The sequence below is a fragment of the Neobacillus sp. NPDC093182 genome (genome assembly GCF_044754045.1).
This window is the reverse complement of the sequence record NZ_JBIVOI010000017.1, coordinates 1-115,343: the sequence shown is the minus strand read 5'-3', so window position 1 is coordinate 115,343 and position 115,343 is coordinate 1. Positions and strand designations below refer to the sequence as shown.

The following is a 115,343-nucleotide window of genomic DNA, read 5'->3' as shown; positions in this document are numbered from 1 at the left end:
GCAGTGGTGGGCAGAAGTTATCAGCGCGAATGGTAATGATGATGATGTTATTATCGGTAAAAAGTGAAACCGATCAAAGCTGGGTTCCGCTAGTCTGTGATAATCCATTCGGACAAGCGGCATCGGCACACGTCCTTGACCCAATCTTCGCCGTTGCCGAAAAACTAAAGTTCCAATTTATCGTCGTCACACCGCCTGAGCTGGTGAAAACAGAAATCAGCCAAAGATTTGATGCTTATTATAAATTGGACTTCATTCGTGAAAAGGGAAAAGAAATTGTTTCCGACACGATTGTTCCAGCCTTTCGGATTTACCAGGGAGAGGAAGCTGCTCAGGTAAAATAACACAATGTTAAATCGAGAGAACTAAACGAAAAAATCTCACTTTCTGTATGGAAGGTGGGATTTTTTTGTCTCAGAGGCACCTAAGATTGCCAAGTAAGTGACGTGTGACGTGCACATTTTGAATGGAATGATAGTTTGTAAGTTTTTTATGAAAATAATATTAAGAAAAACAGGAGAAAAAGGCTATTAAAAATCGATAGAATTTACCGTTGATTGGAAGAAATCCGAATGATTGTTGTAATTTTAATCCCTATCTAAATTGAAAGGCCTATTATATATGAACCATCTTTTGTACACCATACTATTTTTCTATTTACAATCTTCATAATCTTTTAATAAATCCTAGTTATAATCAAAGTCGTGCTAGAAATATGTAATCTGAGAGGGGAAATATCATGACTAATTTGGATGAAATGATTAGGAAGTTTAACGAACAAAATTTGAACAAGCATTTAGACCGTCGGAGCTTTCTTCATGGAGCCGGCAAGATTGCTGGGCTGTCCCTTGGGCTGACCATTGCTCAATCTTTGGGAGGATTTAAAGTAGATGCGGCTCCGAATTTCAGTGAATATCCTTTTACTCTTGGTGTTGCTTCCGGCGACCCGCTGTCAGACAGTGTCGTACTATGGACAAGGCTGGCTCCGGATCCATTAAATGGCGGCGGAATGCCAGCTCATGTGGTTCCCGTTAATTGGGAGGTTTCCACAGACGAAAACTTCCGAAACGTAATCAAACGAGGAACGGAACATGCTTCGCCTAATCTCGCACATTCAGTCCATGTAGAAGTGACTGGCTTGAATGCGAATAGTGTTTATTTTTACCGTTTCAAAACCGGAAATGAACTAAGCCCTGTTGGAAAAACAAAAACCTTACCGGCAGCAGGAGCCAGCGCAGCAAGCATGACTTTCGCATTCGCTTCCTGTCAGCAGTATGAACACGGATATTTTACTGCGTACAAGCATATGGCGAAAGAGGATCTTGATCTTGTATTCCACCTTGGTGATTACATATACGAATACGGTACAAACGAGTATCTTTCACCTACGGGCAATGTCCGTGCACACAAAGGCGATGAAATTATCACGATTGAAGACTACCGCAATCGTCATGCTCAATATCGTTCAGATGAAAACCTTAAGGCTGCACACGCTGCATTCCCTTGGGTTGTTACATGGGATGATCATGAAGTGGAAAACAACTACGCAAATGTCATTCCAGAAAAAGGCCAGTCTGTTGAGGCGTTTATCAAGCGTCGTGCGGCAGCGTACCAGGCTTATTACGAACATATGCCACTTCGAAGGTCGTCATTGCCTCACGATGGCGGCATGCAATTATACCGGGATTTTACATATGGTGATTTGGCGAACTTCTATGTTCTTGATACACGTCAGTACCGTGATGACCAGGCAAATGGTGATGGATCAAAAGCTCATACACCGGAATCATTGGATCCAAAGCGTACCGTTCTTGGTCCAGAGCAAGAAAAATGGCTGCTTGGTAATCTAGGAAACTCTAAATCTCATTGGAACGTCCTTGCCCAGCAGATTTTCTTTGCGCAGCGTAAATCTGGAAGTATTACAGCACCAAAATTCAGTATGGATTCATGGGATGGATATCCGGCCGCGCGTCAGCGTATTACCGATTTTGTTGCTGGCAATAACATCAACAATGTTATCGTTCTTACTGGAGATGTCCATGCGAGCTGGGCTTCTAACCTAACGACAGATTACAACAATCCAGAGGCTCCGATTTTTGGAGCGGAGTTTGTTGGAACATCCATTACTTCAGGTGGAAACGGGTCAGATTGGCGTGCAGACACGGCTAAATCTTTAGCGGATAACCCGCACATCAAATTCTTTAATAATTTCCGCGGTTACGTTCGCTGCCAGGTGACTCCTGAACAATGGCGTGCAGATTATCGTGTCGTCCCATTTGTAACGGAGCACGGAGCTGATATTTCAACAAGAGCGTCATTTGTTTTTGAGAAAGACCAGCAAGGGCTCAAAGAAATTGCGGCAACTACAGTACCAATGGGTGTTCAAATGTCTAATGAAGTGGAAGAAGACCGCCACCGTGCCCACTCCCGCGCGCACGAAAAGCAAATGGAGAAAAAGCGCAAACGAGAAGCCGTTACGAATTAATGTTTGATGGACAGTGAATAGAACTACACTTTCCACTGTTAAGAAAATTAATAGAAATAGAGCTGGCGGCAAATTACCGTCAGCTCTATTTTGTATGCTAATTAAAAATTATCCAGTAATCGATCAAGCAGGGGATATGTCATGTTTTTGTCACAGTTTCTTCATCTAATCTTTATATCCAAAACCTACAATCAATCTGCAACGAAACAAAATAAGACGTTTTTAGGAGGATATAGGCATATGAACATGACACATTATATGGGCTTACTGGCAGATAATCAACCATGGAATCTGATTATTTTTATGGCGATTCCGGTTATCTGTGCGGAAACAATTGCAGTAACAGAATTAGCGATTTTGTTTACTAGAAATCTAACTGGTAAATTAAGATTGGTTAACAAAATAACCTCGATTTTTGTAGGAATTTATTTCACTGGTATTTTTATTTACTTACTATTTAATGCTGTTATTCCGATAACCTCAAAAGGAGAATGGCATGGATGGATTGATGTAGTGGCAGTAGGGTTTTATCTACTTGGAATCATCCCATTGCTGGGCATGGCACTTTTGGATTTAAATATTATCTATAAAAACAAATCACAAGAAGAAAAATTAAAAGTTCACGCGATCTTTGTTGGGATGTTTCTAATCTTTGCACACATTGCCATGATCGCTGGAATGGTTGATCCAACGATCGTTTCTGACATGCCGACTATGGGTCACAAAATGTAAATATAAAGGTTTGCATTAGTTGGACCAAGGTCAGTAAATTTAGTTTATAGTTACCATTTGTTCTACTTTTTTGGTGATTCGGTCACTATAGAGCCTTTATAGTGACCGTAGCTCTTACTTATTATAGGTTACGGTCACTATAGAGCCTTTATAGTGACCTTAGCTCTTGCTTTTTTTAGGTTACGGTCACTAAAGAGCCCTTATAGTGACCATAGCTCTTACTTATTATAGGTTACGGTCACTAAAGAGCCCTTATAATGACCGTAGCCCTTACTTTTTTTAGATTTCGGTCACTAAAGAGCCCTATATTGACGATGGACTCACCGTGGAATACAAAGTTTTTCAAAAACAATAAAAATCTCACCTTCAAAATAGAAGGTGAGATTTTTTATTAGTACAATCGTTCATTCTATTAACCTACATCGTCATATTCCCAGGTTGATTCATCTGGTTCATTTGTGTCATTTGTGGCATAGCCATTGTCCCGTAGGACTGCATATAGTTGCTTTGCGTTGTATCTTTTAGAGTTGGAATCTGATAGAAACCTCTTTGATTCGCATACTGGAATGCTTCATAAGCCATATCAGCACTTGCATTTGCTCCAAGTTGGATGGCACGGCGAAGAGTGGGGTTCGCCATTTCTAACGCTGCTTTCATTTTCATCCCAGCAGTTTGTTTATGACAATTGATAAGACATGAAGTAACATCATAATCATCTATATCTTCTACAGAGGTTGCAGGTGTTTGTGTTTCAGGGTTCCGTAACCCATAAGTTGGCTGAAAACCTTGTGTTGTTCTTGCCATTTGGCGAGGAGACATCATATTCCCTGCACCTTGCTGATTCATAAGCTGAACCAAACTGTTGTATTCCATTGATAATGCATTCATATGCATATCCATCATAGTCTGCAAAGTTTGATCCTTCGCATGCGGACGGTAAAGGCGTAATGTATTGATTCCGTGAATGGCATCATTTAATACTTCATGTAACTCTAATACCTCGTGTGCTCCAAGTGTCATGGTCATATTCGAATCCTCCAAAAGGTGTATTTTGTTTAACCCTAATTAAGGATGTCCCCCGCTAAACACAAATATTCTTATTAAAAATGAAATCACTAGCTCTACATATTAATGGTCCTTTTGGAAATAATTATCAAGACCAAGATACGTAAGGGGAGAATTATTTTGAGTGACTTATTAATAGCCCGTTCCTTATTTGGAACGACAATGGCTTTTCATATTATATTTGCCACGATAGGGGTCGGTTTGCCGCTCATGATCTTGGCTGCAGAGCTTCTCTATCAAAAAACAAAGGATCAAGATTATGTGGTAATGGCGAAACGCTGGACAAAGGCATTTGCCGTTTTACTGGGCGTTGGGATCCCGACGGGTACGATTGCTGGCGTTCAATTATCGTTACTATGGCCAGGCTTTATGGAAGTAATCGGCCGTGTGATGCCTCTTCCTTTCCAAATCGAAATCTATGCCTTTTTTATTGAGGCGTTGTTTATGTCTATCTACGTCTATGCAGCAGAAAGAATTGCTCCTTGGATGCGGATCGCCAGTTTAGTTCTGGTGGCAATTGGGGCACTGTCCTCTGCCGTCTTAATTACCAATGTCCATGCCTTTCAGGGTACACCTGCGGGATTTCGTTATGAAGATGGAAAATTTCTAGACATTGATCCTTGGGCTGCTTTTTTTAACCCAAGCTTCTTTGTAACAGCAGGACATGTCGCATTGTCTGCCTATGTAGTGGGAGCTTTTGTGGTTGCATCTGTTGCGTCTTTTAAAATGATGAAAAATAAAATCGGTTCGAGAGTATATCTTTTTCATCAAAAAGCGCTGGTTCTAAGTCTAGTAGTAGGTGGTATCTTTGCTTTTCTAACCGCTTTAAATGGACATGAATCTGCTCAATACTTACATAAATACCAGCCGGAAAAGTTAGCAGCAGCAGAAGGGTTATTTGAAACACAATCCCATGCTCCCTTGGCCATAGGCGGTTTTACCGACCCAGAAACGAAAGAAATAAAAGGAGCTATCGAGATTCCTTGGGCGTTGAGTTTCCTCGCGGGAAACAGCTTTGATACGGTGGTAGTTGGTTTAAACGATTATCCAGAGGAGCTGTGGCCGCCATTATTCATTCATACTCTTTTTAATGGAATGGTGTTTATTGGCTCAGCCCTTATTATGGTTCCTTTACTCGTTTTCGCCTGGAAAAAACTTTTCAAAAAATCACATTATCCAAAGCTCATGCTTTGGGGGCTGGTAACGACAGGTCCTCTAGCTGTTATCGCCATTGAATGTGGATGGATTTTTGCTTGTACGGGACGTCAGCCATGGGTTATCTACCATATCTTATCCACAGCAGAGTCTGCAACGAAAGCAACCAACTTAGGTACTCTATTCGTATCGTTTATTATTGTCTACATTATTTTAGGGCTTTCTGTAGTGCTTGTATTACTCTATTTCTTTAGAAAAAACACAGAATTAGATGATATCGAGCGTGCAGAGAAAAAAAGCATCCCATTATTTAGTTCAAATTCATAGGAGGAGAAACAAATGGCTGATGCTCTTATTGCAATTACCGTGCTGTGGGGATTCGTGTTTATCTATGCTGTCATGGCCACCATGGATTTTGGAGCCGGCTTTTGGTCAATGGTTTACATTAACCGGGAAAAAACGAAAGCTACGAACATTGCCAATCGCTATTTATCACCTACTTGGGAAGTGACAAATACCTTTATTGTTGCCTTGGTGGTTGCTGTTTATAGCCTTTTTCCAAGTGCCGCCAATATTCTGGGGACGATTCTACTGATTCCCGGCAGCTTGATCCTTCTATTACTTGCATTACGGAGTGCCTTTTTAGTTTTTTCAAATATAGCTACGGAATATAAAAAGCCGTTAACGTACATTTCTGGTATTGCAGGGATCATTATTCCCGGCCTGTTAATTAGCGTTTTGCCGATAACGCATGGTCACTATGTTGATGTTGCAAATGGTACTGTGAATCTAAACCTTAACAAGCTTTTTTCGAGCCCTAATGAATATGCCTTTATTGGGTTTGCCATCACGAGTACACTTTTCCTCTCTTCTTTATTATTAGCGGATTATTCGAAAGCTTCGAATGAAATGGAGGCGTACCGTGTTTACCTTCGAGATGGAAAAATCCTTGGTCCGATATCATTAATTATGGCATTGCTGATTATGATTACATTAAAAAATGAAGTCGGTTGGTTATATAATAAAATGATGGAAGATCTTCCATTACTATTGATCTCGATTGGCTTCTTTTTAGTTATCGGCTTCGGTTTATATGCACCCAACCCTTTTCATAAAGGGGAACGAGGCATGCCAAGACTCGCTGTTATTGCGGTTACCATTCAATACTTGATTGCCAGCTATGTATATGGAAAGGCCCATTTGCCTTATATTATCTATCCGAATGTTACCATAGAGTCGGCCTTTACAGACCCTAACTCCTTTAGAGCCGTGTTTATCACCTATATCGTCGGATTCGCTATCCTTTTCCCTGGCTTTATTTACTTTTGGAGTTTATTCATGAATGATAAACGATATTTGAGGCAAAAGGGGAACCAGTAGGAACATAAAAAAATCTCACCTAAAAGGTGGGATTTTTGTTTGTACAAGCAGAATTAGTTGATGAAAAAGGAGATTTGAACAGGTTCCCTCTTTAAAAGGTTCTATTAAATGCTGCCTATTCAAGTATAATACTCTCCTGTTTCTTCCAATTCATCTATTGGCACGATTTGTCTTTCACTATGAATTCCTCTTTCGGATACAACCGCCTTGCTTGATGTCTCATCTATGTTCTCAATCCAAACAGGAATTCCATGATAGTGAACGGCTATTTCTTGGTCGGAAATAAGGATTTTTTTTGCACGATCTAGATTCATATAAACACCTCAACAATATCCTTTCCGATATAGCAATTTAATATTCTTAAGCTAAGTATTATTTCACTTTATAGAACCAATTTTATTAGCAGCGGGAAAATAAAGTATTTATTTGCCTGCACCTCGTGAACAAAATGAACAAAATGGTTAATAAGTTTTTAATGCTGTTTAAATGTATAATCTATTAAATATTCTAAAGTTTTGTAAAATTAAGAAAACGTTTACAAGGGGGAATTGAAATGTTTTCTATTAAAAAGATTTCAGCAGTTATGTTTGCAGGAGCATTGGCACTAAGCCTTGGTGCTTGCAGCAACAGTAATGAAACGGCAAGCCCAGGTAAGAGTGAAGAAACTACAGGCTATCCTGCGAAAGCGATTACAGTTGTCGCACCTTCAGGGGCAGGGGGCGGCTGGGATTTAACCGCTCGCGCGTTTACGAAAGTGCTGGGTGAAACGAAGATAGTTGATCAGACTTTGACGGTAGAGAATAAGCCAGGTGGCGGCGGTGCTGTCTTCATGGCTGAATACGCTACCCAGCAAATTGAGAATAATGATATGCTCTTTGTCAATTCACCACCGATTGTTATTAACAATCTGAAAAAAGAAGGAAATAGTCCATATGGGTACAAAAATACAACACCATTGGCGCAGCTGACAAAAGACTTCGGGGCAATTGTTGTAAAAGCTGATTCCAAATTTACAGACTTAAAATCAGTTTTGGAAGAGGTAAAGGAAGATCCTAGTAAACTAACATTTGCAGGTGGATCAGCACCAGGTTCCATGGATCATTTAATTTCGATTTTACCTGCCTATAAATATGGGGTGGATCCAACAAAAGTTAAATACGTTTCCTATGATGGCGGCGGTGAAGCGATTACCGCACTGCTTGGCGGTAACGCAGATGTCATTGGTACCGATGCCTCAAGTGTTAAAGAATTTTTAAAGGCGGGTAAGGTGCGTGTGTTGGCGATTACCTCAGACGAGCGTTTAGATGGTGATTTTAAAGATGTTCCAACGGCTAAAGAACAGGGTGTCGATGCAGAGTTTACGATTTGGCGCGGGGTTTTTGGTCCGGAAAAAATGTCTAAAGAAGCCAAAACATATTGGGAACAAGCAATTGATAAGCTCATAAACTCTCCTGAGTGGAAAAAAGAAGTAGAGACGCAAGGCTGGGAATTGGACTATAAAAACAGTTCTGATTTCAAAAAGTTTTTAGATGAGCAAGAAAGCCAAGTCCAGCAATTATTAACAGCATTAGGAATGCAAAAGTAAAACAGGCGGGAAGGAGTTAACTTTCTCCTTCCCCTATTTTTTTCTGAAGGGGGATTATGAATGGCACTAAAATTTGATTACATTGCATCAGTAATGTTTCTCACAGTAGGTGTTCTTTTCATTATTGGGAGCAAGAGTCTCGGAAGTTCTTCCTATGGGAGTGCAGTTGGACCTGATATATTTCCGTTAATTCTTGGCAGTGCACTGGTTTTATTAAGTATCCGTTTATTTTATGAAACATTCATCACGAAGAATCAACAGGGGACGAAAGAAAAATTACAGTACAAGCCTTTCCTAATCATTTTTGCGGCTACATTGATTTATATTATAACGTTGGAAACGATCGGGTATGTAATTACAACCTTTCTATTTTTATTCGTTTGCTTTCAAACGATGGAGCGGTCGAAGGTGATTCAATCCCTTATCATTTCAGCATGTTTTTCAGGACTTGTTTATTTTTTATATGTAGAGGTTTTAAAAGGTACACTGCCAGACTGGCCAATTTGGTTTTAAGCGAGAAAGAAAGGAGGACATAAAATGAGTACACTAGATTATTTATTTCAGGGATTCCAAACGGCACTTATTTGGTATAATATCCTCTTTGCCTTTGTTGGGGTCTTAATAGGGACTGCTGTTGGTGTGCTTCCGGGGATTGGACCGATGAGCGGCGTTGCCCTTCTCATTCCAGTAACGGCTTCTATCACGGGCGGCCTTCCTCCAGAACATGCAGCAACCAGCGCGATTATTTTGCTTGCTGGAGTCTATTATGGAGCGATGTATGGCGGATCGACCACTTCTATTCTATTAAATACACCTGGAGAATCTTCCTCAGTTGTTACGACATTAGACGGTTACCAGATGGCCAAGAAAGGAAGAGCAGGAAGTGCGTTATCCATTTCGGCACTCGGTTCTTTTGTGGCAGGGATTATTACCCTTGTGGCACTGATTGCATTAGCAAAACCATTATCAACAGTAGCCCTTAAATTTGGGCCAGCAGAATATTTTTCGTTAATGCTATTAGGGCTGGGGGCTGTCAGTGGATTAGCAGGAAAATCGGTAACAAAAGCTTTAATTATGACCGTTTTCGGTTTGTTACTTGGTACGATTGGAATCGACAACGTATCTGGTATTGCCAGATTTACCTTTAATGTTCCATGGCTGTTTCAGGGAATTGAGTTTTTAACGATTGCGGTAGGGTTATTTGCAGTTGGCGAGGTTTTTAAAACCATTTTGGAAAAAGAAGAGGAAGATGCGGAGATTGCAAAGATAAATAATTTACTACCTTCTAAGGGTGAGCTGAAAGAATCTGCGGGACCAATTGCCCGTGGTTCGATCTTAGGTTTCTTTGTTGGCATATTACCAGGTGCTGGGGCGACACTTGCTTCCTTCTTTTCTTACATTCTAGAAAAAAAGATTTCAAAAACGCCTTCAAAGTTTGGAACGGGAACCATTGCAGGGGTTGCAGCACCAGAATCGGCGAATAACGCGGCATCGGGCGGGGCGATGATTCCATTATTAACATTAGGAATACCAGGTTCAGGTACAACGGCTATTTTAATGGGAGCCCTGATGATGTATAACGTCCAGCCGGGGCCGTTATTATTTGAAGACCATCCTCAAGTAGCATGGGGACTGATTGCCAGCATGTTTATTGGAAACATCATGCTTTTAATTTTAAATCTCCCACTTGTCAAAGTGTTTGCGAAAATTATTCAAACACCAAAGCAATTCTTGATTCCTATTATTATTGCAATCTCCATTTTTGGTGTATATGCAGTACAAGTATCAACGAACGACCTTTTACTATTATTGGGATGTGGACTTCTTGGCTATTTCTTAAGCAAGAACGATTATCCAATCGCCCCGCTCGTTCTTGGATTGGTGTTAGGCCCTATGGTAGAGAATAATTTACGAAGAGCTTTAACAATCTCTAATGGAGACTTTAGTGTATTCTTTACAAGACCGATTTCACTTGTTTTTCTAATCATTACGTTCCTTTGGCTGCTTATACCGTTCATCATGAAAAGAAGAGGGAAAGATGTAATTATTAATATTGAAGGATAATTTTTTTAATAATGCGAAAACTCCTTTATTTAAGGAGTTTTTTTACTATAATAAGAATGGAGGTGATTGAGTGAGGTTACATTCAAAATTAATGCTAGTCATTCTTCTTCTAATTATCTCAATCGGAGTTATTTTTGAGGTTACTTTTAAAAATATAATGGAAACCAATCTTAAACATGAAATAGGTTCTAAAGCCTTATCTGTGGCTCAATCCATTGCAAATATGCCTGGTATCCAGGAGGCATTTCAAACGGAAAATCCTGCCGCTGCTATCCAGCCGATCGCAGAAAGCATTCGGAAACAGGTTGGGGCAGAATTTATTGTTATCGGGAATACGAATGAAATCAGATACTCGCATCCCAATCCGAAGCGTTTAGGACAAAAAATGGTTGGGGGAGATAATGGACTTGTTTTTAAAGGGGAACCTGTCATATCAGAATCTACCGGGACTCTAGGTCCTTCTCTAAGAGGAAAAGCACCAATCTATCATCAGGGAGAAGTTATTGGAGTAGTTTCTGTCGGTTATCTCCAAACGGATATTGAAAAGGAAGTTGTAAAAATACAGAAAAAAATCTTTTTTGCTACACTTCTTATTTTAATTGGTGGATTACTAGCTGCATTGCTCATTTCTTTAAATATAAAAAAAGCGATGTTTGGATTAGAACCGAAAGAAATTGCCTGGATGTACCAAGAGAAACATGCCATTTTGGAGTCCATTCATGAAGGGATCATTGCAATCGATACCGATGGACGAATTACCGTAGTGAATGAAACAGCTCATAAAATTTTAGGGGTACCCAATGAGACGCTGCTCCGTGGAAAAAGAATTGAAGAGGTCATAGAAAATACGAATCTACTTGAAGTTGTTCGAAAGGGGAAGGCTGAATATGATAAGGAAATTATCATATTTGGGGATGTATTTTTAGCAAATCGGATTCCGATCTTTAATAAGAAAGGTGATGTGATTGGGGCAGTCGCGAGTTTACGTAATAAGTCTGAGCTGGCGCAGTTACTTCAGGAATTATCCCATGTAAAAGCTTATGCAGAAGGTTTGCGTGCTCAAACCCACGAATATTCCAATCGTCTTTATACCCTTCTAGGCTTGATTCAACTTGGGTCTTATAAGGAAGCCATTGATTTTATCTCCAAAGAAGTGGATGTCACCCAGGGATTCATTCAATTTTTAATGAAGGAAATACCCGATCCAATTATTGCTGGATTTATATTAGGAAAGGTAAGTCTAGCAAGCGAATTGAAGGTTAATTTTTTAATAGATCGAGAGAGCAGCTTTAAAGATATCCCACATGAAATCAGCAGAGATTCATTAGTAACTATTATTGGCAACCTTGTTAATAATGCTTTTGAAGCTGTGAAAGAAAATAATGGTGAAAAAAGAGTATCTCTATTTTTGACCGACCTTGGTAAAGAGTTAATTATTGAGGTAGAAGATAATGGAAAAGGAATAGACAGTAAAGATAACGGCCAGATATTTAAAGAAGGCTTTTCCACAAAGGACAAGAACAGTAATGCCGGAATTGGACTGAGTCTAGTTCAAAATGCAATTAATAGTTTAGGTGGATATGTCACCTTTTCATCTAATGTGGGAGAAGGTACGATTTTCACAGTGGCGATTCCAAAAAGCATGGGGGATGTACGCGATGGGGAACAGGGATATCGAATTGTTAATTATTGAGGATGACTTGAGGATAGCAGAGATTCAAAAACGTTATATTGAACAGATTGAAGGCTTTCAAACAGTAGGAATTGCTGCAAGTTATCTTGAGGCAAGAACGTTAATTGATATCTTGAAGCCGGATTTACTTTTGCTGGATGTGTATTTTCCTGACATGAATGGACTGGACTTATTAAAGGAAACAAAACAGCAAACCAAACAAATGGATGTTATTATGATTACAGCAACAAAAGAAATCAATCAAGTCCAAGAGGCTATTAGTATTGGTGTATTCGATTATATTATCAAACCGGTCGTTTTTGACCGCTTTAAACAATCGTTACTGAGATATAAGGATTATCACACAAAGGTATTACAATTAGGGAAAGAAAACATTCATGTGACACAACAGCAGGTAGACAAGCTTTTACGAAAAGAAGTTGATGGTGCAAGTAACGAAAGGTCTTACCTCCCAAAAGGAATCGACCCACTAACACTTGAAAAAGTGATGGAGGTTCTCGGGAAGGTTGAATATGGACTAACAGCAGAGAGTGTTGCGAAAGAAATAGGTGTAAGCAGAACCACCGCAAGAAGGTACCTTGAACATTTAGTATCTAATGAAAGTATTGAAGCTGATTTATCATACGGAACAGTAGGCCGGCCAGAACGAGTATATATCGTTTCAAGCAAAGCAACTAAGAATTTAATCTAATAGGAGGTTTTCTGCCTGAAGTCAATAAAGGTTACCCTGCAAACAAAAATATTCGGGCTGGTTCTCTCGCTAAGTTTATTATTAATCCTGCTAATGACAGGATTTTATAGTTACATGGAAAGTAAACAAATAGAAGAAAACAAGGGAAGGCTCGCATTGGAATTATCGAAAACCGTTTCATTTATCCCGACTATTATCGATGCTTTCCAAACGAACGACCCTTCTAAAACGATCCAGCCTATAGCGGAAAAAATTCGAAAAGAAACCGGTGCGGAATTTGTAGTCATCGGAAATATAGACGGAACGAGATATGCGCATCCTAGATTTAAAAAAATTGGGCAAAAGATGAAAGGCGGAGATAATGAAAGGGCGCTAAAAAATGGGGAATATTATATCTCAAAGGCAGAGGGTTCACTTGGGCCATCTATTAGAGGGAAATCTCCTATTTTTAATCATCAGGGGGAGATAATCGGAATTGTTTCTGTCGGCTTCCTCCTTGAAGATGTGCACCAGCAAATTATAAATAACATCACGAGAGTGCTCATTGTTTCTTTCTTCGCCCTTTTAATATCCCTTCTAGGCAGTATGTTACTAGGACGCAACATCCGCAGGGATACAATGGGGCTTGAGCCTTACGAAATTGCAACTCTTTATAAAGAGAAAAACGCTGTCCTGCATGCGGTAAAAGAAGGTATCTTAGCGATAGATAATAAAGGCTGCATTACCATGATGAATCAAAAGGCGAAGAGGCTTCTGCAGCTTCAGGGAACAGTCAAAAATATGAAAGTGGATGGACTTTTTCCTTCAAATTATTTGTATGAGGTTTTAAGGTCAGGAAACGCCCAAAACGATATAGAAATGGTCTGGAAAGATAAAACGGTTATCGTTAATTGTACTCCAATCATCGATGAAACAGGTATTAATGGGGTTGTGGCTTCTTTTCGTGATAAAACAGAAATTAAGCAAATGTTAAATACCATATCCGAAGTAAAAAGTTATTCGGAAGATCTTCGTGCCCAAACGCATGAGTTTACCAATAAATTATATGTTTTATTGGGCCTTCTTCAGCTCGGTGAATACAACCAAGCAATCGCTATGATACAAAGTGAGACACAAACCTTACAATTTCAGAATTCAGTCGTTTTTAACCAGATTAAAGATTCAAAAGTGCAGGCGATCCTGTTAGGTAAATTAGGAAGAGCATCAGAAAGGAAAATTAAGTTTGAGATTAATCCAGATAGCTATTTGGATAGTTTACCGTCCCATGTTAAACTATCAAACTTGATCGTGATCCTTGGAAACTTACTAGATAATGCCTTTGAAGCCGTCTATGAATGCGAGAATCCGACGGTTAAGTTTTTCGCTACAGATATTGGAAGAGATATTATTTTTGAGATTTCAGATAATGGCAAAGGGATAAGTGATGTAGAAATTCCCTTTCTTTTTGAAAGAGGTTATACCTCTAAGAATGGCACTGAGCCAAGGGGATATGGCCTATCAAATGCTGAAGAGGCAGTATTGGAGTTAAATGGGATTATCGAGGTGCAAAGCAATCCAGAAAGCGGAACTGTTTTCACCGTTTATCTTCCGAAGAATGTGCAAGGGGATGAGAATGTTGGATAAGATAAAAGTGGCTATAGCGGAAGACGATTTTCGAATAGCTGATATACATGAGAAATTTTTAGAAAAGTTTAAGGAAATAGAGGTAGTTGGCAAATCATTGAATGGTGAGCAAACATTGCAATTATTAGAGCAGAAAACCCCAGATTTACTGCTTCTAGATGTGTATATGCCGGATAGGCTTGGTTCTGAGTTACTCCCTACGATCCGGGAGAATTTCCCTAAGGTCAGTATTATTATGATAACAGCAGCGACTGACAAAGTATTCCTTGAAAAAGCATTAAGCTATGGTGTTGAGAATTACTTAATCAAACCAGTAAGCAGGGAAAGATTTGATGAAGTTATTCAGGATTATATAAAAAAACATGCGCTTCTTTCAGCCGCACAAGAAGTAAATCAGAATTATGTAGATTTGCTATTCCGTAAAGGGAAAAGTGAAGCACCAACAAAGAGCGCGGGATTGCCAAAAGGAATTGATGAAATTACCTTAGGAAAAGTTAAGGCTGTTTTCCACGATAGAAGAGAGGGACTTTCTGCAGAAGAGGTAGGGAAGGAAATTGGTGCTTCCCGGATAACTGCACGAAGGTACTTGGAATATCTCTCCTCCAATCAGGAAGTAAGAGCAGAAGTGGTTTATGGAATTGTAGGAAGACCGGAAAGGAAATATTATTCAGTGTTGTAAGAGGGGGGGAGCGCCCCCCTTTTGTTATTTACATCTTTATTTCTCGTAATCCTCAAAGCGTTATCTCCATTTGGAAAAATTACCCTCATATGAACAATATGTACAAAATCAATTTTATTTACGTTAATAACTTTATTTTGGTAACGTTTTCACAACTGAATATTTTGATTATATTTAATTTACAAACAAAAGAGGTGAAGACGATGCTTGCAATATTAGGGTTTTTAATGATTATCACTTTTATGATTTTGATTATGACGAAACGGCTTCCCGCTATGGTTGCCCTTATAGTGATTCCTGTCATTTTTGCATTGCTTGGCGGTTTTGGTAAGGAAATGGGGCCAATGGCGCTTGAAGGCATAAAAAGTGTTGCTCCAACGGGAATTATGATTTTGTTCGCTATTCTCTTTTTCGGCATCATGATTGATGCAGGAGTATTTGATCCTATTATTTCTACCATCTTAAAAATAGTAAAGGGAGATCCAGTAAAAATAGCTATTGGTACTGCAGTCCTTGCACTATTAATATCCCTTGACGGGGATGGAACAACAACTTATATCATTACCATCTCTGCCATGCTGCCTTTGTATAAGCGTATTGGCATGAAACCATTAATCCTTGCAGGAATTGCAGTATCTGCTTCAGGTGTTATGAACCTCCTTCCATGGGGCGGACCTACTGCTAGAGCCATGACGGCATTAAATCTTGAGATGTCAGATGTTTTTACTCCGGTTATACCTAGCATGGCGGGAGGGATATTGTTCGTATTGTTCATGGCCTACTGTCTTGGGAGAAAAGAACGGAAACGAATCGGAATACTTCAAGTGAATTACGATACGATGGCTATGACGGCGGCAACATCTGAGGACGTTTACCTAAAACGCCCAAAGCTAATCTTTATTAACTATTTCATTACAATCCTTCTTTTAGTAGCGTTAATTAAAGAAGTATTGCCAACAACCGTATTGTTTATGCTTGGATTTGCATTAGCGATTACGCTAAATTATCCAAAAATAAGTGATCAAAAAGAACGTGTTGCAAATTATGCTGATAATGCGTTATCGGTAGTTTCGATGGTATTTGCCGCAGGTATTTTTACTGGTATTCTTTCAGGAACGAAAATGGTTGACGCCATGGCTAACACCATGATTTCATATATTCCAGATGTACTGGGTTCTCAGTTTGCACTTATTACGGCGATCATTAGTGCACCTTTAACGTTTTTTATGTCAAATGATGCCTTTTACTATGGGGTTTTGCCCTTGATTGCCAAAGCCGCAAGTGTATATGGAATAGATCCTGAGTTTATTGGCCGAGCGTCGTTATTGGGGCAGCCTGTCCATTTATTAAGCCCACTTGTACCTTCAACGTACTTATTGGTCGGTTTGGTTGGAGAAGATTTCGGGGAATTACAGCGTACATTCCTAAAATGGGCCTGTGGTTCGACATTGGTAATGATTGTTTTCGCTATTGGTTTATCAATTATTCCTTTTTAAAATAGAGTGGAGATGAATGTTATGTGGATAATCACTGTTTATTCAAAGGGAAACAATATTTCAATGTTTGAATTTAATTCAGAAGAAGAAGCGAGAGAAGTTTTTAATAATGTATTAGGCTGTAAGATTCTATCTGAGGTAATTTATTTTAATGATCAGGTGGTATAAGAAATAGGAAAATGCATTTTATTTTTTAATAAACTGCATTTTTCCTTTTTTTCATTAGATGGAGAGAAGGTAAGTTGTATGAATATTTTGTTTCATATCTTGTTGGATATCATTTTTCCGATATTTCTATTAATTGGGGCAGGCGCTATACTGCAGCGTTTAATAAGGATGGATTTATCTACACTGTCAACATTGACGGTGTATTTCTTATTGCCAGCGGTTTGTTTTGTAAATATTTATGAGAGCGAAATGTCAAGTGAGTTAATTAGCCAAACATTAGTATTTTTGATAGTTTTTAATATTCTCCTTATCCTTACCAGTATGTTTATTGCAAAAGTGAACAAGTTTGACCGTAAGCTGACAGCGACCTTTAATAACAGCATGGTTTTGAGTAATTCTGGTAATTATGGTCTCCCTGTAAGTGAACTAGTTTTTGCCGCTAATCCTGCTGGTATGTCGATACAAATTATTATTTCTATTTTTCAGAATCTCCTTACCTTTACATATGGATTCTTCAACAGTGTTTCTGCCCAAAGCAGCGGTAGAGATATCATACGAAAAATTATCCGTCTTCCGGTTATTTACGCATTATTCTTGGCGATATTGTTGAAATGGCTCCATATTGAAATCCCTCCATTTTTGTGGAGGCCCATTGAAAATTCATCAAATGCGTTTTTGGCAGTTGCCCTCGTCACACTTGGAGCTCAAGTGGCATTTTTAAAAATTACACGAATTTCTAGACCCATAGTTTGGATTGTAATCGGCCGGCTGATTATTTCTCCTCTCATTGGGTTAGTAGTTATATTTTGTCTTGGATTAACAGGGATAACTGCTCAGGCACTATTTATTGCCAGCTCATTTCCTTCTTCAAGAAATAGTGCTTTACTGGCACTTGAATATGATAATTACCCAGAGTATGCCTCACAAGCAGTCCTATTGACTACTATCTTAAGCGGTATTACTGTTACGATTGTAGTTTATCTATCAAAAATACTCTTCGGAATTGGATAATGGAAGTGTAAGTTGTTTTTCTAATGTCCTTGATAACTTAATCGTTTTTAAAAATGCAAAGAGTCTCCCTTTTTACAAGGGGAGACTCTTTTAATCCATTAACTTACATGAACTTTAGTTATTTCTTCTTTGGCATCGTTTTCATTTTGATAGGCATTTTTGATAGGCACCATGAAGAGGGCGGCGGCTGCAATCAAGCCAGGAATCGCGAAGGCGATAAAGTTTAAGTGAATGGGTAAAGAAACGGATAATAGGAATCCTCCTAATAGGGGACCGAGCATACCACCGGTCCTGCCGACTCCAGAAGCCATCCCTAATGCTGTAGATCTTATAGATGGCGGGTAGTATTGAGAAACGTATGCTTGAACAATATTTTGTGCACCAATGGTTGCAGCCCCGGCAATAGCTACTAATAGATAGATTACTAGTGTATTTCCTCCGAATCCTAGAAGTGTCAGAGCCACGGCGCCTGAGGCATACATCGGAACAAGCATTTTTTTTGAACCGTATTTATCACAAAGTCGTCCGATTATGAGTGTCCCGATAATGGCTCCGCCTTGGAGGGCAATGAGAAACCCTAAGCTTGAATTTAATCCATAACCTGCTTCCATCATCAATTTTGGAAGCCAAGTATTCAAACCATAAACCATCAATAAACAACTGAAAAACGCTGTCCAAAACATAACCGTACTGAAGGCTCGGTTCTCTTTAAATAATCCTATTATAGGAACCTTAGTTCCTTGCGTTTTTAAGTCGATAACCTCATCATTTTGACTAAAATGCGATTCTGGACTTACTTTAGCAAGGGTTGCAATCAATTTTTCTTTTTTACCTGTACGAATAAGATAGCTGGCTGTTTCGGGCAGCTGTTTATACATGATTGGCAAAAATAGTAGAGGAACACCCGCAAACCAGAAGATTGCTTCCCATCCGAATGTTGGCATTAGGAAGATCCCAATTAAGGGAGCAAGAATTCCCCCAACAGAATATCCACATAATACGATACTTACAATCATACTTCTCATTGTTTTCGGTGCATAATCAGATTAATAGTGCGATAACATTTGGCATGATACCACCCAAACCCAAGCCAGCTAAGAAACGAAAGGTTGAGAAAGTAGTAGGGGTTTTAGCAAAGCCGCAAAGGAATGTAAATAAACTAAACAGTACTAATGTTATTGCAATCACGTTTCTTCTGCCGATACGGTCAGCTAATGTACCGAAAAAGATTGCCCCAAACATCATTCCAAATAACCCATAGGTCCCGATTGCTCCTGCTTCTACCGATGAAAGATTCCATTCCTTTATCAAACTTGGTACAACCGTTCCATAGACCACCAGATCATAGCCATCAAACAAGATAATGATGAAACTCCATAATAGTAACCCTAAATGAAAGCGGTTAAATTTGCTGTTAGCAATAACTTCGGCAGAATTAATCGTTGTCATATTTCTTCCTCCTAAAAAATGAATTTTCATTGATAACGCTTACCAAAATATGAGATAATTCTTATTTTTTGACTGTTCACAAAAAATAAACTTTACTTTTAGTAATCGTAGTTCTCTAATTAGAGATTATAATCATTTTTGGTTTTATTTTCAATATAATATTTATATTTTTCGGAATATTAATAATAAATTGGGTACATATCACCATCAACTTCAAAACAACTATGTAGTGATATAAATATGCATAGTTAATGAATTGATGGCGGCGTTGGTTTCTGATCATTGCCTAGTAGTTGAATATAGCACAAGTGTTGTAATTGAAACTCGCAAGCGTTACCATTAAATTATGAAAATATATAAATTTAGCTTTAGAAAGGGTGAAAGTAAGTTGACCAGTAAAATAGAAGAGTTTGCTAAAACATTGGCAGAAGCAGAGTCCACACTAGTGGGAATTGTACCGCTTACTTCAATGGATTCTAAGCTGACAGTAAAGGAAGCCTATTATGTCCAGCTGGAAAATATAAAGAAAAAGGTAGAAAAAGGACAGAAAATTGTAGGAAAAAAAATCGGGTTAACTTCCCTGGCCATGCAGAATCTATTAGGTGTTGATGAGCCGGATTATGGACATCTATTAGACAGCATGGTGGTTGAAAACGGAGGTTTTATTTCCACCAAGAAAGTGTTACAGCCAAAGGTAGAAGCGGAGATTGCCTTTATTTTAAAAAAGGAATTACGTGGACCAAATCTTACTGCTCTAGATGTTCTTCAGGCAACGGAGTATATTGTTCCAGCGCTTGAAATCGTTGATAGTAGAGTAAAGGATTGGAAGATTAAACTGGCCGATACAGTTGCTGATAATGCTTCTTCTGGGTTTTATGTACTTGGCGGCAAGCCAGTTAAGGTTGAAGACATCGATCTTGAGCTAATCGGAATGGCTTTTTATAAAAATGGTGAGTTAGTGAATACAGGAGTTGGAGCAGCCGCATTAGGCAATCCAGCCAATTGTGTTGCTTGGCTGGCTAATAAGTTATCAGAATTTGATATCCCATTGCGCGCAGGTGAAGTAATTCTCTCAGGAGCCTTATCGGCAGCGATAGAAGCTCGGACAGGAGATTCTTTTACGGCAAGATTTGCACACATTGGGCAGGTAAGTGTCCATTTTTAGAACGGAGGAGAAATGTTAATGAGTCAATACAAGGATATAGCCAATTACCTTGTTTCAGCGGAGGAAGAAAGGCGCCAAGTTCCGAAGGTTACTGTGAGCCTGAAGCCGGATTTGTCGGTTGAGGAAGCGTATCTAGTTCAACAAGAAATCGTAAATCGCAAATTAAATGAAGGAAGAAGAATCGTTGGCCCTAAGATGGGATTAACCAGCTTTGCTAAGATGAAGCAAATGGGCATTCAAGAACCTATTTACGGATATGTGTTCGATTATATGTTGATTGAAAATGGCGGTAAAGTCCGCTTAAATGATGTGATTCATCCAAAAGTGGAGGCGGAGGTTGCTTTTGTGATGGGGGAAGATCTTGAGGGTCCTGGAATTACAGGGGCACAGGTTCTCGCCAAAACGGAATTCGTTCTCCCGGCGTTGGAGATCATCGACAGCCGTTATGAAAACTTCCAGTTTACGTTGCCGGATGTCATTGCTGACAATGCCTCAACATCTCGGGTTGTGTTTGGAACAGCCTTGAAAAAACCGGAACAATTTGAACTCGATCTTGTCGGCGCAACGCTTTCAATTAATGGTGAAATCAAGGAATTAGGTGCTGGAGCTGCAGTCCTAGGACACCCAGCCCACTCTGTGGCGATGCTTGCCAATATGCTGGCAAGAAAGGGTGAGAAGGTTCGCAAGGGTGATGTGATACTAACTGGCGGCATTACGGCTGCCGTTAAGTTGAACTTTGGTGATATCGTTACTGGAAAATTTGATGGTTTTGGAGAAGTATCATTCACCGTAACCGATTAAGAAGTCGAAAATAGAGGGGATTATCATGCCTATTATACAAGTGCAAATGATGGAAGGAAGACCAAAAGAAAAAGTAGCAGAGTTAATTCGTAATGTAACCAATACCGTTTCAGAAACTTTGGATGCTCCAAAAGAAAATATAAGAGTAATCGTTACGGAAATCCCTAAGACCCACTGGGGAAAAGCTGGGGAACCTGTAGAAAAATAAATTAGTGACCTTAGCATGGTGGTAGATACCTCCATGCTAAGTTGATGCTTTCTGAAATGGTAATTTCAATCGTGTATAGTGACCGAAGCGAAGCTTGAAACAGAATTTAGGTAACTATGAAGCTCCTTTAGTGACCAGAGTGAAGCTTTAATAGAATTTAGGTAACTATAGAGCTCTTAAGTGACCGAAGCAAAGCTGAAAATAGAATTTGGGTAACTATAGGGCTCTTATAGTGACCGAAGCAAAGCTGAAAATAGAATTTGGGTAACTATAGAGCTCTTATAGTGACCGAAGCGAAGCTGTAAAACGAATTTGGGTAACTATAAAGCTTTTAAAGTGAGACATGGATGGCTTGAGCATCCTGGATGGACCGATTATTCAAAAAAATATTGTTTCTATGCGAAGCTTCGTGTGCGAAACAATGCGCTATGGAAATCTATTCCTCGCGGGAGACGCAGCTCATATTGTTCCTCCAACAGGTGCGAAAGGTCTAAATTTAGCAGCAGCCGACGTTCAAGTATTGGCAAGGGGCTTGAGTGAATATTATCATTCCGGTGAGGAGGATACTCTTACTCGCTATTCAGAAATTTGTCTGCGTCGCATTTGGAAAGCTCAAAGATTCTCTTATTGGATGACTACCATGCTGCATCGTAACTTTGAACATAGCTCTTTTGAGCATAATATCCAACTGGCTGAGTTAGATTATGTGACTTCCTCACAGGCAGCGGCGACCAGTCTAGCCGAAAATTACGTCGGGTTACCAATGGAAATTCAGACTAATTATTCGATAAAAATTTAAATATGTTAAGTCTGTTTTGAAAGCGAATACAAACATAACTAAAATGATTATGGCACCTTCCACACAGGAGGGTGCCTTTTAACATTTTCCTTGAGCAGTATTTATTAAAATAAATCTTTATTATATTTATTTTTTACAAAACAATAAGAAAAAGGTGGAAAGTAATTTCTAATTATTGGTGCTTGACCTGTAAAACTGTTAAATACGTATGTATTCGAGATGTATAAAATTTAAAAATAATCAAATATAATAACAATGTAAACGCTTAATTTTAGCATTTAATTGAATCAATTACCTTTTATACAGATGAAGGAGGGGTAATGGGAAGAATTTAATACCAGGTTTTCTATGCATGGCCCCGATTTAAACTTAATAGAGTTTGATATTCATATTAAAAAAATATAATCGAACTCTGATTGTTTATGTCATGTCTTATTTAAGAAAAAGGAGGCTGTATCATGAGGAGTATTAGGAATGCAAGGAAAGGGTTTCTTTCAGTTTTATTATTAATAGTTTTGGCTATTTCAGGTTGCAGCTCGAAGTCTTCAGGAGAATCCAAGAACGTTATAACGGTTCCTGATGCTGCCATCTGGGGGGAAGAAAGTTCAGCTTTACAAACTATGTATGATTTATATCAAAAAGATCACCCTGAATATAAGATTAAGCAAGTAACTATAAAGGAAGTTGAAACGGCGTTAGCTGCCGGTGAGGGATCTGATCTACTCCTAATGGACCCTTTTGTAGCAAAAGAGAGTTTTAAGCAGGGATATGTGGAGCCATTAGATAAATATTATGAAAAATATCAATATGATAAAGAGATGTTCAAATGGGCTAAGAATGCATATGCCTTTGAGGGAAAAACAATCGGAATTCCTTGGAACTACGAAGGACTGGTTCTAGTCTATAACAAGACGTTGTTTAAGGAAAACAACTGGGAGGTTCCTCAAAATTACAATGAATTGGAAAGTCTAATCAAGGAATTTAAAAAGAAGGACTTGATTCCTCTAGCATGGGGAACCGCGGATTGTGCGGATTGTGATAACTGGTGGATCACCAGCATAGTGAACAGTACATTAGGTCCGGACGGGACGAAACAACTGTTCTCCGGAGATAAAAAGTGGACAGACCCTAAAATCATAGAGGCTGTTCAACGTTATTCTGATTTTTGGAATAATGGATATCTTAGCGATAAAAAATCCCATGCTATTTCTCAAGAAGATAGCATGCAGTTATTTGCACAAGGAAAGGCTGCCATGAAATTAGACGGTACATGGTCTCTCGCATCTGACCTTCAAACAGACTTTGATATCGGATTTGCTCCATTCCCAAGCTGGGAACCTAATGGAAAGCCTGTTATACCTCTAGGAGTTGGAGGCGGTTTAGTTATTAATGCGAAATCCAAACATAAAGATCAAGTGGCAGAACTATTGAGTTATTTCTTTCATGAGGACGTTGTAGAGGAAATGGCTAAGAATGGGATTCCGGAACCAATAAATGCTGATTTCAGTAATATGGACTTAAAACCTAATGTGACTGAAGCACTGAATTTAATTAGTGGAGCTGCCGCTAAGGGAGAGACGGGTTACGTAAGTTGGTCTTATGGTTCTCCGCGTGTAGTAAATGCTATTAAGGAATTTCCAAACGTATACCTTAAGAAAACAACTCCTGAAGAATGGCTGGAAAAGTTACAAGAACTAAAAGAGAAGGATATTGTTGAAAAAACTCTTTTTGATCTAGGTAACTACTAATAAGGGTTGAAAGAAGGAGAAGAAACATTTCTCCTTATTTCTCTAAATATTTATAGTTTTCTAGATTACTGGTTCTTCTGTTAATCAATCCACTTTCAGAAAGGAGTACAGGTTATGCAAACGATAAATACGAATTTAAAAACTTCTAGTTCTGTCATTATAGATTCAAACGTACACAAGAAACAGAATAGGAAACGAAATTGGGTGGGATGGTTTTTTATTTTGCCTGGTCTTTTGGTTCATATTTTAGCCGTGACCATTCCTGCCGTCATGTCATTATATTTGCCATTCACAGAATGGAACGGACTGAATACCCCAAAGTTTATAGGCATAGCAAACTTTATTGAAGCATTCCAAGACAGTGTCGTTTTTACAGCACTTTTTAATAATATAAAATGGACTCTTTTCTGGATCACCATTCCCCTTATCTTTGCATTTTTGGTTGCGTATTTGTTGAGAAAAGTAAATAAAGGACAAACACTTTATCAAGCAACTTATTTTTCTACTTCCATTATTACCGTAACAGTAGCAGGTCAAATTTGGTTTTGGATTTATAATCCGTTCAGCGGTATTAATTTTTATTTGGATAAAGCAGGTTTAGGATTTTTAGAAGTGCCCGGTCTTACCATTCCTGCTATTGCATTATTTTCAGTCTTATTTGCTGATATGTGGAAGGGTTTTGGTACAAATGTCATTTGGTTATTAGCCGCTATGACTCAAACGGATAAATCTTTGGAAGAGGCTGCGAAAATAGAAGGTGCTAATCGCTACCAAATTTTGAGGCATGTTTTCCTCCCACAATTACGACCAACATTAACAGTTATTACTCTATTAACGATTTTAGGATCTTTTGGAGCATTTGAAATGGTTTACGTTATGACGGCAGGCGGACCAGCTCATTCTACGGAAACATTATCTACTTATTACTATTCATTAAGTACTACCGGCAGGCGGGCTGGATATGCCTCAGCTGTTGCCTTGTTCCAGACGTTTATTGCAATCTTTATCATTATTGCATTTGCATATATTAGAAAAAAGAAGGGATGGGATGTATAAATGTCAATACCAAAAATTAATTGGCGTCATATTCCTTTAATTTTAGTGAGCATATATTCTCTATTTCCAATGTACCTGCTTCTTATTAATTCCTTTAAAACAAAGTCCGAAATTATTACAAACCCAATGGGGCTGCCATCGGTTTGGACATTCGAAAACTATAGCAATGCATGGATTCAAGGGAATTATAGTGTGGCTTATATTAACACAATCATTATTACGGGAACAACCGTTATTTTAGTTGCGATTCTTTCAGGATTAGCAGCATACGGTCTTTCCCATTTGCAAACTCCTGGTTCTAATTGGCTTATGGGCTATTTGTTTATTTCTATGAGTTTGCCTGTCGGGTTTATACCTTTGTTCTTTATGGCTGTGAAATTTGGGCTAATAAATACTTACATGGGTGTCATTATCCCTTATGTTGGCGGGGGTTTTGCCTTTAATGTATTTTTACTTCGGGCTTATATGATTGGGATTCCAAAAGAGTTGGTAGAGTCCGCAAAAGTGGATGGGTGCAATTCATTGCAAGCTTTCTTTAAAATCATTGTACCGCTCAGTAAACCCGCTTTTATAATCGTGATGATCTTCTCTACACTTGGAACTTGGAATGAATTCTTTTTGGCAAATGCTTTATTACAAATAGAGGAAGTTAGAACGGTGTCAGCTCAGTATTTAAGCTTTGGAAGCAAATATAGTACAAACTGGGCACTTATGGCAGCTGGCGGAGTAATAAGTGTTATTCCAATGATTCTTTTATTCCTTTTTATGACGAGAAAGTTCGTAGCAGGGTTGCAGGAAGGTGGTGTCAAGTTTTAACTTTCATCAAGTTTAAATAAATTCTCATTAGATTTTAAGAATAATAAACTTTAAAAATTATTTATATGAACAGAAAGGACTAATTCCTATGTATTCATTATTACCGGTAATTATAGATTATGAGTTGCAACAGAAGCAAGAAGAAGGTTGTGAAGTTGGTAACTTAAGAAAGCAATTTGATGAATGGCTTTTTTCTAAAGGGTGCAGCAAAAGAGAAGTCTTCTTCGCAATCCTTGAAAAAGAATTAGTATATAACAAAGAGGATGAAAAAGAACTGGTACCAATTTATGAACAGCTTTTACAATTGACCAATCAAGAAGAATTAGAAAATCATCCTGAGGAATTAAGACATATACTGCCTCCTTCTTCAGGAGTCTTTGTAGATCCTCTAATAGACTTATCTAAGGAAGATCTGTTTGATAAAATTTATGGAGGATGGTTAGGACGTAGTGCGGGGTGTACACTTGGAAAACCAGTTGAACTTTGGCCTTATGAAAAAGTTTGTTCCTACCTTAAGCTAACGAATTCCTTTCCTCTTAACGATTATATTCCTGCCCTAGAACCAATGCCTGAGGGCTATAAATTTAAGGAAGATTCTGAAACCGCTGTAAAAAATCGAGTAGACGGAACTCCTCGTGATGATGATATGGATTATCCTATCTTAAATCTTCAAGTACTTGATAAACATGGTTCCGCTTTTACCACAGAAGATGTTGCTCAAATGTGGTTGCTAACTATGCCGTATAGACTAGTTTATACAGCTGAACGTGTTGCCTATAGAAATTTTATATTGGGAAAAATACCCCCTGATACCGCTAATTATCGTAATCCATATAGAGAATGGATCGGTGCACAAATAAGGGCTGATCTTTGGGGATGGGTAAATCCAGGAAATCCCCAAGCAGCGGCTGAAATGGCATACCGCGATGCGAAGCTATCACACACCAGTAATGGACTGTATGGTGAATTATGGGTATCGGCCATGATTTCTGAAGCTTTTGTCAGGAACAATGTAGGGGAAATCATTAATCAGGGGTTATCGTTTATCCCTCCTTCATCACGTTTAGCCAAAATGATTAACCAAGTTATTCAGTGGTCCCACCAATTTGAAAAATGGGAAGAATGCTTCCAAAAAATTCAGGAATACTATGGGGACTACAATGCAGTTCACACAATAAATAATGCTGCAATAGTAACGATGGCCTTACTATATAGTAAAGGCGACTTCCATAAAGGTATAACAATAGCAGTTATGGCAGGGTGGGATACGGATTGTAATGGTGCTACAGTGGGTTCTATCCTTGGAGTAATGAATGGAGCTTCTAAATTACCTAAGCAATGGATTTCTCCTTTAAATGATACCATTACAACTTTAGTAGGCATGGACCGTGTCATTAAAATATCTACGCTCGCAGAACGGACTATGTTTCATGCTCTTAATCATACTATTGGGGTAAATAGACAATGAGGGCAGCCGTATTAACGAAAAAAATGGAGATGGAAATTAAGGAACTTTCCATTCCATCTCCATTAGAAAATGAAGTAATCATAAATGTTAAAGCCTGTGGTATTTGTGGTACTGATCAGCATATATATCATGGGCAACCTGGGTCTGCACCTGTAGAATATCCGATCGTGTTAGGTCATGAATTATCTGGTGAAATTGCAAGACTCGGCGAAAAGGTAACTAAGTTTAAATTAGGTGACCGTGTCTCGATAGACCCGAATATATATTGTGGTGAATGTGAGTATTGTCGAGGGAATCGTCAACATCTTTGTGAAAATCTCCAAGCAATTGGAGTTACTAGAGATGGAGGAATGGGAGAGTACTGTGCTGTTCCTTCTAGTAACTGTTATATTATACCGGATGGGATTTCATTTGAAGAAGGGGCCATGATTGAACCGCTTGGGTGTGTATTGCATGGGTTTTCTCAAATAAAAATATGGCCAGGTGCCTCTGTGTTAATAGTAGGGGGCGGATATATCGGATTAATGATGTTGCAAATGGCAAAAATGTATGGAGCATTTCCAATTGTAGTAAGTGAACCTGATAAAACGAAACATGAACTTGCCATCCAATTAGGCGGTGATGAAGTAATCACCCCGGAAGAACTCTCTCAACATTTAATATGCTTTGATATCGTTATTGAGTGTGTGGGTAGAAAAGAAAGTATGGAACAGGCTGTAAAAATGGCGAAAAAAGGCGGCAATATTTTATTGTTTGGTGTAGCAGCACCGGATATGAAAATTGAAATAAGTCCATTTGATATTTTTTCGAAAGAGTTAAACTTAAAAGGATCTTTTGTCAATCCAAATACACATGGCCAAGCCATCTCGTTAGTTCAACAGGGTAAGATACAAATTAAACCTTTGTTAAGTCACTATTTCAGGTTGGAAGATATACCGACCATAATGAATGATTATCGTAAGATGAATGTAATGAAGGGAATAATCCGATATTCGGAAAAAATATAAAATAAAAGGAAGAAAATTTGGTATATCCAATTTATAAGCATGGTGCAGTTTAATTCAAAGCATTTGATGCGATAACGCAACGAGTGCTTTTTTCTCTTTTTTCTGTGGTATCCTTCTTAACTCCTAAAATACTAATAACACACGGTGGAATTTTCTATATTTTACCACCTGTAAAACAGTTAAATATCACTTTATTACAAGTCTGTTAATTTTTTTGAAAGGTCCATATAATGAATAATGTAAACCTTTTCATAGAGACAAAAAAAGTGAAACAAGCATTTTTAAAGGTTGTAACGGATGAATTTAAGGGGGAATGATCATTGCATCCAATAATGGATTATCTTTTGCAAAGTGCAGAACTCTCAATAGTGGAATTTAATATTCATGAAAGAAATGAAATGCAAACTTTTAACCGTACCCTTCCCAGTTATGTCATGTCCTATATAAAGAAAGGGGAAGCAAAGCTAAGAATTAGGGATGAAGTATATCCTTTAGCACCTGGGACCGTCGTCATCATTCCTCCCCATATTGAGCATGACCATTACAAAGAAACAAAAGATGAAACCATATTTTTATGGTGCCATTTCACTTACGAAATCGGCAGTGCTTTAGATGTAATGAAAATATTTAACCTCCCAATCACTTTTAAACTACAAAAACCTGAAATATTTGAGCGGGTTTTTGTAGATTTTGTGGAAATTACAGATTCTCAAGATTTTTTAATTAAAACCATCTTAAAAAAAGCGAAATCCTATGAAATTCTATACTTGCTGCTCGAAAACATTATGAGATCTCAGGAAAAAGTCTTTGAACAGGATCATTCGAAGGGATTCATTTCTATGCTAACCCAAATTGTAAAAAATCCCGAAAAGGAAGTTTCATTAAAAGAATTATCTAATCAGTTTCATCTGCACCCAACCTATATAAGTAATCGCTTTAAAGAATTGTTTGGCAAATCTCCTATTCAAATACAGCGGGAACTAAAAATTGACCGTGCCAAAAAATTATTAAGGTCGACCGAGATGACAGTAACTGAAATCGCATATGAGGTTGGTTTTACAGTAGTCCCGGGGTTTACTAGATTATTTAAGAATTATGTGGGCATATCACCTACCCAATATAGAAATATGAATACAAAATGGAACAGCAATACTCCGGTTGTTAAACAATAGGGTAACCCCTTTTCTATAGTAAAAGTAAAAAGAAAATTGAGGAGGATCAATATGATAAAACAATTAGTCGCGGTGGCACCGCATAAGGCAGCTATCTTGGAATGTGAGGATCGCACAATAAATGCAAATGAAGTGAGGGTTCAGGTAGATTTCGCTTCACCGAAGCACGGTTCGGAGCTGGCGGGTTTTAGAGGAGAAAGTCCACACATGGATGAGTATTATGATGAATCTTGGCACACCTTTTTACCACGTCCCGAAACCGATAAAAAGGGCGTTAATTTCGGAAATTGGAATCTAGGAAACCAATGGGTAGGCATCATCACTGAAGTAGGCTCAGAGGTTGTCGATTACAAGGTTGGGGACAGGGTTTGCGGTTATGGCGGAATCAGAGAGACCCATATTGTTAATGCAGTAAATAACTTTTACCTATTAAAAATGCCAGAAGAGATGTCTTGGAAAAGTGCCGTGTGTTTTGACCCCGCCCAGTTTGCATTGGGAGGAATCAGAGACGCCCATGTTAGGACAGGAGATCGTGTTGCTATTATAGGGTTGGGTGCTATTGGGCAGTTGGCAGCACAAATGGCCAAATTAGCAGGAGCTAGCTATGTTGCAGTTGTTGACCCTATTGAAAAACGCCGTCAAGTTGCATTACATACTGGTGCAGATGAAGCCTTCGATCCCCTCAAACAGGATGTAGGCTTGGAATTAAAGAAAGCAACCAATAAATTAGGTGTCGATGTTGTCATCGAAACAAGTGCGAATGAATTTGCCCTTCAGCAGTCGTTAAGAGGATTGGCATACGGAGGTACCATCGCATATGTTGGCTGGGCTCGTCCGTTTAAAGGTGGTTTGGATCTTGGCAGAGAAGCCCATTTTAATAATGCCAAAATTGTATTCTCCAGAGCATGTAGTGAGCCCAATCCGGATTACCCCCGTTGGAGCTGGAGACGTATTGAAGAAGCTTGCTGGAAAATGTTGTCGGAAGGAATGCTTAATTGTGAAGGCATCGTAGATCCGGTGGTTCCTTTTGAAGAATCTGCGTCAGGATATGAAAGAAATGTAGATTTGTTTCCAGATCAAAGCGTAAAGCTGGGAGTTAAGTTTTAATGAACAGGAGGAAAAATAGTGAAATTTGCCTTGCAGGATAAGTTAACCGGATTAAAAAATTATCAGGAGATTTTTGAGGTGGCTTTAAGCCTTGGCTTTGATGGAGTGGAAATTACCCATTTTGAAGGCCCATTAACTAAAGAGACTTCACGTTCAATTCTTCATGCTTCACATGCAACAGGAATTCAGGCAAGTGCAGTTTGCGGAGGTTATAACCATTGGATTGGGGATTTTGATGAAACGAATCGACTCGAAGCCGTCCAAGGCATCAAATCATCATTGCAATATACCGCTGAGATTGGTGCGCAAGGCTTAATTGCCCCAGCAGCTTACGGGATGTTTTCAAGAAAATTGCCGCCTTTTCATCCTCCTAGAGGTGTGGAAGGGGATCGAAAAGCCTTGCTGGATTCCTTAACAAGAATTGCAGAGGATGCTGAAAAATTTAATGTTAATTTTTTCCTAGAACCCTTGAACCGGTACGAAGATCATATGTTAAACACCGTTTCCCAAGCTGTTTCACTCGCGAAGGAAGTCGGCAGTGACAAGATAAAAGTAATGGCAGACTTTTTTCACATGTCCATTGAGGAATCAAAAATAGAAGAGGCAATATCTTTGTATCATCCTTATATAGGTTATTACCATTTGGCAGACAGTAACAGGCTGGAACCGGGAAAAGGCCACACAGATTTTGCCGAACCTCTTGCTCTTTTGAATAACATCCAATATAAAGGGTTTTTGTCTTATGAATGTGGTTTAAGTGGTGAAGCGGAAAAGTCATTGCTAGAGTCTATTACATTCTTAAAAAACACACAAAAAATAGCCCAAGCTTAAGGGGGATCGTAATCTTAATCTTGGCCACTCTTGCAGGTTATTCTTTCGGGAAGTTGAAATTTCCCGGCAAAAATGCACTCTTTTACTTGTTTTTACTTGGTTTAATGGTGCCGATTCAGGCGATGATTATTCCGTTATATTACAACATCCAAGGTATGGGGCTTATCAATACCTTTTGGGCCATGATTATTCCGAATTTCGGTCTTTCAATGCCTTTTGCCATATTTATGATGCGGGCATTCTTTAAAGATCTTCAGGATGAGCTTATGGACTCTGCCAAAATTGACGGATGTAACGAGTTTCAAACCTTTTTCCGCGTATACCTTCCTTTGATGGTGCCGGCAATCACCTCTTTATTTGTTTTTGAGTTTATGTGGGCCTGGAATGATTTCTTGTTGCCGCTATTGTTTGTTTATGATGATGCTTACCGGACTTTGCCACTTGGATTGATGTATTTCTTTGGTGAATATACTGCTGATCAATCCTTAATCGCTGCAGGTGTAAGTATTTCAATTGTACCGATTATTGTTGTTTATATTATTTTCCAAAGAAAGTTCATTGAAGGGATTACGGCAGGTTCTGTGAAGGGATAATAACTGTTCAGTGGGAGAGATAAATAATGGAGAAAATAAAAGTTGGAATTATCGGAACAGGGTTTATTGGACCTACTCACATTGAGGCTATTAGAAGGCTTGGTTTTGTGGAAGTAGTAGGTTTGGCGGAAACGAGTATGGAAATGGCGAAAAAAAAAGCAGCTGAGTTTGCCATTCCAAAAGCTTTTGGTGATTATCGTGAAATGCTGAAAGACAGCGAGATTCAGGTTGTGCACAATTGTACGCCAAATCATGTGCATTTTATGATAAATAAGGAAATTATTTTGGCAGGCAAGCATGTCATTTCTGAGAAACCGTTGGCGATGAATATTCAAGAGTCAGCAGAATTGCTGGAGCTGGCAGAGAAACATGGTGTTGCCCATGGAGTGAATTTTAATTATAGACAGTATGCGACTGTCCAAAACTTACAAGCAAAAATTGCAAACGGGGACCTTGGAAAGGTGAACCTTGTCCATGGCAGCTATCTTCAAGATTGGTTATTGTATGAAACAGACTTTAACTGGCGTCTTGCCCCGGAAGTGGGTGGTAAATCCCGGGCAATTGCCGACATTGGTTCCCATTGGTGTGATACGGTCCAATTTGTAACTGGAAAGCGGATTGTGGAAGTTTTTGCCGATTTGGCAACCGTGGTTCCTGTCAGAAAGAAAGCCAAAAATGCGATTGCTACTTTTAGTACACAAACTTCAGATGAACAAGAATATGAAGAAGTTCCAATCCATACAGAAGATTATGCATCCGTTCTTGTCAGGTTTGAAGATGGTGGAAGAGGAGTCTTTACCGTCTCCCAAGTTAGCGCTGGCCGGAAAAATAGATTAAGCTTTGAAATCAATGGCAGCGAATGCTCCGTTTTCTGGAATCAGGAAGAACCTGAAAAATTATGGATTGGACATAGGGATCGAGCGAATGAAACTCTATTGGCGGATCCTTCCCTGTTTACGGTAGAAGCAAGGTCACAAATTCATCACCCCGGCGGACACAATGAGGGCTGGCCAGATGCACTAAAGAATATGATGCGGAATTTCTACTCTTTTGTTCGCGATGGCAAGAGCCTGAAATCAGACAAGCCAAATTTTGCAACATTTAAAGACGGCCACAATTCTATGTGTATCACAAATGCCATCTTGGAAAGTAACGAGCATCAAAAATGGGTGAAGGTTCAGACTTCAAAGGAGGTATATGCATGAAACTAGGGGTATTTACGGTTCTATATCAGAATCTGCCTTTTGAAGTGATGTTGGATAAATTGGCGGACATGGGAGTGGAGGCAGTGGAATTGGGAACCGGGAATTATCCCGGCAATCAACACTGTAATCCGGATGAATTGCTCTCATCTCCTGAAAAAATAAGGTCTTTCCTGCGTGCAATCGAAAGCAGGGGTTTAATGATTAGCGGATTGAGTTGTCATGGAAATCCTTTACACCCAGATAAAAAAATGGCTAAAGCTTCTCACGATGTATGGAGACAAACCGTTTTGTTGGCGGAACGTTTGAGTGTCCCTGTTGTAAATGGCTTTTCCGGCTGTCCAGGTGATTATGAGGGAGCCATGAATCCTAATTGGGTTACATGTTCATGGCCGAGGGAGTATGCAGATGTTCTTAACTGGCAATGGAACGAGGTGGTTATTCCTTATTGGAAAGAGGAGGCGAAATTCGCTAAACTTCATGGAATTAATCAAATTGCTCTTGAAATGCATCCTGGTTTCGTGGTCTACAATCCGGAAACTTTGCTCGAATTAAGAGATTATGCAGGTGAAAACATTGGAGCAAACTTTGACCCAAGCCACTTGTTTTGGCAGGGAATTGACCCGGTTGAAGCCATTAAAATTCTTGGTCGTGAAAAAGCCATCTTCCACTTCCATGCAAAAGACACTTATATGGATCAGGCAAACATTAGAAAAAACGGTGTTTTAGATACGAAACATTATGGCAATATCCTGGATCGCTCATGGTCATTCCGTTCAGTAGGATACGGGCATGATGAAAAAATATGGAAGGATATGGTCAGTGCCCTTCGTACTGTAGGATATGACTATGTTCTCTCCATTGAACATGAAGATAAGCTTGCTTCTATCGATGAGGGTCTAAATAAAGCGATTTTGGCTCTGCAGGGTATCCTGTTTAAAGAGCAATTAACTGAGATGTGGTGGGCATAAAGTAAAGGTCCTAAATGAGCACTAGATTTGGAATGAAAAAATAGAAATAGCAAAAAAGAAAGCAGTGAATTTCGTTATGAAATAGCACTGCTTTTGCATTTATAAATATGGAGGGGTTTTTATGCCATTGTGTATGGCTCACAGGGGTTTTTCGGGGATAGCACCCGAAAATACGTTGATCGCTTTTGAAAAGGCGTTGGAATTGGATTATGTTACTTCAATTGAATTGGATGTCCAGCTATCCAAAGATGGAATTCCAGTGATTATCCACGACTTTTCGTTAGAACGGACAACGAATGGTTTCGGGTTTGTTAAGGATAAAACGTTTCATGAATTAAAGGAATTGGACGCTGGCAGCTGGTTTTCAAATCAATATGCCGGAGAGAAAATACCGAGTTTGGAAGAGGTATTGAAATTATTGAGGAACAAAGACTGTTTTGTAAATATCGAGTTAAAAACAGCTGGCGGCCGATACAAAGGGTATGAACATACTATTATTGACTTGGTTAAGAAATACGATTTAGAAAAAGCAGTATGTTTGACCTCGTTTGACCACGAAGTCATAAAAAATATTAAAAGCATAGAGACGGAAATAAGGACAGGTTTAATCATCGAGGGAAATCCTGTATTGTTAAAGGAACAATTGTTGGATTGCGGGGCTACTATTCTTTCAATTAACGTTAATTTCCTGACTTTTGAATTAGTGGAAAGATTGAAGAAGAATCATATTGATATCGTTACCTGGACAGTTAATGATACTGCAACGATGGAAAAAGTTATCGGGATTTCGAAGGAAATTTATATCTGCACAAATTTCCCTGACAGATATTTGGAAACAGTAACAAAAATGAATAAATAATTAGGCAATCCCATTCATTTATAAAAGTAATGTTACAGCCTCATAAAGAAGGGCCCTATAAAATGAAATAAGGTGAAGTAAATGGATTTTATAAATTACAATTTTAACCCAAACGATCTCCTGTTTGTGAAGCGCCTTGGGTTATCTGCCCTGCTTGGGTGCATGATTGGCTGGGAAAGAGAGTATTCAAATAAAACAGCAGGGTTAAAAACACATCTGTTGGTATCATTGGGAAGCTGTTTGTTAATGCTCCTGTCTATTTATGGTTTTTTGGAATGGATAAACCATCCAAACGTCCGTTATGACCCATCACGTTTAGCCGCACAAGTCATAAATGGCATCGGTTTTTTGGCAGCAGGTTCTATATTGGTGAGACCAAATTTAGTTGTGTCTGGGCTAACTACTTCGGCTTCACTTTGGGTAGCAATGGGAATTGGATTGGCAGTTGGTTCCGGAAATTATTTCATGGCCATGGCAACTACAACACTCGTACTTCTGGTATTAACCATTATCCCGCGTATTGAGGAGCGGCTTATAAGAAGATCAAGATGGGATATAGATCTCCTTGTGGAGGATAAACCAGGTGTGCTTGGAAAAATTACATCATTCTTAGGAGGACACAATATCAATATTTTAAAAATAAATACATCTATCTTAAAAGACTCAGATTATCAAGTTTGTATAAAAATAAAGGTGAAAACAAGAAAAGGATTAGATGATGTCCTAATTGGAGTTCAGAGGATTGAGGGAGTCATTGAGGTATCCAATAATATGGTCGATATGGGAAAGCGTAATCAGCTTAAAGCATCAAATCTATGAATATAATGTTTACCAATAAAGACCATTAGGCTTTTCCCATAATATAAACTGCCAATTTTTGAAGATATAATAAAGCTGAATGGAGAAATAACTAGATTTGCTTTCACTTTAAAGATTATGGGAGGTTAAAATAATGGTAGAAAAATAATCAGTGGTCCATTGACAGTTGCTTCGAACCTAGTCTGGCTGAAGAAACGCGCAAAGATCTTTACACAGGTTGGAAAAAAGCAGTGAAGGCATCAATGGCATTTAAATAAATCAACAATCATACGAATGGAAGGGGCAGTCATGCATAAAATCTTACCGGCTTCGACTTCTTTAAAGGATTTCGAAAAATTCCTAAGAAGTGACTATGAAATAGGATTATTCTTAGATGTTCACATTGCTCAACTAAAGAATATTGCACGGTTGGCTAATCAGCATGGAAAAAAAATGATATACCATTTGGATCTCATCCAAGGTTTGAAAAATGACGAATATGGGACGGAATTTATTTGCCAGGAATACAAGCCTATAGGGATTATTTCAACAAAGTCCAGTGCAATTGCTAAAGCGAAACAAAAGGGCGTTTTAGCCATACAGCGGATGTTTTTATTAGATTCCTATGCTCTTGAAAAAAGTTACTCGATTATTCAAAAAGCAAAACCAGACTATGTTGAAGTACTCCCGGGGGTAATCCCATACATGATACAAGAAATAAAAGATCGAACACATACGAAAATTATTGCAGGAGGGCTTATCCGAACCGTGGAAGATGCCCAAAATGTACTAGATGCAGGGGCGGAGTCCATCACCACTTCCAACAAGGAAATTTGGGAGCATTTTAGCGGCGTATAGTGGCAGTTTGACAGTATTTTCAAAATAATGAATTTTCACCTTTTCTACGATGAAATTATAAGTTATAATAATAGTAAGTTAATATAAGACGGTTCGAGATTTGGAGAGACCAAAACGCCAGTTATAGCATCTGCTATAATGCACGTTTTGGTCTCTTTTTTTTCGGGTTGCTAATTCGATGATTCACATAGGAGGAACCATAAATGAAATTTTCAGCGTTAAAAAGAGAAGAGCAGCTTAACATCATATCGGAAGAACAGTATGACCTGCTTATTATTGGCGGCGGCATCACGGGGGCAGGAATCGCTTTGGATGCCTCCCTTCGAGGAATGAAGGTTGCTCTCATTGACATGCAGGACTTTGCGGCAGGTACGTCAAGCCGTTCAACCAAGCTAGTTCATGGAGGATTACGATACTTAAAGCAATTTCAAGTTGGTTTGGTTGCAGAAGTAGGTAAAGAACGGGCAATCGTCTACGAAAATGGCCCACATGTTACCAAGCCTGAATGGATGCTTCTTCCCCTCCATAAAGGCGGGACATTCGGTCCTTTGAGTACATCTATCGGTTTACGCGTTTACGATTATTTAGCTGGCGTGAAAAAGTCTGAACGCAGACGCATGCTTTCACGGGATGAAACCATTTCGAAAGAACCGCTTATAAAAAAAGAAGAACTCAAGGGTGGAGGGTATTATGTTGAATACCGTACAGATGATGCCCGATTAACCATTGAAGTCATAAAGGCTGCCTACGAAAATGGAGCAAATTTAATAAACTATGTAAAAGCTGAGGAGTTTATTTATCACAATGAAGTGATAATCGGCGTCAAGGCAAAGGATATTCGTACAAACAAGGTAGTAAACATCACTACGAAAAAAGTGGTAAATGCGGGTGGTCCCTGGGTTGAGCATATTCGTAAAAAGGATTACTCAAGGAATAACAAACAGCTCCGTTTGACAAAAGGTGTACATATTGTTATCGATCAGGCTGTCTTCCCGCTGCGCCAAGCCGTATATTTTGACACTCCAGATGGACGGATGGTGTTCGCAATACCCCGTGACGGCAAAACCTATGTAGGAACCACAGATACATTTTTTGGTGAGGACGCGACTCGTCCCAAAATGCTTGAGGAAGACCGTGAATATATATTGAATGCCATACATTTTATGTTTCCGGAGGTAAAGGTTACACACAAAGACATAGAATCGAGCTGGGCAGGCGTCCGCCCATTAATATACGAAGAAGGAAAGGACCCTTCTGAGATATCACGTAAAGATGAAATATGGGAAGGAGAAAGCGGACTCATTACAATTGCGGGAGGCAAATTGACCGGATACCGGAAGATGGCAGAGTCAGTCGTGGACCTTATTTCAAAACGCCTTGGGGAAAATGGGCAATTTTTTAAAGAATCAAAAACAAAAACATATCCTATTTCAGGCGGCAAAGTCGGAGGTTCTAAAGGGTTTCACGAATATATTTCCCTTAAAGAACAAGAAGCAATGGAGGCAGGATTCACCAAGGAAGAAGGTCCAAATGTACGGTTCAAATGTGAATGAAATTTTCCATTACGCTAAAACATTCGAGGTGTTAGAAAACACAAAATTAACGAAAATCGTTTATGCGCAACTAATGTACTCCATTGAGCATGAAATGGCAGCAACACCTGCGGATTTCTTCATTCGCCGTACAGGTGCCCTATTTTTCAATATCAACTGGGTCCGTACTTGGAAGGATGAGGTACTGTCATTTATGGAGAAAAAATTTAATTGGAATAAGAAACAGACAGCTTTTTATAAAGAGGAGCTCGAAATAGAGCTAAAAGATGCCGTCATACCTGTCAATTTGCAACAAAACAAAGCCATTTGAGGGAGCTGATGCTCTCTCTTTTTTGCTTTTTAAAAACGAGTATTAGATTTAACTATATATGTGAACTAAGTGTGATTATTATACTAAGATAAACTTGAAATTATTGGTTACATTAATATTTGGAGGTGATTGTAAATGGCAGATAACAAAAAGAACAGTCGTTCATCAGAGGCTGAAATACGTGCTAATCAAGCGGAAACGTCTCGACACCAAGCTGGGTCTTCAGGCAAATATGGAACGGAATTCGCTAGTGTGGATAACAAAGTAACTAGAAAAATTGAACCATAGAAAAAAAGGCACCCGCATATGGGTGCTTTGCCAAGTCTGTGGCGAATTAAAAATATTAGTGTTAAGTTGGGCTGCCAATTACCTGCCGTATACTTAAAAGATTCACTCCAAGTGATGAGTTTTCACTTTGGCTTTATTTATATTTCCTTAATGTTTTTTTTCGTATGGATATAAAGTTTATTGCCTAGTTTTGCTGATATGCGCAAGCCGTATTGGAGAACTTTTTCAATTAATAACTGTTTTTTTTCATCTGTTTGGTTGATGTCAACGTAACCAATACTTAATGCTCCTATTAATTCGTTGGAGTGATTGAATATGGGAGCTGCGACAGAGGAGGTGCCTTTGGTTTTTTCTCCGTGGCTTTCTCCAAAACCTGTTTGCTGAATGGTGTTTAGCTGTTGTAAAAACGAATCCATTTCTTCTTTCGGTACTAACTCACTTATGATTTTTAAAGCCTCGTCCCTATTCATATGGGCCAGCATGACTTTATTCGCAGCCCCGATATTCATTGGGATTCTAATTCCCAACTGGTCATAAATCCGGATTGGATTATGCGGGCAATCAATTCTTTCGACCACTAAAGCTTCCAAGCCAATAGGCTTACTGAAATAAACACTCTCCTCCACTTGATGCATTAATGACTCCATTTCAGGGCGGATCAGCCCGACAAAATCAAAGGTATCATACATTTTTAAGCCATATTCCAGCCAGGAATACCCCATTGAATAGAGTTTTAGATTCGGATCCTGCTGAATTAATCCATGTTTGATCATGGATTGTAGAAGACGATGCATGGTGCTTACAGGCAAGTCACACTCCTTTGATAAATCTGTAATCGAGAACCAATTTTTAGTATCGCTTTGCGCTAGAACTTTAATTACTTGCATAGCTCGGTCAATTGTCTGCAATTTATTCAACCCCAATCATTATGTTTATCAACTACGTATAGAAAGGAATAATTAATTTTTCAGTAAATTCAAAATTCATTGACAAGTATTTCTAATTTTAATAATATCATATTATAAGTTTCCATTAAAAGAAAAAGTTTTCCACTATACGGAAAAGGAGGTAAAAAAACTTGTTATCATCGATGTTCAAAAATCTTAACAAGGTGATTTTAAAACATCCAAAGGATGCTTTTATCAGTCAAGAGCATTTAGGGAATGAATGGAAAAGGTTTAACTACATTAATGAACCGAATTTCATTAAGGCACAAGATGAATTTGAACAGTTTCATTCGATTATTAAGGAACATGTGGCTGAAATTGAATTTTTACCAGCTTTAGAGATTGTTGGATTAGACTCGCTTTATGCCCACGATCCCGTAAAATTTACGAAACATGGGGCAATTATTTTAAAATCTGGGAAAAAATTAAGACAACCAGAGGCTGAGGCTTATAAACAATTTTTACTAGAAAAGAAAATTCCTATAATAGGCGAACTAACAGGGGACGCGATGGCGGATGGAGGAGACATTGTCTGGCTCGATGATCGTACGTTATTGATTGGCCGCGGTTATCGGACGAATGACGAGGCCATTAGACAAATCCAGGAAATGACAAAAGAGTTGGTAGACGAGTTCATTGTTGTTCAATTGCCTCACGACCAGGGGGAAGAAGAATGTCTTCATCTCATGTCAATTATTAGTATCGTCGACGAGAACCTGGCAGTGGTTTATTCAAGGCTTATGCCGGTATTTCTTCGGCAGCTGTTAATTAAGCGAGGTTTTCAATTAATAGAAGTACCCGATGACGAGTATCACCGTCTTGGCTGCAATGTTCTTGCGTTAGCACCAAGAGTCTGCGTAATGGTTTCAGGGAACCCATCAACAAAGGAGCAATTACTTGAAGCCGGCGCAACTGTTTATGAATATGAGGGAAATGAAATTTCTTATTTAGGAACGGGGGGACCAACATGTCTAACATGTCCAGTAGTGAGAGGGTAAAAAAGCAGAATAATGTGATGTTTAACAATACAATTGTAAAAATCCCAAGTGAAAGCTATGTTAATGGCTTAACCACTTCTGACTTAGGAAGACCTAACTTCGAACTAGCATTAGAACAACACCAGGCCTATATAGAGGCGTTGAAAAAATGCGGAACAACGGTAACGATCCTTCCTAGTAATATAGAATTTCCGGATTCTACTTTCGTGGAAGATACAGCGGTATTGACACCTAATTTCGCTGTGATTTCGAATCCTGGGGCACTTTCCCGCAATGGAGAGATCCATGAAATGGAACCTATACTCAAGTCTTTCTATGAAACTATTTATACTATTATGGCTCCAGGAACTCTTGATGGAGGAGATATCCTGCAGATTGAGGACCATTTTTATATAGGAATTTCAGCCAGAACTAACCATGATGGTGCGATGCAATTAAAAACTATCCTTGAATTGGAAGGTTACAAAGGAACAATTGTTGAGTTAGATAAATTCTTTCATTTAAAAACAGGTATAGCTTATTTAGGAAATCAAACGATTGTAGTCGCAGGAGAATTTATTAATCATCCGGAGTTTATCCAATATCAAAAAATAGTTGTTCCACCTGAAGAGGAATACGCTGCAAATTGTATCCGTGTGAATGACTATGTCATCATCCCTGCAGGTTATCCAATAACAAAACAAAAAATTAATACGGCCGGCTTCCACACTATTGAACTTGAAATGTCTGAATTCCGTAAACAGGATGGCGGATTAAGCTGCTTGTCACTACGCTTTTAATTAAAAAAGGGTTAAAGCTATTTTAAGAGGGGTGGGAGAGGGAATGGAAACAATGAATCAGGTAAGTCAGGAAAATCAATTAAATCGTTCCATGAAGCGCAGGCATTTATTTATGCTTTCATTAGGGGGAGTTATTGGAACGGGATTGTTTTTAAATGCCGGTTATACAATTAATCAATCAGGTGCCGGCGGTGCTCTAGTCGGTTATCTGTTTGGCGGTATCATTTTGTACCTGGTTATGGTCTGCCTAGGAGAGCTCGCTGTCTATATGCCTGTAACAGGTTCTTTTCAAACGTATGCCAGTAAATTCATTAGTCCTTCTGCCGGGTTTTCTTTAGGATGGATGTATTTTATCGGGTCCGCTACTACAGCTGGTGTTGAATTTACCGCGGCAGGTATTCTGATGCAGAGGTGGTTCCCAGATGTTTCCGTCTGGGTATGGTGTGCGTTGTTTATATTGTTGTTATTCGGGATTAATGCTTTAACAACAAGAGGTTTCGCCGAGGCAGAATACTGGTTTGCGGGTATTAAGGTAATTGCTGTCATCTTTTTTATCATTATAGGTGCTGGAGCCATTTTTGGTATTATTCCTCTTGAAGACAGACCTGCTCCACTATTAGAAAATCTAGCTCCATCTGGTTTATTCCCGGCTGGGATTGCTATTCTTTTTGTCACGATGATGAATGTGATCTTTTCCTATCAAGGATCTGAATTAATCGGGATTGCTGCCGGAGAGAGCGAGGAACCTTCTAAGAATATCCCTCGTGCCATTCGCAACGTGTTATTTAGGATCATTGTCTTTTATTTGGCCTCTATAATTATCTTATCAGCAATTTTTCCAACCGAGGAACTCGGTTTACTAGAAAGTCCATTCGTTACTTTAATGGAATTGGCTGGAATTCCATTTGCACCAGATATAATGAACTTTGTGATTCTGACAGCGATATTATCTGTAGGGAACTCTTGCATCTACGCGTCGACCCGTCTTTTGTGGGCTATGGCTCATGAGGGGATGGCACCGAAACGGTTTGGGAAACTTTCCAAACGAAAGGTCCCATTTACAGCTTTAATCTTTACGATGGTATTCTCCCTATTATCACTATTGACAAGCGTTATTGCCGCAGATACAGTATTCGTTCTCTTGATGTCTGTTGCCGGAATATCTGTAACCATTTCCTGGATTGGTATTGCTCTGTCGCAGTTAATGTTCCGGCGTAAATATTTGCAGGGCGGTGGGAAATTAGAGGACTTACAATATAAAGTCCCATTATATCCTTTAATCCCGTTGGTATGTATCGTTTTTTGCGTGTCTATTCTTATATTCCTAGCCTTTGACCCAACCCAATTAATAGGGCTACTGATTGGACTAGGATTCCTAGTAATTTGCTATCTATCCTACTACATCAAAAACAAACAAACTAAAGCAAACTCAGAAACGAATATCAAAGGATAATATGGGTGACAAATATGGGTGACAGCCACCACCCGTGGACACTTCCACCCCTCAGGCGGACACGCATTTAGGGAATATTTGATTGGTAAAGGGGAAAGGATTATGGAACATCTTAGGTGGGGAACACCGGATAGGCTGCGGAGTTTATTGTGTGAATTGGTAAGTTGGAAAAGTATGACGTTAACCGAAGGTGAGCGAGAGTTTCCAGGCAAGGTTCAGGCGAAACTTCAGGAGCTAGAGTATTTTCAAGAAAATCCCGGCCATTTGGGCCTGTTTGAGGCTGATTTGGGTAGACGGTTCTTGACCGGGTTGTATAAGTGTGATGCAAAGGAAACGATTGTATTACTCAGTCATTTTGATACGGTAAACACGGAAGAGTATGGGGACCTTGAGGAATATGCCTATCAGCCAGAAGTATTGACGAAATTACTATTAAATAGAATTGATGAACTTCATGAGGATGCCCAAAATGACCTTCTATCTGGTGAATATTTATTTGGCCGGGGTACAATGGACATGAAGATGGGGCTGGCCATGCACATGGGATTATTAGAAAAAGCCTCAGTAGAGAAATGGCCAATTAATCTTCTTTTGCTAACAGTCCCCGATGAAGAGGTTAATTCTTCGGGTATGCGTGCAGCGGTTACGAAACTACTTGAATTAAAAGACCAACATAATCTCAGCTTTAAACTTTTCCTGAATGGAGAGCCGGTATTTTCACAAGAACCTGGTGATAGAAGTTTTTATGTGTATTCTGGGTCCATTGGGAAAATTATGCCCTCATCGCTCTTTTATGGAAAAGAAACACATGTTGGCGAACCCCTTAGTGGCATTACTGCACCATATATTGCTTCATTTTTGACTCAGAGGATGGAGTGGAATTTAAGTCTTCAAGAAAAGGTGAAGGGAGAAACAACACCACTTCCCGTTACCCTTCTGCAAAAAGATTTACGATTGGAATACTCTGTTCAAACACCTTATCGTTCTGCAGCATTATATAATGTGTTTTTAATGAAACGGACTGCAGACGAAATCATGGAGATTTTTGAAAAGGTTGCCAACGATGCTGCAGAAGCTTGCAATCAGGCGTATAAAGAGGTTTGTTTGAAGCACTCTGTGAAGCCAGTTGGGGAAGTACGTGTTTTGCGTTATGAGGATCTACAAACACATGTAATCAAGAAATTCGGATTGAATTTTTTGGAGGAAATAAAGGACCAAGTTCAGGCAAATCCTAGTTGGGATGACCGTGAAAAATCAATACGAATAGCAGACAGTCTGATGATTGAATGTCAGGAGCTTGCTCCAGCAATCGTCTTACTCTATGCACCACCTTATTATCCGGCGGTTAATTCATCAGATGATGACATCGTTAAAAGATGTGTGCAATTTGTTAGGGAGATAGGTCAAGAAAAATTTAATTTACCTGTTAAACAGGTTCATTATTTTAATGGAATCAGTGACTTAAGTTATGTTAACTATCATGATGAAGGGGAAGGGTGGACTGCATTTAAAGAAAATACACCAGTTTGGGGAAGCAGTTACTGTATACCTTTTGATGCTATGACCCAGCTTCGTGCACCTGTCCTAAATGTCGGTCCGTTTGGAAAGGATGCCCATAAACGAACAGAAAGGCTTCATATTGTTAGTGCCTTTGAAGAAGTTCCGACTCTGGTTGAGGAAATGATAAAAATGATGATAAATAGTATATGCCAATCTGTTCATTGAATTAAAAGAGGTGCCTTCCGGACAGGAAGGTGCCTTTTAGTACTTTTAGTCTAAAACATTTTTAATTATCTATAATGTGGGGAAAACAATAAGAACATCATTTGAATGGAGGCAACTGTCATGGATGAATTGCCAAAAGAAATCGTTCCTCTATCCCAAGAATTTTTTGAACAGCCTACTCTAGAACTGTCAAAGGCATTACTCGGGTGCCTCCTTGTAAAAGAAACTGATCAGGGAATGACCTCAGGGTATATAGTAGAAACAGAGGCATATATCGGTCCAATTGACAGAGCTGCCCATAGTTACAATAACAGGCGAACGGGTAGAACGGAGGTTATGTTCCATCGTTCGGGAATTGCCTATACCTATCAAATGCATACCCACTGCCTGTTCAATGTGGTCAGTGGAGGTGAGGAAAAACCTGAAGCCGTTTTGGTCCGTGCCATCGAACCTCGTAATGGTATCGAACTTATGAAAATTAGGAGGGGGATGGAAGATCCGACAAACCTGACAAATGGCCCTGGAAAACTGACAAAATCAATGTCTATTACAATGGAGGACTATGGTCGCCCACTTATACTTCCACCTATATATATAGCTAAAGGTATTAGTCCGGAAAGCATCTCAGTAGGGAAAAGGATTGGAATAGACAACTCGGGTGAAGCCAAGGATTATCCATGGCGTTTCTGGATTACTAATAATAAATTTGTTTCAAGACATCAAAAATCTGAATATGAAATAAAAATCAAAAATGTTAATAATTAATGAAAATTCAAACAATAATTTCTAGACTATTCACTCAATTGTGTTAAAATGAAACTTATATTTTAGCACTTTAAAAGGATACAATCCCACATTTCAAAACTGAGGAAAATTAAACTTTTAATAGATACTGGAGGCAGCTATGAACTTTGTTAGTACACGCGGCAATGTAAGTAAAATTGGTTTTATCGACACAGTCTTAATGGGACTGGCTAATGATGGTGGATTATTAGTACCGGAGAAAATCCCGCAAATTCCTGTAGAAAAGTTAGACGCAATGTCTAAGTTAACGTATCAAGAATTAGCATACGAAATCTTTTCCTATTATGTTGATGGTGAAATTCCAGACAATGAATTGAACGAATTAATCGAGAAAAGCTATGCAACCTTCCGCCATCCGGAGGTTACACCTGTTCAGAAGCTGAAGGATAATATGTATGTTTTAGAATTATTCCACGGTCCGACCTTTGCTTTTAAAGATATTGCGCTTCAATTCTTAGGAAATTTATATTCTTATGTATCCAAGAAAACAGGGGAGTCGATTCATATTCTTGGTGCTACTTCAGGGGATACGGGCGCATCGGCGATTGAAGGTGTGAGAGGAAAAGAAGGCATTCGCATTTGCATTTTGCACCCACATGGCAAAGTAAGTAAGGTACAAGAATTACAAATGACAACTGTTGACGATAAAAGTGTTTTGAATTTAGCCATTAAAGGAACGTTTGATGATGGTCAAAGAATCATCAAGGAATTGTTCGCAGATGTGGATTTTAAAAATAAATATCATATGCGTGCGATTAATTCGATTAACTTTGTGCGGATCATGGCGCAAACGGTTTATTATTTCTATGCGTATTTCCAAGTGAAAAAAGAAACGGATGTAAAGACGATCAACTTTAGTGTTCCGACAGGTAATTTTGGAGATATCTTTGCTGGTTATCTTGCCAAGAAAATGGGACTTCCGGTTGGGAAACTTATCGTTGCTACCAACGAAAATAATATTTTAGAAGATTTTATCCATGAGGGAGTGTACAAGCCCGGTGAATTCCGCAGCACATACAGCCCTTCGATGGATATCCAGGTAGCTAGTAATTTTGAACGCTATCTTTATTATTTGCTTAAAGAAAATCCAAAGGCCGTGTCGGACTTGATGGAAAAATTCAAGTCAGAAGGGAAAATTGTTGTAAGTGACGAGCTGCTCCATAAAGTGCAAGAGGATTTTGCAGCACATGGAGTTAAAGGGGAAGAATGCTTGCAAACGATTAGCAAGTACAATACAGAAACCAGTTATTTACTTGACCCCCATACTGCATGTGGGGTAGCGGCATACGAAAATTGTAATAAACCTGGTGAGATTTGTGTCACATTATCAACTGCACATCCGGCAAAGTTTAATGAATCCATTGAACGTTGTCAGATCCAGCAGACATTCCCTAAACAAATCAGTCAATTGTTTGATAAACCACAGCATTTGGAAGTTGTTGAAGCTGATAAAGGTGAAATAGTACGCCATTTAGAAAAGCTTTTTAGTTTTACGACAAAATAAAACCAAAAATTGTGCACCCTCCGGACAGGAGGGTGCCTTTTTACATTTTTAGAACATAGAATATGCTGTCTAATTTTGGATAAAGTAAAACTAAAAGAGTAAAAGAGGTGTTTGTTTGAAATTTTTGGTCATAGGTGCAATTATTTTTGGTGCTATTGTTTTTTCCTTACTGCCAATTTTATCAGCATATTTTTTTCAACCGACTTTAAAAGACAGCATTAAATTTAATGTATATTTTCTGCCTCTTTCTTTTATTGGAAACATTGTCCTATCATGGGGTTTCATTCAAGGAAGCAAACTATTTGGCAATACGGTAATGCTAGGTGGTCTTCAAACTGGTGTCTATGCAGTAGTTGTTACATTTTTATCTATTTTGTTTTTACAGCAGAAGATTTCCGTTTATTCCATTTTTGGTCTTGTTCTCATTGCAATAGGTACGATCTTTTTAAATAAATAAGTGAAATTGAAATCACTCTTAGGTGATTTCATGAATTAGTTCAGGAGCCTGATAGACTGCACCTAATAGGATGCCTTCCGCCTCAAACAAACTTTCTTGGTGTATATTCGGTAAGCCAGGCAGGTAGTGGTCTTCGCTTGTTTGGATTAGAGTCACAATCCATTTTCTCACGTCCTTTCCTCATCCATTCCTGTAAGCTGGCAGGAAAATAATTTTCTTCAAAGTGGAATACAGCAATATCACCAATCACAGGAGGAAAGGGACTTTTCCGAATGTGGTTTTTCAGTTTCGTTAACACTTTCTCATAATCCATCTCTGTACAAAATTGGAACCATTGCTGAACCGTTTCGTTTTTAAATATACAATTGGGATAAACGGATTCAATGAGTATTAAAAGTTCGACTACCTCTTCCTTGGTCATTGGATTTCCTCCTGTAATGCAATTTTTCCTATCTGTATTAAACCTTTACCCGATCAGACAGATTCTTTTTCAGTTTTTGTCTGCTGTTCTGTGCTCTTCTCCGCTTCTAGTTTTGTCCCAATAACCTTTTCGCGATACGATTGGATGCTAATTTTCCTGTTTGGACCTTCATAGATGGTACTCATCAAAAATTTACTCTAACAAAGGGTGCTCCGTTTTCACAGATCCGCTTCAAATTCACTTACCCCATCCTATTAAGTTGTGCTGTTAACCAATAAAGAATAAAACTTAAATATTATTTGTATTAGGTGACATAAATGCTGCACTGATTCGACTAATTTATGAGTATAAAAATTGTAGGGAAAATGGAGTTGACCAGCGGATGAATAGCAACATAATTTCGGAATGGTTTTACTTGTACAATAAAGATATATACCATTATTTAGTTTATTACCTCGGGTCAAGTGATGTTGAGGATTTGGTGCAGGAAGTTTTTATCCGAGCCATAAAAGGTTTTGATACTTTTCAGCAAAAAGCAAGTCCTAAAACCTGGCTTTTTTCAATTGCGCGCCATTTGGGGATAGATGAAATGAGAAAAAGGAATCGTTTGAGAATGAAGCAAATGAATTGGTTTCGGGATGAGCAATCGAATAAGGAAACACCGGAGAATATTCTCCAACTCAATGAAAATAACAAATTACTTTATCAAGCAATCCAATCACTAAAAGTAAATTATCGTGATGTAGTCATCCTTAGAGGGATAAAAGAACTCTCTGTATCTGAAACAGCCTCGGTATTAAATTGGAATGAAAACAAGGTTCGAACAACCTATCATCGTGCGTTAAAGACTCTACAAAAAAGCATAGGAGGATTTTCTCATGAAAAAGAATGAGAAATTTTATGATTTAGAGCAGAAAATTCGATCATTACCAAAACCTGATTATGATAAAAAGTTTACGAAGGAAACACAAGATATCATCCATGAAAACCTAATACAATTGGCCAGTTCATATGATAAAAAGAAAAAGAGAACTGTAATCATGAAAAAGATTTCATTAGGTTTAGCGAGTATTGCTGCCTTTGTGTTATTCGCCATTCTTATAATCCCGGCAATAGGTCTTGATTCAAATCAACAAGGGCAGCAAGGTAAAGGGGAACCTACTGTAGATAATAACAATGATAAAGAGGGTATAGATCAGAATGAACCTGAAGAAAACCATTATGATAATACAGAATATGGATTTACCTTTACGTTACCCGATACTTGGGAGGGCTATCAGATTGTATCGGATTCTTGGGAAGGTATAGCTACTGATCAACAACAAACGGAAAATGGTCAAATCCTTTTAATAAGACATCCTGAATGGACGGAGGAAAAACCAAGACAAGATATTCCGATTATGATTTTTACTTTGAGACAATGGTCCTCACTTGAAAAGGGTGAATTTCATATTGGTGCAGCACCGATTGGTCCAACATTGCTTGGCCAAAATAATGAATATGTTTTCGCACTTCCAGCTAGATATAACTTCGCATTTCTAGAGGGCTATGAAGAAGTGGAAAACATTTTAGAAAACAACCCGCTTCAACCTAAAAATGTAGTGAAGTAGATTCGTTCACATACCTATTTTACTAAACTCAGCTTTAGCCAGATTATGTTAATATGATAATACTAACTTGGAAAAGAGGAACTGTCTTGAATAAAGTAAAAAACATTTATTGCGTTGGCAGAAACTACGCAGCACATGCAAAAGAATTACAAAATGAAGTTCCTTATTCTCCCATGCTTTTTTCCAAACCTACTCATGCTCTTATAGAAGCTGAAGGTCAGGAAGTTAAACTCCCTGGCAATCGTGGATCTATTCATTTTGAAACGGAAATTGTCATCAGAATCGGTAAACCTTTTGAACAGGGAATAAAAGTAGAAGAAATAGTAGATAGCATGGCAATTGGCATTGATTTCACACTTAGGGATGTCCAGAGTGAGCTAAAGAAAAAAGGACATCCATGGCTGTTAGCAAAAGGTTTCCCGAACTCAGCGCTTGTAAGCAAATTTATTCCCTTTCCAGGGATAGAGGAAATGAAGAAGATCGACTTCTCTCTTCTAAAAAACGGTGAGATGGTGCAGCTAGGTAATATCAAAAATATGATTTTTGATTTACAGACCATTATCGATTTCACCGCCCTAAACTTTGGATTAGGAGAAGGGGATTTAATCTTTACGGGAACCCCTGAAGGTGTCGGCCCTGTCAATGATAACGATCATCTTACATTACTTTGGGGAAATTCCATTCTTGGTGAATGTTTTATCAAATTTGAATAAATCGTTGAACAGGCACTTTGGAATTCCTAGGGCCTGTTTTTCATTTCTAATCTTTATTTTTTTCAATGAAATTAAGAATATCATCTAATGACTGATTGAGTTTTTCTGTTGTGACGGTATTAAACAAATCTCCCATTTCTTGTATCCTTTTCTTCATGTTTAAAATTGTGAAGTCTGTCGGCTTAATGCCCGCCTCTACCTCTTCCCAAGTTAGAGGAGTTGCTACGGTTGGTTCTGATTTGGCTCTAGCCGAGTAAACCACTGGCATCGTTCGTCCTCGCCATAGCTGCAAGTAATCAAAATAAAGTTTATTTCCTCTCTTTGAAACGACACGTTCAAGGGTTATGTGCTGCGACATTTGCTCAGCAAAATACTGAGCAACAAAGGTATTGATCTTTCTTGTTTGTTCAAATGTATAATTGGGCTGAATCGGAACAAATACTTGCATGCCTGAAGAACCTGATGTACGAGGGACCGAGGCTAGACCAAGTGATTCCAGAAGGTGCTTCAACTTAATTGCTACCTCTAACACAAGATCAAAGCTATTATCCTCGGGAGGATCTAAATCGAATACCATTTCCAGCGGGTAATCGGTTTTATCGTGACGATCAAATGGAACATGAAATTCAATCGCACCATAGTTTGCGGCCCAGACTAAGGTGGCCCGATCATTTAACAAGATTCGCTCCTTCTCTTTATAGAAAGTATGGCTGACCCATTCTGGCGCAGTCTGAGGAACAGATCTTTTTTCAATTTTCTTGCCATATATTCCGTGAGGATAAACCCAAATCATTAATAATCGTTCTTTGGCATGCTGGATTAGATAAGATGAGACATCTAGCAAATACTGAATATAGTCCATTTTTGTAATGCCTTGATTTTCCCAAATAAGTTTCTCAGGGTTTGTAATTTTAATAAGATGGCCATCAACCTCTATTTCTCCCACACGTAAAACCTCCTGTTCTACTCTATATTTTAAGTGGTTATGGTTAAAACTATGTATTATTTAACAATGGTGGTGATCAAGCTGGAACCGATATTTGCAATGGAGCCTGTTAGCAGTGATACTATTCCGATAGAGGAGGGATGGATTGCACAAGTGAAATGGGACGGTGTTAGAATTCTTACCTATTCTGATCATCAAGAAGTACGGCTTTATAATCGAAAAAAGAATGAACGAACCTTTCATTTTCCAGAAATTATACCCATTCATGAATACTGTTCCAGTACTTCCGTGATTTTAGATGGAGAAGTCATTGCTTTAGGGGAAGATGGAAGGCCATCCTTTCAGCAAGTAATGAGACGAGATGGTTTGCGGAATTTAGAACGCATAAAACTGGCTGCAGAATCTGTTCCGATTATATATATGATTTTCGACGTGCTTTATTTGGATGGCGAGTGGATTCATAACAAGCCGTTTCATGAAAGAAATCAAATACTTGGTGATATCATCACTCCTAATGAACATATTCAGCTAGTTCCCTCTATGACTGAGGCTGAAGCCTTATTTCAGGCTATTAAGGAACAAGGTATGGAAGGGATTATAATGAAAAGGACCAGTTCGCCGTATTCAATAGGAAAAAAGCGGGATGACTGGCTCAAAGTAAAAAATTATCGTGATATCATCGCTGTCATCGGAGGTTTTACATTGGGGCATGATACCGTAAACTCCATCCTGCTCGGCATGTATGATAATCAAGGAAACCTAAATTACGTGGGCCATACAGGGACTGGTAAAATGACGGTCGGTGACTGGAAAGATTTAACGAAAGAATTAAGGGAATTGGTGACAGACCAACATCCTTTTAACAAGACACCTCCACGCCATGCGCATGCCACCTGGGTACGGCCGATAAAAACGGTTAAGATAAAATTCGCTGAGTGGACGGAAGGTGGGGCCATGAGGCAGCCAAGTATTGAAGGATTTATTGAGGTTCCGCCTCACGAATGTTTGCTGGAAAGAACCTAATATTTTTAATTGAAACGGGAAAACTGTCGATTCGTAAATTCGACAGTTTTTCCCATTGATTATTAATCAAAGAACCTTCCGACAGTATCAGTAAAATCATCCCAGATACCATCTCTGTTTCGTCCATTTTGAATATCATTCGTATAGGTGTTCATTTGGTTGTAGAAATCGTTATCGTATGAAACATAAACTTTGTGAATTTTTTTATCAGCTGCCCTAACTTGGTCAGCAATTCTTTGCTCAAGACGAGTGGATACTTCTTTATAGTTGGTACCGCCTGTTCCATTGTTACCATTCATATTGGTACCAGTATTAGCCGTATTACCTGTATTTGTTCCTGTTCCACCCGTACCATTATTGCCGGTGTTTGTGTTGGTTCCAGTTATTCGATCCGTCCCAGCGCCAGTATTGTTTCCGGTTATTGCGCCAGCCCCAGTATTCAAGTTGTGATTTGTAGTGCCGGTAATCCCAGAGTTAGTGTAGTTTCCAGTAATCCCGGTGTTCCCAGCGTTTGTGTTATTTCCGGTGGTCCCGTTGTTGCCAGCGTTTGTGTTGGTTCCGGTAATCCCATTATTACCAGCATTTGTGTTGTTTCCAGTAATTCCGTTATTACCAGTATTTTGGGTATTCCCAGCATTATTGCCGTTTCCACCCCTGTTATTCGTTGTACCTGTCCCCGTGCCGGCACGATCCCCAGTAGTACCTTGCTGATTGTTTAATCGGACAGCCACATATGCATCGTTATTACGGATGATAACTTGTGCTTGGTCTACTTCTCCTAAACGTTCTACACTGTTTGATGCGCGAGTGGAAACTTTTAAATTTTGGTTCGAAACATTTCTACCGGTAATCCCATTGTTATCATTGTTTCTAACGTTGTTTCTAACGTTATTTACCCCTAAGTTGCCACCGTTGTTATCGCCGCCTGCATTTTGATTATCTCCGGCACAACCAGTTAAACCGATGAGAGTAGAGGTTAAAACGAAAGTAATCAAGCCTTTTTTCAAGTTTGTCAACTCCTCAAAAAATTATCTTACACATATATCGTGGCTTATCTAAGTGGAACTATTCGGGAGGAGAGATGACAAAAAATAGGTATAAAGGAAAATCCATATGGGTTCAATTTTTTAGTAAGTTTTACAGGTTTAGTTATTCAGTATATTACTCATCCTCAAATAGATAATATAACTATTAATGAAATGAGTGTGTTAGGACGAGAACTATCATTATCTACGTTACCAATTCAAGATTTTTCCTGACTCTGTAAAATAGTTACAAATTTTAACAGTATGTTCATAATTTGGTAACAATCCTTGGACATCCTATCATCTGTAATACCCAAACTATGGTAGGAGGAATATACTAGATGAGAAAGATGTACATGTCTTTAATTTGTGCCATTGCGTTATTGTTTGGGCTTTTCGGTTCAGTCCAGACCTACGCAGCAACAGTGGAAAAATCAGAAGTCCATGGTCGTGGTCATTTCAAGCATGATCCTGAGTTTATTAAAAAGAAGGCAGAATCACTGGGGATCGACAGCAATGGTAAAGACCTTGAAGCTTTAGCGAAGGAAGTATGGGAAACCGAAATTAAAAAAGATGCAAAAGAGTTGGGAATCGCGACTGAAGGCAAAGATTTACATGGTCTAGCTAGAGAGATCCATGAAACCCAAATTAAAAAAGATGCCAAAGAGCTGGGCATTTCTACTGATAATAAGGATTTTCACACCATAGCCCACGAAGTCCGGGAAAAAAGGATATTCCAAGCGGCGGAGAAGTTGGGAATAGAAACAAAAAATAAATCTGCTGACGAACTTTTTAAAGAAATTATCACAAACCATGCAGATAAAGCAAAGGAACTAAATCTTTTTCCTCGTAAAGGTGGAAAGCTACATTTCTTTGACAAGTCAAAAGAACATTAATTCGAGAAAAATAGGGTAGCAGCGGCTATCCTATTTTTCTTTTTTTAAAATGCTCCGTCAAAAAATAGACGCTAAAGGTTCTAAGTCTATTACAGTATTATTAATATTTTTTTCATATCTTGGCGGTATCATGGATTTAACAGAGAAGGGTAAACTAATTCCTTTTTATAAGTAAAAGGGAGGAGAAAGAATGATAGAGAAAAATCCAAACAAACTACTTAGCTCTCGGTTACGTATTCTATTTATTATTGTCATTTTACTATTTTCCATATTGATTATTCGCTTGGGCAAAATACAAATTGTTCAAGGAGAAGAATATAGAGCGGAGAGTCAAAAATCTACAAAAACCGTCTATTCTTGGAACACCCCCCGTGGGAAAATTTATGATCGGAACGGAAATGTGTTAGTTGAAAACGAACCTATTTATACGTTAACCTACACAAATCCTTCAAACGAAGATTCCCAGCAGGACAAACTAGAGCTAGCCAAGACGTTAGCTGGAATCATTACTATGACAACAGAAAAAGTAACAGAGCGGGATAAAAAAGATTACTGGATTTTAACGAGAAGGCAGGAAGCTTATGCAAAATTAATGGGCGAAGAACAAAAGAACTTAGATGATAATGAAGAATATCAACTTATTTTAGAGCGAATTACGGAACAAGAATTAGCAAGTATACCACCTGATGAAATGGAAGTCCTGGCGATTAAAAGAGAAATGGATGTAGACTCATCTTCAGCAAATCGAATCAAATCTGGATTAACAATCGAAGAAATGGCCATTGTGAATGAGCGTTTAGAGGAACTTCCAGGAGTAGAGGTGAAAATTGATTCCAAACGTAAATACGTTTATGGTGACACCCTCCGCCAGTTATTTGGCAATATAGGAGAAATTCCCGTAGAAGAAGCAAAATCGTACAAAAGTGATGGATATGCATTGAGTGATTTGGTTGGAACCAGCTTTCTTGAACAACAATACGAAGAAGTACTGCGTGGAACAAAAGAAAAACAAACGTATGTTGAAGATATAACAGGGAAGATCTCTGACGTAAAGGTAACTGCAGGGGAACCCGGAAAAGATGTGGTTTTGACCATTGATTTAAAGCTTCAACAAGAGGTGGAAAAAATCATTGAAGAAGAATTAAAAAAGGACGAGAGTGCTCAAAGTGCGTACGTGGTAATGAGCAATCCTGCTACAGGTGAAATATTAGCAATTGCTGGGAAAAAGGAAACTGATAATCAATTATCAGATGAATTATATGGCGCATTTTATAACTCTTATGCCATGGGGTCAGCTGTAAAAGGAGCAACGGTGTTAACTGGATATGAAACAGGTGTAATCTCACCTGGGGATACATTCGTCGATTCTCCCATTAAAATTAGTGGAACTCCGGTAAAAAAATCTTATACCAATATGGGGACGATCAATGATTTAACCGCACTTGAACGGTCATCTAATGTTTATATGTTTCATATTGCGATGAAAATCGGAGATTATGATTATGCTAGGAAATTAGGTTTTAAAAATCCCGAAAAGGCGTATGAGATGATGAGAAAGTACTTTGGTCAATTTGGCCTCGGAGTAAAAACAGAAATTGACTTACCTGATGAAGCAACAGGTTATAATGGCGGGGTACAAAAATTAGGGAACTTAATGGATTTCTCCATTGGCCAATTTGATACGTACACTCCTCTTCAACTGCTTCAATATGTATCAACCATTGCCAATGACGGCAAGCGAGTTCAGCCGCATTTCATGAAGGAAGTACGAGAACCAAGTAATAAAAATGGTAAATCTGGAGAAGTTATTGAAGAATTTCAAACCAACGTTTTAAATACAGTAGATATGGACCGCGCCTATATCGAGCGGGTTCAGAATGGATTTCATCTCGTCATGAACGGAAATCAGGGAACCGCAGCATCTGCCTTCAAGGGTGCCGTCTATGATCCTGCCGGAAAAACGGGTACAGCTCAAGTTTCTGATGGAAATGGCGGCTACAACTATAATTTAACCTTAGTCGGGTATGCTCCATATGAAAATCCGGAGGTTGCCATTTCAGTAGTGGTTCCAAATGCTGAGAATGACAGTAGTGCTATAAATAAGTCAATTGGAAGAAAGATTCTTGATTATTATTTTCAAAATAAGTAAAAGAATCAAAGAGCTGCTCCGAATATAGAGCAGCTCTCCACGTGTTAAATTTACCAGTTTATTTTCACAAAAGGGATATCTTTTTTCATGAAAGGTAATTTTAATAAAGGAATAAAAGAGCTTAACCTTAAAAACTACTCATTTCCAGATAATAGAATTAACTTTAATGGAGGAAAAGGAATGAAAAAAAAAGTAACTATTATAGGCGGAGCAGGGACAATTGGAACGATTTTATACAAAGGACTCCGTGCCAAATATGATATAGTTACCCTCGATAAGAATGTTACTGAACAGTCAGCGGAGTTTGTAAAGGTGGACGCAACGAATTTTGACACCCTGTTACACAGCATTCCAAAAGATTCTGATGCCCTTATTAATTTACTCACCATAAAAACTGAAAATGATTTAAAGGATGTACAGGACTTTCATAACATGACCAATATCCATTTTGTATCTTCTTTTTATGTGTTGCACGCAGCAATTACATTAGGAATTCCCAAAGTAGTTTATGCAAGCAGCAATCATACAACAGATTACTATGAGAATAACGGGTTTTCATCTTTAGGGAGAGAAATCAATACCAGTGATTTTCCTCATTCTTGCGGGCTCTACGGGGTATTAAAATTTGCCTCTGAAAATATTGGGCAATTATTGGCCCGTTATTCAGATAATCTTGCAATTATCAATTTACGGATTGGAAGTGTTCATCCTGATGAACAAAAAGCAGTAAAAGAAGATAACCGTCTTTACAGAACTATATTATCCCATAAAGATACAGTACAGCTTTTTGATTTGGCACTTCAATCAACTGTTAAGTACGGAACATATTATGGTGTTTCTGATAATCCCGGTAAACCATGGTCTACTGAAAGTGCTTTTAAAGAACTGGGCTATGTTTCACAAGAAAATTCAGTGGAAATATTAAAAAGAGGAAACCCCTTTATGTAGGCAGTCTGAGTATAAAAGGAGAATCACAACATAAAATGTTAACGTTAACAATTTTATTTACATTATTTCAATGAGCTGTTAGACTTTAATTACAAAAAGATTGTTAACGTTAACAAAACCAAAACAGGTGGTGCAAAATGAAAAAATTTATAGATGAAAATTTTTTGCTGAAAAATAAAACCGCTATCTCCTTATTCCATGATTACGCAAAAGATATGCCAATTATTGATTACCATTGTCATTTAAGTCCGAAAGAAATCTATGAAAATAAGAAATTTAAAAATATTACGGAAGCCTGGTTGTATGGTGATCATTATAAATGGAGAGCAATGAGAGCAAATGGAATTTCAGAAGAATATATAACCGGCAATGCAAGTGACTATGAGAAGTTCCTTGCATGGGCAAGGACAGTACCGATGACAATAGGTAATCCGTTATACAATTGGACGCATTTAGAATTACAGCGGTTCTTCGGTATCTATGATTTATTAAATGAACAAAGTGCAGCAGTAATTTGGGAGAAAGTAAATAGCAAACTAAACGAAGATAGCTTTCGTGTAAGGAATTTGATTAAAAAATCAAACGTCAAAGTAGTTTGTACAACTGATGACCCTGTTGATAGTCTTGAATACCATCTCAAGTTAAGAGAAGAAAATGACTATTCAGTAAGTGTTGTACCAGGTTTCAGACCTGATAAAGGATTAGAAATAAATCGAGAAGGCTTCATTGATTGGGTGGCTAAGCTTGGAGAAGCTGCAGAAATTGATATAAACAATTATGAAGATTACCTTGCTGCACTTGAATCACGAGTTCATTTTTTCCATGCGGCAGGCTGCCGAGTGTCGGATCATGCTTTAGATTCTATGGTGTATGAAGAGGCGTTCTTTGAAGAAGTGGCTGAAATTTTTGCTAAAAGAACTTCCGGCAGCGTGATTTCTATTGAGGCAGAAAAGAAGTTCAAAACGTTTACGTTAATTTATCTTGGCAAGCTATATGCAGAGTTGGACTGGGCGATGCAGTTTCATATCAATGCTCACCGTAACAATAATAGCAGAATGTTTAAGATTCTTGGTCCTGACACCGGTTATGATTCTATTAACGACGGGCAGATTGCAAAGCCGTTAGTAAAAATTCTGGACTCTTTAGACCAGGAAAACAAGCTTCCCAAGACCATCATTTATTCTTTGAATCCAGGCGATAATGTGGTAATCGCAAGTATCATTAATAGCTTTCAAGACGGCAAGACTCCAGGGAAAATACAATTCGGGACAGCATGGTGGTTTAACGATACAAAGGAAGGAATGCTCGAGCAGATGAAGGCATTGTCTTCTGTAGGTCTTTTTAGCCGTTTCATCGGAATGCTTACCGACTCAAGGAGTTTCCTATCTTATACAAGACATGAATATTTCCGGAGACTGGTTTGTAATTTAATTGGAGAATGGGTTGAAAACGGTGAGGTTCCCAATGATATGGTGTTACTCGGAAATATTGTTCAGGGAATATCCTATAACAATGCCAAAAATTATTTTGATTTTCAGGAAGCAATAGTCGAACATATCTTTAATAATTAGTGGATGAAAGCTGGCGGGGCAGGGCAGATAAGGTATAATGAACGAAAAAGAGAATACAAAAGGAAGGTCAGACAATGGTTACGATAAAAGATATTGCTAAATTGGCCAACGTATCCCATACAACTGTTTCTAGGGCACTGAATAACAGCCCTCTTATCAAAGAGCCCACAAGGAGAAAAATCCTTGAAATTGCTTCCCAGCTAAATTATACACCAAATTATAATGCCAAAAGTCTGGTTATGCAGAAGTCGCATACGCTTGGTTTATTCTTAACCAGCATCAGCAAGGGGACTTCCGCTAGCTTTCTTGCTGATACAATAAAAGGTGTAAATAGTGTCATCAGCCAAGAATATAACCTATTTATTCGTGGTATCGATGATTATCAGGATTTTTCGAGTATTAATCCGCAAAGATTTGACGGAATTATAGTGATGAGCCAAAGCGTTCGAGACCATTCCTTTATCTATCATGTCTTGCAAAAGGAAATTCCTCTTGTTGTCCTGAACAGAGAAATAGAAGAAGATTATATCATCAATATACTTTCTAACGATACAGAGGGTTCAAGTCAAGCGGTACAGTATTTGATCGATTGCGGACATACAGATATTGCAGTCATTGAAGGAATTCCAACCTTTAAATCTACACAAATGCGTAAGGACGGTTATCTTACTGCGCTGATTGAAAATGGTATTTCGATTCAACCAGAGTACTCCGTGAACGGAAATTATGATATGGAAAGCGGTTATCGGGGAATGGGTAAATTACTTTCTTTGAAAAAACCTCCGACAGCCGTTTTTTGTTCTAATGACGATATGGCCATTGGTGCAATGAATGCCGTGTTTGCTAGTGGATTGAATGTCCCGAATGACATATCCATTATTGGATTTGATGACATTGGTTTTGCCCAATATACAACACCCAAGCTAACAACGGTAAAACGGCCGGTAGAAGAAATCAGTGTATTAGGTGCGGAGAAAATCCTTTCACTCGTAACAGGTAAAGAAGAAAGAGCCGCAAAAGTTTTTGCCAACACAGAATTAATCATAAGAGATTCTGTTAAGAAGAGAGGTTAATTTTACCTTTCTTTTGAACAAAAATGTTAACGTGTGCATTTTAGGGAGGGGAAAGATTGGTGCAAAGACTAAATAATAATATTCATCAGAAATATACCTCATATCCAGAGAAGGTGCTCCAGTTCGGGGAAGGAAATTTTTTAAGAGGGTTTATTGATTGGCAATTCCAGGTTCTTAATGAGAAGACGGATTTCAATGGAAGTGTGGTGGTTGTCCAGCCGCGAAGTAATAACAAGATTGAAAGGCTAAATAAACAGGATGGACTGTTCACCCTTTATTTACAGGGCATAAAAGAAGGACAATTAGTAAATCAGCATCAAGTGATTGAGTCAATTAGTCGAGGTATTAATCTATTTACCGATTATCCGGAATATATCAAACTTGCGGGGACAGAGGATCTCCGGTTTATTGTTTCAAATACGACAGAAGCTGGAATTGTGTTTGATCCAACAGATCAATTCGAGGATCGTCCACAGAAGAGCTTTCCAGGGAAGCTGACTGCGTTCCTCTATCACCGTTTCAAGGCTTTTGCAGGTGATGAAAAGCGGGGATGTATTATTATTCCATGTGAACTAATTGAAAGAAACGGGGAAAAGCTGAGGGAAATCGTATTGCAATTTGCAAGTTTTTGGAACCTTGAGAATGAATTTATTGAATGGGTAAAGAAAGCCAATACCTTTTGTTCAAGCCTTGTCGACCGAATCGTACCGGGATTTCCAACCGATTCATATAAGGAAAAAACCGAACAGCTTGGATATGAGGATGAATTGATGGTGGTAGGGGAGCAGTATCACCTTTGGGTCATTGAGGGACCGGAATGGATAAAAAATGAGCTGAAAGTGGAAGGAACAGGGTTAAACACGCTGATTGTCGATGATTTAACTCCTTACAGGGTACGAAAAGTCCGAATTTTAAACGGCGCACATACAGCGATGACTCCGGTTGCCTTCTTATATGGTTTAAGTACGGTAGAAGAAAGTATAAATAATGAAGAAGTCGGCATGTTTATCAAAGAAATGATCGCAGAGGAAATCATCCCAACTTTAGGGGGGAGTAAGACAGAGCTGGCAAGCTATGCAAATGATGTGATTAGCCGGTTTGCTAATCCATATATCAAGCACTATTTAATGAGTATTGCCTTAAACTCTATTTCTAAATTTCAGACAAGGAATTTGCCGTCCTTATTAGATTATGTTGAAAAATATAACAGCCTGCCGGAACGAATGGTCTTTTCACTAAGCTGCCTGCTTTATTTTTTTCGGGGAATAAGAGGAAATGATGTAATAGAACTACAAGATGATCCAGAAATTGTTCAATTCTTTAACACTCATTGGGAAAAATTTGAGCAGCAAGAACTTACCATGTCAGAACTCGTGAACATCATCCTGGCGGAACGAAGGTTATGGGGGATAGATTTGACCTCTATTCCAAATTTAGAATGTACCGTCAGTACCAACCTCCTTACAATCTATCAAAGGGGAGTTAAGGAAGCTCTTAAAGAATTGTTTGAAACATCCATTTAGTAGGGGGCCGCTAAAATGAAGGATTTTCTTCAAATTACTGACAACGATAATATTATTTTAGCTCTGAGAAACTTTAAGAAAAATGAAACGATTCATCTTAATGGCAAGGATATTCAAATAAAAGCAGATATCAGCCGTGGCCATAAAATAGCCATAAAAGATATTTACGTCAATGATCATATTATTAAATACGGCTATCCAATCGGCCATGCACTGGGTATGATTACACCAGGTGAACATGTTCATACCCATAACACCAAAACGAATCTTTCAGGAACGCAGGAATACCAATATGTTTTTAAGGAATCTCAGAATCTATATAAAAATGAAAATCGAACATTCCAGGGATATCGTCGGGACGATGGTAAGGTTGGGGTTCGGAATGAATTTTGGATTGTACCTACAGTAGGCTGTGTGAACGGAATTGCCGAGAAAATTATCAAGCGGTTTGAGCGTCATGTTGGCGACATTAGCCCGTTTGACAATGTCCTTGTCTTAAAGCATAACTACGGATGTTCCCAGTTAGGTGATGACCATGAAAACACAAAGCAAATACTGATAAATGCAGTAAAGCACCCCAATGCTGGAGGTGTTCTTGTTTTAGGTCTAGGCTGTGAGAATAATGAGCTGCCAGAGTTTAAAAAGGCATTGGGTGACGTGAATGAGGAGAGAGTGAAATTTTTGATCTCCCAAAATGTTACCGATGAAGTCGAGGAAGGTTTTAAACTGGTAATGGAAATCTATGAAAATGCTAAAAATGACAAAAGAGAATCCGTTCCTCTTTCAGAATTGAAAATTGGTTTAAAATGCGGTGGTTCCGATGGTTTTTCTGGCATAACTGCCAATCCGCTTCTAGGTAAATTCTCAGATTATTTAATTGCACAAGGTGGCACCACCGTCCTCACTGAAGTCCCGGAAATGTTTGGAGCGGAAACGATATTAATGGAACGTGCTGCAGATGAACAGGTTTTTGAAAAGATTGTGGATCTGATTAATGACTTCAAGGAATATTTTTTGCGTCATAATCAACCTGTTTATGAAAACCCTTCTCCAGGGAACAAATCTGGAGGGATAACGACACTAGAAGACAAATCCCTCGGGTGCACACAGAAAGCGGGAACGAGCACCATTGTTGATGTCTTAAAATATGGCGGTACACTTAAAACAAAAGGGTTGAACCTCTTAAGTGCCCCAGGCAATGATCTCATTGCATCTACTGCACTTGCGGCAGCCGGCTGCCAGATGGTTTTGTTTACGACAGGTCGGGGAACACCATTCGGAACATTTGTTCCAACGATGAAAATTTCAACTAACACACAAATCTTTGAAACAAAACCACACTGGATTGACTTTAATGCTGGAACCCTATTGGATGATGGGGTACTCCCAGAACAAGTGTTGATTGATTTTACGGATTATATTGTTCAAGTTGCAAGTGGCGAATTTGTCAATAATGAGAAAAATGACTTTAGAGAGATTTCAATTTTTAAGAGTGGAGTTACGCTATAATTAGAGACTTATATAATCCCTTTTGAGTATACAGTGTTACTGTCTTTCAGAAGGGGTTTTTTTGGCTGTATTCAATTAGCCTGTTGATTTCCGCTCCACTAAGGAAAGGTTCTTTGAATAATCACCGCAGGGACAGGCAGTCTTCGGCACTATCTGCCAGATTGTTACGATAAATTGGGGAGTCTTGGTTTATCGGTACAATCCAGGTCAGATTGTTACGATAAATTGGGGAGCCTTGGTTTATCGGCACAATCCCGGTAAGATTGTTACGATAAATTGGGAAGCCTTGGTTTATCGGCACAATCCGCGCCAGATTGTTACGATAAACTGGGAAGCCTTGGTTTATCGGCACAATCCGCGCCAGATTGTTACGATAAATTGGGAAGCCTTGGTTTATCGGCACAATCCGCGCCAGATTGTTACGATAAATTGGGAAGCCTTGGTTTATCGGCACAATCCCCGCCAGATGGTTACGATAAATTGGGGAGCCTTGGTTTATCGGCACAATCCCCGCCAGATTGTTACGATAAATTGGGGAGCCTTGGTTTATCGGCACAATCCCGGTCTGAGGGACCTTGGATTTTTGTGGAGCTGCTCCGATCAACAGGGTGAAATATCAACAATTGGCCTTACACAGCCTTTTATAAAAGCCCATATCAACAGGTAAAAAAAGATGCCAGGTATAATTTTTTGGCATCTAGTTACTTCTATTAAACCCATTGTTCTACTGCTACATTTGTAATTGCTTCAACTCATAAAACTTACCTTTAGTGAACATTAATTCATCGTAGGTACCGAATTCTACACAACGGCCATTTTCGATAACAGCTATTTTATCTGCATTACGAATAGTCGAAAGACGGTGAGCCACGATAAAGGTAGTCCGGGCATGGCATAAAGTATTCAATGCTTCTTGAATTTTTTTCTCTGAATGGCTATCTAATGCAGAAGTAGCTTCATCCAAAATAATGACCTTTGGGTTCCGAATTAAGGCTCTTGCGATCGAGACCCTTTGCCTTTGACCTCCTGAAAGCTTATCCCCATGTTCTCCAATCTTCGTGTTCAATCCATCAGGGAGCCCTTGAATGACATCCCAGAGGTTTGCTGCTAATAAGACTCTTTTTAGTTCTTCTTCTGTAACAGATGGCATGCCATAGGTTATATTTTGGAGAATGGTTCCAGAGAATAGAATGGTGGACTGAGGGACTACCGCTAAATGATGTCGAAAGGATCGTAAATCAATGGAGGACATATCATAGCCATCTAAAAGAATTTTTCCTTCAGTAGGTTGAATAAACCCAATGAGTAAATTTAGGATAGTTGATTTCCCCGAACCAGATTCCCCGACAAAAGCGACTGTTTCTCCTTGTTTTACCTCTAAGTTAATATCTTGAAGAATTGTTTGATCGCTATTAGGGTATCGGTAACAAACCTGTTGCAAGGAAAAATTTCCATCTATTTGTTTAATCTTTGGTTTGTTTTCATGATTTTCTACCTCACCAGCTGTTAAAATTTCGCCAATCGAATTGACCGATTCCAGGCCCTTAGCGATAGTGGGTATTAGGGTTATTATACTAGATACAGAATTTACTACTGTTGTAAAGTACGTTTGATACATCACCACTTCCGCTGGAGTTATGGAACCACGTAATGCCAAAATTCCAGTGAAAACTAAACAAATAATTTGAAAAAGTTGAAAACAAGCCCAACTGACAGAACCAAATAATGATTGAATAATATCTAATTGAAATCCTTTCGTTAATATTTGCTGGAATCGGTGATTTAAACGGCGTACCTCTTGATTTTCTAACGCATGCGCACGAGCAATGGGTACTAATTCAATCATTTCAATAACACGCGCAGAGGTTTCTTCCATTTCTTGCCGAAATTCAGAATTGGAGGTTTTAATTTTTTTACGGAAGACAACAATGATAAGAGCTGAAATCGGTACAGTTAAGATAAAAAATAGAAATACTGTAGGACTGTTATATAACGTAATGGCTAAGGCAACTAGTAGATTGACAAGAATATTTAAACTACTGACAAACACTTGTGAGGAAAGCGTTTGGACAGCTTCTACGTCTCGCATTATTTTAGATTGAAGCCTGCCAGACTGCATCTCCTTTTGATAAGGAATCGAAAGTTCTTGCAGCTTTTTAATAAGCGAGGCACGCAAACCCGATTCGACACTACGAATCGCGTAACTATGCAGTTTAGTATGATAATAATTTGTTACGATGTTTTGCAGTACCAATATAAACATAACGATCGCATTAAGATAAATCGTTTGAATGCCACCGCCATCCTGAATCGTAGCAGCATTAATTACATTTGCAATGGCAATGGGCATCACCCAAGCGGGGATATGTTTAATAATGAAAAAAACAACTGAATAAAACATTCTTAAGTAGTTTCCTTTATATAAACCTACTAGTACCTTAAAGGAATTTTTCTGATTTTTGTTATAGATTTGCTGTACAAATGACTCTTCCATTGTTTCAACTCCCTATAAAGGTTGAAAAATATAGTAGTTTACTATTTTAGTAGGTTCCTTAGAGGTAAATCACTTTGTTGGATTGCTTCGATAATCAATTGTGCCACTTTTTTCGCACCCTCTTCATTGAAGTGAGTGTTATCTATAATCCCCTCAGGATAGTTTTCGGATTGACCCCGAGGTAAATGCAAGTAGTACTTTTTTGATTCCTCGTTGCCGATTTTACCCATTAATTCGGTGGTGATTTTATGTATGTCTAAAACAGGAACATGGTATTTTTCCGCAAATTGAATCATGGCTTGTGGATAATCTCCAACTGACATGTTATCAATTTTGTCATCTTCAAACTTTCGGCGAGTGACTGATGTTAATAGTAGTGGATAGGCATTTTTTTGAAAAGCTGCCTGAATGTATTGGTAGAGATTTTCTTGATAGTCACCATAAGGGTGTGTTCCGCGTTCAGGATCTTCTATTTTTTGATCATTGTGACCAAATTGGATGATTAAGTAATCTCCGGGCTGCATGCTTTTCTCAATCTCAGCTAAATGACCCTCGTTTATAAATGATTTTGTACTTCGGCCATTAATCGCCCGATTATCAATCTTTACATTCTCTTTAAAGTACGGGTGAAATGCTTCCCCCCATCCAGTTTCTGGCCTTTTTTCTGGTAGTTTTATAGCAGCCGTGGAATCTCCTGCTATATAAATGGTTATTTGATTTTCCATTTGTATGTGCTCCCATATAAAAAATTCTTATTATTCGCTGCTAAAAGCATATGTACACGTTAACATTTTTATGTTAAAACAAAAATAGAACCTATTTTCTATGATGTGGGCTTCAATAAATGAGGATATGGTTGAATTTCGCGGGGGAATGTTAACGTTAACATTGTATAATCTAACGGTTTTTGTGTCAATGCATATCATATACAATGAAAAAATGCTAAATTCCATAGTATTGTAAATATGGAAATTGTAGTTTATTATTACGTAAGCGTTATCAAATTTTAGAAAATTTAATTTTTTTGAGAAAAAGTGGAAAACAGTTAACGAAGGAGTGAAATTATTGAGAAGAGCACGAGTGTTTTACAAGCTGTTTATCCCGTTTTTCTTAGTGGGAATAGGGCTTGTCATTGGATTTAGCATATTTATCTATAATTCCACTTATCATTCCGTTGAGGACAGTTTCTTAAAGGATAAGAAAAATTATACAAAACAAATTCTTAACAATGTTGAACAAAAAGTAAGAACCATCGAGTATGGATATACTGCTTACAGCGCAACTTCTAAATTTGAAGAAATTTTTAAAAATCCTTTGTCAGGTAAAGATTTTGATATATACCGAAGTATCAAAAAAGAGATGAGTTACATAGAAATGATGGGGATAGAAGGCAGCAACAATAGTTTAGTAAGCTTGGCAGGGAACTGGGGAATCATTAATGGTTCTTTGAAGGGGTTAACAACCGAGGAAGTTACCGAATATAAAAATAAATATTTTAACAATAATAACAATAACCTTTTTTGGAAACCTATAAAATCTGGAATTGAAATGGTTATGACTTTACCAATGTATAAGAGGGAAAAGTTCGCTTTAGGAATATCCTATATCCCTAGAAGGAGTATTGAACAGATTATAGGTGACCAAAACAATGTAGTAGAAATTTATAATAAAAAAAATCAATTACTATACTCTAGCATGATGAAGGATAGTGAAGTGAAAAAGGGTAGTTTTAAAGATTTTAAAGCAGTCGCTGACGAAAGCGGGCAAACGGCCAATGTTTTAGAAACAGATGATGGAAAGAAATATGTTTATATGCAATCTGATTATAATCGTTGGCTTTATGTAGTGGAAATTGATGAAAATGAAATTGGCAGTATTATTCATAATACCAGAGTAGGCCTTTTTATTGTATCAGCCTTATTGATTTTTTTAGTTGGAATTATTTCTTATGTGCTTGCGGTATCATACACACGGCCGATAAAGAAAATTCAAGAAAAACTGGACGTTCAGGGTGTACATAAAAAACAAAATGAACTTTCCTTTTTGGCTGATTCTATCGATAAAATTGTGGGGCAAAACGAACTGTTAACAGCCAGCCTGTCTATTCAGAAACCTCAATTGGAGACATTATTTGTTCTAAGTTTATTTAGAAAACGAATCTCTGAAAACGATGTGATGAATCGGTTAGAGCAATTTTGCTACCATTTTGATGAGGAAAAGGTGTTTTATACAGGTTTGATTCAAATTGACAGCATTGATCATCAACAAGTGGGAGATAAAAATCTTTTATTATTGGCGATTAATAATATCGTGGGAGAAATTGTCCCTAAGGATGAACGTTTAAATCCGATCGTTTTAAATGATGAAATGCAGGCTACAATCTTTATATTAGATAAAAGCGACCAAGAACCTGAGCGTCGGATTATGAAGTACTACGAGGAAATCCAAGCAGCGGTGAAAAAATCGCTGAATATTATCATTAGTGTTGGTATTAGCCCAATCTATGAAACTTTAATAGATAGTAAAAAAGCGGTAGATTTAGCAAAAGAATCGCTTCATTACCGAGTAAATGTCGGACCAGAGTCGATTATTTTCTATAATGATATCTCTTCGATGTTAAATGATGCGTCTATTTCCAAATTCCCAGTCGAATTACTTAATGAATTATTGAATGCTATTCGTTCTGGTCATGAGGAAGAAGTGATGAACATGGTCGACCTGCTTGTTGAAGAAATCTTTCGTTTAAATAAAAATCCTATTAGCTTAGGAGTTACTTTAATACGAGTAATAAATGAACTCGTGCAATTAGGACAACTATTAGGTGCAGAATCAAAAATCTTTGAAAACATAAAGAAATTGTACCAAGCAGCCATGAACGCCTATTATCCAGAAAAAATTAAGGAAATGTTAATTAACGATTTAATCAAACCGGTTATTATAAGTACCCACGATAAGACAGAAAGAGGATTTAAATCCTTGTCAGAAAAAATCGTATATATTGTACAAACGGAATATGATCAGGAAATTTCCCTGGATATTATTGCAGATCGATTGCATTACAATCCTAACTATTTAAGCAATGTATTCAAAAAAGAGTATGGGGAGAATTTTGTAGACTATCTAATGAATTATCGCCTGCAAATGGCTCAAACCTTGTTGAAGGATACCGATTTGGCCATTAAAGAAATAGCTGAACGCTTGCAATATCGGAATTCTCAAAACTTTATTCGTTTCTTTAAGAAAAAATTGGGAATGACCCCAGGTGATTATCGCAAGGAATATATGCATTAAAACTGTAATCCATCAAAAAAAAGCTTCAATAGAGAAGCTTTTTTTTGATGGAAACTTATATTATCCTTTTACAGATCCAACTAATGCACCTTTGACAAAGTATTTTTGAACAAATGGGTAAGCAATTAACATTGGAACAGTAGCGATTACTATAACAGCCATCTTAATCGTTTGAGCAGGCGGTACGACATCTACTGAAGACCCTTCGGCTTGCATACCACTAGAGACAATGACAATTTGACGCAGTAATACTTGTATCGGCCACTTGGCAGAATCATTAATGTATAAAATAGCGGTCATATACGTATTCCAATAGGTGACAGCATAGAACAAGGAAATAGTCGCGATCGATGGCAATGCCAGTGGCAGCATGATTTTAACGAAGACACCAAAATCTGTGCAGCCATCCATTTTTGCCGATTCTTCTAAACTATCAGGTAAGGCTTGGAAGAAGTTTCTCATGATTATTAAGTTGAACGCGTTAATTGCAACTGGTAATATTAACGACCAATAAGAATCAATTAAACCAACGGATTTAACAACTAAGAAGGTTGGAATCATACCGCCGCTGAACAGCATGGAGAACACAACTATAAAATTAATCGAATTTCTCCCCACTAGGTATCTTCGAGATAAGCCGTACGCCATTAAGGCGGTAAGAACCATACTAACTAAAGTACCGATACCCGTTACTCCAATCGAAACAGCTAATGACTTAAAGAGGGTAGGGGTTGATAGGATATAGCGATAGGCATCCAAAGAAAAGGTACGTGGAAATAAGATAAACTTTCTTGCGACCACTTCCTGAGTAGAGGCAAATGAACTTGCAATCACATTAACAAATGGAAGAAAACAGATAAGTGCAATTAAAATTAGAATCGATCCATTAATAATGGGAAAGACTAGTCCTCCTTTGTTTCTATTATTCTTTTTCGTTTTCTTCATGTAAATCCTCCTCGGTTCAAAATAATAAGCCATCTTTTAGTAAGATAAACCAACCTTATCATTCGATCCAAATTCCGTATATAATCAATATCCCACTATTGATTTAATAGCAAAGATAACGCTTTCAAGGTGAAAAAATTACTTTGAAAACGGATAATCACAACCTGTTAAAAACTATCATTATGGTGGATGCCATGTTCAAAAACCTTGATACCAAAGGGGTTTGTAAGCGTAATCATAAAATGATTATGTACGTAATTTTTTCAATTTCAGTATGCTTATAACAAGAAAGGAAAACAAAATGAATAGAGGAGGAATGAAATGGAAGGTGCTGTAAACCAAAATAATCAACCCTTGCCCATTTTGACAGCAAGGGAGCTAAAAATTAAAAAAAGGCAAAAAATCATTGCGGGATTAAAAACGAATAAGTTCTTATATTTTATGATTTTTCCTGGATTACTTTATTTCATTATATTTAAGTACCTACCGATGGCCGGTCTCATCATTGCGTTTCAAGACTATCAGCCATTCTTAGGGATCTTAGGAAGTCCATGGGTTGGTCTCAAACATTTTATTCGTTTATTTACGGAACCTACTTTCTTCATGTTATTAAAGAATACGTTAATTTTGTTTGCATTAAATCTTGTAATCTTTTTCCCATTACCAATTATAGTGGCTCTCATGCTGAATGAAGTGAAGAATAGATATTTTAAAGCTGGAATTCAAACGATTATCTATATTCCTCACTTTATGTCTTGGGTAATTATTGTTTCAATCTCATTTATCTTTTTGAATGTGGATGGCGGTATTATTAATGAATTTTTAGCTGCAATAGGTATGGAGAAAATCAGCTTCTTAACAGCACCTGATTGGACAAGGACCATCTATATCGCACAAATTATTTGGAAAGAATTAGGCTGGTCAACGATTATTTATTTAGCTGCTATTACAGCAGTGGATACACAATTATATGAAGCAGCTGAAATGGATGGTGCAGGTCGTCTTCGAAAAACTTGGCATGTAACATTACCTGCTATTCGTCCAGTCATTATTACTCTATTAATCCTAAAGATTGGCAGCACCTTGGATCTAGGTTTTGAACATATGTACCTTTTACTTAACTCCTTAAACCGCAGTGTTGCAGAAATTTTCGATACTTATATCTATACGGCAGGTTTAAAAAATGGACAGTTGAGTTTCAGTACTGCTGTAGGTTTATTTAAAGGGCTTGTTGGATTGGTATTGGTCATCCTTGCGAATAAACTAGCGAAAAAATTTGGAGAAGATGGCGTGTATTAAAGAGGAGAAGGCGGGGATATCATGCTGAAATCAGTAGAAAGGTTAAACCACGTTTTAACAATCATCCTTAACTTGGTATACGTAAATTTATTATGGATACTCTTTACCATTTTGGGATTAGGCATCTTGGGTATTGGCCCCTCCACTTATGCCTTGGTAAGTATTTGCAGGCAATGGGTGCGTGGCCAAAGCCTGCCCGTTTTCAAAACCTACTGGAAGTATTACAAAGAGAGTTTCAGAGAGTCTGTCATCATAAGTTGGATCTATCTAATAGGTGGGATAGTTTTAATTGTTGATTTAATGCATGTATCCAATTGGTATATTAGGGTCGCATTATTTGTGATTAGTTTTATCTATTTATTATCACTCGTTTATATCTTTCCGATTATGGCTCATTATAATTGGAAGGGAATTCTCATTAAAATCAAGATGTCTCTATTATTAGGTTTTTCCTGCCTGCAGTATTCACTCGTTTTATTTTTAGTTACTGGTGTAATTTATTGGGCAGCAGCCAACTTTTTTCCAGGGGTTTTAACCTTTTTGGGTATTAGTTTCTTATTCTATTTAATTACTTGGACAGCAAATCAAGTGTTTACAAGAATGGAAACGATGGATGCCGAAGAGCTAGAAGATAAATATATTCACCAAAACGCAAAGGAGAATTGGGATGAAAAAACAAAAGGTATCAAAATTAGCCAGTGTTAGTTTAGCAGGTGCGCTTCTTTTAGCAGGGTGCAGCAGTACAGCTTCTAACGAAAAAAAATCATCAAAGGAAGTTGACAAAAATAGTACTGCAGAAATTTCTTGGTTAAACATTTTGCATACGGCTTCTCCACCGACCGATACAGTGTTGGACCAAATTGAGAAAAAAACAAATACAGAAATTAAATTTTCTTGGATTCCAGATGCTTCAAAAGAGGAACGTCTTAATACAGCATTAGCTTCAGATTCATTAGCAGATATTGTTACGTTAACAATTTTGGAAAATTCTTCTGTGCGTAATGCCTTGAAATCAGGGATGTTCTGGAATGTAGAAGATTATTTAGATGAGTTCCCTAACTTAAAAGCGATTTCGAAGGACATTCGTGTTTCAGCCTCCATCGAAGGTAAGCTTTATGGGATACCGTTTCAAAAAGATTTAGCGCGTAATGGTGTCATCATTCGTAAAGACTGGTTAGATAAAGTAGGGTTGGCTGTTCCTAAAACAACGGAAGAATTGATGGAGGTCGCGAAAGCGTTTACAGAAAAAGATCCTGATGGTAATGGGAAAAATGATACAACTGGATTTATGGACCGCAGCGATTTGATTTATGGTGCATTCAAAACATTAGGTTCTTACCACGGTACTCCAAATAATTGGCAGGTAGATAGCAAGGGCAACTTTACAGCTGAGTTTGAAACAGATGGCTATATTGAGACCATGGATTATATGAAAGAGTTGTATGAAAACGGCTGGATTAACAAGGACTTTGCTGTAACAGCCAAAACAGATCAACAGCAAAACTTTGCTCAAGGCAAGGCAGGTATTTATGTTGGTGCCCTTTTTGATGCTAAAAACCTCCAAACAATGGCAGCGGGTATCCAAGATAATATGGAAATTGCCTTAGTCAATGATATGACATCTGATACTAATTCTGAACGAGCCATTTGGTCTGCAGGTAATGGTATTGGCGGACTACTCGCATTCCCACGTTCAGAAGTAAAGGATGAAGCAGAATTAAAACGTCTTCTGCAATTTGTAAATGATTTAATAGATCCTGAAACCTATACGTTAATGACCTATGGTATTGAAGGTACACACTTTAAACTCAATGGTGATGGTACCTATGAAATTATTAATCAAGATTTATGGCAGCAAGAAGTTCAGCCTTTTGCAGCTTCACGTCCAAAAGAAAGCGGTTTTGGTTTAAAGGATCCTAACCCAATTAAAGCACTAGCAGATGAAATGATTGCTGAAAACGCAAAATATGCAGTCTTTAACCCTGCGGTACCTTTAGAATCACCCACTTTCACCACACAAGGTTCAGAATTACAAAAAATTATTACAGACGCTACTTATCAATACATTTTAGGTGAAATCTCGCTCGATGATTTTAAGAAAGCCGTTAAAAATTGGAATGACCAAGGCGGAAAAACAATAAAAGAGGAATATAAAGCAGCGTATAACAAGGCAAAATAATCACCAATGGAGGTCTTTTTATTGAATTATGTTCAATAGAAATACCTCCATTCTATATCCTGCTAAGCCAGCAATTTTGCTTTAGTGGTAACCAAAACCACTCTTTGGTTACCACTAAGCCAGCATTTTGGCTTTAGCGGTAACCAAAACGACTCTTTGGTTACCACTAAGCCAGCAATTTCGCTTTAGCAGTAACCAAAACGACTCTTTGGTTACTACTAAGCCAGCAATTTCGCTTTTGCGAAATAATAGGAATGAGAATAGGAGAATGATAGTCATGAATTGGTCCGTTAAAACAGCAAATTCAATTATGGAAAGACTACCTCGTTTATACGAGGACAAAGGATACAAAGGAAAGTGGTCCTATGATTACGGAGTGATATTTAAAGGGTTTGAAAGGGTTTGGAGGCAAACAGGAGAAGCGAAATATTTTAATTATATCAAAGAAAACATGGATTACTTTATCCAAGAAGATGGATCAATTAAAGGGTATCATCTAGATGAATATAATATCGACCATATCAATAATGGAAAATTGTTATTTGTTCTATACAAAGAAACCGGAGAGGAAAAGTATAAAAAAGCTGCTGAATTATTACGCAGACAGCTCGAAACACACCCTAGAACTTCTGAAGGTGCATTTTGGCATAAACAAATTTACCCTTACCAAATTTGGCTTGATGGTTTGTATATGGGGTCACCTTTTTATGCGGAGTATCAAACAACCTTTGCTAATGGCGAAGGGTTAGAAGATATCATTCGTCAGTTTAACATTAGTTATCAACATTTAATAGATGAAAAGACAGGGCTATTATATCATGCCTGGGATGAGAAAAAAGTTCAGCCATGGGCCAATAAAGAAACAGGTTTGTCTGAGAACTTCTGGGGACGCTCAATGGGCTGGTATTTATTAGCATTAGTAGATACCTTAGAAATCTTGCCAGAAGATACACCGGATCGAGACTTTCTTGTGCAGATAACAGAGAAAACATTAAAGGCACTAGTAAACTACCAAGATGAAGAAAGTGGTGTGTGGTATCAAGTACCAGATAAGGGACATGAAAAGGGAAATTACTTAGAAGCTTCGTGCAGCAGTATGTTTGTATGTGCAATAGCAAAAGGGATTCGCCTGGGGGTTCTTGATCGAAGTGTATGGGAAGCGCAATTAAGAAAATCACATCAAGGATTATTGGACGAATTTGTCTTGCTAACAAAAGAAGGCTGGGTCAATTTAAATAAGAATTGTCAGGTTGCTGGACTGGGAGGACATGATCAACGTGATGGTACCTTTGCGTATTACATTAGTGAACCGATAATATGTAATGACCAAAAAGGGCTGGGTGCGTTTTTACAAGCTTTAGCTGAATATGAAGAAGTAATGAATAAGGAGTGACGATATGACCACTTACGATATTACCGAATTCGGTGCATTAAACGATGGGAGTTTATGTACCCAATCTATCCAGAATGCCATAAATGAAGCCTATGAATACGGCGGCGGAAAAATCTTGATTCCGTCAGGTGTCTTTTTCACAGGTGCTTTGTTTTTAAAAAATAATATTGAATTGCATCTATCGGCAGGCGCCACTTTAAAATTTTCGGATGAACAAGAGGACTATCCAGTGGTAGTTTCTCGTTGGGAAGGTGTTGTGCGAGAGGTATATGCTTCTTGTATCTATGCAGAAGATGCAAAAAATATTTCTATTACTGGTTTTGGCACGATTGATGGCAATGGGGAGAAATGGTGGCATATTTTTCGAAATGAGCGAGAAAAGCTGGCTTACCCGCGTCCCAAATTGATTAGTTTTGACGGATGTGAGCACATCACCATACGAGATGTATCCTTAAACAATTCACCAAGCTGGACCGTGAATCCGATTCGTTGTCACAATGTAACAATTGATAATCTTTCTATTATCAATCCATCAGACTCACCAAATACAGATGGAATTGATCCAGAATCTTGTAAAAACGTAAGAATCAGCAACTGCCACATAGATGTAGGAGATGATTGTATCGCGATTAAAGCTGGTACGGAAGATACGGCTGAAAGGGTATCTTGTGAGAACATTACCATTACAAACTGTACGATGGTCCATGGCCATGGGGCAGTGGTATTTGGCAGTGAAATGAGTGGTGATATCCGGAATGTTACGATTAGTAACTGTACCTTCCAGGATACAGATCGGGGAATTCGTTTGAAATCTCGACGCGGACGCGGAGGAATTGTGGAGGATATCCGAATCGACAATATTGTCATGGAAAGGGTAATGTGTCCATTTATTTTGAACTTGTACTACTTCTGTGGACCTAAAGGAAAGGATAAATATGTCTGGGATAAAAATCCATACCCAATAACAAAAGAAACTCCATCCTTTAGAAGAATACACTTTTCTAATATTACGGCTCGAAATGTCCATGCCTCTGCTGGGTTTATCTATGGCTTAGCGGAGCAATACGTTTCCGAAATTACATTTAATAACATTGATATTTCTATGGCAGAAAATGCGATCCCCGGGAAACCAGCAATGATGGCAGGAATAGAGGATATGAATAATCGAGGTTTTTATGTTGGTTTTGCTAAAGATATCCTGTTTAATCGAGTAACAATTGAAAATCATGAAGGTCCAGCTTTCCATGTTGAATACAGTGAGGACGTAGAGATTACTCATTGCAAGTCTAAAAATACAAAAGCTGAAGAAGTACTCCTAAAGGAAGTAGGGGTATTGTGATAAAGCCAAGGCGTACACAACTTATCAATTTGTTAGGAGAACGTTCGAAAGCAGAAAAGATATTTGCTGAATTAATAAATGTAGAAAATAGGCAGGGGTTTGTTTTAGAAAGTTTAATGTTGCATTTAAATGACATCGAAACCGTCCCTGCCTATTTTGCTAAACCATTAAATGCAGTAGAACCTTTGCCAATCGTTATCTTTAATCATTCACATGGCGGCAATTTTGACCAAGGGAAAGAAGAACTCTTAACCAGCAGCTCTTATTTGCAAAGCCCTTCCTTCGTAGAAGAAATAATTGAACTTGGGTTTGCTGTTTGTTCAATTGATATGTGGGGCTTTAATCAACGAAAAGGGAAACTGGAAAGTGAATTGGTAAAGGAAATGCTGTTAGAAGGTCAAACTTTGTGGGGGATGCGGCTATTCGACAACATGGCCTTGTTAGATTATCTTGAAACTCGGTCCGATGTAGATCACACCAGAATAGCCACAATTGGAATGTCAATGGGGGGATTAATGAGCTGGTGGTTGGCTGCTTTGGATGAGCGTATAAAGGTCACAGTCGACATCGCAGCACAAGTGGATATCGAAACATTAAAACAGAAACGTGGTTTAGATCATCATGGATTCTATTATTATGTTCCTGGATTTCTAAAACATTTTACCACATTAGCAGTTCAAGAAATGATTGCCCCAAGACCACGCCTCAGTATGATTGGTAAGGATGATAGAATGTGTCCCATTGAAGGTGCAGCATTTTTAAACGAACAATTGAAAAAAACGTATGAACAACAACGTGTTTCTCAAAATTGGGAAGGCTTTATGCTTACAGGGGGACATCAGGAAACAAAGGAAATGAGATCATTATGGAAAACATTCTTAAAGAAACACCTTTAAATTTTTTTAAAAGTCTAGTTGTTGGAAGAAATGAAATTTGTGATTTTTCTAATATTCAAGAGGCTTTAGATAGTTGTCGTGATGTAAAGGGACCGGTAAAAATAACGGTTTTAAGTGGAGAGTATTATGAAAATATTTCCTTATATCAATCTAACATTACATTGATAGGAATAGGTTTTGTTAGGATTATCGGGAATCGGTACGCACTTCAAAAAGATGAACACCAGCGAGAAATAGGTACCTTTCAGACGGCGACCCTGTTTATCAACGGAGAAAATATTATTTTAGAAAATATCGAGATTAGTAATGTTGCGGGACCAGGAGAAAAGGTGGGCCAGGCGGTTGCCTTATATAGTGAGGGAAACAACGTAACTTTTAAAAACTGTTCCTTTAGGGGGCAGCAAGACACCATTTGTCTGGGGCCGCTGCCAGAAGTGCAAAAAAATGGCCAGCCTTTTTCTACTCCTGATATTAGGACTATTTTTGAAGAAAACACCAGTCATTTTATCAATTGCTATATTGAAGGCACGATTGATTTTATTTTTGGTGGTGGGGAAGCAGTATTTGAAGACTGTGAAATCAAGTCATTGAAAAGGCCAAACAACAAAGATGGTTATGTAACTGCTGCTTCCACTTCTAAAAATAAAAAAGGATTTTATTTTAATCAATGTTTTATTACTGCGGACGCAGATGTTAAAAATGTCTTTTTAGGAAGACCATGGCGCCCCTATGCGAAAACTATATTCGCTAACTGTATGATAGGTTCACATATACATCCGAATCGATGGGATGATTGGGGAAACAAAGCAAATAGAATAACCGTAACGTATCAAGAAATTAACAATCGATATAGTTTTCAAAGTGAAATGAACACATTAGATTGGATCGATTTCATAAAAGTAGATGAATAGGAAAGGAACATGGAGAATGAAGCGAAAATGGGAAGTGATAATTGGAATAGCAGGTGTCATCCTTTGTGTGATTTTCTTAGGCGGTTTTTCACTGACGATAACTTCAATGGAAGAAAGTAATTACGCGACAACAGTTTTTCCGATCCTGCAGGATGGTGTTTCGGAAGAATATGTTTCAGAGAGCTTTGAAGCAGTGAAAGCGTTAGCTGTATGGTTTGGTGTTACCCTGCTAATCGTAGTTATTCTAGTTACTCTGGCTGCTCTATCGATTTGGCGAAATAAATTTCCTAAAAGGGGAGCTGTGCTCTTTATTTTTGCCGGCTTAGCAACTTTAATTGGTACCCAATTTATAGCTTTTCCAGTTGCCTTTCTCTTTTTTATAGCAGCAGGCTTATGCCTATTTAGAAAAATTAAGGAAAAAGAAGGAGTAGAAAATGTATCAAACAAAAATAACCAATCCGATTTTGCCAGGATTTAATCCAGATCCTTATATTTTGAAGGTAGAAGATACATATTATATAGCCGTGTCTTCCTTCGAATGGCTGCCAGGTGTTCGCATTTATCAATCAAAAGATTTAGTAAATTGGGAACATGAAACCGATCTATTAACGAATCAAGTAGATTTACGCGGCAATCCACAAAATGGAAGTATTTGGGCGCCGCAGCTTAGTTATTCTGAAGGTTTATTTTTTCTTGTCTATACCGATGTTAAAAGTACAAAACGGCCATTTAAAGACAGCCATAATTATTTAATTTCTGCACCAAGTATCAATGGTCCATGGTCAACGCCTGTGTACTTAAATAGCAGCGGCTTTGATCCTTCTTTATTTCATGATACTGACGGAAGTAAATGGTTGTTAAATGAAATTTGGGATTATCGTTTAGAAACAGGCAATAAATCAGTAGGAGTAGTCCTTCAAGAATATGATGATGAAAAACAAAGTTTAGTAGGATCTGTCTATAAGATTTTTGATGGTACAGAATTGGCAAAAACAGAAGCACCACATATTTACCGTCATAATGATTATTACTATTTAATCACCGCAGAAGGTGGAACAGGTTCAGGTCATTCGGTTACCGTTTGCCGTGCAAAAGAACTTACCGGTCCCTATGAATTGGATCCACACTATCCTATGTTAACTGCTAGTGATAAACCCGAATCACCATTACAATGTTCAGGTCACGGCAGTATTGTTCAAACCCCAATAGGCAACTGGTATATGGTCTATTTATGTACTCGACCTTTAATGGGGAAAGCAGCCATACTAGGACGTGAAACGGCTATTCAAGAAGTTTACTGGACAGAAGATGGCTGGCTGCGATTAGTTGATGGTGGCAATGGACCATTGGCAGAAACAGAGATTATTACGGCAAAGCCAGTTGTACAAAATAAAAATACGAACTTCCATGATGATTTTAATGGTGTACTCGATAAAGAGTGGAATAGCCTGCGTATTTTGGCGGATGACTCTTGGTGCGATTTAACAAGTCGAGAAGGTTATTTACGTGTTATCTCAGGTGACTCCATTCAATCATTATTTGAACATCATATATTGGCTATTCGCCAAAAAGATTTCCAATTTACTGCATTTACGAAAATTGACTATACCCCAAAAACTTATAATCAAATGGCTGGATTACTGCTGTACTTAAATGATAGTAATTATCTTTATGCATACCTGACTTATGATGAGGAAAAAGCCCGTGTTCTTCGTTTGATGAAATGCAGGGATGGTGAATTTACTTTAACTCCAGACATTATTCCAACAGACGAGGGCGAAGTAGAGTTGAAGATTGAAGTCAACGGACCAGTTGGAAATTATTATTATAGAATGGCTGGAGACAATCTTTGGCACGAAATGGGAGAATCTCAAAATTTGTTATTCTTGGCGGGAGGATTTACAGGTAACTTTGTAGGAATTGCAGTGCATGATATGGACCGAAAAGCTGGTTCTTATGCTGATTTTGATTTCTTTGAATATCGTGGACTTGATTCACTGTAACCATAAAGTTGGTCCGATAATAGTAGGGAGGTTAGGAATGTTGAAAATTTTTAAGGTTAGTATTTATATTTTACTAGTATTTTTACTGTTACTCAGTCAGTTTGGTGCAACAGCTTTAGCAAACAAACAATCTTCTGAAAAGGACCTGCCTGCTCCAGTAAACCTACAGATACCCAATCTTGCTGTAGACGAAGACAGTATAACCCTTGTTTGGGAAAAACCTGATGATTATCAGGATATTACGGATTTCAATGTCTATATGAATGGAAAGAAAATTGGTAGTGCTTTAAAAGATAACCACGGCCCTGCAAAAGCATATATTGATAATTTCTACGAAAATATTGATAAAGAAGATTTTCATGTTGATATTCTTATTCATAATTTCATGGTGGAAAACCTTAAGCCAAATAAATCCTATGAATTTTATGTTACCTCGGTAAATGCTGAAGGAATGGAATCAGCTCCTTCCAATAAAGTTGTTGGGAAAACAACAGCAGTACCGGAAATATTCAATATTGTTGATTTTGGTGCGACACCTGATGATGAAACAAAAGATACAAAAGCCATTCAAGCAGCCATTGATGCGGCTGAACCAGGAGCGAAGGTACTTATACCGGAAGGCAAATTTATCTCTGGAGAAATATGGCTTAAGTCTGATATGACACTGCAAGTAGATGGATATTTACTTGGTTCACCAGATGCGGAAGATTATAGCATGAATTTCTGGCTGTACGATTACTCGACCGATGAGCGTTCCTATTCTCTAATCAATGTTCATACCTACGATTACGGCAGTTTAAAGAATATTAGAATTGTAGGTAATGGGATCATTGATGGAAACGGCTGGAAATATGATAAAAGCCATCCAACGATTGATGAACTTGGCAATGAGCTGCCTCGTTTAGTTGCGGGTAATAACACTAAAGTTACAGGGGATATAAAGGTGGAAAATGGAAAAATGAGCCCTTTGAATCCTGAAGCGGAGAGTACTTTTGGAATACTGGCTGCAAATCAGTCTTACGCTGCCCAAGTGATGGGGATGGATGAAAAATCTGCTTATTCCGGACGATCCAATCTAATTACAGTCCGCGGGGTGGACGGTATGTATTATGAAGGCATTACCCAGCTTAATCCAGCTAATCACGGGATTGTGAACCTCCATAGTAAAAACATTGTTGTAAATGGCACCATTTCCAAAACTTACGATGGAAATAATGCGGATGGATATGAGTTCGGTGATTCTCAAAACATTATGGTCTTCAATAACTTTGTAGATACTGGAGATGATGCCATTAACTTTGCTTCTGGAATGGGCCAGGCGGCTGCTGAAAAAGAACCAACGGGAAAAGCATGGATTTTTAATAATTATATTCGTGAAGGTCACGGTGGAGTAGTAACAGGAAGTCATACTGGCAGTTGGATACAAGATTTTATTGTAGAAGATAACATTATGTATAAAACGGATGTTGGCTTACGTAGTAAAACCAATACCCCTATGGGCGGCGGAGCAAGAAACATCCTGTTCAGAGATAATGCGTTAGAGGGAATAGATGGAGATGGTCCTTTTGTTTTCACTTCTGCTTATACAGATGCGAATGCTTCTATTCTTTATGAACCTGCACAAAAAATATCACAATTTAGAGATATGGAAATTGCCAATACTACAGTACGCAACCAAGGCGGCAGTAAGAAACAGTCGATCCTAGTAAGTGGTAATGATGATGTAGGGGAGGTCTACCACGAAAATATTACCTTCAGAAATGTGAAATTTGATAATATCTATTCTGTAAATATGGATTACGCGAAGGATTTTAAATTTATTAATGTAGCCTTTACAAACGTCAAAGATAATGGTGGAAATCCATGGAGAATCAAAAACTCTACAGGATTAGTCTTTGAAAATACAACACAGGCTCCTGAAAATGCTATCCAAAAACCGGTATGGTCAGAAACAGCAACAGTCAATGCTCAAGCTTCATCAGATGGAAAGAGTGTTACCTTAACTTGGGGTGAAGCAAACGATAATATTGCTGTTTCAGGGTACACAATATATTTAGACGGAGAAAAAGTAGGTTCTAATTATACAACAACGACTAATAAAAGCTATACGGTTAAGGGATTATCTCCAGCTAAGGAATACACGTTTAAGGTTGAAGCAGCAGATGCAACTGGGAATCGTACTTCTAATGGTCCTGAAATTACAATAAAAACTCCTGGTACAGTTGATGTAATCCCGCCAGTGCTTCCTAAAAACACTGAAATTTCAGAACCCACTATTAAAATACCTGCTAATGAAACCTTTAGTGGAAAAGAAGCTGAAGTCGTTTATTCCGGCTTCACTTGGGCCACTGTTGCTTGGAACGCTGCGAGTGACGATGTAGGGATTGCAGGATATAACGTTTATGCTAACGGAAAGTTACTTGGATTTGTTAAATCTAGTAAATACACGCTTACAAATCTTCAGCCAGGTACAAAATATGAGATTGAAGTGGAAGCAGTCGACCTAGCAGGAAATAAAAAACTTTATGATAGTTCAAAGAAAATCGAAACGGCTGTTCCATATGCAATTGAGGCTCCAACCTTTGATGGCGGGATAACGGCTTCGATTGGAAAGGATGGAACGAGCGTTTCCCTTTCTTGGAACAAAGCTGTTGCTGTTAACCAAGAAGTTATAGGTTACCGAGTATATATTGATGGGCAGCCGATTAAGCCTGAAGGGGTTGAATTTACTCCAATCAATTCGGAAATGACAACTGCTGAAACGAATTACACCGTAACGGGTCTTAAACAAGGCAAAAAGTATACGTTTAAAGTGGAAGCTGTTGGACGTGGAATCAAATATTCCAAACGAGAAAGACTCTCAGATGTTATTCCAAACGGTCTTGTAAAAGTTGATGGGTATCGCTGGAGTGGCAATGGACCAAGTGAAACGGTTCATCTGATTCCTGGTAAAGCAGTTAGTGAAGAAGCTAAAAATAAGTAATTTTTAATTAACGGTATGTGCTAAATGATAAGGGGTCTTTAATCTTGGTTAAAGACCCCCAAAATATGATCATGAGGAGATGATTAAATCTTGAATAAAGGATTATTTAAAGGAAAGAAAATGAAGGCTTCCTTAATAGCTGCGGCAATATCCATTTCAAGCTTAGCAGCAGCACCTGCAGATAATAAAGCGAATGCGGTTACTGCTACGGTTGATTATTACGATAAAGTATTAGCATTTCCAGGGGCAGAAGGTGGGGGACGTTATACTTCCGGTGGAAGATTTGGTGAAGTCTATCTCGTTAATACTCTAGAAGACTATGGACCTGGAGAAAAGGCAATTCACGGATCGTTGCGTGATGCCTTAAGTAAGGACAATCGCTTCATCGTCTTTAACATTTCTGGAAACATCAATTTAAAAGAACCACTATCCCTAAGAAAACGAAAGAATGTAACGATTGCGGGACAAACGGCTCCGGGGGATGGAATCACCATCACTGGATACGAAACGAATATCAGTGATTCGGAGAATGTGATTATTCGCTACCTTCGATTCCGTCCAGGAGCTGAAAATGTGCATAACGGTGATTCCATGGACGCTATTTGGGGCAGAAGCATGAAAAATGTCATGATTGATCATATATCAACAAGCTGGTCTACAGATGAAACGATGTCGTTATATCGTGCGGAAAACATGACTGTACAGTGGTCAATTGTAGCAGAGAGTTTAGCAATGAGCGGCCATACCAAAGGTCGTCATGGGTACGGTGGAATATGGGGTGGGGTAAATACCACATACCATCACAATCTAGTCGCTAACCATACTTCTCGAAATCCGCGTTTAGGTGGTGGTACTGCCGAGGCAGATGACAACAACCATATTGGTTTATTTGATATAAGAAATAATGTGATTTATAACTGGGGATTTAACACTGCATACGGCGGAGGCAGAGCCTATGCCAATTGTATTAATAACTATATGAAGCCAGGTTTAGGCACACGCACAAGTGTTGAATCACGGGTAATAGATGCTGGGGAGAAAGATAAGCCAGGGAAATTTTACATTAACGGAAATGTACTAGAAGGAAGTGCAGAAATATCCAACGACAATTCAAAAGGCATTTATGTTTCTGAAAGCGCAGCCCCAACCACAGAGATAGTAAATGAAGAGTTTATGATGGATGGAACAGCTGAAGAAGCACTTCGAACAACGACTGCTGAAGAAGCATATACAGAGGTTTTAGCAAAAGCTGGAGCAACGTATCCAAAAAGGGACGCCTTGGATGCAAGAATTGTAAACGAGGTGAAGAACAATCTAGGGAGATTTGTTAATCGTCATGAAGAAGTAGGAGGCCTTCCATATACTGAAACAATTTCTCGTCCAGCAGATTTTGATAAAGATCAAGACGGGATAGCAGACGCTTGGGAGCTCAAATATGGGTTAGATCCGAATAATGCTAATGATAGCCGAGAATTATCCGTAGATCAAAGCGGTTATTCTAATATTGAAAATTACGTTAATTCCTTGATTGATATGGAATACAAACCAGAAAACCCAGAAGTTTCACTGAAAAGCCCAACAAATAATCAGATTTATAAAACAAGTGAAGCAGTTACACTTGAAGCAAATGTAACCGGTAAGTCAGAGATTGAAAGAGTAGAATTTTATAATGGAGATGAGTTTATTGGAACCGATACAAGCGAGCCATTTAGGCTAAGTACCAAATTACCAGATGGTACCCATTATATATCTGCAAAAGCAATTGATCAATCGGGTCTCAAGACTCAGGCGACAGCCTCTGTTATACATGTCAATAGCGGAACCAATCTAAAACAATGGAAATCAACGGATATTGGAACGCCAAATATTCCAGGTCATGCTTCTCTTGCAAATGATGTAATGACTGTAAAAGGTTCTGGTAAGTTAATAGCAGCTGACGATAAATTCCACTTTACTTATCGTAATTTGGCAGGAGACGGAGAGTTGATAGCAAAGGTAGAGACGATGACACCTGTCGATCACCATGCTTTTGCTGGATTAATGATCAGAGAAACTCTTGAAAAAGATGCAAAAACGGTTGCGTTAGGCCTATCCTATACCAAATCTTATTCTTGGAAGGAAAACGGAACAACTTACTATAGAAATCCCTGGTCTGCCTATTTAGCCTCTCGTTATGAACAAGGTGGAAAAATGGACGAGTTGGATGAAAACCTGGATAATCCTAGTAGTGCAATTGAATCTGGAGTAGCGTTACTAAATGATATTCCATTTAAAGATAAGGACCAGCATTTGGGTTATTATCTAAAACTTAAACGAACAGGTGATGTTTTTAGAGCAGAAGGTTCTACCGATGGAATAAACTGGACGCTAATAGGAGAGAGAAAGATAGAAATGAAAAAGAAAGTTTACATTGGAATGGCAGTTGATGGAAACAAAGTGTCTAACCAGATAGATAATCTGAATACTGCTACTTTTTCTGATATACAATTCAACTTTGCCAAAAACCAAAATAACGGTCCAACTGAATAAAATTAAACAGTAAATAAATGCTTTTGTCGCTCCAGTGCAAAATTAAAAATGCACTGGAGTTTTTCAAATCTATTAAAGTGGCTGGTGCTTTGTGGAAAATATTGTTTTATCATTAAAAATATTGTCACCTGATTATTATCATGTTACTATTAGTTGAAATTAAAACCCTTTAAATCTGGTCCAGAGAGGCCAAAAAGGCGAACGTAAAATTCATACATATTTATTATGTCTATGAATGCCTTTTTGTCCTTTGGATGGAAAGGCATTTTCTTTTTCTCAAAAATCTTTTAATCTGAGTCCTGTGAGGCTCGAAAGGAGACAACAAGAATGGATTATCGTAAAAAAACAGTAGTTGCATCAGTAGCAGGTTTAACATTAGAGGGCATGGATATCATGTTTATATCCTTTGCCATGTCGATGATTATTGCGGAGTTTCAAATTGATATGGCAGCTGGTGGACTTATTTCTTCTATTACAAATTTAGGGATGCTTGCTGGGGGAGTCATTTTCGGTATTTTAGCAGATAAATTTGGGAGAGTTAGAATTTTTACCTATACGATTCTATTATTTGCTGTCGGAACTGCGTTAACCGGGCTCGCACAGAATATTGAACAAGTATATTTATTTAGGTTTATTGCCGGCTTAGGAGCTGGTGGTGAATACGGTATTGGTATGGCGCTAGTCGCTGAGGCATGGCCAAAGAATAAACAAGGGCGCGCGTCTTCATACGTTAGTGTCGGTGCTCAATACGGTGTTATCCTTGCAGCACTTCTTAGTGCGTTGATTCTTCCTTCTTGGGGATGGAGAGGATTGTTCTTCGTCGGTTTGGCCCCAGTTATTTTCGCCTTTATTGTTCGTAAAAAACTAGACGAATCACCAGCATGGCTGGAATCACAAAAGAAAAAGCAACTTGTTCAGAATCAAGGAAAACTAAAGCAATTATTTGCTACTCCTAGAATTGCATTAACCACGATTGCGTTGGCCATAATGGCAACCGTTCAGATCGCAGGTTATAATGGTTTGATGATTTGGCTGCCATCTATGCTTCAACAATCTCAAGGGTTATCTGTCTCAAGCTCGGCTCTTTGGACCATCAGTACGGCAGCGGGTATGATTGCAGGTATGTTAACATTTGGACAATTTATGGATCGTTTTGGAATGAAACGCTCCTATGGAATCTTCTTAGCGGCTTCCGCTGTTGCAGTCTTCCTATATTCCTTTGCTTCAGGAAGCACAGGACTTCTAATTGGCGGTGCAATTGTCGGGTTCTTCTCGAATGGAATGTTTGCAGGTTATGGAGCATTAATTAGCAAGTATTATTCAGTCGAAATTCGGAGTACAGCAACGAATACAATCTTTAACTTTGGCAGGGCTTTAGGGGGATTATCTCCGATATTAGTAGGTTATATCCTGCAGCACGCAAATGTAACGGTAGCAATGACTTATCTAGCATTACTCTACTGTATCTCTTTTATAGCGATGATTAGTTTGCGAAAAGGGAATGGTAAACAGGAAGAAATCAATACATTACCTGAAGCAGTGTGACGGAATTAACAAGCCATTTTTCTCCAACATTCGTGTAGGAGGGAATGGCTTTTTATTGTAAAATAAATGAATTTTTGGAAAATAGCATTGACTCGCCCGAATGAAACATGATATAAACACAGTAAGAATTTTAGTACTTTAAAGCAAACGACTTACAATTTATGACAAAAAAGGATATACAGGAGGAATTACTTTCATGGGACATCGTAGCAAAATTTTAGACTGCACCATTCGAGATGGAGGCTTAGTTAATAATTGGGATTTCAGTGTTGAATTTGTTCAAGACTTGTACAATAGCTTAAGTGCAGCTGGTGTTGAATACATGGAGATTGGTTACAAGAACTCCCCAAAACTGCTGAATGCCACTGAGCCAAATCCATGGAGATTTCTCGACGATAACTTCTTGAAAGAAATCTTCCCTGAGAAAAAATTCACGAAGTTTTCTGCTCTAGTCGATATTGGCCGTGTAGATCCGAATGATATTTTACCACGTGAACAAAGTGTTTTAGATATGATTCGAGTTGCATGCTATATCCGAGAAGTAGATAAAGGGTTAGAGCTTGTACAAATGTTTCATGATTTGGGTTATGAGACTTCACTTAATATTATGGCTTTATCGAGCGTACCTGAAAAGCAGCTTACGAAAGCTTTTGATATGGTGAGGGAAAGTCCTGTAGATGTTGTATATATCGTTGATTCTTTCGGAAGCTTGGATCCAACGGATATTGAGCACCAAGTAAAGAAATTCCAAGAGCTGATCCCTAACAAACATCTTGGAATTCATACACATAATAACATGCAGTTAGCATTCGCCAATACATTAGCGGCAATGCAAAACGGGGTTACATACCTGGATTCATCTGTTTATGGCATGGGCCGTGCTGCAGGTAACTGTAACACAGAACTTCTTGTAAGCTACATCCAAAAGCCAAGCTATGAACTGAAGCCTGTATTAGAAATGATTGAAAAGCACATGCTGGAAATGCGCCAAAAATGGGAGTGGGGTTACATCATTCCTTATATGATTTCTGGTGTACTAAATGAACATCCACGTGTCGCCATGGCTTACCGTGACAGCGCCGATCGTGATAAATTTGTCGATTTTTATGACAAGGTAACATCACCGGAAGTTTCTGTTGCCCCAGCGACGAAATAGGTTAAACAGAAAACAAGTACCTCTCATGATAGAGGTACTTGTTTTCTGCTCACTTTTTTAATCCCCGATATTTTGCTGTTGTTAATTCTTGAATATATTCCTCAAGCTCAGGCATTTCCATCTCTTTCGCTATTTGTATGGATGATTCGATATCGTATGGAACTCGAACAAGCTGTATTGAAAATACTCCATTTTCTCTTTGGTTATATTCTCCTTCAAGAATGGCATAGGAGGCTTGAGTGAGATCAAGCGGATTTCCTACACTGCCCACGTTACACAATGTCTTACCTTTAATATTTTGCTGGTAGGCATTATGAATATCTCCATAACAAACAACATCAGGCTCTCTTTTACCTGCTATATTTTCTGTGTGTTCGGTGTTTTCGAACATACTTAAACGACGTTCAACAGAGTCCCAGGGCTGGATTCTTTCATACACACTCCGAGGTGAAGCATGGAACATTCTAACTAGTTTTCCGCTCATGATAAATTCTATTGAAAACGGCAGTTCTTCTAAATCATTCATTTGTATTTCCGTTAATTGGTTTTGATGCCATTTGATTGTGTTAGACTCTTGGGGTTTAGGAAAGAAATCATCCCAATTGCCTCGAACCACCATTTCACAATGCTTTTGGATCATTTGTATTGCTATGCTTGATTGTGGTCCTTTACCGACTAAATCACCTAAACAAATAATTCTTTTAATGTGTCTAGCATCGATATCCTCAAGCACCGATTCTAGTGCAGGGATATTTCCGTGAATGTCTGAAATAATAGCGATTTTATCCATCTTTATAAGACTCCTAACGATTTATATAAAATCAATAATTCTCCATTTGTCCCTGATTTCCTGTATATTTCCCGAAATTGGCAAAAAGAAAGATGTTTTTATATTATTATGCAAAATAATTTGGCATAGAGCAAAAAAACTTTGCAGTAATTCCACTTATAGAAATAGGTAAATGTATATATTCTATGGAAATCTGGTTGGCACAATAATTGCATTAAAGAAGAACAAGATATAAAACTATTTTATGTTGCCAATAGTGAATATCGGTAAATAAGAAACTGAATTGATTTATCAGAAATAATCAGAAGGTTCAGTTTAAACATTTAAAAAATTAAAGTGAGGGATGTTGATGTGGGTTATTACCGTATATTCGGAAAAGAGTATTCAAATGTTTGAGTTCGATAATCAAGAGGAAGCAAGAGCTACTTACCAGAGTATAAAAGGGTGTAAATTTCTCAGTGAAGTGATCTACTATAATGATTTTGATGTAGTTAAATAAAATATTATACAAAATTTTCTGATTTTTAGAAGTATTTACAGTGTTTTTGGGGAGTTTAGGTTATTTTTATATTTTTGCAAAAAAACATTTTACTTTTCTTAAGATAGTAACTATTATAATAATGAAAATAGTTTCAAATTTCTAAATCGCTGAAACCGTTTAGGCACGGGGGAACCATATGGATTTAATCAATCCAAGGGGTGAATCCTTTTTAAGGTAGGGCTACTCAGGAGGCCCGAATCCGACAGCTAACCTCGTAAGCGTTTATGAGAAGGAAGGTGGAACTTGTGACACGTTATAAGAAGTGTCTACAAGTCTATTTACCATGACTTGTAGACACTTTTTTGTTCCTTTAATAGATTTTCCACGAGGGGGATATTACTTTTTAAAAAGAAAAAGCATTCATCTGTTTGTAACCGTTTTCTATTAAAAAATGAAAGGGCTGAAGTAAATGTTACCAGAGCGCGAAATTGAAAAATTCCAGCAAACTGTAGGTCAACAAAGTGAACAGACATTAAAACGCGAGTTAAAATCCAGGCATTTAACAATGATTTCAATCGGAGGAGCGATTGGTACTGGACTGTTCCTTAGCAGCGGCGCAGCCATCAGCACAGCCGGCCCCGGGGGAGCATTGCTAGCATATGCAATAGTGGGCGCAATGGTCTTTTTTATCATGACTAGTTTAGGAGAAATGGCTGCTTTTATGCCCGTAAGCGGTTCCTTTAGCACGTATGGAACGAAATTTGTGGATCCAGCATTTGGTTTTGCGATTGGATGGACCTACTGGTTTAGCTGGGCGATGACCATTGCTGCTGAATTAGCCGCCTCAACCATGATCATGAAATTTTGGTTTCCGGATAGTCCTTCTTGGGTATGGAGTGCATCATTTTTGGCGCTTATTTTTCTATTAAACTATTTATCTGTTAAGGGTTATGGGGAAGGGGAATATTGGCTATCCTTAATTAAGGTATCAGCGATCGTACTATTTATTATTGTTGGCTTGCTAATGATTTTCGGCATTATGGGAGGAGAAGCAGTAGGGTTTAAAAACTTTACAGTGGATAAAGCTCCTTTTTCAGGCGGTATTTTAAGTGTTTTTATTGTTTTTATTGCAGCAGGTTTTTCTTTCCAAGGTACCGAAATCGTGGGGGTTACGGCAGGTGAAAGTAAGGATCCTGCAAAAAATGTACCAAAAGCGATTAAAAATGTTTTCTGGAGAATCCTAATTTTTTATATTTTGGCGATTGCTGTCATCGGGCTTCTTATTCCTTATAATAATCCGAATTTACAAAATGATAATGTGATGGTAAGTCCATTTACCCTTATTTTTGAAAAGGCTGGGATTGCCTTTGCTGCTTCACTCATGAATGCTGTTATTTTAACTGCTTTATTATCAGCTGGTAATTCTAGTCTATATGCTTCAACACGCATGTTGTATTCGATGGCGAAGACGGGACAAGCGCCGAAGATTTTTGGACAACTTAACAACCGTGGAGTTCCCGTTGCAGGTATTATTCTAACCTGTGCTATAGGTGCGCTTGCCTTTTTGGCTTCATTTTTCGGTGATGGTATGGTCTATATTTGGTTAATGAACGCGATCAGTATAACTGGATTTATCTTCTGGCTCGGTATTTCCATCAGTCATTATCGATTCCGAAAAGCCCTTATCGCTCAAGGGCATTCGCTAGACATGTTACCCTATAAGGCAAAATGGTTTCCAATTGGGCCAATCTTCGCCATCGCTTGTGGAATTATCGTTATATTAGCTCAAAATTTCCAAGCTTTTCTTGCCGACCAGATAGATTGGGGCGGTGTAGTAGCGGCATACTTAGGCATTCCGTTTTTCCTTAGTTTATATTTTGGCTATAAACTGATTAAGAAAACGAAAATGGTTAAACTTGAGGATGTAGAGTTTGACTTTGACAAAAAATATAATTAATCTAAAACGGATTTTATGGGAATTTATTTAAAAAGTGGTTCCTTTCTTACTTTACTTATTGGATTAATTGGAGTAAAATTTAGAAAATTCATCAATAATGTTAATTTGCCGATTGGACATCCAAAGGCTCCTTTACGCATTCCGCATAAAGGAGCCTTTTTTATTGATTAAAACTGGAAAGGGGTCGAGGGAATTGAATATTGATCATCTTGAAGCATTTATGTATGTAGTCCACCTGGAGGGTATTCATAAAGCTGCTGAAGCACTGTATTTATCACAGCCAACCGTTACAGCGAGAATTAAAACGTTAGAACGTGATCTTGGCATTGATTTGTTTTTGCGTAAGGGAAGAAGTTTGACATTATCTGAGGAAGGAAAAGCTTTTATCCCATATGCAGAGCAAATTATTCGTACCTATGATCAAGGGAAGAAACGATTGAAGAAGGAAGATAATCCTGAAGAAATTATCATTGGGGCTAATATTATTACTTCTCAATACTTTATTCCTTTTGCCCTTCCTTTCTTGAAGAAAGCAAATCCTCAATTACGTTTTAAATTTTATTCGGCGACAAACGATGTATTGCTCGATAAACTTCTTCAGAAGCAGGTCGATATCGCCTTTATGAAGGATGTTACCCATCGTGGAATACAAAAGCATGAGCTTCTAAATAATTCTGTCCGTTTGGTCGTTTATCCTGGCCATGACTTTCAATTTCAAGAGAATTTAACTGTTAAGCAGCTAGCTAGTGAACCCATGGTATTTTTTGAATGCGGCGCTTTTGACTGGAATCGGATTCATAAATTATTTGAAATGGCCAATGTTAATCCTCGCATAGAATTTTTAGTCGACCATCTTGAAGTAGCAAAATCTATTATTCTAAGTGGACATGGCATAGGGTTTTTACCATACCTATGCATTAAAGATGAGCTTCAGAGAGGCAGCCTGATTGAAGTAGATGTTTCTCATATTCTTCAAATTAACCAGCATATTTTTGCGACACACTTGAATAATGGTTTTATGTACCCCGAGTTCTGGAATGATATTCTTCGGTCTGTTAAAGAATTTGAGAAGGAAAAGGACCTGTCTTTTATTTAATTTTTTAATGTAAAGATTACATTTTTCTATCAGCTATCGTATTGCCATGACAATCTTCTCGGTGATAGGATTAAACACAATAAATTAACAAGCATTGATTTCTTGGTGTAAGAGGGAAATGCACAGTTTTAATTCCCACTATTCAAGTGTGAATTATTGGATATAAAAAGAGAGGATGATAAGAATGACAACACAAAATAGTAATGATGTGAGGCTATTTGTAGAAACAAAAAAGGAAAACTCCTTCGAAACAAGTAAATATCTAAATCTGCCAGATATACAGTTTTTTACTTGGTGCAATCGACAGTATCGGGTTAACAGAGGTGTTTATAATACAATTGATCAATGGTTATACGAATATGGAATTGTCAATGTTCATTATCGTAGAATTCAGATTTTGGCGTTTTTGGATTTTGTCAAAGACGAGATGTTAGAGGAACAATCTAAATTTATCCGATTTGGTCATGGCGGTCTTTCAAAAAGGCTAAATGAATTTATGATTGATTATGGGCAAAGCAATGTAATTCCCTTAAAGAAACCAAGAAAATGAAATAGTCTGGAGATCAATTGATAGATTTTTTTAATTAGCATCAAATTTTTTCCTATCAAGTAAAGTATTGCCACATTGTAGTTTTCGGTGATAGGATGAGAATTAATACAAAACATACTTTTCTTATCAATTAGGTCGGAATAAAAATGTGGAGGAGAAATAACATGAGCTATAAGCTAAGTATTTTAGATCAAAGTCCCATTTTTCCAGGGAGCACTGCTTTTAATGCCTTACAGAATACCGTTCGATTGGCTCAAAAAGCAGAAGAATGGGGGTACTCACGTTTTTGGGTATCCGAGCATCACCATACAGATCAATTGGCAGGTTCCTCTCCTGAGGTATTAATTTCGTATATTTTAGCTCGAACGAATAAGATTCAAGTAGGTTCAGGGGGAGTAATGCTTCAGCATTATAGCCCATATAAGGTGGCTGAAAACTTTCATGTCTTATCCACTCTAGCTCCAGGAAGAGTAGATCTTGGGATTGGAAAAGCACCAGGTGGTCTTCCATTATCAACAAAGGCGCTCCAGTATGGCACCGTTAATGATGGAAAGGACTTTTCTGAGCGGCTATCTTTTTTACATGAATTAATTGAAAATTCCGTTGATGAGGAACACCCTCTTACTGGAATTCAAGCAACACCGATTCCTCAAAAAAAACCTGAAATTTTTTTACTTGGTGCAAGTGTTAATAGCGCTCAGCTTGCAGCAGATGAAGGGATATCATTTGTATTTGCAAAATTTATTAATAGTGATGATAAGGTATTGGAACAGGCGGCTAAGGTGTATCGCGAAGGTTTTCCAAATGGAAGATTCATCATCTCATTGGCTGTTATTGCTGCTCCAACTCAATCCGAAGCTGAACAACTGGCAGGAGACAGAAAAATAGTAAAAGTTCATCTTCAGAGCGGACGCTCGGTGACATTACAATCTATTGAGCAGGCGGAAGTGTTTGGTAAGCAAAGTGGCGAACCCTTTGAAATTACAGAACAAAAAGCAGACATTGTTGCTGGAACCCCGAACTATGTAAACGAAATTTTAGAAAAACTTCATCGGACGTATCAGGTGGATGAATTTATTTTACATACACCAATTGAAAAAGAAGCAGAAAGATTTCAATCATTTGAACTGTTGAGCCCTTGTAATCCTAATGGAAATAGGGGAATAGTCAATAGACAAGATTATTCGTATATTGCGAGTCAAATATTTTTAAAGTAGTGAGAGAAAATTTATTAAATGAAAGGTTTTTTTTATAACATAATTCCTAGTTATTCTGTGTGTTTAGTTGGTCTTATCCAATGAATTTAAAAGGAGGATATTCAATGTCTATTCAAAAAAAATTAAAATTTGGTGCTATTATTCATGGGGTGGGAGGAAATATTGCTGGTTGGAGACATCCTGATATTCAAGCGGATGCAAGCGTGAGTTTGGAGTTCTATACCAATCAGGCACAAAAGGCCGAAGAAGGAAAATTCGACTTAGTTTTTATTGCCGATGGCTTGTATATTAATGAGAAATCGATTCCACACTTTTTAAATCGTTTCGAACCACTAACGATTTTGTCGGCACTTGCAGCGCTTACTTCAAAAATAGGACTTGTGGGAACACTGTCTACTTCATATAGTGAACCCTTTAACGTTGCAAGACAATTTGCATCGCTTGACCATATCAGTCAAGGCCGGGCTGGCTGGAATGTTGTGACCTCCCCATTAGAGAAATCGGCTTTAAACTTTAGTAAAACAATTGACGAACATCCTGATCATGCAAAAAGATACCGAATTGCTGCTGAGTATCTTGAGGTAGTTAAAGGATTATGGGATTCCTGGGAAGATGAAGCATTTGTTCGCAATAAGGAAACAGGGGTATTCTTTGATCCAGAAAAATTGCATCCATTGAATCATCAAGGAGAATTTTTCAAAGTTCAAGGACCATTGAACATTGGCAGATCCAAGCAAGGTCGGCCGGTTATCTTTCAGGCAGGTTCCTCTGAAGCAGGAAAAGACTTAGCAGCAAAAGAGGCAGATGCCATCTTTACCGGACATGCCAATTTAGGAGAAGCAAAAGCTTTTTATCAGGATGTTAAAAATAGGGCAAAAGCTTTGGGCAGGAATTCTGATGAAATTGTCATCCTTCCAGGGATCGCACCAATTATTGGTGCAACGGAGGAAGAAGCTGAAAGAAAATATCAAGAAATCGCAAATCTAGTCTCAATCGAAAAAGCTCTAGATTATCTAGGTCGATATTTTGAGCACCATGATTTCTCTCAATATCCTCTAGATGGACCGTTCCCTGAACTGGGGGATTTAGGCAAAAATAGCTTTCAAAGTCATACTGATCGAATTAAACAACAAGTAAAGGAAGAAAATTTAACACTTCGTCAAGTGGCATTAAGAGAGACCACACCAAAGCCAGCTTTTATTGGAACTCCTGAAAAGGTAGCTGATCTCATTCAGGAATGGTTTGAAGGTAATGGTGCAGATGGGTTTATTATTGGTTCAGCTGTTCCAAATGGATTGAATGATTTTGTGGATTATGTTGTGCCAATTCTTCAAAAACGAGGACTATTTAGAACGGAATACGAAGCTGAAATATTGCGGGGTAACCTAGGCATTCCTTTTCCAGAAAACCGCTATGCAAAAAGGGTGACAACACATTGACAAAACAAAAAATTAGTAAAAGCGATGAGTATTTCTGCCGACTAGTCAACTAGAGGCTCTCTATTTAAGATTCTATCAATCTTGAATGGAGAGCTTTTTTAGATAAAAAAACAATGATGGGGAGGATTTAAAGAAGATGGGAAAAGAATTATCCGTTGTGGTTTGGTCAAAAGAAGGTTGTCATTATTGTGCTGAGGTTAAACAATTTTTGAAAAATAAAGGGGTTAAATACGAAACGATTGATGTTACACATCAAGATGAGCGCCGAGATATTTTGGAAGTAAAGTACGGTGTCCGACATGTTCCTGTCGTTGAAATTGGTCAAGGTGAGGTATATGAAGCGGTAACGAAAGTAGGAATTGAACATCTCGAAAAAGTATTAGACAAAGTAAACGAAGGTGGTTATTAAGATGAAGAAAAAAATGATAGTAGTTATTACGATCCTGGCAGCTCTGTTGATTAGTGCATGCGGTACTCAAGAAACTTTAAATAGCAGTTCGAATGCTTCAAATGAAGACAAGAAAGTCCAAAAAATAATAGTCGGTACAGGGACCCAGTTCCCTAATGTTTGCTTCATAGATGAGGATGGAAAATTAACAGGATATGATGTTGAATTAGTTCGAAAAATTGATGAAAAGCTGCCTGAGTACGAATTTGAATTCAAAACGATGGAATTTTCTAATCTCTTATTAAGCTTAGAAACAAATAAGATCGATTTTATTGCCCACCAAATGGAAGTGAATCAGGAACGCCAAGAGAAATTTCTGTTTAATGAGGAACCATATAATATTTTTCCGCTTCATGTAACGGTTCATAAAGATAACAATGATATTCATTCAATTAAAGATTTAAAAGGGAAAAAGGCTATTGTTAGTGCTACCAGTAATTCAGTAGTTTTTCTGGAAAAATATAACAAAGAGAATAATGCAGGAATTGAAATCGTTTATGCTGGGAATGGATCCGATTCTACGATTAATCAAATAAAAACAGGCAGAGCAGACGCAACGATCACGACACCATTTTCTGTCGATTTTAGCAACGATGCCGTAGATGCGCAGCAAAAAGTAGTGGGTGAGCCACTGCTGAATTCAAAGGTATATTTCCTTCTTAGAAAAGATGAAACACCTTTACAAAAAAGAATTGACGAAGCACTGGTTGAATTGAAAAAAGAAGGAGTAGTAAGTGAGCTAAGTAAAAAATGGTTAGGAGCTGACTATACGGTTAATTTTTAATACGTGGGAGAATCGTTTGGAGGTTTGAACAAAAATGGGGAAAGCATTTGATATTATGTTAATCTTTGAGTTTATTCCGACACTTATTCATTACCTAGGAGTAACTCTGCAGATATTAGTCACATCTATTATTCTTGGTCTTGTACTCGGTATTGCAGCAGCGATACCGAGGATGTTTAAAATACCATTATTGAATCAACTAGTTATTATATATGTTTCATTTATTCGGGGAACTCCGATATTAATACAATTATTCTTGGTTTTCTATGGTCTGCCAGCAGTTCTCATGCTGACGTTTAATATTGATATTACGAGGATGGACGCCATTTATTTTGTGATTATTACCTACGCCATTAGTAATGGTGCAGGATTTTCTGAGATTTTTCGAGCGGCGATTCGAGCTGTTGACTACGGTCAAACCGAAGCAGCCTATTCTGTCGGGATGACAAGCAGCCAGAACTTTTTTCGAATCGTTCTTCCACAGGCTGTAAGGATTGCATTTCCGAATATGGCAAATTCGGTGATCGGTTCATTAAAGGATACTTCTCTTGCTTTTACCATTGGAGTGATGGACATGATGGGGAGAGGAGATACCCTTATTGCTGCAACCGCACATGCCCTTGAAGTTTATCTCGCTCTCTCTATTATTTACTATATTACTGTCGTATTGTTTGAAATTATATTTAGCACACTAGAAAAATATTTTAATCGTTATCAGAAGACTGAAGCAACGGCTGTTGCTTAGAAAGAGGGACACATACATGACAATTGATATTCCATTTATTTGGGCAGCATTTAAAGAAATTATTAAGGCGCTTCCTATTACACTCATCCTAACCTTAGTTCCATTGCTGGCCGGATTTTTAATCGGCATCGGTGTTGCTCTCATTCGAATATATAAAGTGAAATATATCTATCGGATCGCAAATGGCTATGTGTCCTTTTTCAGAGGAACACCCATTATCATGCATATTATGGTCATTTATTTTGGCTTCCCATTATTACTCGATCAGATTTCACTCAAGTTTGATTTAGGTATACAAACCAATAAAATCCCAATTATTTTGTTTGTATTAATAGCCTTAACATTGGCGGCGGGGTCGTATTTATCTGAAATTATCCGATCTGGTATTCTCAGTGTTTCAAATGGACAGATGGAGGCTGCTTATTCGGTTGGGATGACAAAGTTTCAGGCGATGATCCGCATTATATTACCACAGGCTTTAGCTCAGTCTATTCCGAACTTTACGAATATTTTTGTTGGCTTTTTACACACGTCATCAATAGCTTTTCTTGTATCACAGAAAGAAGTGACGGGGGCTGCTAATATTGTTGCTTCGGTTAACTTGAAATTTCTAGAAGCCTTTATTGCCGCTGGTATTATCTATTGGGGCATTACGATTCTAGTAGAAGGGATATCTTTTTTACTTGAAAAAAAGGTGACTGCTTATAATCGAGGAGGCGTGTCATGATTTATTTACAAGGTATCAAAAAATCATTTAATCAGTTGCCAGTGTTAAAAGGAATTAACTTGAAAATTGAAAAAGGGGAGGTCGTTACCATCCTTGGTCCAAGTGGATCGGGCAAAACGACGTTGTTAAGATGCCTCAATTTCTTAGAAAAACCAAACTCAGGAATCGTTCAAATAGGAAAAATAATCGTTGATTCAGAAAAAGCGACAAAAAAAGAAATGCTCGCGATTAGAAAACAATCGGCCATGGTTTTCCAGCATTATAATTTATTTGCCCATAAAACAGTGGTGGAAAATGTGATGGAAGGGTTAATTGTGGCAAAGAAGGTAAAGAAAAAAGACGCAAGACAACAAAGTGAAAGAGTACTAGAGAAAGTAGGGTTAAGTGATAAACTGCATCACTTTCCTTCTCAGCTTTCAGGCGGCCAGCAACAAAGAGTTGGGATTGCTAGAGCCTTAGCGTTAAATCCAGAGGTGATTCTTTTCGATGAGCCTACATCCGCTCTTGATCCTGAGTTAGTTGGAGATGTTCTTTCCGTTATTAAGTCGATTGCACAAGAAGGAATAACGATGGTGGTTGTCACACATGAAATGAGTTTTGCAAGAGAAGTATCGAATCGGGTGTTGTTCATGGATGAAGGAGTAATCGTCGAGGAAGGCACACCTTTGGAAATTTTTCATGCAGCAAAAGAGGAACGTACCCGCCGTTTCTTACAACGAATTTCTGGTGAATCATTTTTTACCCCGCTAAAAGAACAGGTGAATTAACATTTCAATCAAAGGGAAGAAGGTGAATGTTATGGTGACAACCCAAATCATCATTGATGAAATCAGAGAAGATGAGAAGGAGCAGGTAAGAAACTTATTGGTAAAGAGTTATCAACAGTATGAACATTCCTATAAAGATCCTGAAATCTGGAAAACGTATTTAGAAAATATTCAAGCCTCCATTGATAATCCAGATGTCGATAAGATATTAGTGGCAAAAAGCAATCAGGATATACTTGGCAGCTTGCAGCTTTTTCAATCCTCCGAAAAGGCATATGCAAGGCCAGAACTCGAAATTTTTTCTCCCATTATTCGATTGTTAGGTGTTCATCCTGAAGCAAGAGGGCGTGGTGTAGCACAAGCGTTATTAAAAGCAAGTGTTGCCTACGCAAAGGAGCTTGGAGCGACAAGCTTGTATTTACATTCCAGTGATCGAATGCAGCATGCTATTCGACTTTACGAAAGGTTTGGCTTTAAGCGAGATAAAAGTAAGGAATTTAAAAATCAGGAAATTCTAGTAAAATGTTTTCGGTTAGACTTATGAAAGTTCAAGAAAATTATTAAGCTGACATTATACGTTAACGTGTCAATGATTATTATCCACACGAAAACGTTGTATTTATTAAAACTATAAATAGGAGTGATTCGGATGGGAGAAATTCTTCGAAATGCCGTTGAAAATAAGCGCAAAAAATTAATTAAAAAACTGATTGCTTATAATGTTTATAAGAAAGAAGATAAACACCTTTTTGAGCTCTCACTAACGGACCTAGAAAATGAATATAGAAAATTTAAATCCCTTAGTCATCCCCACAGTGATATTGGATCGATCAAATTAACTGGTCATAAATCAAACAAAAAGTTAAATCAATAAACGAATGATTTTGATAATAAAAATCCATCGAGAAAGGAAGTACGAATAATGAGTAAAGTGACCATTATATCTGGCAGTCCTTCAGAGTATACGCGATTAAATGGGGTTTTACATGGTGTTATAAATCATTTAAATGGGGTTGCAATATCTCCAGAAATCATTCATGTCCGCGAACTTCCATCAGAAGATTTAATTAAAGCGAAGTTTGATAGTGAAGAAATAATAAAGCAAAATAAGAAAGTTGAGCACTCAAATCTGGTCGTGATTCTGACTCCGGTTTTCAAAGCATCCTTTTCAGGAGTTTTAAAAACTTACTTGGATCTTCTTCCGCAAAATGGTCTTGAAGGTAAAACCATTTTACCGATTGCTATTGGAGGAACTTTTGGTCACTTATTAATGATTGATTATGCTCTTAAACCTGTTCTTACAGCTCTGGGAGCAACCCATATTTTAAAAGGAGTATTTATTTTAGATAATCAAATAAAAAAATTAGGCAATAATCGCTATGAATTAGATTCAGAAGCGAGAACTCGGTTGGTTTCTTCATTTAATGGTATAGAAAAATTGTTACTAGGGAAAAGTGTATCTCGTTCGGTTCTGTAAAGGACGCGATCAATTAAGGCGCCTAAAATGGCGCCTCAAAATGTTTATCTTTACACTTAGGAAACAGTTTGTTCTTGCTGTTGGCGGAGTTTTCGTGCAGCTGTGACCATATTTTTTAATGACGCAATGGTTTCATCTTCATGACGTGTTTTTAAACCACAATCTGGATTCACCCAAAACTGTTCTTTTGAAATAATCTCTAAGCTTTCGTTTAATATAGTGTCGATTTCTTCTACACTTGGCACACGGGGGCTGTGTATATCATAAACACCTAAACCGATACCAAGTTCATATGGATTTTGTTTTAGTGATTGAATTAGTTCCCCGTGACTTCTAGACGTTTCGATTGAAATGACATCTGCGTCAAGGGCACGAATTGGCTCTATGAAGTTATTAAACTCACAATAGCACATATGGGTATGAATTTGAGTTTCATTTCTCACACTAGAAGTCGCGAGCTTGAATGCATTCACAGCCCATGATAAATAGTCATTCCAGTCTTCTTTCCTTAGTGGCAAGCCTTCACGTAAAGCTGGTTCATCCACCTGAATTATGGCAATGCCTGCATTTTCTAATGCTTGAATTTCTTCCTTCAACGCTAAGGCAATTTGGTTGGCAACGTGTTCACGAGAAAGATCATCACGAACAAATGACCAATTTAATATTGTGACAGGTCCTGTTAACATCCCTTTCACATACTTCGACGTTAATCGCTGTGCTTCTGCAACTTCCTTCACGGTCATTGGAGATGTCCACTCGACGTCACCATAAATAATCGGCGGTTTCACACAACGTGACCCATATGATACCACCCAGGCTTTTTCTGTAAAAGCAAAACCTTTGAGCTTTTCACCAAAGTACTCTACCATATCGGTTCGCTCAAATTCACCATGCACGAAAACATCAAGGCCAATTTCTTCCTGAATTTGAATCCAGCGTGCGGTTTCACTTTTCAAAAACTCAGCATATTTCAAGTCGGTAATTTCTTTTTTACGCCATGCAGTACGCGTTCTTTTTACTTGATCGGATTGAGGGAAGCTTCCAATCGTTGTGGTTGGAAAATCCGGTAATTGTAAAGCTTCTTTTTGTAAAGATTGACGTTCTTTAAAGGGCATTGGACGTGTAAAATGCTCTGGCTTGACTTGTAATAAAAGCTCCTTCACACGTGGATTTTTCCTTCCCTCATGCTGCTCTAAGGCTTGAATTGCCACTATACTTTGTGACACACTTTTACTTCCAGACCAGTTCTCGTCTGAAACGAAGGATGTTATATGCGTTAACTCGATGATTTTCTCATCGGCAAAGGATAATGCGTTTAGTAATGTCTTGTCCAGAGTCTTTTCAGATTTAGTTGTGACAGGTACATGCTGTAAACTGCAAGAAGATTGAACCCACGCTTCATTTACGCCGCTTAAGGATAAAATAGCTTTGGTCATCATTGCTTTTTCAGCCAAACTTGCCCGCCAAATATCACGCCCATTTATGATACCAATCCCTAATATTTTATCTTGTGGGAAACCGTATTTACGGAGTGAAGCCATATTCTGATCAGCACCATGAATAAAATCAAGCCCAACTCCAGCGACAGGTAATTGTATGAGGTCTTCATACGCTGATAGTCCTTCAAAATAGGTTTGTAACATCAGTTTCGCTGCAGGTACTTCTTCTGCTAATTGTTTATAAATTTGTTGAACTAGTTTGATATCTTCAGGTGCTAGTGAAAGGACTAATGCTGGTTCTTCCACTTGTATCCACTGTGCTCCTGCATCTACAAGTTGTTGGAGTACTTGAACATAAAGAGGTAAGAGTCTTAAAATAAATGATGCTTTTGATATCGAATCGTAGCCTTTAGATAATTGTACAAAAGTATAGGGACCTATAATGGTTGGTTTTGTAATTAGACCTAGTTCAAACTTCGCTTCTAAAAAATAATCTAAAATGTAGTTTTGAGTTAATTTTAGTGGCTTGCCTTCATACTCAGGTACAATGTAGTGGTAGTTTGTATTAAACCATTTTGTCATTTCAGAAGCCACAACATCGTTTGCTCCACGTGCCATTGCGTAATAAGTTGTAAGATTTACCTTTTCACCAGTCCAATTATAACGGGCTGGAATTAAACCGAACATGGTCGCAAGGTCCAGCATACGGTCATAAAAGGTAAAATCTCCAACCGTAAGTATGTCTAATCCTAAGGATTGCTGATGCTTCAAATGATTTAAACGAATGGTCTTCATCTCAAAGATAAACGCTTCCTCTGATTTTTCACCCTTCCAAAAAGATTCCACACAACGTTTCCACTCTCGATTACCACCAATGTAGGGGTACCCAATGGCTGTACTAGCTAATTTCATTTACGATTCCTCCTTTTCATTTACATATATCCAAATACAAAAAAGCCATCTCCAGGAACCGGAAATGGCTATACAATCAAGTTAAAGGTATGTTTAAAAATCTTGCATAAACAATACAACTCATAACTCGTTTGTCGTACAAATGAATGTCACCACCTATTTCCACGTAGGTATCTGGTGTGTACTACAAATTGGCAGGTCTCCTGGCTCATCATCAATGTTCATCACACCTTCCCATCAAAAGACAGTGGTATTTGTGATTCACTCCGAATTACAGTTGCGGGACAGCGACGGATTTGCACCGTTCTTCCCTATTAAGCCAAGCCTCAGCTTGGCACCAATTCTTACACGATATGTAATTGCCAATTAATATAACATATAAAAAATCGTTCGTACACAATTTTCTGAGAATTATTTTTGTTATTGTCAAAGTGAAAATAGTATATTATAGTTGAACATATACAATATTTAGTAGTGAGCAATAAATCAAAACACTAAATATAGAAAATAACCAATATAAATGGTGTCTATATAGACTTAATAGGGAATCTGGTGAGAATCCAGAACTGTACCCGCAACTGTAAGTGCTGACGAAATAATCATATCCACTGTCTACGGACGGGAAGGGATTAGAGTAGGGAGAAGCACAAGTCAGGAGACCTGCCATTTCTATTACGTATTATCTTCTTCGGGAGCTGGGAAGATATAACGAGGGTATACCTACTATTACAGTGAATGAGCCTGTATGATAGATTAATCCACGTTATCAAACCCATCTTCATAGATGGGTTTTTTGTCGTTTCACTCACGAAGTCATTATGAAAAGAAATGAGGAATTTGGTATGGCAGTAAACAGTGTTTATTCAGACAAGGATTCGGTTTTGGCGGCAGTGAAAAAAGCTTCTGAAAAATATAATCTGAACACAAATGAATTAGTTGAAAAGATCGCTAATCTTGAAGACTCTTCCATATATGAACAATCCCTTTTTTATGCATTAAATCAAATTTCAATGAGCGATCCAAACTGGACCTTTCTAGCAGCAAATCTTTATTTACAGGAACTTTATCAAAATGCGTCAAGCAGCAGGGGATACGAGCCGGAAGAAAAATACGGAGGTTTTTACACGCTGATTGCTGAATTAACAAAAATAGGAATCTATTCCGAGGATCTATTACATGACTATTCAAAAGAAGAGATTGATACACTAGGCGCAGTAATTACATCAGAACGGGACAATTTGTTTAATTATATAGGGCTGTTCTTACTAGCAGATCGTTATTTGGCGAAAGATTACGAAGGAAAACTATACGAGTTACCTCAAGAACGGTTTATGGTCATCGCCATGACATTAATGAGAAAAGAACAAAAAGGAAACAGGTTAAACCTTGTAAAAGAAGCATATTGGGCACTTAGCAACTTGTATATGACCGTTGCAACACCAACTCTATCAAATGCCGGAAAAAGCTTTGGGCAGCTCTCTTCCTGTTTTATTGATACAGTGGACGATTCTTTAGATGGAATTTATTTGAACAATTGGGATTTTGCTAGATTAAGTAAAGACGGTGGCGGGCTAGGTGTTTACCTAGGCAAGGTACGTGCCTTAGGTTCAGATATCAAGAAATTTAAAGGTAATTCCTCTGGGGTGGTTCCATGGATTCGGCTTATTAATGATACGGCTGTGAGTGTCGACCAATTGGGCCAAAGGCAGGGAGCAATCGCCGTTTATTTAGATGTATTTCATAAAGATATTATGAATGGCTTTTTAGACTTAAAGACAAATAACGGTGACGAAAGACGAAAGGCTCATGATATTTTTACGGGTGTTTCCATACCTGACTTGTTTATGAAGAAATTAGAAGAAGTAGATGAAAACGGTCGAAGTGTTGGAGAATGGCACACCTTTTGTCCTCATCAAGTAAAACAAATAATGGGGTGGAAGGACCAAGACGGGAATCCCCTGGGCTTGGAAGATTTTTATGACGAGTGTGATGTAAAGTTTTTTACAGAAAAGTATGAAGAAGCAGTAAAACATCCTTTTCTTCCTCGAAAAACTTATCGGGCGATGGATATAATGGCAAGGATTATGATTTCTCAATTAGAAACCGGTACGCCATATATGTTTTATCGGGATGAAGTCAATCGTCAAAATCCAAACAAACATGCAAGAGGATATGGATGTGCGTCGATTTTTTGCAGTAATTTGTGTACAGAGATCACGCAAAATATGTCTGCCACCACGATTGTTAAAGAATATAAGGATGAAGAAGGAAATATTGTCATTGTTCGTAAACCTGGGGACTTTGTTGTCTGCAATCTATCATCTATTAATCTGCCGAAAGCTGTAAAAGGGAATGTACTAGAAAGATTGGTTTCAATCCAAATGAGAATGCTAGACAATGTAATTGATCTTAATACCATTTCAGTGGGACAAGCGGAAGTCACTAATAAGCAATACCGTCCTGTAGGCTTAGGTACGTTTGGCTGGCATCACCTCCTTGCGTTAGAAGGCATCTTTTGGGAGTCTGATGAAGCAGTTGAATATGCAGATCGTTTATATGAGGATATTGCTTACCTTACCATTCGTTCTTCTATGGAATTAGCAAAGGAAAAAGGCAGTTATCCAAAATTTGAAGGTTCAGAATGGCAGTCAGGCCAGTATTTTGAGCGCAAAGGATATAAAACAAATCGTTGGAACCAACTGATGGAAGATATTACAAAGTATGGGGTTCGAAATGGCTGGATGATGGCGATTGCTCCAAACTCATCCACAGCAAAGATTGGCGGTTCAACAGATGGGATTGACCCTTTGTATGCAGTCGAATACGCGGAGGAGAAGAAAAATTTCAAATTTAAAGTAACGGCACCCGATTTGGACCATAACAGTTACAATTTTTATCGACGAACTCGTCATGCGTTGGATCAAACATGGAGTATTAGGCAAAATGCCGCCAGACAGCGCCATATCGACCAATCGATTAGTTTCAATCTCTATGTTCGTCATGATATTAAAGCGGTAGAGTTATTAAATCTTCATAGGGAAGCATGGAGGCAGGGCTTAAAGACGACTTATTACATAAGAAGTACTTCTCAATCGGAGATAGAAGAATGTGAAGCATGTCAAAGTTAGCAGAGAAGAATGGAGGAAGTTTATTTCATGATTCATACACCATTAACCAAAATACAATTACTCAATCCTGACTTTCCAAACAAATCCACCGGAATCATAAATGGAAAGTCATCGGGAATCCTTAACTGGAATGATATTGCCTATCCAAAAATGTACGATTTATATCAAACTCTATTATCAAATTTTTGGAAACCGCAGGAAATCAATATGCAGGATGATATAAAACAATGGGATTCCCTTAGTAATCAAGAAAAAGATGTGTTTCTGCGTATTAATACGCAGCTAGCTTCTCTTGATAGCCTGCAGACACCAACCATGAGTCAAGTAATGGATTATGTGAGTGACTCTAGTTTTAAAGCGATCTTTGCTGTTATTTCACAACAAGAAGCTGTTCATAATGAATCATATTCGTATATACTAAGCTCGCTTATTCCCATTGGCGAACAAAATGAACGATTTAATCAAGCAAAAAGTGATCACATCGTCCAAAAACGAAATCAACTTATTTTAGATGCCTATGAGGAATTTAGACAAAATCCAACGCCGCAAACGTTGTTCAAGTTATGTGTAAACTCCATTAACCTAGAGGGGATTTATTTTTACGCCGGTTTTGCCTTTTTCTATCATTTAGCACGTCAGCAAAAAATGCTGAAAACAAGTACAATGATTAGTTATATTCAACGGGATGAAATGCAGCATGCCTACTTTATTGCTCAATTCATTCGAATCCTTTTAACAGAAAATCCGGAGCTTCATACAGACGAAAATATTAACTATATCTACCAAACGATTAACGAAGCGGTTGAGCTGGAAAAAGAGTGGGCTCACTATATTTTAGCTGAAATCAAAGGAATCGATTTAGAGGAATTTGAAGGCTATGTAGAATATTTAGCAAATAAACGATTGAGACAGCTTGGCTTGAAAAATCTTTATGAAGAAAGGATTAATCCGATGCCGTGGATTCAAATTTTTGGAGATGAAATGATGAATGAAACAAAGTCGGATTTCTTTGAACAAAAGTCCAGAACGTATTCAAAGGTCTCACAATCCAATGGATTTGACGAACTCTAAATTATCAGTTGCCATTGTTTACGCATCGGTATCAGGAAACACAAAAGAATTAGCAGAGGAACTTTATGAAATCTTTTTATCGCAGTCGGTTGAGCTATCTTTTTATAGAATAGAAGAGTTTTGTGTATCTGACTTATGTCATTATGACGCAATAGCTATCGGAACGTACACGTGGGGAAATGGTGATATCCCAAAGGAAATGAGGCAACTCTATCATGCGCTTGAGTCGATTAGTAGAAAAGACATGACAACAGCTGTATTTGGAACAGGTGATAGCTGTTATCCCAGGTTTTGTGGAGCCGTTGATCAATTTCGAGATATGTTGTACGTTCACACAAACTTAGCTGCTACCTTGAAAGTTGAACTCAGGCCACAAAAACAGGATTTGTTGCGTTGCGAAAAGTTTGTTGAAGCGCTAGTTTTGCGTGCTAGTATGTATAGCTATCGGCTAGTAAATTCGGATTAAACATAACTAATTTCAGTTAACCGCATAATTCCAAAGTGCATAAGACATGCCTTAGGAGAATAAATATCAACTTAGTGTGGGTATTTTTTTCCTAGGAGGAATTAACATGAGTGAAGTTTTTGATAGGTCAGCCAGATTTGAACACCGTTTTTGGCTTCAAATATTAGGTGATCATTCTAGGTTTATTTTTGAAGCTCTTGCCCCCATTCAAAAAGTTGAGATTGAGCAGGCATCAAATTTTATAAACATTTTTGATACACTTTTAGAACAGGCAAAATCTTCACCACTGACACAACTAACAGCTCAAGTAGAACCAGAAGTACTAAGATTACGGGAATTCAAATTAGAATTAATAAGAAAACACCTTGTCGGAAAAATCAAAATTCACCTTTCACCTACATTCATTAATCATATGGTAAATGAATTAGAGGAATATTTAAGGATTTTGAATCATTTAAAAGAGGGGAAAATGCCACCCGTTTACCATGAACTTCATCATCACCTTCTATGGTTACTAGACGCAGCAGGTCATTCAGACGCTATCTATTCAAATTTAGATGGTGTGGAAAAGAAATTAAGAGAGAAAAGTAAGACATTTAAGAAGGATTTTGAAGGTTTTTATCTAAAAGCAGTAGAGCTTGCAGGATATTTAAGAACCAATTTGACTTCCTTTCCAGCTTTGACAAAAATGACGAATGACGCACAATTAGAAATTAAGTTATTTCAAAATTTCTTAACGGAACTAGAAGAATTAGAACTAAGTAATCAAGCATTAGGAACATTTGCACCGTTAATGGCCGACCATATGTACCGGGAAGAATGTTATTATCTAATGAAATTAGCAGAATCCGCAAACATTGAGCCGCCAAATTGTGATCCTGCTAAACCTCGACTTAAGGAATGAAAACAATTAGGATATAGCTGCTAAAGTGTTCAGGGGATAACCTCCTGAACTCTTTTTTGTGTCTATTGTTTATTCTTCTAAAGGAAGGACTTCAGTTATAAGCAGAGATTTCTCTGAAAAAATGCAATACAAATCCGTCATCATACCATGTATCTGAGCCTTTCGTATTACAAAACCTTCGTATCCCTGTTTTATCAGGCTCTTACGAAATACTGTATTGGCTTCTTCTTTATTTAAAAGGATGGCATTATCTTTCCAGGTTACGTTTCTTTTTTTTGCACCTAAGTAATCACAATATAGGTCACGTTCCCTCATAAACAGATCATATGATTCCTCTGTATTTGATTCGTAAATCTTTAAATTAGGTTCATCTATATAAACTTTATAGATATAGCCGCTAGCAGGTTTTTCATATTGAATGATTTTTGGTTCCCCATTCTCCCAGAACTCGCTCTTTGATTTCTCGATCACCGTCTCAGAGCCAATTGCAAACGGTTTTGCTGTATGAATATCCGAAGTAAACCAAAATCCAATCGTATTGATATCGTTACTTAAATTTTGGACTACCGTTTCTTTATTGAAATTTTGAAATTTTCTTATCGACCCATGGTAAACAATCATTTCATGACCTCCATTATTAATTTACCCCAAGTTTTAGATAATCATCTTAAACCGAGAAAATTTGAACCCACTAAGTTAATACCTAGTGGGTTTTTGAGTCTTTATTAAATAAAGTTAGCAAAAATATATAAAATAACAATACTAACTAAAATCGTTATATTGGACATCGTGGCAATAAAACGGGTGCTGTTGGTACTATATTTGAATTCAACTGCAAATGTTAAGGCAGATGCTGCAACAGGCAGTAAAAGTCCAATCAGAATGGTATATCGGAACATGATTTCGAAGGGAAGGATGAAGTATAAGACTAAACCGACGATAAGACCTAAACCATATCGGAAAGCCAAAAATTTCATCATAGGCTTTATAAATTGTTTTTCAAATTTAAAATTTAAAAAGAGTCCTAACAACAATAAAGATAAAGGCATATTTGCTCCAGAGATTTTACTAGCCACATTAATGATTATGTCTGGTAACTGGATATGGATTAGATTTAAAATACTGGCAATAAGATAGGTCATTAATGGAATAGACTTGCCCAATTTCTTCAGAATTTCCATTGGGTTAAGCCTGAGACCTTCTTCTGAAAAATAGCTTCCAAAAATAAAACAAATTCCGAAGACCACAAATGATGCTCCCACATCAAACATACTAAAATAAGTTAAGCCATCTATGCCCCAGATGGCATAAACTAAAGGAAATGCAAATAAGCCTACATTAAACCCGGAAGATAGCATTAAAAGTGAACCCTTTAGTTCTCTCTCTTCATTTTTAAACACGAATAAGCCCAAACATGCTGTTATAATTCCATAAACGAGTACAATTACGGGTAAAAGTATTAAAGACGTTTCTATCTTTACGGAATCGAATGTTACAAGAACCAAGGCGGGAAGGGTAATTTTAAAAATAATTTTTGAAATAACTTCTCCATCTTTTTCTTGTAAAATATTGAAACGTTTTAACAGATACCCAAATGCAATGATCATAATAATATAAAGAAATTCTTGATTCATATAAAAAATCTCCTCTACGAAGTATCTTAAGTTGAGTTTCTGTTCAGTTCTAATTAAACCATAAATTCAATCATGATTAATAGATTTAGCACTTCTGTATATTTCTTTTACACGCTATAGATAATATAACTGATTAACGAAAGGAGATGACAGAATGAAGACTAAGGATGATTTAAAAACAGGAGCAAAGGTAACTGCGGATAATCAAATTTACGGAACCCCTAATAGCAAAAGCAAGGATGGTACCGGCGACTCACCAAATGACAATGTCGGTAAGAATAAAAAGGGACTTGATCGTTAAGGAAGCAGCCAATTTATATTGGCTGTTTTTTTCACAATATTAGGTGAGGACTGAATGGTTAATAAAAATCTAAGCGAACAAGAGTGGGTTTACCATTATCTTAAGAATAGTAATAAACCCTTGCCTCTAGTTTTAGGTTCGAGAGGTACCTGGGGGATAAGTGGAAATAAGGCGATTATTTTAGTGGCATTTACCTTCCCAGATATTGCAGTTATGAGAGATCTGCACAATGTAAGTAAAAATCCTATACGAGAAATGAAATATAAAGATATCGTTTATTACGCGGTAAATATAGTAGCTAAAAAACAAGTTGAGTACGTGATTGATTACTGGAAAGAATAAAAAACATCATTAAATGAAAAACGAGTATCAGGAGATGGAAGGTATGTCTACATTTTGTCCTGAATTATGGCCAGAGGAACCGACCCCGGATAACCTTGAAAATTGTCGTGAATGTGGTCTTTATCAGCACGGGTCACGAATGGTCTGGGGTGAAGGAAATCCGGAAGCACCGATCATGGTGATTCTAGATAATCCTGGAGCCAGGGAAGACCGTGCGGGGAATTCAGTTGTTTGCGGAACGAGACAAACATTACAACAAGCGGCAAGTGAAGCGGGTTTGAAAAAGGACGACTTGTACGTGACATATATCCTTAAAAGAAGGCCAGTGCGTGCTTATGACAAGGATGAGGTACGCCAAACCTGTATGATTCATTTAGAACAACAAATTGTACAAAAAAAGCCCAAACTTATTCTATGCTTAGGAAATGTGGTTGTCCAATCCTTTTTTCGAAACCCGGAAGCAGATGTAAAAGCATTACGGGGAACATGGAACAATGTTCAGGGCTATCAAACCACAGTGGCTTACCACCCGCTGGCGGTTAGGCGCCGTCCCAACTTATGGTCCTACTTTTTACGTGATTGGGAGTTTGTTGCAGAGGGGTATCATCATTTAAAGGATTAGTGAAGATATTTTAAAATCTTGCTAATTAAACTTAATGGCGGGGCACCCTTCGATTTTAACAAAGGGTGCCCCGCCATTTTAAAGGTAAGCATATATATTGATAGTATTGGACTAGGAAGCGCGCTTATTTGCCAGTTCTGCTTGTTTAGTAGATTTAGATTTGATTCTAGCAATTATAAAAATAATTGCTACTGCTGCTAAGGTAAAAGAAACAATTAGAAGAGCGGTCATCTTTACAGAGGATTGATCATCTGAATATCCTTCCACCGATCTTTTACTTTCACCTATTTTGTTAGCTGCTGTTACTTTATAAGAATAGGTGACGCCACTTTTTAGCTTAGCGCTATTATCCATATAGTTTGGATTTGATATGTCAGAAACGATCTGTTTGTAGCCGCTGCTTAAACCAATGATATTAATTTCTTTCCGATAGACCGTGTAAGATGCTGCTCCAAATGATGGATTCCAGCTGAGTGAAACAGAATCATTATTTTTCCTGTCCGCCAACACCCAATCTGGCTCGTTTGGAACTTTTGTTATTTCCGTATGGAAGGTATAAATTCCAATCTGTTTTTCGGTCTCTCCGAATAATGAGGATACCTTCCAGTAATAACGAGTATCTTTTTCCAGGTTCTTTACATCTGCAGTTGGTAAAGAGACGGTTTGATCGACAACAATATTTTTTAAACTTGGATCTGTCGCCACCTGCACGTGGTAACTGTCGGTATTAGGACTTGCCTCCCAGTTTAACGTGACTTTGGAAGGGTTCACTCCAGTTGCTCTACTTTCAGGGGAGACAGTAAGTGAAGAAGCTGGCACTACTTTGATCATACGTGAACCATGGGTGGATAGCTTAGCAGTGAAGCCATTTTCCATACTTCCTAAATCTTGATGACTCCACAAATCACGAACCAATGCAGAACCCTCAATTCCTAAATCTGCCCATTTAACCCTTACATCATGCGTAGATGAGCCAGTATTAAAAAGGGCTATATTATAGGAACCGTCGGGAAGGCTTTGGTAAAAAACCTGAGTGTCACCCTTTTTATATAATCGCTTCCCTGCAACACCACTCTGATTGACACCTAGAATTTCATCATTGGTTAACAGACTTAGACCGAAATCATCCAGCTTTGTCAGGTCGTTTCCAATAACAAACTGAGACGCTGCTATCGCCCAGAGAGAAACATAAGAAATTTTCTCATCTTTTGTTAAACCATCCTTGCTGCCATTTGCTACATTCAGTGAATCTAAATCATTCCAACCGCCAGGACCTGCATAAGGCTGCCACTCTGCGACATCATCGAATCTTCTCGTTACCTTTTTCCATGAAGCAAGGTAGGGTGTCCCGTAAGCTTCGACATCATGGTCGGTACGCCAGCCATTTGATAATTGTTTCCAGGTAGAAATATGTTTAATATCGAGATTATTAGACAATTCCACATGAATAGGTCTGCCTGTTTTCTCGAGTGCCTTTGCCCATGCTTCGACATCGGCTATATCCTGATTTCGAACACCATCAATTTTAAGGTAATCGATGCCATACGATGCAAACAGCTTTGCCCATGAATCAATAAACTCCTGTGCACCAGGTTTCGAGAAATCGATGGCATACATTTCTTCATAATTAAAGTTTTTCTTATTCCCTTTGCTAAAGTCGACGATATCTTTCGCATGATAAGGTGTGCCTTCAATGGGAGTGTTTTGATCTACCGCAGCTTTTGGAATCCCAAGTGTTACATAGTGGCCGAACTTCAATCCCTTATTATGAATATAGTCCCCAAGTGCTTTCATTCCGTTGGGGAACTTCTCAGGGTCAACGGCCCACCTGCCATATTCATCAACGGTAGTTCTCCAATCGAGCATATAATAATCATCAAGATTAACATATTGATAGCCGTGCGATTTAAATTTTGATGCCAGCACATCTGCAGCTGCTTTAATCTTATCCTCTGTCGGCTTTTTTCGAATCGAACTCCAGCTGCTCCACCCCATAAAAGGGCGTTCCGCCAAATCATTATATGAAGAAGCCTCTGCTTTATTTGGAGATAAAACAGGGAATGAAAAAATGCCAGACAGCACAATTGAGCAGGAAACAAAAGTTGTGATTATTTTCTTAAGCATAAAATCCTCCTCAAAATAGATGTATATAAGTACTATATTAATATAGAAAACTCTAAATTTTAATGAACAATATGTTCCAACATATATTTCGCTCATATGTACTTAATATAAAAAAGCAATGTAATTGTATGAGCATACAATTATATTGCTGTTAAACAGTTATGTATAAAACTCCAATACTGTAGTAAAATATTATTTTATATGTAACTCTTACGAAAGGAGTTTCACCTTGATAGAATCATTGCTTTTAAATTTCCTTTTTCTGTTATTTCCGGTTTTAACTTTTCTAATATTCTTTGAAAGTAGGTTCCATACATATAATCAATACTTTCTAACACTACTTTCATCTATTTCCATGGTTTTATGTATGGCATTTCCTATAAGATTAGAAATTGGCTTTATTTTTGATTTACGCTATATCCCATTTCTAATTATTGCTCTTTTTGGAGGATTTAAGTTTACGTTCCCACTATTTATTGTATTAAATGCTTATCGGTTTTTAGTTGGTGGGGAAGGAACTATTCATTCGTTTATTTTTGCTTCTGTTATTTTTATAATCGTACCATTCTTACATAAATGGTTTATGAATCAAAGTAGAAAGAAACGAATCTGGAGTGCCGTAATAGTCTCTATTTTTACTATGCTCCTGTACCTTACAATTTTGGGTACATTAATGCCAGTATTGAATAGGGAATTTTGGACATTAACCATCAATGCTTTAACTACTTATGCTGTCGTCATGTTCATTATCATGATTTTAATAGAGCAAATTCTTGCTAATATTAAGAAACGTGAATCAACTCAACAGTCGGAAAGATTTAATATAATCAGTGAATTATCAGCTAGTGTTGCCCATGAAATTAGAAATCCACTTACAGTTACAAATGGATTCCTCCAGCTTCTAAAAAATTCTCAAAACATTACGCAAGAAGAGAAAAAGTATATTGATTTTTCATTAGTAGAATTAAAACGTGCTGAAAGAATTGTAAGCGACTTTCTAGCATTTGCTAAGCCTCAAAGTGAAAACATGATTTTTTCTAATCTTAATGAGGAAACAGAATATGTTAAAGACATCATTACTCCATTTGCCAATATGCATCAGGTTGAGATCCAATATAGGTTTACTAACACATTAAATATTCAGTATGATAAAAATCAGATGCAGCAATGCTTAATGAATTTATATAAAAATGGGATTGAATCTATGATAGAAAATGGCGGGGTCCTTTCTATCAATGTAACCGAACTTAAGAATGACATCATTATAAAAATTAAAGATACTGGGGTCGGTATGACTAAGAAAGAAGTTTTACAATTAGGAAGACCCTATTATTCTACGAAGAATGAAGGAACAGGTCTTGGCATGTTGATGGTTTATAGTACAATCAATAAACTAAATGGAAAGATTGAAGTAGAGAGTGAAAAAGGGAAAGGAACTACGTTTATCATTTCTATACCTGCTTAACTAATGTAAGACAAAGGGTGAAATTGTGGGTGTATTAGGAATGAAACAATAAATTAAAAAGACTTAACCCCATGGTTAAGTCTTCAGATTGTCGAGAAAGGTATCTTTCTCGGCAATTTTTATTTTTCTGCCTGCCCAAAGGCCTGTTGATTTCCGCTCCAGGTGCTTCGCTTTCCGCGGGCGTGCCGGGGAGCCTCCTCAGCGCTTAAGCGCCTGCGGGGTCTCCCCAGCCCCGTACTCCCGCAGGAGTCTTCGCACCTTCCGCTCCAATCAACAGGGAGAATGAAACTGGAGATTGCCACACACTTTTTCCAACCGGGCTAAGTGCGTGGCAATCTTTTTCATGTTTTGGCATGCTGCGGTAAGTAACACTTGCTCAGTCGCATTTCGCAATTCGCGTAACCTACAATAGCGAAGCCCATGCAGTTCTTTTGAATCTGCGAAGCTTCGCTCTACTTTTTCTTTTCTAAATTTATATAGTATTTTACCTGACTTTGAAAGTCGGTTAAGTCGAACCTTTTCCTTATGTTCCTC

General features: G+C 38.0%; 105 protein-coding genes, 2 pseudogenes and 3 riboswitches (1 of these 110 running past the window's edge). Of the genes and pseudogenes, 89 read left to right on the top strand and 18 right to left on the bottom strand.

Annotated elements, in window-relative coordinates; all coding sequences use genetic code 11:
- The 3 genes from ACIQAA_RS26040 to ACIQAA_RS26030 all read left to right on the top strand — a co-directional run.
- Positions 1-344 carry the final stretch of a hypothetical protein gene (locus ACIQAA_RS26040; RefSeq protein ID WP_402625645.1) on the top strand. Its footprint begins 4,120 nt before the window's first position, so the window shows 344 of its 4,464 coding nt (coding positions 4,121-4,464); its start codon lies off the left edge, out of view; it ends in the stop codon at positions 342-344.
- Positions 345-739: 395 nt separating this feature from the next.
- Positions 740-2,485: an alkaline phosphatase D family protein gene (locus tag ACIQAA_RS26035; RefSeq protein WP_402625643.1), complete on the top strand. Its 1,746-nt coding sequence runs from the start codon at positions 740-742 to the stop codon at positions 2,483-2,485.
- A 240-nt stretch (positions 2,486-2,725) separates the two neighbouring features.
- A complete protein-coding gene (locus ACIQAA_RS26030; RefSeq protein WP_402625641.1) occupies positions 2,726-3,217 on the top strand; it encodes a DUF6803 family protein in 492 nt (163 codons plus the stop codon).
- A gap of 417 nt (positions 3,218-3,634) precedes the next feature.
- Here ACIQAA_RS26030 and ACIQAA_RS26025 read toward each other — a convergent pair whose 3' ends face one another.
- Positions 3,635-4,243 (bottom strand): spore coat protein, encoded by a 609-nt coding sequence (locus tag ACIQAA_RS26025; protein WP_402625640.1) that lies wholly within the window; start codon positions 4,241-4,243, stop codon positions 3,635-3,637.
- 159 nt (positions 4,244-4,402) lie between these two features.
- On the opposite strand from ACIQAA_RS26025, the gene ACIQAA_RS26020 reads away from it, so the two are divergent.
- A complete protein-coding gene (locus tag ACIQAA_RS26020; RefSeq protein WP_402625638.1) occupies positions 4,403-5,764 on the top strand; it encodes a cytochrome ubiquinol oxidase subunit I in 1,362 nt (453 codons plus the stop codon).
- 12 nt (positions 5,765-5,776) lie between these two features.
- Positions 5,777-6,817 carry a cytochrome d ubiquinol oxidase subunit II gene (locus ACIQAA_RS26015; protein WP_402625636.1) on the top strand — a complete coding sequence of 347 codons (1,041 nt, stop codon included), beginning with the start codon at positions 5,777-5,779 and terminating at the stop codon, positions 6,815-6,817.
- 119 nt (positions 6,818-6,936) lie between these two features.
- Here the strand turns inward: ACIQAA_RS26015 and ACIQAA_RS26010 are convergent, their stop codons facing one another.
- On the bottom strand, positions 6,937-7,131 hold the full coding sequence (locus ACIQAA_RS26010; RefSeq protein ID WP_402625635.1) for a small, acid-soluble spore protein, H family: 195 nt from the start codon (positions 7,129-7,131) through the stop codon (positions 6,937-6,939).
- A gap of 239 nt (positions 7,132-7,370) precedes the next feature.
- Between ACIQAA_RS26010 and ACIQAA_RS26005 the strand changes: the two genes are divergently transcribed.
- From ACIQAA_RS26005 to ACIQAA_RS25960, 10 genes are all read left to right on the top strand, one after another.
- Positions 7,371-8,402 (top strand): Bug family tripartite tricarboxylate transporter substrate binding protein, encoded by a 1,032-nt coding sequence (locus ACIQAA_RS26005; protein ID WP_402625634.1) that lies wholly within the window; start codon positions 7,371-7,373, stop codon positions 8,400-8,402.
- Positions 8,403-8,462: 60 nt separating this feature from the next.
- Entirely contained in the window at positions 8,463-8,915 is a 453-nt protein-coding gene (locus tag ACIQAA_RS26000; RefSeq protein ID WP_402625631.1) for a tripartite tricarboxylate transporter TctB family protein, read from the top strand.
- 24 nt (positions 8,916-8,939) lie between these two features.
- A complete protein-coding gene (locus tag ACIQAA_RS25995) occupies positions 8,940-10,466 on the top strand; it encodes a tripartite tricarboxylate transporter permease (RefSeq protein ID WP_402625629.1) in 1,527 nt (508 codons plus the stop codon).
- Between the two features lie 70 nt (positions 10,467-10,536).
- Positions 10,537-12,159 (top strand): ATP-binding protein, encoded by a 1,623-nt coding sequence (locus ACIQAA_RS25990; RefSeq protein ID WP_402625628.1) that lies wholly within the window; start codon positions 10,537-10,539, stop codon positions 12,157-12,159.
- Positions 12,125-12,850 (top strand): response regulator, encoded by a 726-nt coding sequence (locus tag ACIQAA_RS25985; protein ID WP_402625626.1) that lies wholly within the window; start codon positions 12,125-12,127, stop codon positions 12,848-12,850. The genes ACIQAA_RS25990 and ACIQAA_RS25985 overlap by 35 nt, the downstream gene beginning before the upstream one ends.
- 114 nt (positions 12,851-12,964) lie before the next feature.
- Positions 12,965-14,473 carry an ATP-binding protein gene (locus tag ACIQAA_RS25980; RefSeq protein ID WP_402625624.1) on the top strand — a complete coding sequence of 503 codons (1,509 nt, stop codon included), beginning with the start codon at positions 12,965-12,967 and terminating at the stop codon, positions 14,471-14,473.
- Positions 14,466-15,152, top strand: a complete 687-nt coding sequence (locus ACIQAA_RS25975; protein ID WP_307196083.1) for a response regulator — start codon at positions 14,466-14,468, stop codon at positions 15,150-15,152. Before ACIQAA_RS25980 ends, ACIQAA_RS25975 begins: the two co-directional genes overlap by 8 nt.
- An 89-nt stretch (positions 15,153-15,241) precedes the next feature.
- A complete protein-coding gene (locus ACIQAA_RS25970) occupies positions 15,242-16,648 on the top strand; it encodes a CitMHS family transporter (protein WP_402625622.1) in 1,407 nt (468 codons plus the stop codon).
- 21 nt (positions 16,649-16,669) lie between these two features.
- Positions 16,670-16,816, top strand: coding sequence for a hypothetical protein (locus ACIQAA_RS25965; RefSeq protein WP_402625620.1), 147 nt, complete (start codon positions 16,670-16,672; stop codon positions 16,814-16,816).
- A 78-nt stretch (positions 16,817-16,894) separates the two neighbouring features.
- On the top strand, positions 16,895-17,827 hold the full coding sequence (locus ACIQAA_RS25960) for an AEC family transporter (protein WP_402625618.1): 933 nt from the start codon (positions 16,895-16,897) through the stop codon (positions 17,825-17,827).
- A 98-nt stretch (positions 17,828-17,925) separates the two neighbouring features.
- Here the strand turns inward: ACIQAA_RS25960 and ACIQAA_RS25955 are convergent, their stop codons facing one another.
- Together ACIQAA_RS25955 and ACIQAA_RS25950 are read right to left on the bottom strand one after the other, a co-directional pair.
- Entirely contained in the window at positions 17,926-18,843 is a 918-nt protein-coding gene (locus ACIQAA_RS25955; RefSeq protein WP_402625616.1) for an MFS transporter, read from the bottom strand.
- A gap of 25 nt (positions 18,844-18,868) precedes the next feature.
- Positions 18,869-19,276, bottom strand: a complete 408-nt coding sequence (locus ACIQAA_RS25950) for an MFS transporter (protein ID WP_402625614.1) — start codon at positions 19,274-19,276, stop codon at positions 18,869-18,871.
- 388 nt (positions 19,277-19,664) lie between these two features.
- On the opposite strand from ACIQAA_RS25950, the gene ACIQAA_RS25945 reads away from it, so the two are divergent.
- The 20 genes and pseudogenes from ACIQAA_RS25945 (at position 19,665) to ACIQAA_RS25850 (ending at position 38,886) form a co-directional block, all read left to right on the top strand.
- Entirely contained in the window at positions 19,665-20,441 is a 777-nt protein-coding gene (locus tag ACIQAA_RS25945) for a 2-keto-4-pentenoate hydratase (RefSeq protein WP_402625613.1), read from the top strand.
- 12 nt (positions 20,442-20,453) lie between these two features.
- Positions 20,454-21,242, top strand: coding sequence for a 2-keto-4-pentenoate hydratase (locus ACIQAA_RS25940; protein WP_402625611.1), 789 nt, complete (start codon positions 20,454-20,456; stop codon positions 21,240-21,242).
- A gap of 25 nt (positions 21,243-21,267) precedes the next feature.
- On the top strand, positions 21,268-21,450 hold the full coding sequence (locus ACIQAA_RS25935; protein WP_179599365.1) for a 4-oxalocrotonate tautomerase: 183 nt from the start codon (positions 21,268-21,270) through the stop codon (positions 21,448-21,450).
- Positions 21,451-21,814: 364 nt separating this feature from the next.
- A pseudogene (locus tag ACIQAA_RS25930) lies at positions 21,815-22,249 on the top strand (FAD-dependent monooxygenase); the annotation flags it as partial.
- Between the two features lie 458 nt (positions 22,250-22,707).
- Entirely contained in the window at positions 22,708-23,997 is a 1,290-nt protein-coding gene (locus ACIQAA_RS25925) for an ABC transporter substrate-binding protein (RefSeq protein ID WP_402625609.1), read from the top strand.
- A 114-nt stretch (positions 23,998-24,111) separates the two neighbouring features.
- On the top strand, positions 24,112-25,053 hold the full coding sequence (locus tag ACIQAA_RS25920; RefSeq protein ID WP_402625607.1) for a carbohydrate ABC transporter permease: 942 nt from the start codon (positions 24,112-24,114) through the stop codon (positions 25,051-25,053).
- Complete coding sequence (locus ACIQAA_RS25915) at positions 25,054-25,869, top strand: carbohydrate ABC transporter permease (RefSeq protein ID WP_283864811.1); 816 nt, start codon at positions 25,054-25,056, stop codon at positions 25,867-25,869.
- 88 nt (positions 25,870-25,957) lie between these two features.
- Entirely contained in the window at positions 25,958-27,337 is a 1,380-nt protein-coding gene (locus ACIQAA_RS25910; protein ID WP_402625604.1) for an ADP-ribosylglycohydrolase family protein, read from the top strand.
- Entirely contained in the window at positions 27,334-28,344 is a 1,011-nt protein-coding gene (locus ACIQAA_RS25905) for a zinc-dependent alcohol dehydrogenase family protein (RefSeq protein WP_402625602.1), read from the top strand. The genes ACIQAA_RS25910 and ACIQAA_RS25905 overlap by 4 nt, the downstream gene beginning before the upstream one ends.
- Positions 28,345-28,664: 320 nt before the next feature.
- Positions 28,665-29,516, top strand: a complete 852-nt coding sequence (locus ACIQAA_RS25900) for a helix-turn-helix domain-containing protein (protein WP_402625600.1) — start codon at positions 28,665-28,667, stop codon at positions 29,514-29,516.
- 54 nt (positions 29,517-29,570) lie between these two features.
- Positions 29,571-30,623, top strand: a complete 1,053-nt coding sequence (locus ACIQAA_RS25895) for a zinc-dependent alcohol dehydrogenase (protein ID WP_402625676.1) — start codon at positions 29,571-29,573, stop codon at positions 30,621-30,623.
- Positions 30,624-30,641: 18 nt separating this feature from the next.
- Positions 30,642-31,454 (top strand): sugar phosphate isomerase/epimerase family protein, encoded by an 813-nt coding sequence (locus ACIQAA_RS25890; RefSeq protein ID WP_402625598.1) that lies wholly within the window; start codon positions 30,642-30,644, stop codon positions 31,452-31,454.
- A gap of 20 nt (positions 31,455-31,474) precedes the next feature.
- On the top strand, positions 31,475-32,047 hold the full coding sequence (locus ACIQAA_RS25885) for a carbohydrate ABC transporter permease (protein ID WP_402625596.1): 573 nt from the start codon (positions 31,475-31,477) through the stop codon (positions 32,045-32,047).
- A gap of 26 nt (positions 32,048-32,073) precedes the next feature.
- Complete coding sequence (locus tag ACIQAA_RS25880; protein ID WP_402625594.1) at positions 32,074-33,252, top strand: Gfo/Idh/MocA family protein; 1,179 nt, start codon at positions 32,074-32,076, stop codon at positions 33,250-33,252.
- A complete protein-coding gene (locus ACIQAA_RS25875; protein ID WP_402625592.1) occupies positions 33,249-34,220 on the top strand; it encodes a sugar phosphate isomerase/epimerase family protein in 972 nt (323 codons plus the stop codon). The genes ACIQAA_RS25880 and ACIQAA_RS25875 overlap by 4 nt, the downstream gene beginning before the upstream one ends.
- A 121-nt stretch (positions 34,221-34,341) precedes the next feature.
- Positions 34,342-35,079 (top strand): glycerophosphodiester phosphodiesterase, encoded by a 738-nt coding sequence (locus ACIQAA_RS25870; protein WP_402625590.1) that lies wholly within the window; start codon positions 34,342-34,344, stop codon positions 35,077-35,079.
- Positions 35,080-35,160: 81 nt separating this feature from the next.
- A complete protein-coding gene (locus tag ACIQAA_RS25865) occupies positions 35,161-35,898 on the top strand; it encodes an MgtC/SapB family protein (RefSeq protein ID WP_402625588.1) in 738 nt (245 codons plus the stop codon).
- A gap of 288 nt (positions 35,899-36,186) precedes the next feature.
- Complete coding sequence (locus tag ACIQAA_RS25860) at positions 36,187-36,735, top strand: glycerol-3-phosphate responsive antiterminator (RefSeq protein WP_402625586.1); 549 nt, start codon at positions 36,187-36,189, stop codon at positions 36,733-36,735.
- A gap of 203 nt (positions 36,736-36,938) precedes the next feature.
- Positions 36,939-38,598: pseudogene (locus ACIQAA_RS25855) on the top strand (glycerol-3-phosphate dehydrogenase/oxidase).
- 135 nt (positions 38,599-38,733) lie between these two features.
- A complete protein-coding gene (locus tag ACIQAA_RS25850; protein WP_402625584.1) occupies positions 38,734-38,886 on the top strand; it encodes a hypothetical protein in 153 nt (50 codons plus the stop codon).
- A gap of 137 nt (positions 38,887-39,023) precedes the next feature.
- Here ACIQAA_RS25850 and ACIQAA_RS25845 read toward each other — a convergent pair whose 3' ends face one another.
- Entirely contained in the window at positions 39,024-39,794 is a 771-nt protein-coding gene (locus ACIQAA_RS25845; protein ID WP_402625582.1) for an IclR family transcriptional regulator, read from the bottom strand.
- Between the two features lie 182 nt (positions 39,795-39,976).
- Between ACIQAA_RS25845 and ACIQAA_RS25840 the strand changes: the two genes are divergently transcribed.
- The 7 genes from ACIQAA_RS25840 (at position 39,977) to ACIQAA_RS25810 (ending at position 47,553) form a co-directional block, all read left to right on the top strand.
- Positions 39,977-40,831 (top strand): dimethylarginine dimethylaminohydrolase family protein, encoded by an 855-nt coding sequence (locus ACIQAA_RS25840; RefSeq protein WP_402625675.1) that lies wholly within the window; start codon positions 39,977-39,979, stop codon positions 40,829-40,831.
- Positions 40,801-41,610 (top strand): dimethylarginine dimethylaminohydrolase family protein, encoded by an 810-nt coding sequence (locus tag ACIQAA_RS25835; protein ID WP_402625580.1) that lies wholly within the window; start codon positions 40,801-40,803, stop codon positions 41,608-41,610. The genes ACIQAA_RS25840 and ACIQAA_RS25835 overlap by 31 nt, the downstream gene beginning before the upstream one ends.
- Positions 41,611-41,653: 43 nt before the next feature.
- Complete coding sequence (locus ACIQAA_RS25830; protein WP_402625578.1) at positions 41,654-43,063, top strand: amino acid permease; 1,410 nt, start codon at positions 41,654-41,656, stop codon at positions 43,061-43,063.
- A 102-nt stretch (positions 43,064-43,165) separates the two neighbouring features.
- Positions 43,166-44,788, top strand: coding sequence for a M20/M25/M40 family metallo-hydrolase (locus tag ACIQAA_RS25825; protein WP_402625575.1), 1,623 nt, complete (start codon positions 43,166-43,168; stop codon positions 44,786-44,788).
- Positions 44,789-44,908: 120 nt separating this feature from the next.
- Positions 44,909-45,553, top strand: coding sequence for a DNA-3-methyladenine glycosylase (locus tag ACIQAA_RS25820; protein ID WP_402625572.1), 645 nt, complete (start codon positions 44,909-44,911; stop codon positions 45,551-45,553).
- Positions 45,554-45,692: 139 nt separating this feature from the next.
- Complete coding sequence (gene thrC / locus ACIQAA_RS25815) at positions 45,693-47,096, top strand: threonine synthase (protein ID WP_402625569.1); 1,404 nt, start codon at positions 45,693-45,695, stop codon at positions 47,094-47,096.
- 115 nt (positions 47,097-47,211) lie between these two features.
- Positions 47,212-47,553 (top strand): hypothetical protein, encoded by a 342-nt coding sequence (locus tag ACIQAA_RS25810; protein WP_402625566.1) that lies wholly within the window; start codon positions 47,212-47,214, stop codon positions 47,551-47,553.
- Positions 47,554-47,635: 82 nt separating this feature from the next.
- On the opposite strand, the gene ACIQAA_RS25805 is transcribed toward ACIQAA_RS25810, so the two are convergent.
- Together ACIQAA_RS25805 and ACIQAA_RS25800 are read right to left on the bottom strand one after the other, a co-directional pair.
- Positions 47,636-47,974 carry a hypothetical protein gene (locus ACIQAA_RS25805; RefSeq protein WP_402625563.1) on the bottom strand — a complete coding sequence of 113 codons (339 nt, stop codon included), beginning with the start codon at positions 47,972-47,974 and terminating at the stop codon, positions 47,636-47,638.
- 53 nt (positions 47,975-48,027) lie between these two features.
- The gene (locus ACIQAA_RS25800) at positions 48,028-48,159 is read right to left on the bottom strand and encodes a hypothetical protein (RefSeq protein ID WP_402625560.1); all 132 of its coding nucleotides are present in this window, start codon (positions 48,157-48,159) and stop codon (positions 48,028-48,030) included.
- Positions 48,160-48,356: 197 nt separating this feature from the next.
- On the opposite strand from ACIQAA_RS25800, the gene ACIQAA_RS25795 reads away from it, so the two are divergent.
- From ACIQAA_RS25795 to ACIQAA_RS25785, 3 genes are all read left to right on the top strand, one after another.
- Positions 48,357-48,866 carry an RNA polymerase sigma factor gene (locus ACIQAA_RS25795; RefSeq protein WP_402625557.1) on the top strand — a complete coding sequence of 170 codons (510 nt, stop codon included), beginning with the start codon at positions 48,357-48,359 and terminating at the stop codon, positions 48,864-48,866.
- Positions 48,853-49,584, top strand: a complete 732-nt coding sequence (locus ACIQAA_RS25790; protein WP_402625554.1) for a hypothetical protein — start codon at positions 48,853-48,855, stop codon at positions 49,582-49,584. Before ACIQAA_RS25795 ends, ACIQAA_RS25790 begins: the two co-directional genes overlap by 14 nt.
- Before the next feature lie 86 nt (positions 49,585-49,670).
- A complete protein-coding gene (locus tag ACIQAA_RS25785) occupies positions 49,671-50,297 on the top strand; it encodes a fumarylacetoacetate hydrolase family protein (protein ID WP_402625551.1) in 627 nt (208 codons plus the stop codon).
- Positions 50,298-50,343: 46 nt separating this feature from the next.
- Here the strand turns inward: ACIQAA_RS25785 and ligD are convergent, their stop codons facing one another.
- On the bottom strand, positions 50,344-51,243 hold the full coding sequence (gene ligD, locus ACIQAA_RS25780; RefSeq protein WP_402625548.1) for a non-homologous end-joining DNA ligase: 900 nt from the start codon (positions 51,241-51,243) through the stop codon (positions 50,344-50,346).
- A gap of 39 nt (positions 51,244-51,282) precedes the next feature.
- On the opposite strand from ligD, the gene ACIQAA_RS25775 reads away from it, so the two are divergent.
- Complete coding sequence (locus ACIQAA_RS25775) at positions 51,283-52,266, top strand: ATP-dependent DNA ligase (protein ID WP_402625545.1); 984 nt, start codon at positions 51,283-51,285, stop codon at positions 52,264-52,266.
- 62 nt (positions 52,267-52,328) lie between these two features.
- Here ACIQAA_RS25775 and ACIQAA_RS25770 read toward each other — a convergent pair whose 3' ends face one another.
- Entirely contained in the window at positions 52,329-53,273 is a 945-nt protein-coding gene (locus ACIQAA_RS25770; protein WP_402625542.1) for a YhcN/YlaJ family sporulation lipoprotein, read from the bottom strand.
- A gap of 359 nt (positions 53,274-53,632) precedes the next feature.
- Between ACIQAA_RS25770 and ACIQAA_RS25765 the strand changes: the two genes are divergently transcribed.
- The 8 genes from ACIQAA_RS25765 (at position 53,633) to ACIQAA_RS25730 (ending at position 63,627) form a co-directional block, all read left to right on the top strand.
- Entirely contained in the window at positions 53,633-54,187 is a 555-nt protein-coding gene (locus ACIQAA_RS25765) for a hypothetical protein (RefSeq protein WP_402625539.1), read from the top strand.
- A 190-nt stretch (positions 54,188-54,377) separates the two neighbouring features.
- A complete protein-coding gene (locus ACIQAA_RS25760) occupies positions 54,378-56,336 on the top strand; it encodes a peptidoglycan D,D-transpeptidase FtsI family protein (RefSeq protein ID WP_402625536.1) in 1,959 nt (652 codons plus the stop codon).
- Between the two features lie 87 nt (positions 56,337-56,423).
- Complete coding sequence (locus ACIQAA_RS25755) at positions 56,424-57,284, top strand: NAD-dependent epimerase/dehydratase family protein (protein ID WP_402625533.1); 861 nt, start codon at positions 56,424-56,426, stop codon at positions 57,282-57,284.
- A gap of 137 nt (positions 57,285-57,421) precedes the next feature.
- On the top strand, positions 57,422-58,855 hold the full coding sequence (uxaC, locus tag ACIQAA_RS25750) for a glucuronate isomerase (RefSeq protein ID WP_402625530.1): 1,434 nt from the start codon (positions 57,422-57,424) through the stop codon (positions 58,853-58,855).
- A gap of 74 nt (positions 58,856-58,929) precedes the next feature.
- A complete protein-coding gene (locus tag ACIQAA_RS25745; protein ID WP_402625527.1) occupies positions 58,930-59,928 on the top strand; it encodes a LacI family DNA-binding transcriptional regulator in 999 nt (332 codons plus the stop codon).
- 59 nt (positions 59,929-59,987) lie between these two features.
- Positions 59,988-61,451, top strand: coding sequence for a tagaturonate reductase (locus ACIQAA_RS25740; RefSeq protein ID WP_402625674.1), 1,464 nt, complete (start codon positions 59,988-59,990; stop codon positions 61,449-61,451).
- A 15-nt stretch (positions 61,452-61,466) separates the two neighbouring features.
- Complete coding sequence (locus ACIQAA_RS25735; protein WP_402625524.1) at positions 61,467-62,960, top strand: UxaA family hydrolase; 1,494 nt, start codon at positions 61,467-61,469, stop codon at positions 62,958-62,960.
- Positions 62,961-63,144: 184 nt separating this feature from the next.
- The gene (locus ACIQAA_RS25730) at positions 63,145-63,627 is read left to right on the top strand and encodes a hypothetical protein (protein ID WP_402625521.1); all 483 of its coding nucleotides are present in this window, start codon (positions 63,145-63,147) and stop codon (positions 63,625-63,627) included.
- Between the two features lie 63 nt (positions 63,628-63,690).
- On the opposite strand, the gene ACIQAA_RS25725 is transcribed toward ACIQAA_RS25730, so the two are convergent.
- Positions 63,691-65,454, bottom strand: coding sequence for an ABC transporter ATP-binding protein (locus ACIQAA_RS25725; RefSeq protein ID WP_402625519.1), 1,764 nt, complete (start codon positions 65,452-65,454; stop codon positions 63,691-63,693).
- A gap of 41 nt (positions 65,455-65,495) precedes the next feature.
- Positions 65,496-66,179 carry a rhamnogalacturonan acetylesterase gene (locus ACIQAA_RS25720; RefSeq protein ID WP_402625516.1) on the bottom strand — a complete coding sequence of 228 codons (684 nt, stop codon included), beginning with the start codon at positions 66,177-66,179 and terminating at the stop codon, positions 65,496-65,498.
- 340 nt (positions 66,180-66,519) lie between these two features.
- Here ACIQAA_RS25720 and ACIQAA_RS25715 point away from each other — a divergent pair, with 340 nt between their 5' ends.
- On the top strand, positions 66,520-68,745 hold the full coding sequence (locus ACIQAA_RS25715) for a helix-turn-helix domain-containing protein (protein ID WP_402625513.1): 2,226 nt from the start codon (positions 66,520-66,522) through the stop codon (positions 68,743-68,745).
- Between the two features lie 60 nt (positions 68,746-68,805).
- Here ACIQAA_RS25715 and ACIQAA_RS25710 read toward each other — a convergent pair whose 3' ends face one another.
- Entirely contained in the window at positions 68,806-69,690 is an 885-nt protein-coding gene (locus ACIQAA_RS25710) for a carbohydrate ABC transporter permease (RefSeq protein WP_402625510.1), read from the bottom strand.
- A 441-nt stretch (positions 69,691-70,131) separates the two neighbouring features.
- Between ACIQAA_RS25710 and ACIQAA_RS25705 the strand changes: the two genes are divergently transcribed.
- The 13 genes from ACIQAA_RS25705 to ACIQAA_RS25645 all read left to right on the top strand — a co-directional run bounded on the left by ACIQAA_RS25705 (position 70,132) and on the right by ACIQAA_RS25645 (position 87,923).
- Positions 70,132-70,989, top strand: a complete 858-nt coding sequence (locus ACIQAA_RS25705) for an ABC transporter permease (protein WP_402625672.1) — start codon at positions 70,132-70,134, stop codon at positions 70,987-70,989.
- A gap of 21 nt (positions 70,990-71,010) precedes the next feature.
- Positions 71,011-71,694 (top strand): YesL family protein, encoded by a 684-nt coding sequence (locus ACIQAA_RS25700; protein ID WP_402625507.1) that lies wholly within the window; start codon positions 71,011-71,013, stop codon positions 71,692-71,694.
- On the top strand, positions 71,657-73,168 hold the full coding sequence (locus ACIQAA_RS25695; protein ID WP_402625504.1) for an extracellular solute-binding protein: 1,512 nt from the start codon (positions 71,657-71,659) through the stop codon (positions 73,166-73,168). The genes ACIQAA_RS25700 and ACIQAA_RS25695 overlap by 38 nt, the downstream gene beginning before the upstream one ends.
- Before the next feature lie 268 nt (positions 73,169-73,436).
- On the top strand, positions 73,437-74,561 hold the full coding sequence (locus ACIQAA_RS25690) for a glycoside hydrolase family 88/105 protein (RefSeq protein ID WP_402625501.1): 1,125 nt from the start codon (positions 73,437-73,439) through the stop codon (positions 74,559-74,561).
- A 4-nt stretch (positions 74,562-74,565) separates the two neighbouring features.
- Positions 74,566-75,900 (top strand): glycoside hydrolase family 28 protein, encoded by a 1,335-nt coding sequence (locus ACIQAA_RS25685; protein ID WP_402625498.1) that lies wholly within the window; start codon positions 74,566-74,568, stop codon positions 75,898-75,900.
- Positions 75,900-76,796: a dienelactone hydrolase family protein gene (locus ACIQAA_RS25680; protein WP_402625670.1), complete on the top strand. Its 897-nt coding sequence runs from the start codon at positions 75,900-75,902 to the stop codon at positions 76,794-76,796. The genes ACIQAA_RS25685 and ACIQAA_RS25680 overlap by 1 nt, the downstream gene beginning before the upstream one ends.
- Complete coding sequence (locus ACIQAA_RS25675; protein WP_402625495.1) at positions 76,766-77,707, top strand: pectinesterase family protein; 942 nt, start codon at positions 76,766-76,768, stop codon at positions 77,705-77,707. Before ACIQAA_RS25680 ends, ACIQAA_RS25675 begins: the two co-directional genes overlap by 31 nt.
- A 16-nt stretch (positions 77,708-77,723) precedes the next feature.
- Positions 77,724-78,185, top strand: coding sequence for a hypothetical protein (locus tag ACIQAA_RS25670; protein ID WP_402625492.1), 462 nt, complete (start codon positions 77,724-77,726; stop codon positions 78,183-78,185).
- Positions 78,142-79,710, top strand: a complete 1,569-nt coding sequence (locus ACIQAA_RS25665; RefSeq protein ID WP_402625489.1) for a glycoside hydrolase family 43 protein — start codon at positions 78,142-78,144, stop codon at positions 79,708-79,710. Before ACIQAA_RS25670 ends, ACIQAA_RS25665 begins: the two co-directional genes overlap by 44 nt.
- 37 nt (positions 79,711-79,747) lie before the next feature.
- Positions 79,748-82,693, top strand: coding sequence for a fibronectin type III domain-containing protein (locus tag ACIQAA_RS25660; protein ID WP_402625487.1), 2,946 nt, complete (start codon positions 79,748-79,750; stop codon positions 82,691-82,693).
- Positions 82,694-82,783: 90 nt separating this feature from the next.
- Positions 82,784-85,222 carry an Ig-like domain-containing protein gene (locus tag ACIQAA_RS25655; RefSeq protein ID WP_402625484.1) on the top strand — a complete coding sequence of 813 codons (2,439 nt, stop codon included), beginning with the start codon at positions 82,784-82,786 and terminating at the stop codon, positions 85,220-85,222.
- Between the two features lie 327 nt (positions 85,223-85,549).
- Positions 85,550-86,767: an MFS transporter gene (locus ACIQAA_RS25650; protein ID WP_402625482.1), complete on the top strand. Its 1,218-nt coding sequence runs from the start codon at positions 85,550-85,552 to the stop codon at positions 86,765-86,767.
- 196 nt (positions 86,768-86,963) lie between these two features.
- Positions 86,964-87,923, top strand: a complete 960-nt coding sequence (locus ACIQAA_RS25645) for an aldolase catalytic domain-containing protein (RefSeq protein WP_402625479.1) — start codon at positions 86,964-86,966, stop codon at positions 87,921-87,923.
- 49 nt (positions 87,924-87,972) lie between these two features.
- Here the strand turns inward: ACIQAA_RS25645 and ACIQAA_RS25640 are convergent, their stop codons facing one another.
- Positions 87,973-88,713: a metallophosphoesterase family protein gene (locus ACIQAA_RS25640; RefSeq protein WP_402625476.1), complete on the bottom strand. Its 741-nt coding sequence runs from the start codon at positions 88,711-88,713 to the stop codon at positions 87,973-87,975.
- Positions 88,714-89,349: 636 nt separating this feature from the next.
- Positions 89,350-89,490, top strand: a riboswitch (cyclic di-AMP (ydaO/yuaA leader).
- A gap of 173 nt (positions 89,491-89,663) precedes the next feature.
- Here ACIQAA_RS25640 and ACIQAA_RS25635 point away from each other — a divergent pair.
- The 13 genes from ACIQAA_RS25635 (at position 89,664) to ssuE (ending at position 100,401) form a co-directional block, all read left to right on the top strand.
- A complete protein-coding gene (locus ACIQAA_RS25635; protein ID WP_402625474.1) occupies positions 89,664-91,151 on the top strand; it encodes an amino acid permease in 1,488 nt (495 codons plus the stop codon).
- Between the two features lie 193 nt (positions 91,152-91,344).
- The gene (locus ACIQAA_RS25630) at positions 91,345-92,247 is read left to right on the top strand and encodes a LysR family transcriptional regulator (RefSeq protein ID WP_402625471.1); all 903 of its coding nucleotides are present in this window, start codon (positions 91,345-91,347) and stop codon (positions 92,245-92,247) included.
- A gap of 184 nt (positions 92,248-92,431) precedes the next feature.
- The gene (locus ACIQAA_RS25625; protein ID WP_402625468.1) at positions 92,432-92,797 is read left to right on the top strand and encodes a hypothetical protein; all 366 of its coding nucleotides are present in this window, start codon (positions 92,432-92,434) and stop codon (positions 92,795-92,797) included.
- A gap of 164 nt (positions 92,798-92,961) precedes the next feature.
- Entirely contained in the window at positions 92,962-94,014 is a 1,053-nt protein-coding gene (locus ACIQAA_RS25620) for an LLM class flavin-dependent oxidoreductase (RefSeq protein ID WP_402625465.1), read from the top strand.
- 104 nt (positions 94,015-94,118) lie between these two features.
- On the top strand, positions 94,119-95,453 hold the full coding sequence (locus tag ACIQAA_RS25615; protein WP_402625463.1) for an LLM class flavin-dependent oxidoreductase: 1,335 nt from the start codon (positions 94,119-94,121) through the stop codon (positions 95,451-95,453).
- A gap of 136 nt (positions 95,454-95,589) precedes the next feature.
- On the top strand, positions 95,590-95,862 hold the full coding sequence (locus ACIQAA_RS25610) for a glutaredoxin family protein (RefSeq protein ID WP_402625461.1): 273 nt from the start codon (positions 95,590-95,592) through the stop codon (positions 95,860-95,862).
- A gap of 1 nt (position 95,863) precedes the next feature.
- Entirely contained in the window at positions 95,864-96,685 is an 822-nt protein-coding gene (locus ACIQAA_RS25605; RefSeq protein WP_402625459.1) for a transporter substrate-binding domain-containing protein, read from the top strand.
- Between the two features lie 34 nt (positions 96,686-96,719).
- Positions 96,720-97,430, top strand: a complete 711-nt coding sequence (locus ACIQAA_RS25600) for an amino acid ABC transporter permease (protein WP_402625457.1) — start codon at positions 96,720-96,722, stop codon at positions 97,428-97,430.
- Between the two features lie 16 nt (positions 97,431-97,446).
- The gene (locus tag ACIQAA_RS25595) at positions 97,447-98,157 is read left to right on the top strand and encodes an amino acid ABC transporter permease (RefSeq protein WP_402625454.1); all 711 of its coding nucleotides are present in this window, start codon (positions 97,447-97,449) and stop codon (positions 98,155-98,157) included.
- Entirely contained in the window at positions 98,154-98,924 is a 771-nt protein-coding gene (locus tag ACIQAA_RS25590; RefSeq protein ID WP_402625451.1) for an amino acid ABC transporter ATP-binding protein, read from the top strand. Before ACIQAA_RS25595 ends, ACIQAA_RS25590 begins: the two co-directional genes overlap by 4 nt.
- Positions 98,925-98,955: 31 nt before the next feature.
- The gene (locus ACIQAA_RS25585) at positions 98,956-99,468 is read left to right on the top strand and encodes a GNAT family N-acetyltransferase (protein WP_402625449.1); all 513 of its coding nucleotides are present in this window, start codon (positions 98,956-98,958) and stop codon (positions 99,466-99,468) included.
- Between the two features lie 105 nt (positions 99,469-99,573).
- Complete coding sequence (locus ACIQAA_RS25580; RefSeq protein WP_335455755.1) at positions 99,574-99,798, top strand: Fur-regulated basic protein FbpA; 225 nt, start codon at positions 99,574-99,576, stop codon at positions 99,796-99,798.
- 48 nt (positions 99,799-99,846) lie between these two features.
- Positions 99,847-100,401, top strand: coding sequence for an NADPH-dependent FMN reductase (gene ssuE, locus ACIQAA_RS25575; protein ID WP_402625445.1), 555 nt, complete (start codon positions 99,847-99,849; stop codon positions 100,399-100,401).
- Positions 100,402-100,457: 56 nt separating this feature from the next.
- On the opposite strand, the gene metE is transcribed toward ssuE, so the two are convergent.
- The gene (metE, locus tag ACIQAA_RS25570; protein WP_402625442.1) at positions 100,458-102,752 is read right to left on the bottom strand and encodes a 5-methyltetrahydropteroyltriglutamate--homocysteine S-methyltransferase; all 2,295 of its coding nucleotides are present in this window, start codon (positions 102,750-102,752) and stop codon (positions 100,458-100,460) included.
- Positions 102,753-102,928: 176 nt separating this feature from the next.
- Positions 102,929-103,109: riboswitch (cobalamin riboswitch) on the bottom strand.
- A 147-nt stretch (positions 103,110-103,256) separates the two neighbouring features.
- Positions 103,257-103,434, top strand: a riboswitch (cobalamin riboswitch).
- A 136-nt stretch (positions 103,435-103,570) separates the two neighbouring features.
- Here metE and ACIQAA_RS25565 point away from each other — a divergent pair.
- From ACIQAA_RS25565 to ACIQAA_RS25550, 4 genes are all read left to right on the top strand, one after another.
- Positions 103,571-105,880 carry a ribonucleoside-diphosphate reductase subunit alpha gene (locus tag ACIQAA_RS25565; protein ID WP_402625439.1) on the top strand — a complete coding sequence of 770 codons (2,310 nt, stop codon included), beginning with the start codon at positions 103,571-103,573 and terminating at the stop codon, positions 105,878-105,880.
- 27 nt (positions 105,881-105,907) lie between these two features.
- Positions 105,908-106,951 carry a ribonucleotide-diphosphate reductase subunit beta gene (locus ACIQAA_RS25560; RefSeq protein ID WP_402625436.1) on the top strand — a complete coding sequence of 348 codons (1,044 nt, stop codon included), beginning with the start codon at positions 105,908-105,910 and terminating at the stop codon, positions 106,949-106,951.
- Positions 106,932-107,417 (top strand): flavodoxin domain-containing protein, encoded by a 486-nt coding sequence (locus tag ACIQAA_RS25555; protein WP_402625434.1) that lies wholly within the window; start codon positions 106,932-106,934, stop codon positions 107,415-107,417. Before ACIQAA_RS25560 ends, ACIQAA_RS25555 begins: the two co-directional genes overlap by 20 nt.
- Positions 107,418-107,523: 106 nt before the next feature.
- Positions 107,524-108,321 carry a DUF2935 domain-containing protein gene (locus tag ACIQAA_RS25550; RefSeq protein WP_402625432.1) on the top strand — a complete coding sequence of 266 codons (798 nt, stop codon included), beginning with the start codon at positions 107,524-107,526 and terminating at the stop codon, positions 108,319-108,321.
- A 69-nt stretch (positions 108,322-108,390) separates the two neighbouring features.
- Here ACIQAA_RS25550 and ACIQAA_RS25545 read toward each other — a convergent pair whose 3' ends face one another.
- Entirely contained in the window at positions 108,391-108,942 is a 552-nt protein-coding gene (locus ACIQAA_RS25545) for a hypothetical protein (protein WP_402625429.1), read from the bottom strand.
- A 104-nt stretch (positions 108,943-109,046) separates the two neighbouring features.
- Entirely contained in the window at positions 109,047-109,955 is a 909-nt protein-coding gene (locus ACIQAA_RS25540) for an AEC family transporter (protein ID WP_402625427.1), read from the bottom strand.
- Between the two features lie 154 nt (positions 109,956-110,109).
- On the opposite strand from ACIQAA_RS25540, the gene ACIQAA_RS25535 reads away from it, so the two are divergent.
- From ACIQAA_RS25535 to ACIQAA_RS25525, 3 genes are read left to right on the top strand one after another with little or no spacing between them, the layout of a single operon-like run.
- Positions 110,110-110,256 (top strand): hypothetical protein, encoded by a 147-nt coding sequence (locus ACIQAA_RS25535; RefSeq protein ID WP_402625425.1) that lies wholly within the window; start codon positions 110,110-110,112, stop codon positions 110,254-110,256.
- 54 nt (positions 110,257-110,310) lie between these two features.
- A complete protein-coding gene (locus tag ACIQAA_RS25530) occupies positions 110,311-110,598 on the top strand; it encodes a hypothetical protein (protein WP_402625422.1) in 288 nt (95 codons plus the stop codon).
- A gap of 43 nt (positions 110,599-110,641) precedes the next feature.
- The gene (locus ACIQAA_RS25525; RefSeq protein WP_402625419.1) at positions 110,642-111,220 is read left to right on the top strand and encodes a uracil-DNA glycosylase; all 579 of its coding nucleotides are present in this window, start codon (positions 110,642-110,644) and stop codon (positions 111,218-111,220) included.
- A gap of 111 nt (positions 111,221-111,331) precedes the next feature.
- Here the strand turns inward: ACIQAA_RS25525 and ACIQAA_RS25520 are convergent, their stop codons facing one another.
- Positions 111,332-113,344, bottom strand: coding sequence for an alpha-galactosidase (locus ACIQAA_RS25520; RefSeq protein WP_402625417.1), 2,013 nt, complete (start codon positions 113,342-113,344; stop codon positions 111,332-111,334).
- Between the two features lie 229 nt (positions 113,345-113,573).
- Here ACIQAA_RS25520 and ACIQAA_RS25515 point away from each other — a divergent pair, with 229 nt between their 5' ends.
- Positions 113,574-114,809, top strand: coding sequence for an ATP-binding protein (locus tag ACIQAA_RS25515; protein ID WP_402625414.1), 1,236 nt, complete (start codon positions 113,574-113,576; stop codon positions 114,807-114,809).
- Positions 114,810-115,079: 270 nt separating this feature from the next.
- Here the strand turns inward: ACIQAA_RS25515 and ACIQAA_RS25510 are convergent.
- Positions 115,080-115,343: transposase (locus ACIQAA_RS25510; protein WP_402625411.1), on the bottom strand; the 264-nt coding region annotated here is incomplete at its 5' end.

Excerpts from the sequence above, each read along its gene's own strand:
- ACIQAA_RS25805 (WP_402625563.1), bottom strand. The coding sequence starts at position 47,974 with ATGACCAAGGAAGAGGTAGTCGAACTTTTAATACTCATTGAATCCGTT.
- ACIQAA_RS25850 (WP_402625584.1), top strand. The coding sequence starts at position 38,734 with ATGGCAGATAACAAAAAGAACAGTCGTTCATCAGAGGCTGAAATACGT.
- ACIQAA_RS25615 (WP_402625463.1), top strand. The coding sequence starts at position 94,119 with ATGTCTATTCAAAAAAAATTAAAATTTGGTGCTATTATTCATGGGGTG.
- ACIQAA_RS26025 (WP_402625640.1), bottom strand. The coding sequence starts at position 4,243 with ATGACCATGACACTTGGAGCACACGAGGTATTAGAGTTACATGAAGTA.
- ACIQAA_RS25705 (WP_402625672.1), top strand. The coding sequence starts at position 70,132 with ATGATTTTTCCTGGATTACTTTATTTCATTATATTTAAGTACCTACCG.
- ACIQAA_RS25935 (WP_179599365.1), top strand. The coding sequence starts at position 21,268 with ATGCCTATTATACAAGTGCAAATGATGGAAGGAAGACCAAAAGAAAAA.
- ACIQAA_RS25710 (WP_402625510.1), bottom strand. The coding sequence starts at position 69,690 with ATGAAGAAAACGAAAAAGAATAATAGAAACAAAGGAGGACTAGTCTTT.
- ACIQAA_RS25580 (WP_335455755.1), top strand. The coding sequence starts at position 99,574 with ATGGGAGAAATTCTTCGAAATGCCGTTGAAAATAAGCGCAAAAAATTA.
- ACIQAA_RS25725 (WP_402625519.1), bottom strand. The coding sequence starts at position 65,454 with ATGGAAGAGTCATTTGTACAGCAAATCTATAACAAAAATCAGAAAAAT.
- metE (WP_402625442.1), bottom strand. The coding sequence starts at position 102,752 with ATGAAATTAGCTAGTACAGCCATTGGGTACCCCTACATTGGTGGTAAT.
- ACIQAA_RS25590 (WP_402625451.1), top strand. The coding sequence starts at position 98,154 with ATGATTTATTTACAAGGTATCAAAAAATCATTTAATCAGTTGCCAGTG.
- ACIQAA_RS25755 (WP_402625533.1), top strand. The coding sequence starts at position 56,424 with ATGAAAGGTAATTTTAATAAAGGAATAAAAGAGCTTAACCTTAAAAAC.
- ACIQAA_RS25640 (WP_402625476.1), bottom strand. The coding sequence starts at position 88,713 with ATGGATAAAATCGCTATTATTTCAGACATTCACGGAAATATCCCTGCA.
- ACIQAA_RS25745 (WP_402625527.1), top strand. The coding sequence starts at position 58,930 with ATGGTTACGATAAAAGATATTGCTAAATTGGCCAACGTATCCCATACA.
- ACIQAA_RS25925 (WP_402625609.1), top strand. The coding sequence starts at position 22,708 with ATGAGGAGTATTAGGAATGCAAGGAAAGGGTTTCTTTCAGTTTTATTA.
- ACIQAA_RS25675 (WP_402625495.1), top strand. The coding sequence starts at position 76,766 with ATGGAAAACATTCTTAAAGAAACACCTTTAAATTTTTTTAAAAGTCTA.
- ACIQAA_RS26015 (WP_402625636.1), top strand. The coding sequence starts at position 5,777 with ATGGCTGATGCTCTTATTGCAATTACCGTGCTGTGGGGATTCGTGTTT.
- ACIQAA_RS25965 (WP_402625620.1), top strand. The coding sequence starts at position 16,670 with ATGTGGATAATCACTGTTTATTCAAAGGGAAACAATATTTCAATGTTT.
- ACIQAA_RS25625 (WP_402625468.1), top strand. The coding sequence starts at position 92,432 with ATGACAACACAAAATAGTAATGATGTGAGGCTATTTGTAGAAACAAAA.
- ACIQAA_RS25905 (WP_402625602.1), top strand. The coding sequence starts at position 27,334 with ATGAGGGCAGCCGTATTAACGAAAAAAATGGAGATGGAAATTAAGGAA.
- ACIQAA_RS25880 (WP_402625594.1), top strand. The coding sequence starts at position 32,074 with ATGGAGAAAATAAAAGTTGGAATTATCGGAACAGGGTTTATTGGACCT.
- uxaC (WP_402625530.1), top strand. The coding sequence starts at position 57,422 with ATGAAAAAATTTATAGATGAAAATTTTTTGCTGAAAAATAAAACCGCT.
- ACIQAA_RS25960 (WP_402625618.1), top strand. The coding sequence starts at position 16,895 with ATGAATATTTTGTTTCATATCTTGTTGGATATCATTTTTCCGATATTT.
- ACIQAA_RS25610 (WP_402625461.1), top strand. The coding sequence starts at position 95,590 with ATGGGAAAAGAATTATCCGTTGTGGTTTGGTCAAAAGAAGGTTGTCAT.
- ACIQAA_RS25970 (WP_402625622.1), top strand. The coding sequence starts at position 15,242 with ATGAACAATATGTACAAAATCAATTTTATTTACGTTAATAACTTTATT.
- ACIQAA_RS25645 (WP_402625479.1), top strand. The coding sequence starts at position 86,964 with ATGGGACATCGTAGCAAAATTTTAGACTGCACCATTCGAGATGGAGGC.
- ACIQAA_RS26035 (WP_402625643.1), top strand. The coding sequence starts at position 740 with ATGACTAATTTGGATGAAATGATTAGGAAGTTTAACGAACAAAATTTG.
- ACIQAA_RS25980 (WP_402625624.1), top strand. The coding sequence starts at position 12,965 with ATGGAAAGTAAACAAATAGAAGAAAACAAGGGAAGGCTCGCATTGGAA.
- ACIQAA_RS25660 (WP_402625487.1), top strand. The coding sequence starts at position 79,748 with ATGTTGAAAATTTTTAAGGTTAGTATTTATATTTTACTAGTATTTTTA.
- ACIQAA_RS26000 (WP_402625631.1), top strand. The coding sequence starts at position 8,463 with ATGGCACTAAAATTTGATTACATTGCATCAGTAATGTTTCTCACAGTA.
- ACIQAA_RS26005 (WP_402625634.1), top strand. The coding sequence starts at position 7,371 with ATGTTTTCTATTAAAAAGATTTCAGCAGTTATGTTTGCAGGAGCATTG.
- ssuE (WP_402625445.1), top strand. The coding sequence starts at position 99,847 with ATGAGTAAAGTGACCATTATATCTGGCAGTCCTTCAGAGTATACGCGA.
- ACIQAA_RS25835 (WP_402625580.1), top strand. The coding sequence starts at position 40,801 with ATGTCTAACATGTCCAGTAGTGAGAGGGTAAAAAAGCAGAATAATGTG.
- ACIQAA_RS26010 (WP_402625635.1), bottom strand. The coding sequence starts at position 7,131 with ATGAATCTAGATCGTGCAAAAAAAATCCTTATTTCCGACCAAGAAATA.
- ACIQAA_RS25840 (WP_402625675.1), top strand. The coding sequence starts at position 39,977 with ATGTTCAAAAATCTTAACAAGGTGATTTTAAAACATCCAAAGGATGCT.
- ACIQAA_RS25695 (WP_402625504.1), top strand. The coding sequence starts at position 71,657 with ATGAAAAAACAAAAGGTATCAAAATTAGCCAGTGTTAGTTTAGCAGGT.
- ACIQAA_RS25775 (WP_402625545.1), top strand. The coding sequence starts at position 51,283 with ATGGTTAAAACTATGTATTATTTAACAATGGTGGTGATCAAGCTGGAA.
- ACIQAA_RS25820 (WP_402625572.1), top strand. The coding sequence starts at position 44,909 with ATGGATGAATTGCCAAAAGAAATCGTTCCTCTATCCCAAGAATTTTTT.
- ACIQAA_RS25995 (WP_402625629.1), top strand. The coding sequence starts at position 8,940 with ATGAGTACACTAGATTATTTATTTCAGGGATTCCAAACGGCACTTATT.
- ACIQAA_RS25735 (WP_402625524.1), top strand. The coding sequence starts at position 61,467 with ATGAAGGATTTTCTTCAAATTACTGACAACGATAATATTATTTTAGCT.
- ACIQAA_RS25520 (WP_402625417.1), bottom strand. The coding sequence starts at position 113,344 with ATGCTTAAGAAAATAATCACAACTTTTGTTTCCTGCTCAATTGTGCTG.
- ACIQAA_RS25860 (WP_402625586.1), top strand. The coding sequence starts at position 36,187 with ATGCATAAAATCTTACCGGCTTCGACTTCTTTAAAGGATTTCGAAAAA.
- ACIQAA_RS25525 (WP_402625419.1), top strand. The coding sequence starts at position 110,642 with ATGTCTACATTTTGTCCTGAATTATGGCCAGAGGAACCGACCCCGGAT.
- ACIQAA_RS25920 (WP_402625607.1), top strand. The coding sequence starts at position 24,112 with ATGCAAACGATAAATACGAATTTAAAAACTTCTAGTTCTGTCATTATA.
- ACIQAA_RS25910 (WP_402625604.1), top strand. The coding sequence starts at position 25,958 with ATGTATTCATTATTACCGGTAATTATAGATTATGAGTTGCAACAGAAG.
- ACIQAA_RS25760 (WP_402625536.1), top strand. The coding sequence starts at position 54,378 with ATGATAGAGAAAAATCCAAACAAACTACTTAGCTCTCGGTTACGTATT.
- ACIQAA_RS25795 (WP_402625557.1), top strand. The coding sequence starts at position 48,357 with ATGAATAGCAACATAATTTCGGAATGGTTTTACTTGTACAATAAAGAT.
- ACIQAA_RS25915 (WP_283864811.1), top strand. The coding sequence starts at position 25,054 with ATGTCAATACCAAAAATTAATTGGCGTCATATTCCTTTAATTTTAGTG.
- ACIQAA_RS25665 (WP_402625489.1), top strand. The coding sequence starts at position 78,142 with ATGTATCAAACAAAAATAACCAATCCGATTTTGCCAGGATTTAATCCA.
- ACIQAA_RS25690 (WP_402625501.1), top strand. The coding sequence starts at position 73,437 with ATGATAGTCATGAATTGGTCCGTTAAAACAGCAAATTCAATTATGGAA.
- ACIQAA_RS25535 (WP_402625425.1), top strand. The coding sequence starts at position 110,110 with ATGAAGACTAAGGATGATTTAAAAACAGGAGCAAAGGTAACTGCGGAT.
- ACIQAA_RS25540 (WP_402625427.1), bottom strand. The coding sequence starts at position 109,955 with ATGAATCAAGAATTTCTTTATATTATTATGATCATTGCATTTGGGTAT.
- ACIQAA_RS25720 (WP_402625516.1), bottom strand. The coding sequence starts at position 66,179 with ATGGAAAATCAAATAACCATTTATATAGCAGGAGATTCCACGGCTGCT.
- ACIQAA_RS25955 (WP_402625616.1), bottom strand. The coding sequence starts at position 18,843 with ATGATTGTAAGTATCGTATTATGTGGATATTCTGTTGGGGGAATTCTT.
- ACIQAA_RS25635 (WP_402625474.1), top strand. The coding sequence starts at position 89,664 with ATGTTACCAGAGCGCGAAATTGAAAAATTCCAGCAAACTGTAGGTCAA.
- ACIQAA_RS25550 (WP_402625432.1), top strand. The coding sequence starts at position 107,524 with ATGAGTGAAGTTTTTGATAGGTCAGCCAGATTTGAACACCGTTTTTGG.
- ACIQAA_RS25870 (WP_402625590.1), top strand. The coding sequence starts at position 34,342 with ATGCCATTGTGTATGGCTCACAGGGGTTTTTCGGGGATAGCACCCGAA.
- ACIQAA_RS25830 (WP_402625578.1), top strand. The coding sequence starts at position 41,654 with ATGGAAACAATGAATCAGGTAAGTCAGGAAAATCAATTAAATCGTTCC.
- ACIQAA_RS25950 (WP_402625614.1), bottom strand. The coding sequence starts at position 19,276 with ATGACAACGATTAATTCTGCCGAAGTTATTGCTAACAGCAAATTTAAC.
- ACIQAA_RS25865 (WP_402625588.1), top strand. The coding sequence starts at position 35,161 with ATGGATTTTATAAATTACAATTTTAACCCAAACGATCTCCTGTTTGTG.
- ACIQAA_RS25600 (WP_402625457.1), top strand. The coding sequence starts at position 96,720 with ATGGGGAAAGCATTTGATATTATGTTAATCTTTGAGTTTATTCCGACA.
- ACIQAA_RS25685 (WP_402625498.1), top strand. The coding sequence starts at position 74,566 with ATGACCACTTACGATATTACCGAATTCGGTGCATTAAACGATGGGAGT.
- ACIQAA_RS25620 (WP_402625465.1), top strand. The coding sequence starts at position 92,962 with ATGAGCTATAAGCTAAGTATTTTAGATCAAAGTCCCATTTTTCCAGGG.
- ACIQAA_RS25650 (WP_402625482.1), top strand. The coding sequence starts at position 85,550 with ATGGATTATCGTAAAAAAACAGTAGTTGCATCAGTAGCAGGTTTAACA.
- ACIQAA_RS25595 (WP_402625454.1), top strand. The coding sequence starts at position 97,447 with ATGACAATTGATATTCCATTTATTTGGGCAGCATTTAAAGAAATTATT.
- ACIQAA_RS25670 (WP_402625492.1), top strand. The coding sequence starts at position 77,724 with ATGAAGCGAAAATGGGAAGTGATAATTGGAATAGCAGGTGTCATCCTT.
- ACIQAA_RS25940 (WP_402625611.1), top strand. The coding sequence starts at position 20,454 with ATGTTAATGAGTCAATACAAGGATATAGCCAATTACCTTGTTTCAGCG.
- ACIQAA_RS25555 (WP_402625434.1), top strand. The coding sequence starts at position 106,932 with ATGGATTTGACGAACTCTAAATTATCAGTTGCCATTGTTTACGCATCG.
- ACIQAA_RS25565 (WP_402625439.1), top strand. The coding sequence starts at position 103,571 with ATGAAAAGAAATGAGGAATTTGGTATGGCAGTAAACAGTGTTTATTCA.
- ACIQAA_RS25790 (WP_402625554.1), top strand. The coding sequence starts at position 48,853 with ATGAAAAAGAATGAGAAATTTTATGATTTAGAGCAGAAAATTCGATCA.
- ACIQAA_RS25585 (WP_402625449.1), top strand. The coding sequence starts at position 98,956 with ATGGTGACAACCCAAATCATCATTGATGAAATCAGAGAAGATGAGAAG.
- ACIQAA_RS25765 (WP_402625539.1), top strand. The coding sequence starts at position 53,633 with ATGAGAAAGATGTACATGTCTTTAATTTGTGCCATTGCGTTATTGTTT.
- ACIQAA_RS26030 (WP_402625641.1), top strand. The coding sequence starts at position 2,726 with ATGAACATGACACATTATATGGGCTTACTGGCAGATAATCAACCATGG.
- ACIQAA_RS25545 (WP_402625429.1), bottom strand. The coding sequence starts at position 108,942 with ATGATTGTTTACCATGGGTCGATAAGAAAATTTCAAAATTTCAATAAA.
- ACIQAA_RS25605 (WP_402625459.1), top strand. The coding sequence starts at position 95,864 with ATGAAGAAAAAAATGATAGTAGTTATTACGATCCTGGCAGCTCTGTTG.
- ACIQAA_RS25875 (WP_402625592.1), top strand. The coding sequence starts at position 33,249 with ATGAAACTAGGGGTATTTACGGTTCTATATCAGAATCTGCCTTTTGAA.
- ACIQAA_RS25560 (WP_402625436.1), top strand. The coding sequence starts at position 105,908 with ATGATTCATACACCATTAACCAAAATACAATTACTCAATCCTGACTTT.
- ACIQAA_RS25800 (WP_402625560.1), bottom strand. The coding sequence starts at position 48,159 with ATGAGTACCATCTATGAAGGTCCAAACAGGAAAATTAGCATCCAATCG.
- ACIQAA_RS25530 (WP_402625422.1), top strand. The coding sequence starts at position 110,311 with ATGGTTAATAAAAATCTAAGCGAACAAGAGTGGGTTTACCATTATCTT.
- ACIQAA_RS25700 (WP_402625507.1), top strand. The coding sequence starts at position 71,011 with ATGCTGAAATCAGTAGAAAGGTTAAACCACGTTTTAACAATCATCCTT.
- ACIQAA_RS25825 (WP_402625575.1), top strand. The coding sequence starts at position 43,166 with ATGGAACATCTTAGGTGGGGAACACCGGATAGGCTGCGGAGTTTATTG.
- ACIQAA_RS25985 (WP_402625626.1), top strand. The coding sequence starts at position 12,125 with ATGGGGAACAGGGATATCGAATTGTTAATTATTGAGGATGACTTGAGG.
- thrC (WP_402625569.1), top strand. The coding sequence starts at position 45,693 with ATGAACTTTGTTAGTACACGCGGCAATGTAAGTAAAATTGGTTTTATC.